This window comes from Amycolatopsis sp. NPDC051372 (assembly GCF_040682095.1).
Taxonomy (GTDB): domain Bacteria; phylum Actinomycetota; class Actinomycetes; order Mycobacteriales; family Pseudonocardiaceae; genus Amycolatopsis.
In genome coordinates this window covers 1-111,519 of record NZ_JBFBAF010000010.1, presented here as the reverse complement: position 1 = coordinate 111,519, position 111,519 = coordinate 1, and the positions used below count along the sequence as shown (strand labels likewise).

Sequence of the window (111,519 nt, the reverse complement as noted above, 5' to 3'; positions counted from 1 at the left end):
ATATTGCCGGTGCAGAACTGCGCGATACGACCACCGCCGCCCTGCGTGGTGTTGCCCGGGTCGTAGTACTCGGCGTGGATATCTCCGTTGGCGGTGTTCCACCACATCCGAACGATCCCCGGTGCCGCTCGACGCCTTGGCATCCCAGCGAAAGACGCGCGGTCGGCGTTCACATCGCTTGCCGGAAACAGCTTCGGTGGAACACCAGCGGTGCGGCGTCCCCGGCGTGAGCCGCCGCAGCAGGACGAGGGTGTGGTCGCCGGCCTCGAGCGCGCGTTCGATGGTGGTGTCGAACCAGGCGACGCCGTCGTCGATGGTGAGGGCGCCGTGGGCGGTGGTGGTGAGGGGCGGCCCGTGAAGCGGCTGCCGGCGGGGCCGGCGAGCTGGCGCGCGACGGTGCCGTGGTGGCCGGCGAGGACGGTGACGCCCAGGTGGGGCGCGCGCCGCAGGGCGGGCCACGTCGAGACGCGGTGGCGACCGAGAAGGAGACCAGCGGAGGCTCGAGCGAGACCGAGGTGAAGGAGCTCGCCGCGAGTCCCACCGGGCGGCCGCCGACCGACGCGGCGATCGCCACCACGCCGGTCGGGAAGGCGCCGAACGCGGCGCGCAGCAGGGCGGGGTCGAGCGCGGGCTCACCAGGCACTGGACTCGACCGAGATCACGGGCACCAGTTCGTTGCCGAGGGTTTCGAGGAAGCTCACGACTTCGGCGGCCACGGAGCGGTGCTGCCGGTCGTTGAGCACGTCGTGGTGGGCGCCGCGGACGACGGACAGGCGGGCGCGCGGTGCGGATTTCACCGTGCGGGCCAGGGTTTCGCGGTCGGCGAGCGGGTCTTCGTCGCCGATGAGCACGAGTTGGGGCAGCGGAGGGGCCGACCGGTAGGCGGCGCGCAGCAGCGCTTCGGGCACGGGGGTGGCCAAGGCGCCGCGCTCGTCGATCGACTGGGCCGAGAGCACCCCGCGGTGGGCCGGGCAGCTCATGCGGACGTCGAGCTCGTCGTCCCAGCCACCGGTCACCCCCGCCGGGCCGGGCAGGCCGGCGAGGACGAGCGCATCGGGCCACCACGGTTCCGTGCCGGCGCCCGATCCGGCCAGCGCCGCCAGGGCCACGGCGCCGGAGTCCGCGCCGGCCAGCACCAGCGGGCGGTCGGCGAGGTCGGCCGTCGCCGCGGTGAGTTGGTCGGCGAAGCGGGCCAGGTTCAGGTCCGCAGCGTCGACGACCCGGACGCGGTAGGCGTCGGCGGCCAGCCGGGGACGAGCCCGTGGAACGGCCCATCGAGACCGGGCCGGGTGACTACGTCTTCGTGCCGCCGTTTGTGCCGCATCGGGAGGAGAACCCGGATCCCGAGAACGAAGCCGTCGTGGTGATCGCCCGGACAATCCAGGAGGCGATCGTCGTGAACCTGGATGAGCTCGACTGGTCACAGGTCCGCGTCGGAGAACCACACTGACCGCGTGAACGCCCCGGTGCCCGCCACTGTGTTGAGCGCGAGCGAGATCGCGGCGCCCAGTCGCTCGTTCTCGGCTCGTGCGTAGAGATACTCGGCGGTGCTGACCCGGAAGTCGCCGTGGCGGGTCGTCACCGGAAGCTTCGGCCAGGGCGGCCGACCACCTGCGGACGGTTGAGGGCGATCTTTGCGACGGCGATCCCGACCACCACGAAGATCCCGGCGAAGGCCGTGAACAACACTTGCCGCGGCAGGTGCGGCGCTCCGGACGTGAACGAATCGACGAGGCCGACCACGGAGGCGACCACCGCGAGGCCGCACCAGAGCGCGATCACCCGCACGGCCGGGCTCCACGGTCGGTGGCTTTGTCATTCATGAGCGGACTCTCCGTCAGGCGTGGGGTTCCATCGCCGCGTCGGCGTCGCGATCATTCCTGACGCCGTCGGGCAACGAGGCTCACGCCATGAAACCATCCACAAGGACCGGCAGCCGCCGATCCTCATCAGGAAAACGCAAAATCACCGCGCGAGGAGCCTGCCTCGGACCCCGGCGGCGGCCGCGATCCGAACCGCTCGGTCAAGCTTCCGCTCACCGCCGAGCCATGCCAGGCCGGTTTGACCAGCGCGGTTTCCGGGCATTGTCCTGGCACGATCGACCAAGGAGGCTCGATGGCCGGGAACACCCACTGGCACGTCATCCCGCGCACCGCCGCGCTCTGCTGGCTCACCATGGTCGCCGGGGTTTTGCTGCTCGGCTCCAGCATCCTCACGCTCGCCACGGACGACACGCGGGTCCCCGTGCTGGAGATCATCGTGTCGGTCGCGGGGGCGGCGCTGATCGTCTTCGCGGTGGCAGGCCTGGTGAAGCCGCAGCTCAGGCGCCGCTGACGGCGCCGACAACGGCCGATGTCGCGGGGCCCGGCGGGCCAGAGCCGGGTGACCCGGATATCGCACAGCACCAACGGGAACACCGTCGGTACGCCGAGGGCGCAGCACCTCGCGCCTGACCGACCCGAATCGGTTCGGTCTGGTTGCTCAGCTCCAACGTAAGATTGCAGAAGAGACAACCCGGGACCGTGCCGCAGCTGCGCGGGCCGGCCCACTGCTGTTCGACGACGGCGAGCGCGAGGGCCTCTTTGAATTCGAAGAAGTAGTAGAAGCTGCCTTTCACCACACCCGCGTCCTTGCACACGTCGGCAACGCTTCCGCGGGCGACGAATTCGCCGTCGGAGTATGCGCCTAGTTGGTGAGTGGTTTTAGCTCCTGGCAATGACGCCGCCGTCGGAGTATTCCTGAAGGTGGACAACCGGTCTGCTACTTGAGCGAATCTGCCGAGGTCAAGATGGACTACCAAGCGGTCATCACCCGAGTTCTCGACGCCTGGAAGGACGGCGTCGACTCGCACCGGCCCGGCCGGGTCGCGGCCTGCTTCACCGAAGACGCCCTGTTCCAGGGTGCGCACCCCGGCTATTCCCTCGGCCGGAAAGGTGTCGAGGAGTACTACGCGGAACAGCCCGTCGGATTGACGGTTCGTTACGAGATCAGGGAAATCCGGCCCCTCGTCCAGGACGTGCTTTCCGCCTATGTCGATCCGGTGTTCACCCGCCCGGACGGCACCGAGCTTCGATTTCACTTGACCGTGATTCTGCTCCAGCAGGCCGAAAACGACTGGTTGATCAGCCACTACCACGTGTCCGGGCTCTGTGGAATGACCGTCGCGACTTCCGTCTGACATCCAGCGACCCCGACGTCGAAAGACACCGGGGCCGCTGTGGTTTCTCGAAAATACGTCCGGTTCCGATGCATCGGATCAGTCCCTTGTGGATTTCCGTCCGAGGTGGACGGCGCTGCCCCGGGGCCGCGGACGGTGGGTGTCCGCGGACGCGGTGGCGGGGTCGGTCAGTGGCCGGCGCTCTGGCCGCCGTTGACGTTGAGGATCTCGCCGGTGACGAACGCGGCGTTTTCCAGGTACAGCACGCCTTCGACGATGTCGCCGACTTCGCCCATGCGGCCCAGCGGGTGCAGGCCGGCACGCTCGGCGTAGGTCTCGGGCGGGTTCAGCGCGGTCTTGTGAAATCCCGGGGCGACCGCGTTGACGCGGATCCCGCGCCCGGCGTACTCCACCGCCAGGGACTTCGTCGCCGCCTGCAGGCCGCCCTTGGTCAGCATCGACACCGGCGCCGGCACCACCGACACCGGGTGGTCCACGAAACTGGTCGTGATCTGCACGATGTGCCCGCTACCCTGCTCGAGCATGTGCGGCAGCACCTTGCTGGTGATATTGAACCAGCCGGCCAGGTTCACCGACACCAGCCACTGGAAATCCGAGGCGGTGAACTCGGTGAACGGCTTCGCCGCGAACACACCCGCGTTGTTGATCAGGGTGTCGATCCGCCCGAACCGCTCCATCGCCGCGGCCACCACCCGGTCCGACGTCTCAGGGTCGGTGATGTCACCCGCCACCGACACCACGCCGGCGTCACCGGACTCCTCGACCGAGCGCGCCGTGGCGACCACCGCGTAACCCAGCTTGCGGTACCCCGCCACGATCCCCGCGCCGAACCCCTGCGACGCGCCGGTGACCACGGCCACCTTCTGCGCGCTGATGCTGCTCATCATTTCCGTCCTCAGTTAGTAGACCGGTTGTCTACAACCAGGACTACGCCGCCCTCGCAGGCGCTGCCAGAAGATAAAACCACCCACCACCAAGGCGGAAACTCTTACCGCAGAAGGAGCGCAGCAGCCGGCCGGCGACCCGGATCCAGTCCGGGTGGCCGGCCCGTGTCGACGCCTCGTCAGCCCTGACTGGCCGCCGCCGTCACCTGCTCGGCGCTTTCGCCGTCGACCGTCTCCTTCGTGACCTTCGCGGCGTGCAGCAGGGCCTTGTCGACCTCGATGACCCAGCGCTCCTCGAAGAGCGCGACGATGCCCGAGCTGTCCGGTGGCAGCGTGTCCTCCACCTCGGCCTTGATCGCCTTCTTCTCCGAGTGCGACAGCAGCCCGCCGACGCCACCGCCGAGCCCGGCGCCGACCAGTGCGCCGGCGAGCAGGGTTGGCGGGAAGATCAGGCCGACGACCGCGCCGCCGACGGCGCCCCACGTGGCGCCCTTGCGGGTGGTGTGGAAGTCGTCGTCGACGTGGATCTTGCCGTCGGCGCGACGGCTGACGAGGATCAAGCCCTTGACCTTGATCACGTCCTCGTGGGCCAGCTGCTTGAGCGCGGCCCAGTCTCCACTGGCCGCGTCGGGGTCCGAGTAGGCGGCGATGTACAGGTCGACGGGCGCGTCCTTGTTCGAGGCCATGACCGGTCTCCTCCCGAGCGTCTCGGGCGCGAGCATGCCGTCACCCGGCGGCCCGGCACCTCACCCGCGCCGGGTGGTGTCACGAGGGCGCCGGCGAAACCGGTTTCGCCTCCCGTTCTTCGGCGGCGTAGGCCTCGGCTTCGGCGTTCGCGTTGTAGTCGGCGGTCTCGCGTTGCAGCCGCCGGCGCACCGCGGGCTGCTGCGCCAGCGCGATCGCGAAGACGGTCAGCAGCACCCACATCGCGACGCAGCTCAGCACGATCGCGATCGCCGGCAGCAGGACCGCGCCCAGCCGCTCCGTCAGCGCCCGCGCGGCGAGCACGCGCCAGACCAGCATGAAGTTGACGAGGTACCCGACCACGGACGCCACGCCGAGCGCGATCAGGAACTGCTTGAGCGTGCCCGTTTTGCGCCGTTTCAACAGGGGTTCGTCGCGGTTCGGCAGGGCGATCGAAAGTACGTTGCCCACGCCGAGCCACAGCAGGATGAAACACACCACCAGCGTGCACGCGCGCGCGAACGCCCCGAACTCCCCGGCGCGCCAGGCCAGCAGGGCGCTGAGTGCGAAGCCGATCGGCGCGACGATGCACGCCAGGGCCAGGTTCTTGATCACCAGCACGTGCCACAGGCGCGCCCCGGTGTCCAGCGCCGCCCGCACGCGCATGGCGTCGAAACTCATCGCGTTGACGCAGACGGCGCCGCCCATCACATATGAGATCGTCCACAACCCCAGGTACGGCAGCCATTTCTGGTCCTCGTCCCACCGGAACAGCCGCAGGTACCCCAGGTACAGCAGGCCCAGGCCGAACGCGACCCCCAGCGCCTTGACGGATTTGCGCGGCTTGCGCGTGAGCACGTACCTGATCTCTCCGGCGAGCCCGTGCGCGAGCGCCGGACCGTGGCGGCTCACGGCGTTGGTGCCGTGCAGCGGCACGTGCCCGTCGACGGTCACCGCGCCCGGCTCGTCCTCCCCCGCCCTGATGCGCGCCAGCCGCGCCTCCAGCACGGCCCGCGCCGCGTCGGTCAACGCCATCCGCGCGATCGCGACCGCGGCCACCCCGTCGCGCTCCGCCTGCGCCGCGTCCTCGTGTGTCACGGTCTGGTGCGCCACGCCCTCCGCGGGGTCTTCGGGCGGCTCGGCGTCGACGTGGTTCTGCCGCAGCCGCGCCCATTCCGGCGACAGCCGCGCGGGATCGACGTCGCGGCGCATCTCCCGCCGCTGCTCGGCCGAGGCCGCGTGCGCCTTGCCGATCATGCGGCGCACGTCGTCCTCGTCTTTCCACTTCGCGGCCATCGCGTTCTTCTCGGCCGCCGCCGCGCGCTGGACCAGCTCCACGAGATCGTCGACCGCTGCCATACCCCAATCGTAGGAGCGGCGAACAGCGCAGTACAGAGACGCTTTTCCAGCCTTACACTGGACCGATCGCGGAGTGGGACGATGAGCGCACAGGAACAGCAGGCACTGGATTCCCTCTACGAGATCGACAATGTCCTCACGATCGACATCGTGATGCCCCAAGCCGAGTGGGACGCCGTGCGCACCGAAGAGCCGGCGGGCGGGCGCTGCAACTTCGACTGGACCGGCGGCAGCCGCTTCACCTGGCGAAAGGCCACCTCGGTCGAACTATCCGGCACGAAGTTCCCTGCCCGGACGTCATTCCCCGACGTCGGTGTCAAGAAGAAGTCGTTCTGCGGTTCGTTCAGCAACGACAAACCGTGCCTGCACATCGACTTCGGGAAGTTCCGCGACGCCAACAAGCCCTTGATCACGACCTCATCGGGTCCAGGTACCTGACACTCAACAACTCCGTGCAGGATTCCGCTTTCGTGCGGCAGCCGCTCGACTACAAGCTGTTCGAGCTCGCCGGGCTGCCGCATTCCCGCTGCAATTTCGCACGCGTCCGCGTGAACGGCACCCTCGTCGGCCAGGGCACCGGCGCCCTCGGCCCCGGCGTCTTCGTGAACGCAGAACCGATCATGCCCCGCTATATCGAGCGTAATTTCGGGAACATGAAAGGGAATCTCTACGAGCTGGAACACAAGGACGACTTCACCGACGCGCGGTTCGACTTCATCGGCGTGGAGGACCTTTCGGAGTTCGACACCAAAGCCGACCTGCGCCTGGCCATCGACCACCTCGCCGCCCACGGGCTGAGCGGGCCGCCGAGGTGCTCGACCTCGACCAGTTCGTCAAGCTCTACGCGATGGAGTTCTTCCTCAAGCACTGGGACGGCTACACGGGCAACACGAACAACACCTACGCCTACAACGACGTCGAGGCCGTCGCCTCACCTGGTCTGGGCAACGTGAAGTTCAAGCTCATCCCGTGGGGCGTCGACCAGACCTTCCAGCCCACACGGCACTTCACGGTCCGCACCAGCGGACTGCTGGCCAAGCTCGTCCACAACGACGCCGGCCGCCGCGAACAGTTGATGGACCAGATCCGCACCTACCGCGACACGGCCTTCGGCCGCAAAACCCAGCAGGAAGTGCTGACCCCGCTCCTCGACCGCATGGGCGCCGTCCTGACGAGCCTGGGCGTGCCCGACATGCCGGCCCAGCTCATCACCGTCCGCAAGCAACTGCGCCTCGCCACCTCCGCCGCCTACCTCTGCGCGGGCCTGCCCGGCCCCGACGGCGCCTACGTCCGCGAAGACACGACCAACGAGTGCCTCCACGCGAGCACCGAACCCATCCCCGCCGCGCCCGGCGCGCCCCCGAACTTCGAGGTCATCCACCGCCCCCGCCCGGCCAACGTCGAAGACGCCGACCTGTGGTCCTTCGGCCCCCTCGGCGCCGGCACCTCGCCGGCCGCCAAAGCCACCGGCCGCCCCCTCCACGCGAGCGCCATGACCACACCCCTGGGCCACCAGCTGCTCTACACGTGCGCCGCCGACAACTCCGACCACGCCGACGAGTTCACCCTCACCCCGATCGACCCGGTCGCCAACCCGACCAGCTTCAGCGGCTTCTTCACCCTCACCAGCGTCCGCACCGGCCAGGGTGTGACCTTCGGCGCCGATCCGACGCCGAGCGGGAGTCAGAGGGTGTTTCAGGATCCGGCGCCGTCGAGGCTGTACTTCACCTGAGCGGGACTTCACGACTGACCAGGCTTCAGACATTTGGTGCGCGCGCGGTTCATCACCCGCCGACGGCATCGACACCGGCGTGCTGTTCTGCATCCCGACGGGACGGGTCTCCTCGACGTCGAGATGGCTTCCGGCCAGTGCCGTCCAGAATGGACCACCGTCGGACGCCGGGCCGGAGATCATCGCGGACGCCGCCGACTACGTCGACACCCGCGCGGTGTTCCGCCAGTTCTGCTGCCCGTCGTGCTGGACGGCCCTGTACTCGGGCGCGTTCCGGCGGACAACCCGCACACGCCGACGGCACTCGGCCCCTCGGCCTGGGCTTCTTGCTTGCCCGCCGGACTCGAACCAGGTGCCCTCCTGGTGTTCATGCCGGGTTCACGACCACGGCCGGACGAGGTCACCACCGGCCGCGAGAGTGGGCGGGCTTCGTTCCGGTAAGAAAGGACCCGCCCATGAGACTGCGCAGATCGTTGGTGGCGCTGACGCTGACCGCCGCTGCCACGACGGTGCTGCCGACGTCGGCGTTCGCGGACACAGCCCTCGACGTGACCGGCAGCGAACAGCTCGCTCCCGGCGTTCGCCTCGAGACCTTCACGACCGCTTCGGCGAGTGCCGCGACCATCCAGGGTGAGCTGCTGACCGTCGACCTGCGCAACCCGCACGTCTCCGTGGACCTGCTGCACCCGCAGTCGGTGGCGCAGGCCGCGACGGTGTCGCAGATGGCGAACGCGCAGGCAGCGGTGGCCGGCGTCAACGGCGACTTCTTCAACAACACCGAGGCCCAGCACCCCGGCGTCGCCTTCACCGACTCCTCCGACGGCCCCGAGATCGCCGATCGGCGCGTCCTCAAGGCCGCCGTCCCCAACGGGCAGCGGTTCGGGCCCGGGATGCCGCCCGGAGTCACGACCGAAGCCGTGCTCGGCGTCGGCGTCGACCAGGTGGCCCGGCTGGGCACGGCGCACCTGGAGGGCAGCGTCCGCATCAAGGCGGCCACCTACTCGCTCGGCGGGCTGAACCAGTACGCGATCCCCGTCGGCAGCATCGGCGCCTACACCAGCGCGTGGGGCGCGACCTCCCGCGCCCGCTCGGTCTGTGGCACCGACACCAACCGTGGCGCCGCGTGCAGCACGGACACCACCGAGGTGACACTCGATCACGACCGGGTCGTCTCGGTCGGCGACACCGCCGGCGCCGGCGCCATCGCGCGGGACGAGACCGTGCTGGTCGGTCGCGAAGCCGGCGCGGACGCGCTGCGGACGCTCAAGGTCGGCCAGCACGTCACCGTGCACTACGCCCTGTCGACCGGGCGCGGCATCCCGTTCCGCTTCGCGATCGGCGGGTTCCCGATCCTGCGCGACGGCACCGTGGTCCCCGGCCAGGACGCCAAGACCGCCGCGGTCCGCACCGGCGCCGGCTTCAGCGCCGACGGCCACACGCTGTTCCTCCTCGCGGTGCAGGCGAAACCCGGCACCAGCGGCGGCATGACCACACCCGAGGTCGCCCAGCTCCTGCAGCAAACCGGCGCCGCCAACGCCGTGAACCTCGACGGCGGCGGCTCGACCTCACTCGTGGCCCGCGACCCCGGCGCTCACACCGTCACGGTCCGCAACCACCCGACCGACGCCGCGGGCGAGCGCTCGGTCGCCAACGGGATCGGGGTCTTCGTCCGCTGAGACCCTCAGGGCGTGGTCTGTCCCGTCCTTGCCTCGTCGCCGTGGAAGCCGGCCTCCGCTTTCCACGGCGGCGAGCAGCCCAGGTTTCGTCGACCTGCGAGGATTCTCGAGCTGCGCACGTCACGCGAGGCGAGGAGATTGTGACGACGGACACGGTTGTCGATGTCGGAACCGCGGCACCGGCTCCGTCCCAGGGACACGAGCGGCCACGAAGGCCGCGCGACACGGGAGGCAACCATGACGATCCGCCGATTCGACCACACCGGCTTCGTGGTCGAGGACCTCGCGTCCGCGGTCGCGTTCTTCGTCGAACTGGGGATGGAGCTGGAGGGTGAGACCAAGGTCGAGGGCGAATGGGTGAACCAGCTCGTCGGCCTGGACGACGTCCGGGCGGACCTCGCCTTCCTGCGGACCCCGGACGGCCACGGCCGGATCGAGCTGTCGACGTTCCGCTCGCCGGTGTCCACCGCGACCGCGCCGAGCGCACCGGTGAACGTCCCGGGCATCCCTCGCCTCACCTTCGTCATCGACTCCGTCGACGACACCCTCGACCGCCTGCGCGCCCACGGCGCCGAGCTCGTGGGCCAGGTCGCGCGGTACGAGGACTACTGCCGGTACTGCTACGTCCGCGGTCCCGCCGGCGTGATCATCGGGCTGGTCGAGGAGCTCGGCTGACGATTCCGCGAGCGGAAGCCGGTGTTGCCGCTGAAGCTGCCCGGGGCGTTGCCGGATACGTCGCACAGCCCGAAACCATGGGGAGCGAACGCATCCTCTCCCTCGCGCGGCTCAGTGCGCCCCGAGCAGCGCCGCGATCCTCGGCGCCACAGCGGTCTTGAACCGCACCTCGACGTGACCAGTGCGATCAGCGTGAAAGGTGGCCGGTTCGTACCCCAGCACCAGCCGCCGTTCCTCCGCCCGGACCGTGACGCCGAAGGGCCGGCCCTCGCGCAGCGGCAACCCATCCGCCGAGGCCATGAACGAGGTCCCCAAGGTCGTGTTCTCCCGCACCCTCGAGACCGCCGACGACTGGCCCGAGACCCGCATCGCCGGCGGTGACACGGCGGAAGAGATCGCCAAGCTCAAGGCCGAGCCCGGAAAAGACCTCGTCGCCGCCGGAGGCACCGAGTTCCTGCACTCGCTGATCAAGCTCGGTGTGGTCGACGAATACCGCCTGTGGGTGCTCCCCGCCGTCACGGGCAAGGGCGAGGCGCTGTTCCCGGAATTGGACGAGGCCGTGAAACTGCGCCTGGTGAAAAGCACGGCGTTCCCGTCCGGGGTCCTCGAACTGTGTTACGCGCCGGCCGACAAGTAAGGCGGGTCTCGGCGACCCTAGACTTCTTTGCCCTTTTCCCGCGAAGCCTGCACACGCGCGATCCGCTGGGAAGTCCGGCGGAGGTGCTTGGCCATGATCTCGCGCGCCTTCTCCGCGTCCCGCGCGGCTATCGCCTCCACGAACTCGCGATGCTCGCTGGTGCCCCGGTGGCCCATCAGCGGCGCGGCCACCTGGGCCTCGCGCAGGGACATCAGCAGCGGACCGTGGAACGAGTGCACCAGCATCTCGATGGCGGCGTTGTGGGTGCACTGCGCCACGCGGACGTGAAACGCGGCCGACATCTCCATGCTGTACTCGCCGCGTTTCAGAGCGGCTTGGTGCTCGCGGGTCAACTCGCGCAGTTCGTCGACGTCCTTTTCGGTCGCCCGCTCGATCACCGCCTCGATGATGCCGAGCTCCACCACCTGCCGGGCCTCGATGACCTCCGGCGCTGTCATCGGCGAGAGGTTCACGAGGTCGGCGAGGTTCGCACTGAGCTTCGTCGACGAGGGCGTGGTGACGAACGCGCCGCCGCGCGCACCGACCCGGATCGCGACCAGGCCGGCGGCTTCCAGTACGCGTAGCGCCTCGCGGACGGTGACCCGGCTGACGCCCATCTGCTCGCACAGGGCGCGCTCGCTCGGCAGGCGATCGCCAGGACGCAGTTTGTCGGCGCGGATGAGCGAGCGGATCTGCTCGACGATGACTTCCGACATCCGGCTCGACGACACGACGTCGAACAGTCCGCTGTCCGCCCGCGGAGCCGCCGCGGATCCACCCCGCCCTGCTGGTTCCATGCGCCGATCCTCTCACAGGAACACCGAAACCCCCGCTGTCGCGGCACCCGCCCGAGGGTTGACCCGCCGCCGGAGGGCGCCTTATGGTCATATCGTCGTTCGGACTAACCAATAGACCAGACCTTCGGAACAAACAGGAGGCGCCGTGAGGGAGTCCGTCGCACTTGCCTGCCGGGTGCTCGCCGCGACCGGCCTCGTCGAGCACGTGCTCGGCCACATCAGCGTCCGCACGTCGCCGGACGAATTGCTGGTGCGCTGCCGTGGCCCGGAGGAAGCCGGCCTCCGCTACACGACAGCGGAGGACATCCGGCCGGTGCCGCTGCACGGCACGCCCGAGACCGGCGACTGGAGCGTGCCCAACGAACTGCCGATCCACACCGAGGTGCTGCGACGCCACCCCGAGGCGACAGCCGTGGTCCACGCGCACCCGCCCGCCGTGGTCACGATGTCCCTGGCCGGCTTGCCGTGGCTGCCGCTGTTCGGCGCCTACGACATCCCGGCCGCGCGGCTCGCCGCCGACGGCATCCCCGTGTGGCCGCGCTCGGTGCTGGTGAACGACCACGACCTCGCCGGGCAGATGGCCGACGCGCTCGGCGACCGGCCGGTCCTGGTCCTCAGTGGACACGGGCTGGTCAGCGTCGCCGGCGGCGACCCCGAGACGGCCGTGGCCCAGGCGGTGTTGCAGGCCATGGCCGTCGACTCGCTCGCGCGCCGGACCCTCGCCGTCGCCCACGCCGGGGGGAAGCCGGTGGCCATCCCCGACGAGGACCTCGCGCTGCTGCCCGAACTGGGCGGGGCGTTCAACGTCACGACCCTGTGGCGGCACGTGGTGCGGCGCACCGAAAACCCCTGAAGTCCCCCGCGAGTACGACAAGGAGAGCAGCAGTGCGTGACGAGTACCTGAAAGGTGTCCTGGCCAGCGAGAAGAAGAACCTCGATTCCTCGGAGATCGCGGCCCGCGACGAGTTCAACCGGCAACACCCTCCGAACAAGGGCTTGGTCGTGGAAGACGACCTGCGGAAGATGGAGCTGCCGGCCCGGCCGTGGCGCAACAACCGAGGCCACTACTTCGACCTCGCCGACTACGAGGTGCTGAGCGCGCACATCTCGGAACTCAAGCCGGGCAACAACTCCGTGCGCCACCGCCACACGACCGAGGCCTACCTCTACGTGGTCAAGGGACACGGTTTCTCGCTCGTCAACTACGACGACGAGCCGATCGAGGTCGTCGAATGGCAGGAGGGCACGCTGTTCGCGCCGCCGCGGTGGGCGTGGCACCAGCACTTCAACCTCGACGGCAACGACACCGCCCGCTACCTCGCGATCCAGGACACGGGACTGCTGCGGACCATGCGCCTGCACAACATCGAGCGCCACGGCGTGCAGCTCTCCCCCGAGGAGGGCAAGCAGCTCCTCGACGCGGCCGTCGAGGCCGGCACCACGCACGGCGCCCGCAAATAGCCCGCCTCTCGGCCGTGCTCCCGCACTCCAGGCGGGAGCACGGCCGAGTCACGAACCCATCCGACCTGTGAGGAGTGCCCGTGCCCGAAGGAACACCCGTGTCCGAATGGCTCGACCCGACCGTCGCGACGTCGTGGCTGGAACAGGACAGCCTCGTCGGATTCCTCGTGCTGCCCCGGCGAATCGCCGCCACGCTGGTGGCGGGCGACCGGCCGCGGACGAAACTGGTGGCCGACATCGGCAGCGGCCCCGGTGACTTCCTGGAGGTCCTGCTCGATCTGTTCCCCAGCGCCCACGGCATCTGGACCGACGTCTCCACGGTGATGGAAGACGCCGCCCGCGCGCGGCTCGCCCGCTTCGCCGACCGCGTTTACTACCAGCTCACCGACATGACGGACCTCGCGCAGCTGCCCGGTGACCTCGACGTGGTGATGACCTCGCGGGCCAGCCACCACCTCAACCCGGCGCAGCTGGCGCGGTTCTACACCGAGGTGGCCGAGCACCTGGCGCCCGGCGGCTGGCTGCTGAACCTCGACCACATCGGGCCCGGGCCGGTGTGGGACGCGCGGCTGCGCGCGGCCCGCAAGCAGCTCATCCCGCCTTCCGACAAGGCCGGTGCCCACAAGCACAACGACGCCCTGCCGTCGGTGAACGACCACCTCGAAGGGCTCGCGAAGGCCGGATTCACCGACGTCGAAATGCCCTGGCGCGGCCTCTACACCTGCCTGCTGGCGGCTCGTCGTGACGGTTGACGGATCCCACCGGCTCGCCCGCCTCCGCGTCGCGCTCAGCGGCCGCGAGTGGGCGTCGCTGGGCGGCATGGCCACGGTTGTCCTGCTGCTGAACCTCGTCGGCTGGGGAGTGCTCGGCCTCGTGGTGGCCCCGGAGCACCACGCGCTGGCCGGCGGTGGGTTCTTCGGAGTCGGGCTCGGCGTCACGGCGTTCACGCTGGGGCTGCGCCACGCGTTCGACGCCGACCACATCGCGGCCATCGACAACACCACTCGCAAGCTGATGGCCGAGGGGGGCCGGCCGCTGTCGGTCGGGTTCTGGTTCTCACTCGGTCACTCGACCGTCGTGTTCGGACTGTGCCTGCTGCTCTCGATCGGTGTGCGCGCGCTCGCCGGATCGGTCACGGACGACTCGTCGGCGCTGCACCGGGTGACCGGCCTGATCGGCACGTCGGTGTCGGGGGTGTTCCTCTACATCATCGGGATCGTCAACCTGGTGGTGCTGTTCGGCATCCTGCGCGTGTTCCGCGAGATGCGCCACGGCCGGTTCAGCGAAGCCGAGCTCGAGGAGCACCTCGCGCGGCGCGGCGTGCTGAACCGGCTGCTGTCCGGCCTGACGAAGGCGGTCCGCAAGCCCTGGCACATCTATCCGGTGGGTGTCCTCTTCGGACTCGGGTTCGACACCGCCACCGAAGTGGGCCTGCTCGTGCTGGCGGCCGGCGCGGCCACTTTCGCCCTGCCCTGGTACGCGATCCTCGTGCTGCCGGTGCTGTTCGCGGCGGGGATGACGCTGTTCGACACCGCCGACGGCTGCTTCATGAACTTCGCCTACGGGTGGGCGTTCGCGAAGCCGGTGCGCAAGGTCTTCTACAACCTCACCGTGACCGCGCTCTCGGTGGCCGTCGCGCTCGTCATCGGGACGATCGAGCTGCTGTCGATCCTCGCCGACCGGCTCGGGATCGTCTCGGGCCCGCTGGCCGCGATCGCCGACCTCGACCTGAACAACGTCGGCTTCGCGATCGCCGGATTGTTCGTCGCGACCTGGCTCGTCGCCGTGATCGTCTGGCGGGTCGGCCGGATCGAGGAGAAGTGGTCGGCCCACCTCTCCGTCGACCCCGACCGTTAGGTGTGCCGATCGTTACCAATCCGACCACAGTCACGGCCGAATGGCCTTCGTAGCAACGGTTACGTGCCGCGCGGGGGGTCCGCCTACTTTTGGCCGGATTAGTAAGAGGCCGGCCCTTCGAACAGCTCCGCCACGCCCGCGACGGTGATGCCCTCCATCACCTCGCGGGCGGTGTGCGCCACCGGCAGGTCCTGTCCCACTCCGTCGGCCATGCGGAACGCGTTCGCCAGATCCTTGCGGTACCAGGTGAAACGCATCAGTTCGAGTTGCGCGAGCGTGGCGCTCGCGGCCACTCCGTCGAGCAGCGCCCGGCGCAGCTTCGCCGGCTCGACCCCCAGGCTGCGACCGAGCCGCATCGCCTCGACGATCGCCGTGATCTGACCCCAGTGGCACAGGTTGTTCACCGTCTTGCCGACCTGGCCGGAGCCGAGCGGACCGAGGTGGTGCACCGCTTTCGTCCACGGCGCGAGTGCCGGGCGCACCCGGTCCAGCACGGATTCTTCCCCGCCGACCAGCAGGACGATCTCGCCGTTCTCCGCTCCGCGGACGCCACCGGTGAGGGCCGCGTCCAGGACGGCCACTCCGGCACCTCCGGCCTCGGCCTCGACTCGGCGGGAGGTCTCGGGCGTCACCGAACTGCAGATCAGCAACGCGGAGCCGCGCTTCGCGGTGGCCAGCACGGCCGCCGACACCTCGAGCACGTCCTCATCGGACGGCACGATCACGAGCACCACGTCGCACCCGCCGAGCTCCGCCGCGGACCCGGCAGCCCGCGCACCCCCTTCGACGTGTTCGTCCACTGTGGAGCGATTCCGATCGAACACCACTGTGTCCAGGCCGGCGCGGACAAGGTGCCGGGCGATCGGCCCGCCCATCGCCCCCAGCCCTGCCACCCCGACACCGGCGATTCCGTGGTTCGGCATCAGCACGTTCCTCTCCTTCGGCAAACGGTCGAACGAAAAGGGCCTGCCTCGCGGCGAACCACGAGACAGGCCCCTCCGGCGGACGATCAGACGGTCGCGGCGGCTTCGGCCAGCTCGCCGGCGGCGTACTCCGGAGCGTTTTCGAAGTAGTGCACCTTGTCGTAGCCGAGGTGCTTGAACATGCGGTTCTGCGCGGACAGCAACCGCAGCGGAGTGCCGTCGGCGGCGTAATGCACCGCGATTGTGTTCTGCGGAACGTAGAGCGTGTCGCCCTTCGTGATCTCGTGCCGGGTCGGCGTCTTCGCGACTCGCGCGTAGTACTTCTCCGCGATCTCCTCCTGGACTTCCCAGTGCAGCGAATAGCCGGAGCCGTCGAGCACGTAGAGGACCTCGTCGGCCATCTTCCAGTGCTTGCCCGAGCGGCTGCCGGCCGGGATGTCGAGCTCGAAGACGTCGACGGAGAACTGGCGCAGGTCCGTCCGCTCGGGACTGTTGAGCACGCGGACGCGGCCCATCGGGGTCGTTTCCCAGACCGTGTCCTCTTGCCGCACCACCTTCTTGCGCTCCAGCACGCCGTCGGTCCAGATCCTCGACCAGTCCTCGCGCTCACCGAACTCGTCCGGCCGCTCGATCGGGCCGCCGCGGCCCTGCTGCAGCAGGCCCAGGAACATCCACGTGCACTTGGCTTTCATGACCAGCGCGACGGCTTTTTCGTCGTAGGGGTTGTAGTGCCGGTGCACCGAGTCGGTGTGCACGAAGACCAGTTCCCCGGCCTTCCAGTCGTAACGCTGGTCGTCGTGGATCTCGTAGCCGGCGCCTTCGAGGATGTAGAAGGACGCCTCGTTCTGGTGTCCGTGTCCCCGGTTGGAGCTGTGCGGCGGCAGTTCGACGAAATGCACCTGCAACGTCTGGGTCAGGAAGTCCTCGTCCCCCGGCCCGATCCGCCACCACGTGCGGGACTTCTCCGAGTCGCCGGAGTGGCCGACCTTCGCGTCGTCGACCACCACCGAGTCGTCGCGGACCCGTTCGGCGGCCAGCTGGGCCTGACGGAACTGACCGAGCCCGTAGGTCTCAGAAGTCAAGCCACGTACGAACACGCGTCCCTTCTTGCCCATGCGTTCCTCGCTTTCCCGCGCCTTGGCGCTTTTCGACGGAGGCAGAACATGTTCCTCCCGGACGTCCCGCCCGGGTACGCTCCGAAGTATAGGCCTAACTGTCCTACCAATCCAGAGCCCGAGCTTCCGGGAGGCTTCCTTGAGCGACGTCCGCCTCAGCATCGCGACCACCGACTACGACCACTTCCGGGATTTCCGCACCGGCGCCGTGCGCGCCCAGGGCATCGACCACACCTGGTCGATGCTGAGTCACCACGAGATCTTCGCGCGGTTCACCGCGAACCGTGAGTGGGACGTGGCCGAGTTGTCCTTCGCCAAGTTCAGCACGCAGATCACCCGCGACGAGCCGGACATCGTGGGACTTCCGGTCGTCTGCTCGCGCCTGTTCCGGTTCGGCTCGTTCTACGTCAACCGCAACAGCGGCATCCGCTCCGTGGAAGACCTGCGCGGCAAGAAGGTCGGCTCGCCCGAGTGGGCCCACTCCGCGGCGGTGTACATGCGCGGCTGGCTGCACAACGACATGGGCGTCAAACTCGACGAGATCGAGTGGTACCAGGCCGGCGCGAACGCCCCGGGCCGCGTCGAGAAGGTGGAGCTGACCCTGCCGCCCGGCGTGCGGCTCACCCGCGTTTCCGACCGGTCGCTGTCCGACCTGCTCGCCGCGGGCGACATCGACTGCGCGATCATCGCCCGGCCGCCGACGTGCTTCCTCGAAGGACACCCCGACGTCGTGCGCCTGTTCCCGGACTACCGCGAACGGGAACAGGACTACTACCGCGACACCGGCATCTGGCCGATCATGCACCTGATCGCGATGCGCCGGCAGATCCTCGACGAGCACCCCTGGGTGGCGCGCAACCTCTACAACGCCTTCCTGGAGTCGAAACAGCGCAGCGTCGAACGGCTTCTCGACCCCGCCGTGTCGCGCTACCCGCTCCCCTGGCTCGCCACCTACGGCCGCGAAATGCGCGAACTCTTCGCCGGCGACCCATTCCCCTTCGGCATCGAACCCAATCGCGCGACCTGGGAACAACTGCTTACCTATGCAGCCCAGCAGGGAATAGCGCACCGGCTCGCCACGGCCGACGAGATCTTCCCGGCCGGGATCATGACCGAGGTGGTGGTGTGAACCCGGTGCGGTAATCCGCCATTCGGCCCTACGGTTTCCGCCGGGCTTTGGCAGAATGGCTGCCACTTCGCCGCAGGGACGCGCCCGCCCGCACTCATCGCGCACGGGCCGTCCCGCGCTGCGCTCACTGTCCGGAGTGGATCCGTGGGCCGAGGATTTCGATCGGGAGCAGCATCGGCGTCAACGGTTGACAAATGGTCATACCATAGGTCCATACTGCTCGAACCGAACGGCCCGTGGCCTCAGGCACCGGACCCTCGGCACCCGAAGCTCTGCGACAGTTCCGCACTCACATCGTGGTGAGCCCGCCTTGTTCCCGGCGGCGGTCCGCTCACCGAAGGGAACCGCAATGCACAAGAGGCGAAGCACCCGACGGACCGTCTCGGCCGTCCTCGCCGGCGGCCTGGCGTTGACGATGGCCGCCGCGTGCGGCTCCGGCGCGGCCAGCTCTACCGACGCGGCCCAGACGACGGCCGACCAGCGCAACCCCCAGCAGCTCGCCGAGGTGGCGGCGAGGGAAGGCCAGGTGGTCTGGTACACCACGTTCGCCGACGCCGACGTCGCGCCGATCATCGCGTCGTTCAACAAGGTCTACCCGAAGATCAAGGTCAACGCGCTGCGGCTGAGCGCCGACAAGATCCCGCCCCGCGTGATCACCGAGCAGCGCGGCGGCAAGTACAACGCCGACGTGGTCTCCGGTGACTCACCGCAGATCGCCCAGCTCCTTCAGGCGGGCGCGCTGCAGCCCTACAAACCGGTCGACGCCGCGCCGCTGCCCGCCGGGCTCAGCCTGCCCGACGGCTACCAGGGTGTCGTGTACGCCGTCACCACCGTGCTCTCCTGGAACCCCCAGGTGCTCAGTCAGAAAGGCCTCACCGCACCGAAATCCTGGGAGGACCTCACGAAGCCCCAGTGGCGCGGCCAGTTCTCGATCGACCCCGGCGCGGTCAACTGGTACGACAGCCTGATCACGGCGATGGGCCACGACAAGGCACTGGCGTTGCTGAAGGGGCTCGGCGACAACGCGCCGGTGTTCGTCGAGAGCCACACCCAGTCGCTGACCAACGTGCAAGCCGGCGAGCCGCTCGCCGCCGCGACCGCGTACGGCTACAAAGCCTCCAGCCTCAAGAAGAAGACGCCGAACACCCTGGACTTCGTCAACGGCACACCACTGCCCGCGTCGCTGAACCTCATCGACGTCGTGAAGAACTCGCCGCACCCCAACGCCGCCCGCCTCTTCGACGACTGGATGGTCTCCAAGGCCGGGCAGCAGGAGATCGTCGACGTCACCAACCACACGTCGGTCCGCCCGGACGTCACCAACGACGCGAAGGTGTGGGACGAGACGAAGTGGCCGGCCGCGTGGGGGCACCCGAACCTCTCGCAGGCGGACTACAACAACGAGCTCGCGGAGATGAAGTCGGCACTGAAAGCGCCGTGACCCCTGACGGCCGTGGCGGACCCCGCCGGCGAAAGGACCCACGATGACCCTGCTGGACACCCGACCCGGCGACCCGGCACCCACCGAGACCGGCCGGGCCGCGAAGACCTCGCGCCACCGGTCCTGGCGATCCCTGCTGCAGCCGCGCTACCTCACGCTCGCCATCGCGGCGATCGCGGTGGCCTACCTCGCACTGGTGCCGGTCGGCACGATGATCTACGCCAGCCTGCAGACGTCGTTCCTCGGCACCGGCGTTTCGACATGGACACTGCACAACTACGCCACGACCTTCGCGTCCGACGGGTTCGGCACCCTGGTGCTCAACTCGTTCCTCTACGCCGGGCTCACCGCGATCGTCTGCACGGTGATCGGGTTCGGGCTCGCGTGGCTGGTCAGCCGGACCAACACCCCGTGCAAGACGTTCGCGCAGCTGGCGGCGCTCGTGCCGCTGATCGTGCCGGGGATCCTCAACACGGTGGCGTGGGCGCTGCTGCTCTCCCCCGAACGCGGGCCGCTCAACGGTGTCCTGCGGTCGGTGGGGCTCCCGGCGTTCAACATCTACTCGATCGCCGGCATGGTGTTCGTGCAGTCCATCCACGTCGCGCCGGTCGCGTTCCTCATGGGCACGGCGGCGTTCAGCTCGATGGACTCGTCGCTGGAGGAGGCCTCGCTCGCGTCGGGTGCCTCCCCCGTGCGCACCTTCCGCGTGATCACGCTGCGGATGGCCCGGCCGGCGATTCTCTCGGCCGCGCTGCTGATGTTCATCCAGACCATCTCGACGTTCGAGGTGCCGCAGCTGATCGGCGTGCCGGGCCACACGTACGTGTTCGTCAGCCGGATCTACAGCGCACTGCAGGCGTTCCCGGCCGACTACGGCACGGTCGGGGTGATCGGGGTGTTCGTGCTGGTGATCGCGTCGATCGGGCTGATTCTGTCGCAACGGCTGAGCCGGCGCTCGGCGACGCAGACGATCACCGGCAAAGGGTTCCGCTCGACGGTGCAGGACCTGGGCCGGTGGCGGTGGGCGGGACTGGCCGTGTTCATCCTGTTCTTCCTCATCGCGGTCGTGCTGCCGCTGGCGATGCTGATCTGGTCGTCGCTGCTGCCCGGCTACGAACCGCCTTCGCTGAAAGCGCTGGGAGACCTGGGGTTCGGCAACTACGCCCAGATCTTCCGGCAGCCGGCCTTGATCGAGTCGGTGCGCAACAGCGTCGTCACGGCGGTGAGCTCGGCGGTGATCGTCACCGCGCTGAGCGCCGTGGTCGCCTACCTCACGGTGAAGACGAAGGTGTTCGGCCGCGGGCTGCTCGACGGGCTCGCGACGGTGCCGATCGCCGTGCCCAGCATCGTGATGGGCGTCGGCATCCTCTACTGGTACCTCGCCGCGCCGCTGCCCGTGCACCTCTACGGCACGCTGACCATCCTGGTCGTCGCCTTCGTGACGATCAGCCTGCCGTACGCGATGCGCTACCTCGTGCCCGGCATGTCGCAGATCAAGGACGAGCTCGAAGAGGCGGCGACCGCCAGCGGGGCTTCCTGGGCCCAGACTTTCCGGCGGGTGTTCATCCCGCTTCTCATGCCCTCACTGCTGGCCGCGTTCCTGTACACGATGATCGTCGCGTTCCGCGAGATCTCCGCGGCGATCTTCCTGTACTCCTCCGGGTCGGAGGTCGTGTCCGTGAGCATCTACGACCTCTATTCCAACGGCTCGTACCCGGTGGTCGCCGCGCTCGGCGTGGTGATGGTGCTGTTCCTGACGATCCTCGTCGCCGGTGTCCGCCTGCTCGGGCGCCGCTTCGGGATCCAGGGCGCGAATCAGAGCTGAGCACACCCGACAACAACCCCCGCGGGAGAGTGGGATCCGAAGATGATCAGGCTGACCGGACTGACGAAACGATTCCCGGGCCGGACCGTGGCCGCCAACGCGGTCGACGGGATCGACCTGGAGATCGCCGAGGGCAAGCTGGTGACCCTGCTGGGTCCCAGCGGCTGCGGGAAAACCACCACGCTGCGGCTCATCGCCGGGCTGGAACGCGCCGACGCCGGCTCGATCGAGCTCGACGGCAAGGTCGTTTCCGACCCGCGCAACGGGGTGTTCGCCGGCGCGCACCGCCGGCCGATCGGGATCGTGTTCCAGTCGTACGCGATCTGGCCGCACATGTCGGTCGTGCAGAACGTGATGTTCCCCTTGCGGGTCAACAAACCCCGGGTCCGCGCCGCCGCGGCGCGCAAGAAGGCGCTCGACGCGCTCGACCTCGTGGGCCTGGCCGACTTCGCCGAACGCCCGGCCCCGGCGTTGTCCGGTGGCCAGCAGCAGCGGGTCGCGCTGGCCCGCGCCCTGGTGCGCGAGCCGAAGGTGCTGCTGCTCGACGAGCCACTGAGCAACCTCGACGCCGGGCTGCGGGACCGGATGCGCGACGAGATCCGCGCCGTGCAGCAGCGGCTCGGCATCACCACGGTGTTCGTCACCCACGACCAGGACGAGGCCCTCGCCGTCTCCGACGACGTGGTCGTGATGAACAGCGGCTCCATCGTCGAACGCGGCCGGCCGCAGGAGATCTACGCCCGGCCGCAACAGGAGTTCACCGCGCGCTTCCTCGGGGTCTCCAACACGCTCACCGGCGTGGTCACCGAGGTGCTGGAGACCGGCGTGTGCGTGCAGGTCGGACCCGGCCGGCTGGTCTGCGGCGCCAACTCTGAGCTGAGCGCGGGCGACACCGTCAGCGTGTTCATGCGCCCCGAGAGCTTCGGATTCTCCCGCAAGCAGCACGACGCCGAAGCCTGGAAGGGCACCGTGGAGTTCAGCATCTACCACGGCGACTGCTGGGACTACTACGTCCGGCTCGGCGACGACGTGCTGAAGGTCCGCGTCTACAAGGAGAAGGTCGGCCTCGCCCACGGCGACCCGATTTTCCTGCAGCCCGAGCCCGAGGACGCGATCGTCCTGCCCGCGCACTGACCCGAGAGGAGCACGGTCGCCGATGACCGCCCCGTACCCCTTGTCCGCACAGGCTCCCGGTGTGCCCGCGCCACTGCCCGGGTTCGACTACCCGGCGCCGCGGTTCCCGGACTACCTCCTGCAGGAGCGCACCGACGACCTCGAGGAGCTGATGCCGCTCGCGCGGGCGCACGTGCGGCGCCGCTACGGCCGGTCCGCGCTCGGCGACGTCCGGCCCGGCGACGAGCTGCTGATCGTCACGTTCCCCCACCAGCACGAGCTCGTGTTCAAGGCCATCCGCCAGGCACTGCTGGAGATCGGCGTCGCGAAGGTCGACCGGATCGACGTCACCGACCTCGGCATGGAGGTGAAGTCCTACAGCGCGGCCGAGGGGTGGCGGGAGATCACCGACCGGTTGCCGCCGATGATCGAGGAGGGCATCGAGTTCAACGTGGCCGCGGCGGCGCTGAAGCGCTACCTCGACGACCGCCCCGGTTACACCGGTGTCTACGCGGGTGAAGCCGGTCGCTCGCACTGGAAACGCGCCGCCGGCAAGCGGATCCGGAACAACTGGGTGTATTCGACCTACGAGGACTTCATCTCCCGCGCCAACGGGATCCCGGACGAGATCTGGCGGACCGTGGACCTCATGGTGGTCGACGCGTTCCGCGACGCCGCCGAGGTCCGCATCACGAGTCCCGAAGGGACGGACCTCGGCTGGCAGGTGACCCCGCAGCAGGCGGAGCTGTGGCCCAAGGGCGCCTACATCTCGGGGCACATCCTCGGCTCGACGATCCAGGGCATCCGGTTCGGCCACCCGGCGGAGACCTTCCTGCGCGAAGCGAAGACGTTGATGCCCACGCTCAACGGCGTGGTCGGCGGGACGAGCAACCACACCGGATACTTCCCGCACGCGTCGGTGACCATCGAGTCGGGGATGATCACCAAGATCGAGGGCGGCGGCCGCTACGGCGAGCTGTGGCGCGAGGTCGTGGAACGCTACCGGGACACGCACTACCCCGGCTTCCCCTATCCGGGGTGGGCGTACTTCAACGACGCGTCGATCGGCACCAACCCGAAGAGCTACCGCCAGATCGAAACCCTGTGGAACTACAACGACTCCTGGACGAACCTGCCCGAGCGCGCGCAGGCCGGCGTGATCCACTTCGGCTTCGGTGCCGAGCACTGGGACCAGACCTTCCTCTCCTACGCCAAGGAGAACAAGTTGCCGACGATGCACTTCCCCCACGTGCACAACCTGTTCGCCACCTACGAGATCCGGCGGCGCAGCACCGGCGAGTGGGTCAAGCTGATCGACAAGGGCCGCATCACCGCACTCGACTCCGAGCGCGTGGTGCGCCTCGCCAGCAGCCTCGGCGGCACGCACCACCTGGAGTACGACTGGATTCCCGCGGTGCCGGGCATCAACTACCCCGGGGACTACCACCGGGACTACGCGCCCGACCCGGTCTCGTGGATCCGCCGCGAGCAGAACGGGGAGTTCGCCCGGTGACCGCGCCGTTCTATCTGCCCGCAGGCGACGAGGTCGACCTCTTCCGCGCGGCCTACGACCAGCGCATCCCGGTGCTGCTCAAGGGACCCACCGGGTGCGGCAAGACCCGGTTCGTCGAATACATGGCGTGGGAGATCGCGAAACAACGCACCGGGGCGCCGCCGGACGAGCCGCTGGTGACCATCACCTGTCACGACGACCTCACCGCGGCCGACCTCGTCGGCCGGTACCTGCTCTCGGCCGAGGGCACGACGTGGCTCGACGGGCCGTTGACGCGGGCCGCGCGCACGGGTGCGATCTGCTACCTCGACGAGGTGGTCGAAGCCCGCAAGGACACGACCGTGGTGCTGCACTCGCTGACCGACCACCGGCGGATGCTGCCGCTCGAACGGCTCGGCACCACCGTGGCGGCGCACCCGGACTTCCTGCTCGTGGTGTCGTACAACCCGGGCTACCAGGTCACGAGCAAGGATCTCAAGCCGAGCACCCGGCAGCGGTTCCTCGCCATCGAGTTCGGCTACCCGGACGCCGATCTGGAGGCCGAGATCATCACGCACGAAGCGGGCGTGCCCGCGGACGTGGCCGAGGCACTGGCCGCGCTCGGCGCCCGGATCCGCAACCTCGACGCCGCCGATCTCGTCGACGGCCCGAGCACCCGGCTGCTCGTCCACGCCGGCGCGCTCATCGGTCGCGGGGTCGCACCGCGGCGCGCGTGCGATCTCGCGCTGGTACTGGCCACCAGCGACGACCGGGACGTGCAGGACGCCGTCCGGCAGGTGACGCACGCCGTGTTCGCGGCATGACGGCGCTCGCGCCGCTGACCGGCTCGCTCTCGCTGTACTACCGGGCGTTGTGCGGGCGCGGGTGCGAACTGGTGCCCTACGACGACGATGCTGAACTTCGCCAACGGCCCGACACCGCGACGACCGTGCGGCTCCCGTCGCACGTGCACTCGGGACCGTCGTGGTACCAGGTGGCGCTGACGCATCGGGCGCTGCACCACGAACTCGGCACTTTCGAGCTCGATCTCGACCGGCCGGAGCCGTTCTTCCGGCGGCTGCGCCCGGCCGGCCTGAGCGGCGGGCTCGACCGCTTCGCCGGCCTGTTCGGCCGCACGGCGCTCGCGGTCGAGGTGTTCACCGCGCTCGAAGACCTGCGCGTGGACACCGCGGCCCTGCGCCTGTTCCCCGGCCTGGCACCGGCTTACGAGCGGGTGCGCCACGACGAGCTGGCGGCGAGGCCGGACCTCGCCGAGCTGCCGTCCCGCTCCGCCGCGGCCGAGGCGCTCGTCCGGCTGAGTCTCGGCGCCACCTCGATCCGGCTGCCGCCGGCACTGCATCCGGCAGTCACCCGGATCGCCGCCGTGGCGAAGGTACTGACCGACTGGGAGTCCACTGTGGAATCGACGGCCGAGGCGGCGATCCGGTGCTACGGCGTGCTGGTGCGGCTGCCCAACCTCGTGCCGGCGGCGGATCCGGACGAAGAGGTCGCGTTCACCGAATCCGATGTGGACGACGGGTTCACGCTGCCGGGCCAGGAGTTCCGGCTCGAAGGTGACGAGGTGTTCGACGTCCGGTTCGCGCCCGTGCGCTACCGCGACGTGCCCGGTCCCCGGTATCTCGGTTTGTCGGCTTCCGGCATGCCGCTCACCGAGGCGATCCTGCGGACGACCGGCGAGGAAGGCCAGGCGGCCGACGAGTTCACCGAACGCTCGCTGGCGGCCGAGAGCGGACAGGTCGACGTCACGGCGGTCCAGCGCCCGCCGGAGCCGCTGCCGCACGACCACGGCCCCGACCTGAACGACCACCACCACGGGGAAACCGGGCCCGTCCACGCGAGCGGACGGCACGAGTTCGCCTATCCGGAGTGGGACCACCACGCCGGCCGGTACCTGGCCGACTGGTGCCTGGTCCGCGAGAAGCGGCCCCGTTCGGGGCGCGGCGGCCGCGCGCACCGCGACGCGCTCAAGCGCAACCGCGCGCTGCTGCCCGCGCTGACCGCGCAGCTGGAACGCATGGCTCCGCTCGGGCGCCGCCGGCGCACGCGGCTGCGCCACGGCGACGACCTCGACCTCGACGCCTGCGTCGAAGCCATGGCCGACTTGCGGACCGGACGGACGCCGGGCGAGGCCGTGCACAGCGCGCTCGAACCGGTGGCCCGCGAGGTGGCCGTCGCGTTCGCACTGGACCTGAGCTCGTCGACGGCCGAACGCCTGCCCGAGCGCGACGACGGGATCCGCCGGATCCTCGACCTGGAGCGGGAATCGGTCGCGTTGCTCCTCGAAGCGGTGGAGCGGGTGGGCGACAGCTACGGCATCTACGGCTTCTCCGGCACCGGTCGCGAGGACGTCGTGGTTTCGGTCGTGAAGTCCCTCGACGAGCGGCGCACGCCGGCGACCCTGCGGCGGCTCGACGGGCTCGTGCCGCAGCACACCACCCGGATGGGCCCGGCCATCCGCCACCTGACCCGCCGGCTCGCCACGCACGGCGCGCCGGCGAAACTGCTCGTGCTGGTTTCCGACGGTCGCCCGTTCGACCTCGACTACGGGCAGCGGTACGGCGAGGACGCCGTGCTGGACTACGCGCTCGCCGACACCACGCGCGCGCTCGCCGAAGCCCGCCTCGCCGGTGTCCGCCCGTACCTCATCACCGTCGACCCGGCCGGCGGCGACTACCTGCGGACGATGTGCGACCCCGACGAGTACCACGTGATCGCCGATCCGCGTGACCTGCCGATGGCCCTCGCCCGGCTGTACGTCACCGCCCGGCGTGCGTAGGCCGCGACGTAGAGCCGCGAGTCAGTGCGGCCGGGAGAGGTCGCCGGGCCGGAAACCTTCCAGCGTCGAGCTGACGAGCCCGTCGAACTGGTCCTTGTACTCACGCGGGTAGACCCAGCGCAACGCGGCCATCGAGGCGGATCCTGTAAACCCGCGTTCGTAGAAGATCTTGCCGTCGCCCTGGTAGCCGGAAACCGAGTACCGATCGCCCTCGACCTTCTGGTAGGTCACTCGTCCGCCGCCCGCTTCTGCCGCGGCGACCGCGCCGGCCAGCGCCTGGGCCGCGGACTGGTTCGAGTTGGCGCCCCACACCGCCAGCGTCGCGTCGACATCGGAGCTGGTGAACGTCATCCCGTCTCCGTTCGGCGGGGCGTACGGGGTCGCGAGGTAGCTCTCGGAGATCAGCGCGGTGAAACCGAACCGGGGGTTCGTGTATGTGGGCCCCTCCGAGGACTGACCAAGAGAGGGCGTCGTCGGCGGCGGGGAGAGCGAGGTCGAAGGCGGCGGCGAAGCGGGAGGCGACGAGGCGGGCGCCGTTTTGCCGAGCATCGTCAGGAACTTCGGCAGCAGCAGGTCGCCGATCCCGTGGTAGGGCAGGGTCACGGTCTCTTTCCCGGACGCCGTGTCGCAGCCGAGGTCGTACCACTGGATCTCGAACTCGGCCCCGGTCGCGGTGAACCCGATGGCCGCGCCCGGCACATGGTCGGCGCCCGAGCCGCGGTCGGCCGCGTCGATGGTGACCTTCTCTCCGTCACCGTCGATCGTGGGCACCCGGCAGAACCCGTTTTTCGTGACCGGCTCGAGCCGCTGGGTCAGCGTCCGCATCCCGGTCGCGGTCAGTACCTCGGGCCGGAACATGTCCTTCGGACCGAGCACCTGTCCCGTGCCGAGGTCGACGTTCACCGTCTCGGGGAACCGCCAGGTCGTGTGCGACAGCACGTCCGAATCCAGATCGTGGTCGTACCGCACGGAAAGCAGGCTCGGCGTCCGCAGCAGGATGCGTGCCGTCGTGTGCGCCGCGGCCGTGTCCCCTCGCTCCTGGAACATCTCGCGATTGCCGGCCACCCCGTCGCGGATGGCCTTCAGCCGCTTGTCGACCGGTGCCCGCAGCGCGTCGTTGATCCGTTGCCGGACCGCGGGATCCGGACCGCCGGACACCTGCGGAAACTGGAGGTCGTACGTGACCGGCAGGGCCTGGTCCCGCCCCGATGTGGTCTGCAGGCTGACGGTGAGCGCCGCCGCTTGCGGGGGCGGATCGTCGTGGTTGCCGAAAATCGCCACTCCCCCGGCGACCAGCGCGCCGACGAGGAGCACCGCGGCGGCGATCTTGCCGGCGATCACCGCGGTCGCGCCCACCCCGGTCCCCGTGGCCGGAACCCCGCCCCCGACCCCACCCCCGACCCCGGCCGCCACGGCACCGGCGCCGACCGGTGCGGCGGCCGTGCCGGCGGTGGCCAGCAACGCCAAGGGCGTCAACGCCGTCAACGCGGCGGCCGACGCGGCCAGGCGCTTCCAGCCGCGTTTCTCCCAGTTCTTCCCGTAGGCCTTGCGGGCGACGGTTTCCAGCTCCGCCACGAAAGCATCAGCCCGGGCCGGTCGCCACGCCGGATCCTTCGCCATCCCTCGCGCGATCAAGGGGCGCAACGCCTCGGGCACCGCCTCCACGGGCACCGGCGCCGCTTGGTGCAGCGAGCGCAGCCCTTGGGTCGTGTCCGCCCGGAACGGCACCTGTCCGGTGACGCACTGGTAGAACACGCAGGTTGCCGCGTACACGTCGGTGGCGGGCACCCCGGGCTGCCCGGACCACTGCTCCGGCGCCATGTACGACGGTGAACCGGCCGTCAGCCCATTGTGGCCGTCCAATGTGGCGAGCCCGAAGTCGACCAGCTTCGACACGCCTTCGCGGGACACCAGCACGTTTCCCGGTTTGTAGTCCCGGTGGACCACCCCGGCCGCGTGGGCGTCGGCGAGGCCGAGCAGCGAGCCCTTCAGAATGGCCAGCGCCGATTCGGGGGCGAGCACGTTCTCCGTCGCCAGCAGCGCGCGCAGCGACACACCGGGCACGGCCTCCATGACCAGTGCGGCGCCGTCCGGCGTCTCCACGAAGTCGAAGAGCCGCACCACGTGCGGGCTCCGCACGCCCGACAGCAGCCACGCCTCGCGCCGGAACCCGTCCGCGATCCTCGCGTCGGCGAGGTACTCCGCGCGCAGGTACTTGATCGCCGCCATCCGCCCCGAGGCCTCGTGCTTGGCCAGCACGACCCGCCCGAAGCCGCCGATGCCGAGCACGTCGACCTCGGTGAACCCGGGCACGCGCCAGGTGTCGCCCATTCCCCGCCCCCTCCGCGAATCGCGGAGGACATCAGACCACGACCGGAGGTTCGGCACTACCGGAATGTGGCATTCAGTGCGAAACCGTCACACTCGTGGGTCACGCCGGCTCGGATTCCTCCGCCCGTGCCGCGGCGTAGTTGCGCACCGGGTTGGCCCGGCCGAAGTGACCGACCGCGAAGGCGGCGGTCGCGAGCCCGCCGATCATGAGCGCGAGCACCGGACCGATCGCCGCCGCGACGCCACCGATCACGGTGTCGCCCAGGGCGGGCCCGCCGCGTGAGGCCATCTGGTAGATCGCGGAAACCCGCCCGCGCAACGCATCCGGCGTCTCGAGCTGCACCGCCGCCTGCCGGATCGTGGTGGCCATCGCGTCGAACGCACCGAGCAACAGGCAGGCGACCAGCGCGACGAGGAGCCCCGCGGCCCACGCGAGCAGAACGGCGCTCAGGCCGTACGCGATCGTCGAACCGAGGAGGACCTTGCCGAGCCGCTTGCTGCGGTCGACCACCCGGAAGACCGTGTACGTCGCGATGAGCGCTCCTGCTGACGGGGCCGCCGAGAGCAGCCCGTACGCCGTGGCGCCCAGGTGGAACCGGTCGATCGCCAGGGACGGCAGGAGGACCCGGTACCCCGCGAAGACGGTCGCCACCAGGTCGAGCAGCACCATCTGCCACACGATCCGTCTCCTGACGACGAACCGGACCCCCTCCACCAACTGCTCCCGCAGCGTGATGTGCTCGCCCGACCCCGGCAGGTGCGGGATCCGCAGCAGCGCCAGGGTGACCATCAGCAGGAGGTAGGTCACCGCGTCGACGGCGTACATCAGACCCGGCCCGCTGACGGCGATGAGCACACCGGAGAGCGCGGGGCCGAGGAGCACGGCGAGCTCCCGGGAAGGGTTGAGCAGCGCGAAGGCCTGCGGCAGCTGCGCCCGCGGGACCAGCGCCGGGATCAGGGCTTGGCGGGCGGGCTGGTCGAAACTGGCCGCCGCGGTGGTGAGCACGACCGAGCCGACCACCTGCACGACGTCGACGTGGCCGGCGAAGCTCGTCGCCGCGAGCGCGAGCGCCACGACCATGGCCACGGCCTGCGACCACTGCAGGAGCTTGCGCCGATCCACCCGGTCCGCGTAGACGCCGGCCAAGGGACTGAGCACCACCAGCGCCACGACCTGCGCGGCTCCTACCAGCCCGGTTTGCGCCACCGAACCGGAGAGCTCGTAGACCTGGTAGAGGTTGGCGGCGATCGTTCCCCGGCTGCCGATCTGCGAGAGAACGACGCCGCCCCAGTAGAAATCGAAGTCGCGGTTGCGCAGGACCTCGGCGACCTTCATGTCCGCCATAATGCCTGATGGTATGACCAAAAGTCCACGCTTGCCGCAGGGCGCCCGGCGGACCACAATGCGAAAGGTAAAATGGTCCGGCCAATTGGAGGCTCGGTGTCGACGAAGACCACCACGAAGACCACCCACTACCACCAGCAGAAAGCCCGGCGGGCGAAGTTCCTCGAGGACTGGCGCGACAACCACCGCACGGTCATCCGCGGCGAGGACGTCAAACTCGAGCAGACCGCGCGGGGGATGCGCACCGGCGTCTACATGGGTGAGGACGGCGACAACCCGACCCGCTCCATCGACGCCCTCGTGCACGAGGTCGACCACGGCGTCGTCACCACGATCCACCGGCACTCCTGGGACGCCATGGTGCTCGGCGTCGGCGGCCGGGGCTGGATCGAGGTCGACGGCGAGCGGGTGACCGTCGCCCCCGGCGACTCGGCCCACATCCCGGCGTGGGCGTGGCACCGCTCGGGCAACGACGGCGACGAGACGTTCCGCTACCTCACGTTCTCCAGCGAGCCGCTGCTCGCCACGATGGGCATGTCGATCCTCGACGACCGCGGTCACGAGCCGGTCGAGAACCTCCCGGGCCGGCCCGAGTTCAGCGCTCCCGACGCGCAGGGAGACGACGCGTACGCCCGTCGTCTGCGCCGTCTCGGCAAAGAGCAGCAGAAGCGCCGCAGCGGTCGGCTCCACACCGACTGGGACGAGCTCGAGATGCTCAACACCCCGCGCGGCACCCGCACGACCTTCCTCCTCGACCGCGCCATCGGGTACCAGGCTTCCGGCATCACGATGGCGATGTTCGAGATCGCCCAGGGCCGCCGGCAGTCGATGCACCGGCACGCCGGCGAGGCCTGGCTGTACGTACTCGAAGGCGAGGGCCACTCCTACCTCGGCACCGAGCCCGAGGGCGGGGAGAACCACCCGTGGAAGAAGGGCGACCTGATCGTGGTCGACCACTTCCTGTGGCACCAGCACTTCAACGACTCCGCGGAGAACACCGCGCGAGTCGTGCGCATCCACATGTTCGACAGCCTGCTCGAGACGATGCGGGCGCTGATGGATCCCGCGGTGCTCTTCGAAGAGCCGCCGGACCACATCCGCGACGCCCAGGCCGGCGACGTCAACACGGTCGTGTGGCCCGCCCTCGACCGGCCGTCCTGGCCGTGAGCGAGCGGACGCTCCCGCCCGGAGTCGTCGGACTGCACGCGCTCCCCTCGGACCACCACGACGGGCCGTGGGACTCGATGATCGTGCCGGCGGGCACCAAGGAGAGGCTGCTCGGCACCGCGCTGCTCGTCCTGCGGCAGGGCCGGTTGCTGAGCGGGCTCTCCGGCGCGCCGCACGGCCTGATCGTGCTGGCCGGCCCGCCGGGTACGGGAAAAACGACTCTCGCGCAGGGGCTCGCACAGGCCGCCGCACGGAAAATGGCCCCGCGCGGCGCCACGACGCTGGTCGAGGTCGACCCGCACGCCTTCCCGAGCGACATGCTCGGCGAAAGCCAGCGGGCCGTCTCGCGGCTGTTCCTCGACACCCTGCCCGAGATCGCCGCGCGGCGACCGCACACCGTGGTGCTGATCGACGAGGTCGAAGCTCTCGCCGTACGCCGGAGTTCGGCGTCGTTCGAAACCAACCCGGTCGACGTGCACCGCGCGACGGACGCCGTGCTGTCCGGTCTCGACCAGCTTCGCGCGCAGTGCCCGCATCTGGTTGTCGTGGCCACGACCAACTTCGTCGACGCGGTCGACGAGGCGGTGCTTTCGCGGGCCGATCTGGTCATGAGCACCACGCTGCCCGATGACGAGGTCATCGAGCAGATCGTGGCGTCGTCGCTGGCCGAACTGGCCGAGCAGTGGACCGCGCTGACGCCGCTCGCCCGGGACGCAGATCTCCGCGCGGAGCTGGCCAAGGGCCTGCGGGGGCTCGACGGCCGGCGGGTCCGCAAGTCGATCCTCGCGGCGCTCACGGTGCGCACCGAGGTCGCTCTGGACCCGAACCTGCTCACCGCCGACGACCTGCGCCACGCGATGCAGCTCGACGGCTGAGGCCCTGCGACGGACGAACGCGCGGTGCCGGCCGACGATCGACCCGGCACCGCGCGTTTCCCGTGCGCTGCCTATTTGCTCCCGAACGCCTTGTCCACAAAGGACGAGTCGATCAGCGACGCGAGGTCGACCTTGTCGACCCCGTTCACCGAGCCCTCCAGCGACTGCTGCGACGACTTGAGCTGGTCCACCGTTGCCACCGGGGGGTCGGTGAGGACCTCACCTGCGTAGTACTTCCAGGTGGCGTCGAGCGCGCGCTGGTCGGTGACCCCGAGGTGGGCGCCCAGGATCTTGGTCGAATACGCCTCGTCGGAGCGCTCGCGGTCGAACCCCTTCTTGAGGCCGGCCATGAACTTCCCGACGACGTCCGGGTGGTCCTTCAGGTACTCGGACGTGCTGGAGATGCCCACGTTGATGTTGGGGATCTTCTCCTTGGCCATGTCGATCACCATGTGCAGCCCGGCGTCCTCGAACTTGAGGCTCGCCGGCGGGTGCGTGGCGGAGGCGTCGATGGTCTTGGCCAGCAGCGCGTTGTTGACGTTCGTCACCGAGCCCAGCGGCACCAGGTTCACGTCGGTCGGGTTGATGCCCAGCTTCTTCAGTGCCTGCAGAGTGCCGATGTACTGCGAGCCGCTCTTCGTGGTGTAGCCGATCTTCTTGCCTTTCAGCTGCGCGGCGGTCGGCACGTTCGCGTAGATCTGGTACGGGAGCACCGGGGTGAGCGCGGCCAGCACCTTCACGTCACCGCCCGCCGCGGTGCCGGCCACGATCTGGGAACCCCCCATCGAGGCGAGCTGCGTCTGGCCGGAGATGAGCGCCGGGTAACCCTGGTTGCTGTCGAGCTTGATGAGCTTGACGTCGAGCCCTTGCTCCTTGAAGTAGCCGGCTTCCGAAGCGATCCACAGGGGCAGCTCGTCAGCGACCTCTTCGCTGTAGCTGACCGTGATGACACCACCGGCTCCGGCGTCCGACGAACCACCGCAGGCCGTGAGAGACGACGTCGCGAGCGCCACGGAAAAGGCGACGCCGAAGGCGCCAGACTTGAACTTCATTGTTCTGTCCTTCTGGGAATGGGCGGGGACGGGAAACGTCAGTCGTTGCTCAGGCGCCAGGCCGCGTAGTGGTTCTCCACCCGGCGCAACAGCGCCGTGAGAATCACCCCGGCCGCGGCGAAGATGAACAGGCCGGCGAAGACCGTGGCGGTCTGGAACTGCTGGCCGGCGGTGTTCATCGTCATGCCGACACCGTGCTGCGCGCCGCTGAGCTCGGCCACGAAGACACCGATCAGTGCCTGGCCCACCGCGAGCCGCATGCCGCTGGCGATGAAGGGGACGGTGCCGGGCAGGGCCACGGTGCGGAACAGCTGGAGATCGCTCGCCCCGAAACACCGCGCCACGCGGACGGTTCCTTGTTCGAGCGACTGGACGCCCTGCGCGGTGTTGATGAGCACCGGGAACAGCGCCATCAGGAAGACGATCGCGATCTTCGAGGAACTGCCGATGCCCAGCCAGATGATCAGCAGGGGCGTCAGCGCGATGCGCGGCGTGGCGTAGAGGAAGTTGACGAAGGGGTTGAGCGCCCAGGCGATGCGCTTGTACCAGCCGATCAGCAGCCCCACCGGCAGGCCGATCACCACCGCGAGCGCGAGGCCGGCGAGCAGTTCCTGGGCACTCGTCCACAGGTCGATCCAGATCTGCCCGCCTTGGATCATCGCCCCGAAGGCGTTGATGACGTCGACCGGCCCGGGCAGGATCAGCTGCGGCTGGATCCGCAGCAGCGCGATGACCTCCCACGCGAGAAGCACGATGACGACGGCGCCGATGCCGAACAGGCGTTGCTCGCTGAGCCACGACGGCAGCCGGCGGCGGCGGGCCGCCTGGCCCGCGCGAGGGCTCCGGCGCGCCGGCCGGGACTCGATTCGCGAGGCCGGCCTTGGCGAAGAGGTGACGCTCATCGGGCTCCCTCCCCGGCGCCGGCTTTGGCGCCGTAAAGCACATCGGCGATCTCGTCCCGCAGCTGCGCGAACTCCCGCGTCCGCCGGATCTCGTGCGACCGCGGGCGAGCCCACGGCACCGTGATCTCCTTGACGATGCGACCGGGCCGCGGGCTGAACACGCACACCCGGTCCGCGAGGAACGCGGCCTCGGTGATGTCGTGGGTGACGAACAGCGCCGTCACGTCGCGTGCGGCGCACACCCTGAGCAGTTCGACCTGGAGCACCTCACGAGTCTGGGCGTCGATCGCGGCGAACGGCTCGTCGAGCAAGAGGATCTCCGGCTCGACCGCGAGCGCGCGGGCGAGGTTGACCCTGGCCTGCATGCCTCCGGAGAGCTGTGCCGGGTACTGCTGCCCCACGCCGGCGAGTCCGACCAGCTCCAGCAGCTCGTCGGCGCGTTGCTTGGCCGCCGGCTTCTTGACCTTTTTCGTGAGCTCGAGGCCGTAGCTGACGTTCGCCTGAACGGTCCGCCACGGCAGCAGGTTGGCGTGCTGGAACACCATCGCCCGGTCGGGTCCCGGACCGGGGATCGGCCGTCCGTCGAGCTCCAGATCGCCCTCGGCGAGCTGGACGAACCCGGCGACCGCGTTGAGCAACGTGGTCTTGCCGCAGCCGGAAGGCCCGACGAGGCAGACGAAATCGCCCCGCGCCAAGGTCAGGTCGCACTGCTCGACGGCCGTCGTCACCTCTTTCGACCCAGGCTTGGCGTAGTCGATGGCGACACCTCGGGCCTCGAGGTGTGCGATCCCGCCCGTGGCCCCCACATCGATGTGCGCAGCATCACGGCCTGCCGTTCTGGACAGTGCCGGCTTGTCTCGGCTCAGCATGGAGGGGAGCGTAGGACTAATTGTCAGTCCAAAGCAATGGTCCAACTGAGTTTTCTGACCAGGTCGTGACCAGCCGGAGCAGCGCCGCCGCCCCTGACCAGGGCTAGTGCCGTAAGGTCAGACCATTGACTGTTAAACTACGGTGCATTTCCGGCATCGACCATGACGAGGTGGAGACATGGCTGCAACAGGGCGCGGCGCGAAGGACGACCTCTTCAGCCGCGTGAGCACCTCGCGGGTGTCCCAGGTCATCGTGGACCAGATCAAGGTCCTCATACGCGACGGTTCCCTCACCCCCGGCGACCGGCTGCCGAGCGAGCGCGATCTGTGCCAGCGCTTCGGCGTGAGCCGGGTGACCGTGCGTGAGGCACTTCGGGTGCTGGAAGCCACCGGGCTCGTCACCATCCGGGTCGGCGCCCACGGCGGCGCCTTCCTGACCGCGCCGAGCACGGACCGCGTCGGCGAGGGCCTGGCCGATCTCCTTTCGATGTCCGTGCTCACCGCCGGCGAGGTGACCGAGGCGCGCAAGATCGTCGAGATCGGCGCCCTCCCCCTCATCGTCGAGCGGGCGACCGACGAGGACATCGACGCGCTGTTCAAGCTCGTCGACGAGGGCCAGACCGCCGTCGACGAGGGCGTGCACGCGGTGGACATCTCGGCGCGGTTCCACATCCGGCTCGCCGGATGCGCCCACAACACCGCGCTGACGATGCTGATCCAGAGCTTCCACGGCCCGCTCCTGATGTCCCTGCGGGAGGCCCGGGAGCAGGCCCCGATCATGGGCGCGCGCGGGACCGGCGAACACCGGGAGCTCGCCGAGGCCATCCGCGACCGCGACCTCGCGGCCGCACAGCGGGTCATGAGCGAACACATCGCCCGGACCGCGCAACGCGTGTCGCACGAGGTCGAGTAGCACCGGAAAAACGCCGCACCACCCTCGGGAACTCCTCTCGCACTGGACGCCACCTTCCGCTAAGGTCTAATGGACTAGCCAACGGAGGAGTCAGGGTGGTGAAGGCATGGCGGTGAAGGGAAGCGGCACCCTGGTGGTGGGCGCGAGCCAGGCGGGCGTGGAGCTGGCCGCCTCGCTGCGCAAGCTGGGTGCTTCGGGACCGATTACCTTGCTCGGCGGGGAAAACCGGCTGCCCTACCAGCGGCCCCCGCTCTCCAAGGCGTTCCTCAAGGGGGACCTGCCCGAGGAACGGCTGGCACTGCGTGGCCCGGACTTCTACGCGGCTCAGCGGATCGAGCTCGTCCGAGGTGAATGGATCGACGAGATCACGCTCACCGACCCCGAGCTCGGTGACGGCTTCGCAGTCACGCGGTCCGGTCGGACGGTGGAGTTCGATCGGCTCGCCCTGGCCACCGGAGGCACGCCACGCCGCCTCCGGATCCCCGGGAGTGAGCTCGCCGGCGTCCACTACCTGCGCGATGTCGACGACGCGATGGCGCTCCGGCACGACCTGGCCCAAGCCCGCGAGGTCGTGGTCGTCGGCGGGGGGTTCGTGGGGCTCGAGGCCGCCGCGGCCGCCACCGCCGCCGGCCGGGACGTCACCGTGGTCGAAGCGGCCGACCGGTTGCTCGCCCGCGCCGTCGCGCCGCAGATGTCGGGCTTCTACCTCGCCGCGCACCGTCGGCGCGGCACCGAAGTCGTGCTGTCGACCGGGGTGACCGAACTCCTCGGCCGCGACCGGGTGACGGGGGTCGGGCTCTCCGACGGCCGCACCATCCCCGCCGACGTCGTGGTCGTCGGGATCGGCCTGGTCCCCCACACCGAGCTCGCGGAGCAGCTCGGGCTCGCCTGCGCCGGCGGGATCCTGGTCGACGAGTCCGCCCGGACCAGCACACCCAGCGTGGTCGCCGCGGGCGACTGCACGACCGTCGCGCACCCCGACCACGGCGCCCTCCGCCTCGAGTCCGTACCCAACGCCATCGCGCAGGCGAAGATGGCGGCCGCGAGCCTGCTCGGCCTCGCCGCTCCCGTCGCCGGGATCCCGTGGTTCTGGTCCGACCAGGCCGATCTGAAACTCCAGATCGCCGGGATCAGCAGCGGCTACGACGAGACCGTGCTGCGAGGCGACCCCGGCAGTGAACGGTTCTCGCTCTTCTACTACCGCGGCGGACGCCTCATCGCGATCGACGCCGTCAACGCGCCACGTGACTACATGGCGGTGCGCAAGCTGCTCGAGGCCGGCCGCACCGTCCCGCCGCACGTCGCGGCCGACACCGAGGTGGCGCTGAAGGAATTCCTGCGCGCGGCTTGACGAGTCAGATGACGAAGGACTCCGTCGACTCGGGCGCGAACAGTTCTTCCGCGGTGCGCAGGCCGGACGAGAGCCCCTGCTGGTGGTGGTAGCGGAGGAACACGTCGAGCACGTGCCGGTTGGCGTCCAGCCCGTAGGACCAGTAGTCGGGGCCGAGCAGGCTCCGCGCGTCCTCCAGATGCTGGTTGAGCCACGGCTCCATGAACCGCAGCGCCGAGGCGTCGTAGATCCGCGCGTACGCCTCGTTCTTTGCCGCTGTGAACGCTTTCATCAGGGACTGCGCAACCCACGGGTGCCGCTCGTAGACCTCGCGGCGCAGGGCGACCACGTGCATGATCGGGAAAATCCCTGTCTCCGCGTAGTACTCCTTCTCCGCCGCGACGGTGTCGGGGAAGAGCCGGGCGACGCGACCGTCGCCGGCGACGTACGAGCTCGGGATCCGCGGGCTCTGCAGCGCGTCGATCTCGCCGGTGGCCAGCATGTCCGAAAGGGTCCGGCCGGCCGGGATCGACTGGACGTCGAAGCTGGTCGAGACGGCACCCTTTTCGATCCGCCCCGGCGTTTCCTGGCCACCGGTGAGGTAGGTGACCGAGTCGAGTGGCACGTCGTACGCGTCGGCGAGGATGCCGCGGATCCAGACGCCCGCGGTGAGCTGGAACTCGGGCGTGCCGATGCGTTTGCCGACGAGGTCGGCCGGTTTCTCGATGCCCGCCGCGGTGTTGATAAAGACGCCGCCGTGGCGGAACATCCTCGACGTGAACACCGGCAGCGCGACGAACGGCGCCGGGTCGCGGTCGAGCGAGGCGACGTAGGTCGACAGCGACATCTCCGAAGCGTCGAACTCGCCGTGGCGCAGCATGCGGAAGAACGTCTCCTCGACCGGGAGCCGCAGGTACGTCAGGTCGATGCCGTCGGGCCGGATCGACCCGTCTTCGAGGGCGCGCGTGCGGTCGTAGTCGCCGCATGCGAACGTGAGGGAAAGTCGGCTCATCGGGTCACCTTCCTGCGGCGGCGAGCCGCCGGTCGAGCCGGGGGTAGACCCGGCGAGCGTTGTCCTCGTACACCGCCGCCAGGTCCTCGCCGGCGAGACCGGCGCGGTCGACGTACTGCAACGTGTCGTCCCAGGCGATGCCGGTTTCCGGGTCCGCCCCGCGCACCGCGCCGAGCATCTCGGACGCGAAGAGCACGTTCTTCGCGGGCAGGACATCGAGCAGCAGGTCGATGCCGGGCTGGTGGTAGACGCACGTGTCGAAGAAGACGTTCGGCAGGAGCTCGGCCGGGTCGCGCCAGCCGTTGCGCATCGCCAGGCCCCGGTAGCGTCCCCAGTGGTAGGGCACCGCTCCCCCGCCGTGCGGGATCACCAGTCGCAGACCGGGAAACCGGTCGAAGAGCTTCGACTCGAGCAGCTGGGTGAACACGCTGGTGTCGGCGTTGAGGTAGTGCGCGCCGAGCGTGTGGTGGTTCGGGTTGCACGCCGTCGAGACGTGCACCATGGCGGGCACGTCCAGCTCGGTCAGGACCTCGTAGACACCGAACCACGACTCGTCGGTGATCGGCTTGCCCGCCCAGGTGCCGGACGGGTCCGGGTTCAGGTTGACGCCCACGAAACCGAGTTCGCCGACGGTCCGGCGGATCTCGGCCGTGACTCCGCCGAGATTGCCTTCCGGCGTCTGCGGAAGCTGCGCGACCGCGGCGAAGTGCTCGGGGTAGAGCTCGGCGACACGGTGGACGAGGTCGTTGGACGCGCGCGCCCAGGCGTTCGCCACGCCGGCGTCCGCGACGTGGTGTTCCATGCCGGATGCCTTGGGAGAGAACAACATCAGGTCGCCGCCACGCTCCCGCAGCACACGCAGCTGGTTACCCTCGACGCTCTCGCGCAGCTCGTCGTCGGTCACCGGCGCCAGTGCTGCCCGCTCACCGTCGAGCTGGGCGTCGCGGAACTGTTTCAACGCCGGCGGGGCTGTCGTGTAGTGACCGTGGATGTCGATGATCACCGGTCGCGCACCTCCTTGAGGTACTCGTCGTGCTCCACGTACCGCAGGCCCTTGCGGGCGAGGCGCTCACGCATCGAGTTGACGTCGAGGCCCAGCTCGCCCGCGGCGTAGCGGGCCCGCAGGCGCGCTTCCTTGTCCTCTCGCGCAACCGACGCCGCGAGGATCTCGTCCGCGTCGGCGCGGCGCACGACCACCACACCGTCGTCGTCGGCGACGATCACGTCACCCGGCTCGACGAGCCGGCCACCGCAGACGACCGGGGTGTTCACCGAGCCGAGGGTTTCCTTGACCGTGCCCTCGGCGGACACGGCCCGGGACCACACGGGGAACGGCAGCGCACGCAGCTCGGCGATGTCGCGGCAGCCGGCGTCGATGACCAGGCCCCGCACCCCGCGGGCCTTGAGCGAGGTCGCCAGCAGCTCGCCGAAGTAGCCCGCGTCCGACGGCGACGTCGGCGCGACCACCAGCACGTCACCGGGCTGACACTGTTCCACGGCCACGTGGATCATCCAGTTGTCGCACGGCGCCACGCTCACCGTCACGGCCGTGCCCGACACGTGCGCACCGGGATAGATCGGGTTCAGCGTGGACGCCATCAGCCCGGTGCGGCCCTGGGCTTCGTGAAGGGTGGCGACCCCGAACCGGCCCAGGCCGTCGCGTGTCTCCGAGCCGGTCCGGGGCGGGTTCGTGACGACGATCCCGCTCATCGGACGACCGCCCCACCGGCCTGGCCGACCAGCGAGGGCATCAGGGAGATGTGGATCGCGTCCTCGTCGGTCTCGCCGGCGAGCACGCGGATCGCGTGGTCGACCTGGTCGATGCCGTAGCGGTGGGTCGCCAGCTTCTCCAGCGGGAAGCGGCGCGAGGCGAGCTGGTCCACGGCGAGCTCGCAGGCGCGGAACGAGTGCCCGCGCGCGGACTTGATCGTGATCGCCTTCTCGGTCACCTTCTTGACCGGGAAGTCCGGGAACGCGGCCAGCTCACCCTGGATGAGGAGCGTGCCTTCGCGGCGCTTGAGGACATCGACGCCGAGCAGCACCGGCGCGGTGCCGGCGCGCGAAGTGCAGTCGAGCACGATGTCGACACCGCGGCCGCCGGTGAGGTCCAGGACCTTCTCGCGGGGGTCCTCGGTGAGCACGTCGATGACCTCGTCGGCGCCGAGTTCCTTCGCGAGGTCGAAGCGGTGCTTGTCGCGTGTGGTGCCCGATACCAGGATCTGGGCGGCACCGGCAGTCTTGGCCGCGACCAGCTGCGCGAGGCCCTGCTGGCCCGGGCCCTGGATCAGCACGGTGTCGGCGTACCCGACGCCGGCGGTGAGCAGCGCCCACTCGATGCCGTTGGACAGCGGCATGACCATGCCGGCGAGCTCGGGCGTGACCGTGTCGGGAACCTTGTGCAGCACGGAGTTCCAGGGCAGGTACATGTACTCGCTGAATCCGCCCCACAGCGTGCCGGGGTTTTCCGCGGAGGTGTAGCCGAACCGCCGGCCGTCGGGGTTGGTACGCCAGTCCGTCGCCTCGCAGTGCCGGTACTCGCCGAGCCGGCACCACTCGCAGTTGAAGCAGCCGACGTAGTGCTCGACGAACACCCGATCGCCTTCGGAAAGCCCGTGGCGTCGCTTGAACCGCGCCCCGGCCTGCGCGATGACGCCGACGTTCTCGTGCCCCATGATCACCCGGCCCTGGATCACCGCGGGCGGGTTGGCGTACATCTTCACGTCCGTCCCGCAGATCCCCGCGACCTCCACCTGCAGCAGGGCGGAGTCCTCGTCGATCGACGGGAGCCCGAATTCCTGCATCTCCGTCGTGCTCGGCGCGACGCGGACGGCCGCCTGCACAGTCTGGACCATCGAATCTCCCTCGTTGGCAGAATGGACAGCCCAATATACCATCAGCGGGGTAGTCCACCAGACGAAGCGAGGAGCCGCATGGCCGAGCACCTGCTGACCGTGACGCGTACCCAGGGCAACAACCGCGCGCTGACCGACGGCGAGGTCGTCCCTGCCGGGTTTCCCTTGGCGTTCAAGGAAGAACCGGTACTCGTCAACGGGTTCCGGCGGATGGTCCGCGACCTCGCCTACGACGTCTGCGAGATGGCGCTGACGACCTACCTCACCGCGCGCGAGCACGGCGTGCGCTTCACCGCGCTCCCCGTCTTCCTGGTCCGGGGGTTCCACCACGGCGCGATCCTCGTACGCAAGGACTCTGGCATCACCGAGCCTGGGCAGCTGGCCGGGAAACGCGTGGGCGTCGGCCGCGGCTACACGGTGACCACTGGTGTCTGGGCGCGCGCGATCATGGCGCTCGAACACGGCCTCGACCTCGACTCGGTCACCTGGGTCCTCAGCGGTGACGAGCACGTGGTGTCCTACCGTCCGCCCGCGAACGTCGAGCCGGCCGGGCCCGGGAAGAAGCTCGGGGACATGTTGCTGGCCGGCGAACTGGACGCCGTCGTCAACACCGGAGTGGACTCGCCCGAGGTCGTGCCCCTGATCACCGAGCCGGTCGAGGCCGGGTTCGCCGCGCTGCGCGAACGCGGCTTCTACCCGATCAACCACCTCGTCGTCGTCAAGGACGAGGTCCTCGACGCGCACCCCGGCGTCGCGAAGGCCGTGTTCGACGCGTTCGCCGAGTCCAAGCGCCGCTACGTCGAGCAGCTGCGGGCCGGGGTCGTCGAAACTGCCGCCGACCGGATGTACGCCCGGGTGATGGTCGAGACCGGCACCACCGACCCCCTCCCCTACGGCATCGAACCCAACCGGGCGATCCTCGACCTCCTCGCCGAACAGGCCGCGGCGCAACACATCCTGACGAAACCGGTGGACGTCGACTCGATGTTCGCGCCCGCGACCCGCGAACTGGCGGGCTGAGCCATGCGGATCGCGATCGCCGCCGATCACCACGGCGTGAACCTCAAGCAGCGCCTCACCACCTGGCTCACCGACCACGGTCACGAGGTGGACGACCGCGGCTCGCACAGCGCGACGGACACCGTCGACTACCCGCCGCTGTGCGCCGACGTGAGCCGGCGGGTCGCGGACGGCCGCGCCGACGCCGGCCTCGTGCTCGGCGGCAGCGGGCAGGGCGAAGTCATCGCCTGCAACAAAATCCGCGGCGTGCGCGCGGGTCTCGGGCACACCACGTTCATGGTGGAGATCTCGCGCGGCAACAACAACGCCAACGTGCTCGTGATCGGCACGAAGGTCATCTCGGACGACGAAGCGGAACGACTGCTCGCGCTGTGGCTGGCGACTCCGTTCAAGGGCGGCCGGCACCAGGACCGGATCGACCAGATCACCGCGCTGGAAGCCTGATTTCCGGCCGGAGCGGGACAGCGGTCGGCACCTCGGCGCCGATCGCGTCGGCCACGTCCAGCCCGCTCACGTGGGCGAGCAGCATGCGCAGCGAGTTGCCGTGCGCGACCACGAGCACCGAGCGGCCCGTTTCCAGCAGCGGCAGCAACTCGTCGAGCCAATACGGCCGCAATCGGTCGTGCAGCATCTCCAAGCTCTCGCCGCCGGGCGGCACGCCGGCCGGCGACCGCCGCCAGCAGGCGACCGCTTCGGCGCCGAACCGCGCTCGCGCGTCGGCCCGCAGAAGTCCTTGCAGCGCACCGTAATGCCGCTCGACGAGGGCCGGGTGGTACTCGGCCACGGCGGTCGGCGCGAGCCGGCTCCTGACGATCGCGGCGGTGTCGGCGGCGCGGGCCAGCGGCGAGCAGTGCACGATGTCCGGGACCCAGCCGGCCAGTCCTTCCGCGGCGGCTCGCGCTTCGAGGACGCCGGCCGGCGTCAGCGGCACGTTGAGGTGCCCGGCGAACAGGTCCCCGGCGTTGGCGGTGCTCTCGCCGTGGCGCAGCAGGACGAGCGGAGTCACCGGTCGTGTCCGCGGAGGAACTCCAGGACGCGCGCCGGCGCGGTCTCGGCCGTCTGCTCGGAAACCGGAACGTCCCAGTATTCGTGCACCGGCAGGCACTCCTGGAGGTAGCGCGCGGCCGAAGGGGCGTGCGAGCTGTCCTGCCCCGGCACGATCAACGCGGGCACGTCACAGATCATCAGGTCTTCGGGCTCCACGCCCGGAACGGTGTCGCGGTCGAACAGGCCCCGCATGGAGCCGGTCACGAGCAGGTCGTAGCGAGCCGGGTCGAAGGCCGCGTACTCCTTTGCGAAGGTCTCGTCGCTGCGCAGCGGCGCGGCCCACGGACCCACCCGCGGGTCGGTGCTGAAGCCGGCGGTCGTCGACCGGGCCAGGTCGACGACCGCCGGCAGCCCGTGTTCGGCGACGTAGGCGAGGTGCCGCACGAACCGGCGGTGTTGCGCCATCCGGTAGCGGGGCCCGCCGGCCGGCGAGAACATCACCATGCTGCGCACGCGTTCCGGTGCCGCGACGGCCAGTGCCGCGGCGGTCGAGCAGCCGACGCAGCCGCCCATGGTGTGCGCCGCGTCGATGCCGAGGTGGTCGAGCAGCCCGAGCGCCTGCCGGACGTAGACCGGCCAGTCCAGCCGCTCGACGCGACCACCCGACTGGCCCGATTCACGTCGGTCGAAGACGACGCAGGTGTATTCGGGGGCGAAGCAGTCGAGGAAGCCGAGTTCGCGGTAGCGCCCGAAGCTGGTCCAATTGTCCAAACTGGAATCAAAGCCGCCCGGACTGAACATCAGCAGCGGTGGCCCGTCCCCGATGATCTGGTACCGCGTGGCGATCCCGTCCAGCACGACCACCGGCATGCGAACTTCTCCTCAGCTCTGTGGCACCTTGATGCCACCGCGAATCTGCCTGCCACCGCGGATGTCCGCGGCGCAATCGGTCAGGGCCTCGAACGCGATGCGCGCGACGTTGGCGTAGGTGTCGATCTCTTTGTCGACGTTGGCGGCGTTGTAGCCGATGGCCGCGGTGGCCATGCGGATGCGCCCGTCGAGCCACGGCCCGCCCCCGAACCCGCCGAGCACGGGGATCGACACCGCGTCCACCACCGCCGGCCCCACCACCGGGCCGGAGTTGGTGAAGTTGAGCGCGACGGCTCCCGCCGACTCGAGCCGCTTGGCCTCCGCGACCAGCTCGTCGAGCATCCCGTCGGGCACCTGAGCGACGCTGGCCGCGGAGTACTCGATGCCGTACTTCAGGGCCGTCTGCGGCGTGATCCCGAACTGCGCGAAGACCGGAATGCCCGCCCTGGTCACGGCCTCGACCGCGTCCGGGAAGTCGGCGGCCCCGTCGAGCTTCACCAGGTCGACGCCCGCCTCCTTGACCAGCCTGATCGCCGCGTCGACCGCACTGGCCGCGCCCTGCTGCAGCGGGCCGAACGGGAAGTCGCAGCTGAGCAGCGCTCGCCGGACTCCCCGCCGAGCCGCCTTCGCGACGACGAGCACCTCGTCGAAGGTGATCTCGAGCGGATGCGGCTGCCCCCAGAGGTTGACCCCGACGGTGTCGCCGACCGAGACGATGTCCACGCCGACCCGGTCGGCGATGCGCGCCATCTGGTAGTCCCAGGCGACGATGCAGACGCTCTTCTCGCCGCGCGTCTTCATCGCCTGCAGAGCCGGGATGGTGACCTTGCCGGCCGGATCGCTCTGGGGGCTCATGCGCGCGTCGCTTTCAGCAGTTCCAGCAGATCGTCCTCTTCGGCGGGCACCAAGAGGATCCGGGCGTGCGGACGCAGCGAGAACAATGCCTCGTTCGAGACCCCGTCCGAGGTCACGACCAGGCCCGCCGTCATGATCCCGCGCACCGTGCAGGCCGCGCCGATGGTGGCCGCCGCCTCGGCGTTCTCGCCGGTGGTCGAAACCAGCACGACGGTGTTGCTGTCCCGCAGCTCATCGGTGAGGGCCACCCGGTCGCCGGTCATGGTGACCAGCTCGTCACCGGCGCCGAAAACCGAGTAGAAGCGCGCCTGCGCCCACTCCTCGGCGGCCGCCCGCCCGACGATGCCCTTCGCCGCTTCGTCCAGCGCCACCACCCGCGTGTTGCGGGCGGCGGACAACGGGTAGTCGATCCGGAAAGCCGCTTCCTCGGCGGTCGCCGCGCGGGCACAACTGCTGACCAAGCCACGTTGCAACACGGTGTTCCTCGCCGTCTCAGACCGTGGTCTGCCGCACGCCCGGCTTGGCGACCATCGCCTCGCCGATTCCGTCCACAAAGGACTGGTCGGCGGGCAGCACGACCGCGACCGAGCGCACCTTCTGGTCCTGGGCCCGGTTGCCTGCCGGCTCGACCCCGTCCTCGGCCAGCGCGAGCGCGGCCTTGCGCAGCTTCTGGCGCGCCTTGATGATGCCCGCGTCGGTGGCGACGAGCCGCTCCTTGGTCCGGTCGACGATCGGCCCCATCGACTCCTGCAACGACGAGTCCTGGAGCGCGATGCCCTTGATGCCGGAGTAGGTCTCGCCGCGCCGCTGCGCGTCGCGGTCCATGAGGTAGTCGTTGTCCTTGTTCGCGAGCGGCCGGTAGTTCTCGTCGTTCGCGCTGTGCACGCCCAAACCGGCCCGCATGGCCGCCACCTCTTCGCTGTCGAGCTGGCGGGTCGGGTGGTAGTCGAAGCTCCAGGCCCAGCAGTTCTCGTCGTCGATCGGCACCCAGAAGTGGCCGTGCATCGGGTGGTCGGCGCGCGGCGGGACCATGGTGAAGTTCGGCAGCACCCACGGCGTCACCCGCCAGTAGTAGTGCCCCTCCTCCGCGCTACGGCGAGCGGCGATGAGCAGGCCGCCCTCGTAGTCGACGACCTCGAAGAACGGCTTGAGGTCCGCGCGGTTGTAGGCGTTGCCCTTCGACCCCTTGAACAGCGGGTCGCTGTCGAGGCTGCCCGAGTGCAGGAAGGTGACGTGGCTGGAGTCGATGCCGCCTTCGAGCGCCTGCAGCCAGTTGCACTCCTGAAAGCGCTTCGACGTGAACGCCTGCCCCTCCGGAACGGTCACGAACTCCCACTCCGGCAGCGGCGGCTGCGTCTCCGGGTCACCGAAGTAGGCCCACAGCACGTCGCCGCGCTTGACCATCGGGTAGGACTTGAGCTTGACGTTGGCACAGAAGTTGCTGGTCTCGGGCTCGCTCGGGACCTCGATCGCCTGACCGGTGTAGTCGTACTTCCAGCCGTGGTACGGGCAGCGCAGGCCGCCGGCCTCGTTGCGACCGAACCAGAGCGAGACGCCGCGGTGCGCGCAGAACTCGTCCATCAGGCCGTACCGGCCCTCCGAGTCGCGGAAGGCGATCAGCCGCTCCGACAGGATCTTGACCCGCACCGGCGGGCAGTCGTCGGCGGGCAGCTCCTCGGCCAGCAGAACGGGCTGCCAGAAGCGCCGGAACAGGGCGCCCATCTTGGTGCCCGGCCCGGTCTGCGTCAGCAGTTCGTTGATCTCTGTTCGGAGCACGCTGAAGTCCTTTCGCACCGGCGATCACGAAGCCGTTATAGGATTGAATATCAGACCATTGAACCACTGGCAATGGCGAGTTCCCCGCGCCGAGGTCAGACGACCTGCTCTCCGGGCACGTCGACGGTGAGCCCGTCGAGCTGCGGCGTCATCTCGATCTGGCACGAGAGGCGGCTCCCGGCCCGCCGGTCGCCGACCGCGAGGTCGAGGAGGTCGTCCTCCATGTCACCGACTTCGCCGACGTGATCCAGATACTCCTCGCGCACCCACACGTGGCAGGTGCCGCACGAAAGGCAGCCCCCGCACTCGCCGATGATCCCCGGCACCCCCGCGCGCACGGCCGCGCTCATGACGCTCTCCCCCACGGAGGCGTCGACCGCCCGCTCCTCGCCGGCGTCGTCGACGTACACGACCTTCGGCATGTCCACTCCTAGCCGCTGACTAATGGACTTACCAATATACCGGTTGATCTCGGTGGCGCAAGACGCCAAGAGCCTGCATCGTGGCACTCGGCGACGGCTGGATCACCGCGCCGCAACTGGCCCCGGGACAGCTCGCACACATCCATACGGCCGCGCCGACGCACCTGACGGTCGACTGCCGCGGCGCCGGCCGCTCGGCGGCCGAACACGTCGAGATCAGCGCCACCGCGGCGGCGCTGATCTCGGACGAACTGTGAACCGCTGGCTTGCCGAAGCCGCCAAAGGGGCTAGAAACCGGTTTTAGGTCCCCACGGGAGACCGGTCCAGTACTGCAGCGAAGGGTAGCGGCGGCCAGGTCCCCACGGACTTCCGGAGGCAGGTCGAGCGCGCCGAAGATCGGCCAGATCGTGTCCATGGCGCTGGAATCACCGCGGGCGAAGATCTGCTTGCTCGTCCACCGGTGGTGAATGCCGTCCTCGTCCTCGGTGAACACGTGCAGAAGCGGGATCTGCACGCCGTCCGGGGTTCCGCGTGGTGGTCGCGGTTGAAGGTGGTGCTCTTCGACGGCACCGCGCGAATGGCGCACCAGTGACGTTCCCGGGCGTAAGCGCCGAGCCGATCGGCGCCGGCCCGTCCACTCCGGACTCGAAGACGAGACCTGCTCGGTCAGCAGCAGCCGATCCCAAGTACTGCGCGGGTCAGCAGTGCTCCTGGCGCGCTGCCTCGAGATCGTCGGCGAACGCTGGACGCCGCTGATCGTGCGCGACGCCTTTTCGGGACGGCGCGCCCGCTCCGGTGATTTCCCAGCCCACCTGGGCATGTCTCGTGCCCTGCTGACCGAGCACCTCGAAGGCCTGCTCGAGACCGGCGTGCTGGCGGAGACGCCCGGCAGCCACGGCTACCGAGAGTGTGCGTGCACGCAAATGGCGGCGCGTACGCCCACCGCGTCCGCGATGGGCGTACGCGGTGACCATGGATCACCTGTCCGACGGCCGGTTCGTCCTCGGGCTCGGGTCAAGTGGGCCGCAGGTGGTCGAGGGCTGGTACGGGCAGCGGTACCGCCGGCCGTTGCAGATGACGAGAGAGTACGTCGAGATCGTGCGGAAGGTGATTGCGCGGGAAGGCCCGGTCGAGTTCCACGGCGAGCACTTCACGATTCCCGCGCCCGGCGGCACCGGTTTCGGGAAGCCGCTGCGGGCCAACATCCGGCCGCGGCGGCCCGAGATCCCGATCTTCCTCGGTGCCCAGGGCCCGAAGAACGTCGCCCTCGCCGCCGAGATCGCGGACGGCTGGCTCTCGATGTTCTTGGGCCCCAAGCTCGACGCGTACTACCGCGCGGCACTCGGCGAGGGCTTCAGCCGCCCGGGCGCGCGACACACCGCCGAATCGTTCACCGTCGTCGCCAACGTCAACGTACGCGTCGACGACGATGTGGAGCGCGCGGCGGACAGCCTGCGCCCGCTGCTGGCGCTCTACATCGGCGGCATGGGCGCGGCCGAGGTGAACTTCCACCGCAACATGTTCACGCGGCTGGGCTACGAGGCCGAGTGCGAGAAGATCACCCAGCTGTATCTGGACGGCCACCGGGCCGAGGCGATCGCCGCGGTCAGCACCCGGATGGTGGAGGAAGTCGCCTTGATCGGCCCCCCGCACAAGATCCGCCACGATCTCCAGGCCTGGGAGACGACCGTCGTCGACGTCATCAGCGCAAACATGGCGGACCCGGCGACCCTGCGGACCCTCGCCGAACTGATGGCCTGATCCTGGAGCCGGGCAACCGTCGCGTTAGGACGGTTCAGTTCGCCGCGAGCATGACGGCGAATTCCGGCGGTGTCCGCAGCGACTGGAACACGACACAGTAGCGTTCGGTCAGCTTCTTCAGCGTCGCGAGCTGGCCGGGGTCGGCGTCGGTGTCGAGGTCGAACGACAGCCGGATCGCGCGGAAGCCGACCGGGGCGTCCTTCGCGACGGCCAGCGTGCCGCGGAAGTCGAGGTCGCCCTCGGCCCGGACGCGGCCGCCGCGCACTTCGAGGCCCAGCGACGTCGCCACTGCCCGCAACGTCACCCCGGCGCACGCGACGAGCGCTTCGAGCAGCATGTCCCCGGAGCAGGCGAGGGTGCCATCGCCGCCGGTCGCCGGGTGCAGCCCGGCCTCGACGATCGCGCGGCCGGTCTCGACCTTGCAGGAGATGCCGAGGCCGTCCAGCTCGGCGTCGGCGTGCAGCGTGACGAGCGCGCTCTCCGGTTCGTCGCGGTACTTGTCCTTCAACGGGGCCTGGGTCGCGCGCAGCGCTTCGGAGTCCATGCGCTCGATTGTGCCTGCGTTTGCCGGAAAGCGAAAAGGCGGGGAGCCGGGCTTCCGGTCTCCCCGCCTTCTCAGTGCGGATTCAGGCGCGTCAGCTCAGTGTCACCGCGGCGTCGTCGATCACGAACGACGTCTGCAGCGAGCTGTCCTCGGTGCCGGTGAACTTCAGCGCCAGGGTGCCACCGGCGGCCGACGAGACGTCGATCGTCCGGAGGGTGTACCCCGTGCCCTTGTTCAGGTTGGAGTAGTTGCCCAGCGTCGCGCTGCCGTTGGTGACGGTCAGCTTGTCGTAGGCGGTCGTCGTGGTCGTCTCCGCGGAGTCGATGTGCAGGTAGAACGTGAGGGTGGCGTGGCAGCCGGCCGGGACGCTCACCGACTGCGCGACGGACTCGGTGTGCGTCGAGCCGTAGCCGTCGAGGTAGGCGCTGTAGGTGCCGCCGTGCGCCGGCTCACCCGAGGACGCCCACTGGCCGATGGTGCCGGTGGTGCCGGTCCAGTTCGCGCTGCCCGACTCGAAGCCGCCGTTGAGGAGCTTCTGGCCGGAGCAGCCGCCGGTGGCCCCGACGGTCCAGGTGAACGACGCCGTGCCGGTCCTCCCGGCCGAGTCCCTCGCGGTCACCGTGGCGTTCGAGGAGCCCGCGGTGGTCGCGGTGCCCGAGATCGTACCGGTGGAGGCGTTGATCGACAGGCCGGCCGGCAGTCCGGTGGCCGACCAGGTGTACGGCGCGGTGCCGCCCGAGGCCGACAGCGGCAGATTCACCGCGGAGCCCGTCGTGGTCGACTGGTTGCCCGGGTTGGACACGGTGACGGTGCCGGTCGCCGAACACGTCGGCTCACCCGATTGCGCCGGGACGGAGATCGCGTTCCACGCCGCCTTGACGGTGTTGAATTCGGCGCAGCTGCCCGGGAACAGGTTCTTCGCCGCGGTCAGGGTCCAGGTGCGGTACTTCAGGTAGGAGCTGCCGGAAGTCTTGAGCAGCATCGCGTTGTAGAAGATCTTCACCGCGGTCTGGACACCGAGCCCGGTGACCGTGGAGTTGTTGCACGTCGTGCTGGTCGGCTGTCCGTTGGTGGGGTTGGTGCCTTCGGCCAGCAGGTAGAACCAGTGGTTGCCGGGGCCGGCGGCCGCGTGCACCTCGCCGCCCGGAACCGAGCTGTCGTAACAGTTCTTGTCGCCCAGCGCCAACGGGTTGTACATGTTGCGGATCGGGCCGGAGCCGACCAGGTTGACCTGCTCGCCGACGAGGAAGTCGGGCTTGTCGTAGGGCGCCGGCTCGTTCGCGAACCACTCGGTCGAAGCACCGAAGACGTCCGCGACGAACTCCTGGGTACCCGCGCCCGAGATGCCGCCCGGCGTGTGGTCGTCGATGCCGTGTCCGTGCTCGTGCGCGACGACGTCGATCGAGCCGATCCACTGGTTCTGCGTGTTGTGGCCGACCTGGACCTGGGTGCCGTCGTAGTAGGCTTGCTCGTCGTTCAGGCCGACGCGGATCGGCCAGCCGCCGCCGTTGCCGTCGAAGCCGTCGCGGCCCAGCCACTGCGAGAGCATCTTGTTCTCGGTCTGGGCGGCGAACAGCGCGTCGACGCAGCCGGTCTCGCGGCTGCTGGCGGTGCCGTTGCCCCAGCTGTCGTCCGGACCGCTGAAGGTGGTGTTGGAGGCCGCGTCCTGGCAGGACGTGTTGGTGATGGCCGGGTCCTTCATCGTGTAGGTGCTGCCCGAGTGCGTGGTGTCGAGGTGCACCGGGTTCGGGCCGTTCCACGCGCTGGTGCCGTCACCGTTCATCACGTGCTCCTGCGTGTGGAGCACCTTCCCGGTCGCCGCGTCGACGATGACGTCGAGCCGGCTCGGGCCCTCGGCGTCGCGTCCGACGGCCGTGCTCTTCCACGCCAGCTTCGGCGAGCCGAGCGCGTAAACGACTTGCTGGGCCGGGCTCACACTGTCCACGGAGGACAGCTGCTGCCGGGCAGTCGCCTCGGCCGCCGTCTTGGTGACGGCCGGAACGGACGTCGCGACGTTGATGGTCTGGTCCTGTGCGACGGAGGTGGCCAGCACCTGGCCCGTCGAATCGGTCGCGACGACGAAGTCACCGCCCACCACGGGCAGGCCCTTGTAAGTGCGCTCGTAAGGGATGTACTGGAGCCCGTTGGTCGAGGAGATTGCCTTCTGCTGCACGAAACCGTCGTCCGCGCTGGCGTGCAGCGCGGCCGGACGGCTCGCGACGAGACCGGCGGCGGCGTTCACCGCCATCGCCTGGGCGTTCAGTACGGCGTTGGGTACGGCGTTCGGGGTGGTTTGCGCCTGTGCGGTGCCGGTGACGCAGAGGGCGCCGACGAGTACGCCGGTCACGGCCAAGACGGCAGAACGTCTCAGTTCCATATCTCCTCCGGGCAGGGTGAACCGGGCCCGGGTTCGAGGCCGGGCCCTGGTCAGGGGAATGGGAAGTGGCGCTGCGCAACGGAAAACAGAATCCGGCGCCTCAGCCTCGCGAACAAGCTACTAACGTACGGTCTTACCGATACTTCACCCTGTTGCCCATAGCGGACAAAGGTCATCACGATCAGTTTTCGGCCCTGTCAGTCCACTGAGGACGCATGAGCCAAGTGGCCACCCGTTCGCCGGTTGACCCCAGCTCCGGCGCGGTCCGGAAGCCGGCAGTCAGCTCGTCGGCCCCGGCGTCCCGGCAACCGTCGAGCCGCTCACGGAGCGTGTGCCACCGCTCCGTGAAACCCGCGCGTAGATCGGGATCGCGATGCCGACGGCGAGGGAGATGGCGGCGCAGATGGCGACCGGGGTCGCCCATGAGTGCAGAAGTGCTTGCGGTGACGACGGGTCGATTGTCGAGGTCACGACCGCGACGCCGAGGCCGGAGCCGAGGTAGCGGGCGGTGTTGTTGACGCCGCTGCCCATGCTCGCGTGGTGAGCGGGGACGGTGGCGACCGCTTGGGCGCCGAGCGAGGCGTTGAGCAGGCCGGTTCCGATGCCGGCGATCGCGAAGCCGGGAGCCAGGCGCAGCAGCGTGGCGTTGTCGTGCAGGGGTGCGAGGGTCGCCAGGCCGGCGCCGATGATGATCAGCCCCGCGGCGAGTTGGGTTTCCGGCGTGACGCGCCCGCGAAGGTGCCGCGCGACCAGCGAGACGAGCACGCTCAGACCGGACCAGATCACCAACGGGACGTAGCCGGCGAGCGAGGAGCCGTGCAGTCCTTGCTCGACCAGGGTCGGGGTGTAGGAGGTCAGTGAGATCACGCCGAACCCCGCGGTGAACGCGGCGACGGTGACCGTGACGAACTGCCAGTTGGTGAACAGGCGGATGTCCACCAAGGGAAATTCCGTGCGGCGTTCGTGGAAGACGAAGGCGGCCACGATGACCACTCCCGCGGCCAGGAACGCGAGGACCGCCGGTTGCAGCCAGCCGGTTCGGCCGAGGACCAGCCCGGCCAGCAATGCGCTCGGGCCGGCGATCAGGGCGGCCGCACCGACATAGTCGATTCGCCCGCCGGCCGCGGCGGGACTGGCGGGGTTGGCCGGCAGCGCCCGGAAGAAGACGATCAAGCCGGCGGAGCAGGCCGACGAGGAGGTAGGGGCTGCGCCAGCCGGCCGCCGGTTCCAGGAGGGCCGCGAGCAGGGGCCCGATGAGGATGCCGACTCCGAGGCTTGCTCCCCAGAGGCCGGTGGCTCGCGTGCGCCGGTGTCCGGGGGAAGTGACTTGGGCGATCAGCCCCAGGCTCGTCGCCACCAGGGCCGCGGCGCCGAGTCCCTGGCCGATGCGAGCGATGGTGAACAGGGTCGGGCTGGGCACACCGGCCCCGGCGAACAGGAAGAGTGCTTGGACCGCGGCACCGAAGACGAAGACGGTCCGGCGTCCCAGCCGATCGGCCAGCGCACCGCCGACGAGTAGGCCCGCGCCGAGTCCGATGCTGGCGGCACTGAGCATCCACGTGCGCCCCATCACGCTCGCGCCCATGGTGTTCGCCAGCGTCACCAACGTGCTCATGGGCAACGTGAACATGACCATCGCCAACACCGTGGCAACGCAGGCCAACGCGACCGTCGGCCCCTCCGCCCGAGGCCGTTCCCGGGGCGCCGCGACCGCCGCCGGCGGCGCTGCGTGCTTCTCTGCGTCCACCGTTCTCTCGCCCTCCGCCCGAAATATGTCGCTCGTCAGATTTTCTCCGCGCCCGTGCTGCGCTCCCCGAGAACGCCGGCCGTCGCGACGGCCGCGAACGCTAGGGCGCGCCCGCGGCGAGGGCCCGTTCGACGAGCACACCCCGGACGGCGTCGAACGGCTCCGGGGTACGCAACGCCCGCGAGGTGATCTGCGCACCCTGGACCGCCGCGATCACGGCATGGGCGAGCCCCACCGCAGCCGTGTCACTCAGGCCGAACACCACGAACTGGAACGCGATCGCCTCCACGATCTCGGTGAACCGGAGACGGCACGCCTCACCGAGCTCCTCGGAAGCCCCGCCGGCCTCGATCACCAGCGGCGCGATGGCGCAACCACGCCCGTACCCGCTGGCGATCATGCCGTCGCGCGCCCGGTCCACGTACCCGCCGACCAGATCCGCGGCCGAGGTCGCGGCACCGGCCAGCCGACGGATCTCCGCAAGCTGCTCGCCCGCGTGCACCCCGGCCGTCTCGGCAGCGATCTGCTGCTTGCCCTGGGGAAAGTGGTAATACAGCGAACCCCGCGGCGCGGCACTGCGCTGCACCACCTCGGCGAGCGACATGGCGCGGTAACCCCGCTCCCGGATGATCTCCCGAGCGGCGCCGATCATCCGCTGCCTGGTACCGGACCCCTGCCGCACGACGCCATTCCCCTCACCCAGTCATGTATGATGACCGACATAATCCTCTCCGCAGAGTGCCCGTCGGCAACCACGGTGTCAAGGCGGGCCCCTCCCTCGTGCGAGCCGAGACCGCGAGCTGATCGATGCTCGACTGAGGAATTTGCGCAATTGTGCCACCACCTCTTCGGGCTGTTCCTCTGGCAGGAAAAGGCCGCAGTTCTCGAGCCGGTGCCGGTGACCTTGTCCGGAAGGAGGCGCGGTAGTCGTCAAAACCGGCGCGCGGGGCGGAGAACGCGCGGACGTACTCGTCGACGTCTCCTGCGGCAAGACCCCGGCGCTGGAACGTCCAGCGTTCGTAGAAGTAGCCAAGGTGCGCGGCGATGTTGCCGGGGTTTGTCGGCGCGCCCGTATCCGCGCAGGTCGGGCGCGATCGCTGTGTGGGTTTCGGTGAGCGGCCACCACGCGGTGCCAGCAATGAGACATCTGTGGCCAGCCGACAAGGGCGGGAATTGCCAGCGTGGAACAGGTTTTCGAGAGCAGGCGCAGAATCCGCCAGGGCGTGTCCGAAAGAGGGCCTTGATGGTTTCAGCATGGCTCCTAGTGGTGTCGTGAACCCGTGGCGATGACAGTGTCCACTGTGGTCGGCAACCCCACAGTGAGCACCGCGGTCACCGTTGCGGCCGCGCGACGCCGGCCCGGGCGGCGGCCCGAGCCCGGGAGGCGCGCAGGTTGATGGCGTTGCCGCAGGCGCGCACGTCGTGCCAGACCGCGCTGTTGTTGCGCGACCGGTCGTAGAACACGGCCCGGCAGATCGGGCTGCGACAGGTCTTCACTCGCCGCCACTCGTCCAGCAGCTGCGCCCGGTGGATCTCGAGCAGCACCGCGCCCGCGACGGCCTGCCACCCGGAGCCGGCAGGCTCGAGCACCAGCCGGCCGCCGGAATCCCACCCGGCGACGACGCGCAGCTCGGCCGGCAACGGTTCGCCCTCGGTCCCGGCCACTGCCCCGAGCTGGTCGCGAAGCGCTCGGAGCTCCTCGCCGTCGGCGGCCCTGAGCCGAACGCCACGGCTACGGCCACCGCTGGCGACCGCCCACTCCGCGATCGCCGCATTCGCCCACTCCTGAGCCGAGCGGACCGACGACAACAGGTCGCCCAGGGTCCCCTGCGGGCTGCGGCGGGTGTTGAGCAAATCCTGGACGAGGGCGAGCCCGCCCGGCGCCGGCGCAAGACCGTAGCGCTCGTTGCCGTGCCACGTCATGGCAGCCGCGCAGAAGCCGGCGGCGCCACGGCCAACACTCGCCGCAGCGCGTCGACCAGATCGGCCGCTATTCGGCGGGACACCGCGGCGCCGGCGACGAACGTCGACCCGTGGAACGTGCCCGGGTACAAGTGCAGTTCCACCGGCACGTTCGCCTGCGCGAGACGGCGCGCATACTCCAGCGCCTCGTCCCGAAACGGGTCGAACTGGCTCGCCGTGACGTACGCCGGCGGCAGCCGGGTCAGGTCGGTAGCACGCGCGGGTGCGGCGTACGACGACACGCGCGGACCGCCGGCCTCGTCGCCCAGGTAGGCGGCCCAACTCTGCTTCGCGTTGCCGCGGTGCCAGACCGGAGTGTCCACACAGGTCCACATCGACTCGGTGGCGAGCCGATCGTCGAGCGCCGGGGTGCCGAGCGCCTGGAACGTCAGCGCCGGGCCGCCGCAGTCGCGGGCCAGCAGCGCCACGGCTGCCGCGAGCCCGCCGCCGGCGTTCTGCCCGGACACGGCGATGCACGCCGGGTCCACCCCGAGGTCTTCGGCCGTTTCCGCCAGCCACAACAGCGCCGCGTAACAGTCGACGACCGCGGCGGGATGCGGGTGCTCGGGCGCGAGCCGATAGTCGACGGAGACGACCACCGCGCCCACCGACTCGGCGATCGCCGCCGCACCGGCGTGTTCGGTGTGCAGGCCACCGCTGACGAAGCCACCGGAGTGCATGTGCAGAACCGCCGGCAGGCGCCCGCTCCCCTGTCGTGGCCGGTACACGCGGACCGGCACCGGCGGCGCACCGTGCCGGCCGGGCACTTCGCGATCTTCGACGGTCAGCCCGGCCAAATCCGGTTCCGGGCACCGCGCCGACAGCGAACGCTCGGTCTCACGAGCCTTCCGGGCATCGCCGACGTCGATCTCCGGGATCCCCGGCAGCCAGTGCGCCAGCTCCGGATCCACCGCGTAGGACAAGGAAACTCCTCGGTTGGGCCCGCGCCTCAGGCGACGGGGACGAAGCGCGGTCCGCTGGTCGCGAAGTCGGCGCGCTTCGCACGGACGAACTCTTCGACGGACAGCGCGGGTCGGCCGCCGATCTTCTCGATCACGTCGTTCGTGCCGGAGAACACGCCGTTGCGGTCACGACCACCTCGGCACCGGCCTCCGCCAGCGCACGAGAGCGGTCGTCCTCCCGGTGCACCATCGCGCGGGCGCGATGGCCGCGCTCGAGGAGCAGCTTGACCGCCCCTCCCCCCGTCCTGCCGGTCGCCCCGGTCACCAGGAACAGCCTGTCGTCGGACATGTGAACACCTTTAGTAGAGCCGAAAATCGTGATCTGGGGCGGGAAGTACTCACGCGGTGTGCGCTCGCCGGCCGGGGTATCGCCCTCTGGCCCATCGTCGGCTCCCCCATCGACTGGGGCGACGACTTTCCCGCCCTGCCCGCGCCGCTCAGCCGGACGGTCACCAGACGATCTCGCGCATCAGGAAGGGCTTGTCCCCCGGCCGACTTGCGCGCTTCAAGGACGTGCTTGGCCGGCAGGGACACCTTGGCCGGCTCACCGCCCGAGGAAACCGCGCCGGGCTGGACGAGGCTCACCTTGATACCGAAGTGGCCGGTCTCGATCGCGAGAATTTTGGCAAGCGCTTCCAGCGCCCATTTCGTCGCACCGTACGGACCGATCAACGGCAGCACCATGCGCCCCTGGATGCTCGCGACGAACACGAGCCGCCCCGCTCCCCGCGCTCGCATGGCCGGCAGAAGTCCCTGCGTCACGCGCAGCGACCCGAGGGTGTCGAGCCGGAAGAGCCGCTCCACCTCGTCGAGCGAGGCGCTCTCCAGCGGTACGCGCACGGTCTCGCCGGCATTGCTCACCAGGACGTCGACTTCACCGGCGTCGCGGATCGCCGCGTCGACGCTGTCCTGATCGGTGACGTCGAGGCGCAGCCGCTGGTCCACCGGCAGATCGGCGAGCGCCTCCGGCCGACGCGCGGTGGCGATCACGTGGTGGCCAGCGGCTCGATCGCGATGGCACGGCCGATGCCCCGGGACGCACCGGTTACAAGAACGGACGACATCGTGATTCTCCTTGTTCCTGAATGCTGTTCGCCGCGCGAGTGTGACCACAGTGGACGCGGAGGCGAGTCGGACGGAACGGCACGGGCCCTCAGACGGTCGTCCAGGAGTCGATCCGGAACCCACCGCCGGCGGCACTGATCCGCGCGCCCCGGCCGCCGTGGAAATGACCGCCGAAGACGGGTGCGGAGTGCTCCGCCGCCCAGCCGAGCATCCGGATCCGCGACCGCGCGGCAGCATCGGCGTCGAGCGCGTTGCGCTGCTTCGGGTCGAGGATCTGCATGGGATGGTGCACGAGATCACCCGCGAGCAGCGCGCGGTCGCCGCCCGAAGAGATCGTGACGGCGGCCGCCCCCGGCGAGTGTCCCGGAACGGCGACGAGCCGGACGGCGTCGTCGATCACGTGTTCGTCGCCGTCCCACAACTGCGTTTTGGCGTGCTCCACGACGGGCGCAACGCTGTCGAGGAACGTGGACACATACCCGAGCGGGTCCGGCGCGTCCCCGCTCTTCGCCATGCCCGACAACAGGTCGAAGTCGGCTTTCGGCAGCAGGTGCACTGCGTTGGGGAAGGTCGGGCGCCACTCGGCGCCCTCCAGCACGGTGTTCCACCCGATGCGGTCAGGGTGTAGGTGTGTGCACACCACCAAGTCTACGTCCTCCGGCCGCACGCCGAGCGCGGCGAGGTTGGTGAGGTAGCCGGTGTCGAGATGGTCGAACGGCGGTACGCCCGGGCGCGGCTTCCCGTTGCCGATCCCGGTGTCGACCAGACTGGTCCCGCCGCTGCGCACGAGGACGCTCTGCGAGCCCAGCCAGGCGTCCTCTGACTCTGCCGACCAGAAGACCGGCTCGAGCCAGCCCTTCTCCGCCTCCCACTCCTCGCGCCCGGAATCCGGCAGGAGCTCCGGCCGGGAGAACAAGTGATCGCTCCACTCGTGGACCCGGGTGACTTCGACCTCGCCGAAGGCCGAGGTGGTCTTGTCGGTCATGGGATTTCTTTCCCGCTGCGGTTTGGCGTTGCCCGCCCTCAGGGATGCCGGGGCCGGCCGAGCCGACGGTTTCACCAGTTGATGTCGTAAGGGAAAAAGACCTCGTCCTCAGGCGCCGTTTTGCGGGCAGCCAGGACCTTGGTCGCGGTCGCACCGGCCGGCACGCGCAGCGGCGGGTTCTCCTGCTCGATCGTGTCGGCCACGACCGTGGCTACTTCCTCCGGCGTCACAACGTCACCGCGGGTCTTGACCAGCTCGTCGAACAGCGGGCCGTACGGGTCGTCGCCGGCCCGGTAGACCTTGGCCTTCGCGCCGCCGTTGGTCGCCACCACACCTGGCTGGACCAAGCTGACCTTCACCCCGAAATGGCCGGCTTCGATGGCCAGCACCTCGGCCATGGCCTCCACCGCCCACTTGCTCATCCCGTACGGGCCGATGATCGGCAGCACCATCCGGCCCTGGATGCTGGACAGGAACACCAGGTGGCCGGACCCGCGTTCGCGCATGCCGGGCAGCGCGGCCTGGACAACGCGCAGCGCTCCCAGCGTGTTCAGGTCGAACAGCCGGGCGACCTCGGACACCGGGACGCTCTCCAGCGGCGCCCGCATGGTCTCGCCGGCGTTGTTGATCACGACGTCGATCTCGCCCGCAGCGGCGATCGCAGCGTCCACACTGGACTGATCGGTCACGTCCAGCCGGAGGCGCCGGGCGGTCGGCAGGTCGGCCAGGCTGTCCGGATTGCGGGCCGTGCCGATGACACGGTGACCACGCTTTGCGAGCTCCAGCGTCATGGCGCGGCCGATTCCCTGCGAGGCGCCGGTGATGAGGATTGAAGACATGTCTGGAATCTCCAGTTCACTGATGGGCTGGTGAGGTTTGCGGTGGTGGACGACACGGCACAGCGAGTTCGCCGTTCGGCCAGGACCCATCCACGTCAGGCAGCCATCCATGTCTCGCCGGTCCGACGTGGACCAGGTCGGGCAGGTGGCAGACCCACCCCTCCGATGGCGGCGTTGCACCATCACCCAGCCAGGCTAGCACGTATATATACCGACCGACATAATTAAGGTGCCTCGTCAGGGTGATTCACCTAACCCGCGATGTCAGTCGCGGACCGCGGTGAGAGCGCGGGCTCGGGCGACCACGGTGTCGCGGATCGCGTTGAACGGCTCGGGGCTGCGCAGTGCGCGCGAGGTCACCATTGCTCCTTCGACACCCGCCACGGTCGCGTGCGACAGCTCCCGGGCGTCGGCAGCCTCGGCGCCGAGCACCACGAGTTGAAGCGCGAGGGTCTCGGTCATGAGGACGAAGGCCCGCCGGCTGGCAGCGCCGAGTTCCTCTGAAGTCTCCCCGACCTCGAGCACCAGTGGCGCGATGGTGCAACCGCGCCCGTAACCGCTGGTCAGCATACCTTCACGAGCCAGCTCGACGTAGGCCCGAACCAGGTCCTCGGCCGACGTGGCCTCGCCGGCGAGCTGGTTGATCAGGTCGACCTGCTCGCGGGTGTGCGCCTCGGCCGCTTCGGCGGCCATCTGAACCTTGCCCTGGGGAAAGTGGTAGTAGACCGATCCGCGGGGGGACGCGCTGCGCTCGACCACGTCGGACAGGGCCATGGAGTGGTAGCCGTGTTCGCGGATGAGCTGGCGGGCGGCCCCGATCATGCGCCGCTTGGTGTCTGACCGTCTGACCATGCGGCGAGTGTACCGCGATTGCCTGTATGACGCCCGACATATATAGTCGCTCTCAGCGCTATGCCGGTCGACATAACACGGCCGCCTGCAGGCGATCCCGTCCGGAGCCGCTGCTCGCCATCCCGGACCGCACTCGCGTCGGCCAGTCAGATCCGGATCAGCCCAGTTTCACGAGGAGCCACGCCATGAGCCGTGCCGTCCGCTTCCACCAGATCGGCGGTCCTGAAGTACTGCAGCTCGACGACGTGCCCGAGCCGAAGCCGGGTGCCGGCGAAGTCCTGATCCACGCCCGCGCATGGGGGCTCAACCGAGCGGATTCGCTGTTCCGCCAAGGAATGTACAGTGTCGCCCCGGTCGTCCCGGGCGGCATGGGTTTCGAGGTCGCAGGGCTGATCGCGGCCATCGGCGACGGAGTCGGCGAGTTTCACGTCGGCCAAGCCGTCAGCGTGTTGTCCGGCTTCAACCTGCTCGACTACCCGATGCACGGTGAAGCGGTTCTCGCACCCGTCCACGCCGTCGTGGCCCACCCCGAAGAGCTCTCCTTCGAGCAGGCGGCCTCGACGTGGATGCAGTACATCACCGCCTACGGCGGTCTGGTGGAGATCGCGAACACGCGACCCGGGGACACCGTGCTGATCTCGGCCGCGTCCAGCAGCGTCGGTCTCGCGGCCATTCAGATCGCCCGGCGGGCGGGCGCGAAAGCCGTCACGCTGACCCGTACCGGCGCAAAGCGGCGACAACTGCTGGACGCCGGAGCCGACGTGGTGATCGCGACCGCCGAGGAGGACGTCGTCGCGCGGATTCGAGAGCTGACCGAAGAGCGGGGCGCGAGGGTCATCTTCGACGCGGTCGGCGGCGCCGCCCTCGCGACCTTGATCGAGGCCGCCGCCCAGGACGCGGTCCTCGTCATCTACGGCGTGCTCGATTTCACCCCGGCGACCGTGAACGTGATGGACGTGCTGCTCAAGCGGCTCACCATTCGTGGTTTCGGGGTCGCGGAGCTCGCGTCGGACAGCCTGCGTCTGGCCCCCGCGGTGGACTACGTCCGGAACGGCATCGTCGACGGCGACCTCGTCCCCGTCATCGACAAGGTGTTCCCGCTGGAGGACTACGCCGACGCGCACCGTTACCTGGAGCGCAATGGCCAGGTCGGCAAGATCGTTGTCGCCGTCGACGGCCGCACGGACGGCTGATGAGACACTCCCCCGTGGCGTCGGCGTGGTTTTGTCCGAAGTGGACCAGGCGGACCGCCAGGTCCACGTCGGCACCGTGCACAAACGAAAGGGTCTTCCTCGAATGATTGAAAGTCGACGACCGGGTTCTTCTCCGAGGAGAGCATTGGTTCTGGGTGGCGGCGGACCCGTTGGCGCATCGTGGGAGGCAGCTCTGCTTCTCGCACTCGGCGCGGCAGGATTCTCGGCCGCCGATGCCGATGTCGTCCTGGGAACGTCGGCCGGCTCGATCGTCGGCGCTTGGCTGACGATGCGCCCGGAAGGCCTCGCCGGGCTGCCCGACCGGATGCGCGCACGAGCGGCCTGGCACGCCGACCGCGCGGCGAACGGTCGCAGCGACCGCGAGAAGCTGACGCGCCTCATGACCAAGAGGTCCGATGCGGGCGCACCTTCGATGGTGGCCATGGCCCAGGCCGCGGTCGAAGCGGAGCCGCCTCTCTCGGCCGGCGAGGCCGAAGAACTGTGGAAACCGGGATCACCCGAAGGCTCGTGGCCGCGAAACCTGGCGATGGCGACGGTGAACGTCAGCACCGGCGAGGCACACGCGTGGTCGACCGACGATCACCTCCCGGTAGCAGTCGGCATCGCGTGCTCCACCGCGGCTCCGGGCGTCGCACCGGCCGTCGACGTGGCCGGTGCCGTCTGGGTCGACGGCGGAGTGCGCTCCGCCACCAACGCCGACCTGATCGTCGATGTGGGCGACCCGCTCCGCGGCGGGGCAAGGTGCTGATCGTGGCGTGCAGGCCGGCGGACGACATCGCGCGCGAGCAGGCCATTCTCACCGAGCGCGGCTACGACGTGCGAGTTCTCGTCTCCGATCCCTACTACCGGAAGCCCACTGATCTGCTCGACTCACGCTTCGTCGACGCGGCCACGCAGGCCGGCACACAGCAGGGACGCGAGGTCGCCGAAGATCTCGGGAAATGGTGGAACGCAGACTAGTTTTTCGCTCCACTTCGGACACTCACTGCACACGGCGAAATTCGCAAACGCCGCACCGATCACGGCGTCCGCGAATGCCGGGCGAGCGCCCCGGCCCAAGGTGTCCGAAGTGGACTACGAGGCCGGTTCAGCGGGCGGGAGTCACGCCTGGGGCCGCAGCAGGGGACGCAGGTCGTCCAGACGGTCGAACAGGTGCCAGACGTAGGAAGACGAACCGCTCTCCCGGTGCGGGTGCAGATCGGCGAGCACCGGGTCGGCGCGGTAACTTTCGAACGCCGCGCGCGACTCTCACTCCACGACGATCATGACCTTGCGCGGCTCGATGTCCCCGGTGACTGATCCCCGGAACTGTCCCAATGCGACAACGCGGCCGCCGTGCGCGGCGACCTCCTTCGGCGATCGCCGAGAGTAGGCCAGGTACTCCTCGCGATCGGCGATGTCGAACAGGTTGAGCGCGTAGACCGGTCCCCCGTCGTGCGGCTGCGCCATGTGTGCTCCTCGGGTCGAGTCGATGGTGTCCGGGCTGGGAAGCCGGCGGCTGTCGTGGTGTCGTTTCCACCCGGCCGGGCTTTCGCCGCCACCGTAAGCCTGTGCGCGCTCGGGTTCACGGGCGCTTGTGCGCCGGATCACGGTGCGAGCCGTCCTCCCCGAGTGACGACCCGGCTCTCGGCGACGTCGGTCTCCCCGCTCTGACCAGGGCAGACGCCGAGTTGACTTGCTCAGAAAAAGTCAGCACTCTACGGTTCCCCCATGTCGGAGACTCGATTGAACGCGGCCCCCGTGTCCGCCGGGCACAGGGCGTTCGCGGCCGGGGCGGCGACGCTCGCCGCGTTGTACGTCGGGAACAACTTGCCGAGTGCGTTGTATGCGTTGCTGCGGACGACGTTCGGCTTCTCGCCGTTGGTGCAGACGTTGCTGTACGCCGTGGCCGTGGCGGTGATCGTGCCGGGTTTGCTGGTGGCGGGGCCGCTCTCGGACGCGGTGGGGCGGCGGCCCTTGATGCTGGTGGCGCTGACGGCGTTCTTCGCGGGCGACGTGGCGTTCACCTTCGCGACCGGGACGGGCTGGCTGTTCGTCGCGCGCATCCTGCAGGGGCTCGGCATGGGCGCGGGCGCCGCGGCCGCCCAGGCGATGCTGAGTGACAGCGCGGGGCAGGATGCCGGCGGCCAGCGGCGCGCGGCGATGACCGCCACGGCGTGCGTCACGTTCGGGCTGGCGCTCGGGCCGGTGGTCGGTGGCCTGCTCGCGCAGTACGGCCCGCTGCCGCGGCACCTGTCGTTCGTGGTTCACGCGGTGGCCGTGGCGGCCGTGGCGCTGCTGGTGCTGCGGACGCCCCACCCGGTCCGCGCCGAGGGCGTGCGCTGGCGCCGGCCGCGGCTCGGGGTGCCGGCGGAGATCCGGCGGACGTTCGTGGTGGCGGGGGCGTCGTCGTTCCTGGCGTGGGCGGTGCTGGGCGTGTTCTCCGCGGTGGTGCCCTCGCTCGTGCAGAGCATGCTGGGCTCGACGAACCTCGCGATCGCCGCGGCAGCACTCGCGCTGATGATCGCCACGTCGGGGTTCGTCCAGTTCGGCGCCCGCAACGTGCCGCCGATCGCGGCGCAGGCGAGCGGGCTCGTGGTGCTCGCCGCCGGCCTGGCGTTGCTGGTGCTCGCGAACGGGAGCGGCGCCACGTGGCTGGTGGTGCCGGCGATGCTCGGCACGGGAACCGGGCACGGGCTCGTGTTCACGGGCGCGCTGGCGGAGCTCACCGTCGTCACGCCGCCGACCGAGCGCGGCGCGGTGATCGGGACGTACTACGTGGTCAGCTACGTCGGCCTCGGCGGACCGGTGGTCGTGGTCGGGCTGCTGTCGCTCGCGCGGGGGCTGCCCGCCGCGACCGTGCTCGTGGCCGCGGTCATCGGCGTGTTGTGCCTGGTGCTGGCACCGCTGGTGTTCCTGGAAATCCGCCGCCGGGCGGGTATCCGGTGACCCGTCCGGCGAGGATCGTCGTGGCCGGCCAGCCGTGCCCGATCGGCCGCGCGGCCGACGTACTCGGTGACCGGTGGACCCTCCTGATCCTGCGCTCCATCACCGCCGGCGCCACACGGTTCGACGAGCTCCACAACGATCTGGGCGCCTCGACCAACGTGCTCTCGAGCCGGCTGGCGGGTCTCGTCGGCGCGGGGGTGCTGACCAAGGTGCCCTACCGCGACGACCACCGCACCCGCCACGAGTACCGCCTCACCGAAGCGGGCGCCGACCTGCTGCCGGTGCTGCACGCGCTCGCCCGGTGGGGCGAGGACCACACCCGCTCCGACCGGCGCACCCGGCCGATGAAGGCCGTCCACGCCGTCTGCGGCACGGAAATGCCGTTCGGCGACCACTGCCCGCACTGCGACCGGACGGTGGCGCGAACCGAGCTCACCTGGCTGCGGCCCTGGCGCTCGGCCGTCCCGGTGCCGCTTGCCGAACCCGTTCACGACTGAGGAGAGCACACCGATGGCCACTGGACTTCCGGTCACCACGACCACCCACGACGTGCGCCGGCTCGCCGTGCCGCTCGGGCGGCCCTACGCCGAAGCGATCCGCCTGTTCGAGGAAACCGTGCCGGTGCTGGACCGCACCCGGTTCGAGGGCTTGCCGGATTGGGCCGCGGTCGTCGCCAAGGCCGACGAGGTCGCGCCACTCGGCTTCCTGCGGTTCGCGAGCATCGAGGTGCCGCCGTTCATGGCCGGTTCCGGATTTTCCTGGGACTGCACGGAATACCTGATGGGCAACCACGTGATCGCCGAGCGGATGTACCGCCACAACCCGACAGTGATGCTGCACGCGCCCCTGCGGCTGTTGATCCAGGCCGACGAGCAGGGCGACGGTGTGTTCGTGACCGACCAGCCCGGCACGCTGTTCGCGAGCTTCGAAGATCCGCGGGTGACCGCGGTCGGCCACCTGCTCGACACGAAGCTGGCCGGGCTGTTCGCCGCGCTCGGGGTCGAACCGCCTGCGGAGCTGACGCACTGAGGCTGATCTTCGAAGGAAACTCGCACGCCAGAGGCTCTAGACGACTGGTCTAATCGGCTGCTACCGTGATGACATGCCGGCCAAGGTGGACACACGCAAAACCCTTCTGGACACCGCTCGGCGGATCGTCCTGGCCAAGGGTTACGCCGCGGTCGGCATCAACGAGGTGCTCGCCGACGCCGGCGTTCCGAAGGGGTCGTTCTACCACTGGTTCGATTCCAAGGACGCCTTCGGCGAAGCGATGATGAAGAGCTACTTCGACGATTACTTCGCCACCATGGACCGCATCGTCGCCGACAAGGCGAAGAGCTCGGGCGAGCACCTCATGCAGTACTGGCAGTACTTCCACGACACGCAAGCCGCGGACGACTGCCAGGGCGGCTGCCTGGTCGTCAAGCTGGGCGCGGAAATCGCCGACCTGTCGGAAGCCATGCGCGTCACGACGAAGGCCGGGACCGCGTTGATCGTCGACCGGATCGAGCAGATGATCACCGACGGCGTCGCGGACGGGTCGGTGTCCATTCAGGACACCCCGCGCTCGACGGCCGAGACCCTGTACGACCTGTGGCTCGGGGCGAGCATGATCGCGAAGATCCACGGCAACCCCGGCCAGCTCGACCGCGCCATGGCGGTCACGCGCCAGGTCCTTCACGTCTGACGAACCACCACTGACCGCGGGTGTACCGGGCCCGGGTCAGCGCTGACCACTGCTAGTAGACCGGTCTAAGAGAGGATTTCCGATGTCCACCGAGCTCACCCGGTCCGACGCGACCGAACTCGCGGAGCTGATCCGCACCAAGAAGGTGTCCTCGGTCGAGGTGGTGCGGGCGCACCTCGACCGCATCGAAGCCACCAACCCGAAGGTCAACGCCATCGTCACGGTCGCCGAAGGTGCGCTGGAAGCCGCGAAAGCAGCGGACGAGGAGCTCGCCTCGGGTGTCGAGGTGGGACCGCTGCACGGCGTGCCCTTCACCGTCAAGGACTCGTTCGACACGGCCGGGGTGCTGACCCAGCGCGGTTCGCCGATCTTCGCGGGCCGCGTCCCGGACGCGGACGCCACCGCGGTCGCGCGGTTGAAGAACGCCGGCGGGATCCTCCTGGCGAAGACCAACCTTCCAGAGTTCTCCTACGCCGTCGATTCCGACAACCTGCTGACGGGCGACACGAACAACCCCTGGGACCTCGGCCGTACCGCCGGCGGTTCGAGCGGCGGCGAGTCCGGGGCGATCGCCGCCGGCATGTCGCCGCTCGGTCTCGGCAGCGACCTGGCCATCTCGGTGCGCGGGCCGGCCGCCCTCACCGGCATCGCGGCTCTCAAGCCGACGCACGGGCGCATTCCGATGACGGGGGCCTGGCCGCGCGAGCCGCGCCGCGACTGGCACGCCGGCCCCATGGCCCGCACCGTCCGCGACCTCGCGCTGGCGTACTCGTTCCTGGCCGGCCCCGACGGCGCCGACGGCTTCTCCTCCACCGTCCCCGCAGGGCTCGACGCCAGCCTGGGTTCCTCGCCGCAGCGGACCGTCCGCGTCGGCTGGCTCGTCGACTCCGGACTCGGCCCCGTCCACCCCGAGGTCGCGGCGACCGTGGAGGCGGCCGCGGAAGCCTTGCGGGGCGCGGGAGTTCACGTCGACGCCGTGAGCATCCCCGCTCTCGAGCGCGACACCCCGCTCGAACTGTTCAACCTGCAGCACGTGATGGAGGTGAAGCCCGCCTACGCCGAGGCCGCCGCGGGCCACGCGGACCAGATGTACACGGCCACCAAGTTCATGCGCGACGCCCCCGAAACGTCCATTCAGGACTACCTGCACGCCGAACAGGGCGTCGAGCGGCTCCGCGACGGTTTCGCGGCGTACTTCCAGCAGTACGACGCGCTGCTGCTCCCGGTGACCACCGTTCCCGCGCACAAGCACGGGACCACGGAACTCACGCTGGACGGGAAGACGCTCAGCATCTTCCACGTGATGTCCACGACCGCCCCGTTCAACCTGACCGGGCTCCCGGCCCTGTCCATGCGCTTCGGGACGACCACCGAGGGCCTGCCGATCGGCGTGCAGCTGGCGGCTTCCTGGCACGCGGAGTCGACGATCCTGCACATCGCCTCGTTGCTGGAGACGCTGAGCCCCGGTCCGGGGACTGCACCCCGTCCTCTGACGCCCCACACCACGCCGGGCGCCTCGAGGGAGCGGACTACCGACCCTCGAGGCGCCCGGCCACGTTCGGCTCCAGTCTCCGATGTGGTTCAGTTCGATGGGCGTGATCAGGCGGCCGAGACGCGATTCTGGTGCACCCGCAGGTTGATGGTCGCGAGCTTCAGCAACGGGGTGTCAACACCAAGCTTCTCGCCGCGCAGCACGACGTCGGCGAAAACGTGTTCAACCTCGGTGGGCAGCCCGCGGGAGAGGTCCCGGTAGAAGGAGGGCGCGAAAGCCGAGTCATGCGCCGTGAGCAGCTCCCTGGTGGTTCCGAACTCCCGGCCGGTCATCGGATGGCCGGCCGCGGCGGACACGGCCGCCGCTTCGGACAGGACCGCCGTCGCGAAGTCCGCACCACCGGGAACGGCGGCGATTTCGCCGATGTTGCCGTGCATCAGAGTGGTCACCGCACCGGCCGAGGCGATGAACACCCATTTGTGCCACATCTCCGTGACGATCCGGCCGGATGTCGCGAAAGGGAAAGCGGCGGAGCCGAAGCCGTCCGCGAGCGCGGCCAGCCGGGGCGTCTGCTCGCCGGTTTGCTCACCGATGACCATGTCCGCGAGCGGTGCCAGCTGGCGGATGTCGCCGTTCTCGTCGACGAACGTGACGACCTTGACCACCCCGCCCAGCACCGAACCGGTTCCGAACCGGTCGTTGAGGACATCGAGGTGGGCCATGCCGTTCAGGAAGGGGATGATCCCCACTCCCGGTCCCACCGCCGGGGCGAAATCCTCGATCGCGGCCGGTAGCGCGTCGGCTTTGACCGACAGCAAGATCGCGTCGTACGCATCGGAGAGCTCCCCCGCGACGAGCAGCTCGGGGTGCAGCACCTCCGTGTGCTCCGCGCTCACGATGCGCAGGCCGCGCTCACGCAGCACCTCACGACGTCGGGGCCGAACCAGGAAAGCCACCTCGTTGCCCGCCTGCAAGAGCCGCGCACCAAAGAAAGCGCCCGTCGCTCCTGCGCCGACAACCAATACTCGAACCATGCCGAAACCTCCGAGAATTCAACGCGCGGCATCACAGCGCAGCACCTCGGCAGCGTAACACTGCTGGCTTTTAATAAACAAGCCAGAGATCGCGATCGCTGGTCAGAGGTTCGCTTCGCGAGCCCAGACGTCCAGTGCACGCGCGTCTCCCCGCACATCCAGACCCGTGGCATCGCGCCGCTTCCAGAGCAGCAGGAGCAGTTCGCCCGGCCAGGCGGTCACTTCTGCGTCCACTGTGGCCGGCCCGCGGCCGAACTCCGGTGCGCCCGGCCCGATCCGCACCCACCACCGCGATCCGGTGCCGGAGCAGGTCAGGCCGAGTGAAGTGGGCACTGTGGAGCGCAGGCTCGTCGGCGGCCCACATCGTCCAGCAGTCCAGACCGGCCGGCGCGGTCCCGAGGGCCCCGAGCACGTCGTGGTGAGCGTGACGAGGTCGTCGCGTGTCCAATCAGGACAGAACGGAATACGGTCGCCGGCACCGGCCCGGTGGGCCGCAGCCGATCAAGCTGGGCCCTGTTCTGCCAGCACGTCGAGGTAGTACCCGACGTTCGACTGCGATGCGCACACGTACTCGCCTGGCCCGGATCGCCGCCGCCACGACCGCGCTGGCCGCGGCCGCCGTATTCGTGGCGGTGCCGTCGTCGGCGGCGCCGCAGCAGGCCGACCACCATGCGCCGGCGAACCCGAAGCCGACAATCATGTTCCATGACGTCACCGACCACCCGTTCGGCGGCACACCGATCGCCCGGGTCGTCTCCGAGACCGACGAGCGCGGCAACGCACTCCCCGGCGCGGCAACCTTGATCACCGACGGCCACGACGGCGCCCTCACCGCGACACCTGGCTACGACGACGTCACCGGATTGGGCTCGCCCGCGCTCGGCTATCTCGCCACCTTCTCGAAGTAGCTTCCCCCACCCGTCCTGGTGGCTCAAGATCAACGACGTGGACTACTCACACGTCCTTCGAGCTGACTCAATTCCTCGCCGATGAGTTCACGAGCACGCTGAAACGCGTACCAGATGCACTCTTCACGATAGCCGATACCCATCGCATGTGCCCCGGTGAATCCCTGCAAGAAGACGAAGTATTCCAGCGGGCCGCCTTGCTTGGTGCGCATCAAGTTGATGAGAACCGGATGCTGGTAGACTTGGGATCCTGCTCGATCTCGCGCTTGATCCATTCGGCGACCATTCGCACGCCGGCTTCATCGAACGTCACGTCGATGCCGTTGTAGTTGAGCAACCGTGTGAGCTCTCCGAGCCTGTCCTCCTTCATCAGCATGAAATCGTCATACGCCGCACGAGCGCGAGATTGCTCCATCGTCCGCAAAGGACCCGGCTGTGTCGGAATATAGGGAAACCAGCAACCGAGTTCCATCATGAGGTGCCGACCCTTTCAATCCTCGCAAATCGGGCGATCCGCTGACAAGCTGTCCACGCTGGACTGCGGTGCCTCGAGCAACGCCTTGTCTCGACTGACTTCCGCCGACTTGTCGATACGGTGCGACCACCGCTCCCTCGATCACGGGCAAGTCGCCGACCTTACCCGGCCACGAAGGTGATTCGTATCCGCGTGAGCCGGCCGCGAACCGGTAGTTCGCCGCGGGAAGCCGTTCGGATGTAGCGCCGGCAACACCTGGCCAGAGCCGTGCCGGCCAAGGTGGCGCGAGGTTGGGCCAGAACGCCGGACGGGCCCGTTCGGTTGCCTTCGCCGGCAGTGTTTTCGATCGCAGAGAATTCCCTGGTGGAGCTGTATTTCTCGGTCGTATCCTCTGCTGATGGATCTGGGGATGACCGGCGCGGGTGAGCCCCCGCGCCAAGAAGACGACGAACCTCTCTTAGCCCGCACCGGGCGGCTGCCGAAGCCGGACCCGGTGACCTTGGACCGAGCCGTCCGGGTGCGCATTCGCCAAGCCGCCGGGGCCGTGGCGCTGTGGGTGCCCGCGCGAGTGGTCGCGGTGGCGAACGACGCGCGAGGTGGGCCCTACATCGTCGTGGACTACTCGGCGCCGGGCCTCGAAGGCGGGATCAGGCGCGACTCCCAGATCCGGTACTACGTCGGCGAAATCTTGACGGCGTACTACGACCCAGCCGATCCGTCGCACGTGCGCACCGCGGACGAGCCCAACGGCGACGACTCCTGGGGCTCGATCGTCGTGGTCGTCCTCGAGTTGGGCGCGTTCTCCTGGGCCCTCACGTACACGGTGGTCATGGTCCGGCGCCGGCGGATCGCGCGCCGCTCCGGATGGCAACCGGTCAAGGTCGCGGCGCTCGGCCACGGGTCGTTCTTCCTGAACCGCGCCGGCCGGGACCGGAAGTCGGTCCGCATCGTTGCGGCAGTCGGCAGCCACTATTCGTTCCTCACGGCGGCGCCCACCCGCGCGTGGCTCTCCGGCGAGGTTGAGCGTCTGGGTGCCGGTGGTGCCGCACGACCCTTGGAGCAAGGGCCCGTACGCCATCCCGCTCAGCCGCTTTCACGGCAACAACCCGCCGCCACGGGGACGCCGCCGATGACCACGCACGAGGACTGCCGCCGCGGGCGAATCCGGCGCCGGGGTGGTGTGGTTCTGCCCTGGTGGCCGGTATGCCGCCGTGGGACACTTGACGTTGATCGTTCCATGGTGCCGCACCGGTGCCGCCGGCTCTGGACTTCGGCAAGTGGGACACCACGCCCGAATTGTCCGGAGGTGTCGGGTAATGTACGCCGATCGATCGCCGGAAGGGCAAACCGGCGTGCTGCTCATCGGCACCCGCGGGCCGGCGGGACCGGGTGAGGTCCTGCTCCGGATCCGCGGAGGCACCGAGACCTACCGGGCCTATTCCGAGGTACCGCTCGCGAAGGGCACGACCGTCCTCGTCGTCGAGTCCCTCCCCCATCGTGCCGTCGAGGTCATCGCCTGGACGGATCCCTTCACCAGCAATTAGGAGAACGACGATGTTCGGTTATCGCGTGCCCGCGCCCGACGAGGCGATGCTCATTTCCGGCGGGAAGAGCAATGGCACAGGGGGAGCGCCGTTCCGGGTGGTCACCGGGCACGGCGCGTTCGTAATGCCGTTCTTCCGGAAAGTGCGGTTCCTGACGCTGAGCATGTCCGAAGCCGAGGTATCGGAAACCTGTGTGACGAAGCAGGCCATCGCGCTCAACGTCCGTGCGGTCATCGCGTTCAAGGTGGGCAATGACACCGAGAGCATCGTGAACGCCGGTCAGCGATTCCTGTCCGACCAGGAGCAGATGTCGATCCTGACCGGCCGGATCTTCGCCGGCCACCTGCGTTCGATCGTCGGCTCGATGACCGTCGAGGAAATCGTGACCGAGCGGCAGAAGCTCGCGACCGAAGTCCTCGACGGGTCGGCCGCGGAAATGGCGAAGATCGGCTTGACGATCGACTCCTTGCAGATCCAGTCGATCGACGACATGAAACTCGGCTACATCGCCGCGATGGCCGCACCGCACAACGCCGCCATCCAGCGCGAGGCCCAGATCGCGCAAGCTCGCGCCGACCAGGCCGCGGCCGAGGCGGCACAAGAATCGCAGCGGCGGCAGGCGGAGTACGCGCGGCAGACCTCGGTCGTGCAGGCGCAGTACAAGGCCGAAATCGACCGGGCCCAAGCCGAGGCAGCGCAGGCCGGGCCACTGGCGCAGGCCACGGCCCAGCAAGAGGTGATCGACGCCAGGACCGTACTGGCGCAACGGGAAGCTTTGTTGCGCCAGCAACAGCTGGTGGCAGAGGTCGTCAAGCCCGCCGAGGCGCAGGCCGAGCAGGTGCGGATCATGGCGCGGGCGGACGCCGAGGCGACGGAGGTCACGGCCGCGGCCGCCGCGTCCCACAACCGGGTCGCGCTCGACCGATTGCTCATCGAGCAGCTGCCGCAGATCGTGAAGGAAGCAGCCGCGGGCCTCAGCGGCGCGAACGTCACCGTCCTCAATGGAGCCGACGGACTCGGTCAGGTCGCCGCCGGGCTCGTCGGTCAGGGGCTGGCGATCCTCGAATCCGTGAAGAAGAGTGTCACCGACTCCGGCACGCAGCGGCCGGCGGTGGCGGAGAACGCACCTGCCGAGCGGGAGAACAACCACACTTTGACGAGCTGACGACACCAGCACCGGTGACCCGGCGGCGGCCTGGCCGGATCATGATTCCGGCCAGGCCGTTCGGGAGGCCGACGACCCGGCCACGGGGGCCGATGTCGAACACGCGGATCACGTCGACACCTCGGCTGGGCGGCCCGCTTCACGTCAGCTTCGAGAGGTCTTTGACAGCAGCCACCGTCAGCACTCGCACGAGGCGAGGCGCGGCGCGGCGCGGCCAACGCAGCGCGATCATGCGCACGGCCAGCCCCCACAATCGGTCTGAACGGCGGATTTCTCTGTCATGGGCCGCGGAATTCCCTCTCCGATGCGGATGTCCCAGCCGAATCCGAACAGGGCACCGTTGTTCGGATTGCTGATCCGGACGGCGACGCCGTGGGCCGCGGCATGGGCGTGGAGAGCATCGAGCAGGATGCGACGCGAGTTCACGCCAACCCACGCAGTCGCCGCGGAGGTCGGGGAGAGCGTTCCGTCGGCAAGCTCGAACGCGATGCCGTGTTTGCGCCCATACGTTCCCAGCCCGATCAGAAGCGTTGCGGCGACCTCGTCCGCGGCGGTGATGCGGGCACCCCAGCGTTTGATCGTCACGGCGCTGAGGTCGTTCGCGGCCCGCCACCACCGCTGCCTCCGCTGAACCCCCAGAAGGTGCCCGAGATGCCCGAGGTGACGGAGTTAAAGTTGTCGCGCACCGCCGTCGGCAGCCTGCGGCGTCCGTGATGCGCTGCATTGGCGGACACCACCCTGTATCGCATCGCGACACCTCTGACCCACTACGCCCTTTGCCGGCGCACCCCAGTCGGTTTGCCCGAGCTCCCTGCCGAGCATCGGCGAGAACGGCGCCTGACGCGTTAGGTGCCGTTCTCCGCAGTGCGATCAACGGGTCGGCTGGGTCACCGGCTGTGCCGTGCCGCTCCCCTCCGCGCCGTCGATGAGCTGAAAGCACGGGGGCCCTGGCCGGCGCACGATGCGTCCGTGACCGTGCGCCGGCCAGGTTTCCACCACAGCGAGCCCGAGCCCTCGACATCTCGGCCTCGCTCCCAGTAACCGGGACCATCGGACCCGGCGGCGGCCCGTGTTGCGCGACAGCTGACGGTCTGGCACCGGCCGGTGTTCGTCTGGGCGAAACAAGATAGCTCTGCGGCGGGACCGGCGTCGTGGGCCGGCCGACATTCCTGCAGGGCGGCCGCGGGGTCGGTAAACCCTCGGGAGCGCTCAGGTACGCTGAACTCCATCAGACGCCTCAAAGATGAACGCGAGATGAACGAATGGGCCATCGACGTGCCCGACCGGACAAGGGGTCCGCGTTACCGACGTTTGACGGAAGTTCGAGCTGTCAAACTGCCGACCGCGAACTGAAAGCTGCCCGACCTGAGGAAATTCGATGAGCGGCCGCACCATCTCCCCGCCACACGCGAGCAAATGATTCACAGATCGACGTCGCAGTACGTCTCCCAGCTGGCGAGCGAACCGGGATGGGACATCGACCGCAGTATCACCACCGGCGACTGGTCGACCGCAGAGTGGCGCGATGGCCTCGCAAAAAAACGAGAGTCCGTGCTCGCGGTATGCCCGAATCTTCGACGGCGTTGGATTCGTGAGTTTTTTGCCAAGTGGCACGCAGAACTTCGTGCGAAGGAGGCGTCAGAACCCGCAGGTTCCTTCTTCATGAGATCCAGTTGCGTCGGGAGCCAGAGATAGCAGTCAGGATCCGGCGCGCGATCCCGAAAATCAGCAGGACAGCCCGGAACCTGCGCAGCAGCCTCACGCGGGCCAGATTCCCGAACTGCCCCGCCGGTGCGAGCCGAACAGATGGGTGTCGACGATGCCGATCGCCTCCATGAGCGCGTACATGGTGGTCGGTCCGACGAACGCGAACCCGCGCCGGCGCAGCTCGTTCGACAAGGCGACCGATTCGGCGGACTTCGTGGGGATCTCCTCGAACCATGCGGGGCGAGGAGTGTCCGCCGGCCGGAACGACCACACCAGGTCGGCGAGGCCCGTTTCCTCGCGCAGAGCGATCGTGGCGCGGGCGTTGGCGATGGTCGCCTCGATCTTCCGCCGGTTGCGCACGATCCCGGCGTCGGCCATCAGCCGTTCGACGTCGGTCTCGGTGTAACCGACGACCGTGTCCGGGACGAAGCCGTCGAACGCCGCGCGGAAGGCGGGGCGTTTGCGGAGGATCGTCGCCCACGACAGGCCCGCCTGGAAGCCTTCGAGACTGATGCGCTCGTAGACGCCGTGCTCGTCGGTGACGGGCATGCCCCACTCGGTGTCGTAGTAGTCGCGAAGTAGCGGGTCCGCGGCCGCCCACGCGGGCCGGGCGAGCCCGTCGTCCCCGACGACGACGCCGCGGTCCGCTTCGGCGGGGTTCGTCGCCTGCGTCATGCGTTCACCTGTCGAAACCGGTCGTGCACCACGCGCCACAAAGCGCCGTCCGCGGTGGTCCCGGCCAGGCCGTCCAGATGGGCGAGGCCGACGAGCGCGAGGGTGCGCGGATCGCCGATTCCGGCAGTCGCCAGCGTGCGGTCCGGGCTCCAGCGGGTCGACCACAAGAGGCGCCGGGTCATCTGTGCCCAGCCGGTCACCGGTCCGGTCATGATCCACAGATCAGGGTCCGCGGCCGCGAATCGTGAGGCAGGGCGCAGCCAGGACGCCGCGGTCTCGGGCCAGGTGACCGTGCCGAGGGTCCGGCCGCCGGCGCGGTCCCACGCGGATTCGACCAAGCGTGCGGTCGCGAGCGCGCGGGCAGTGCGGCCGGAGCCGACCGCGATGTCGCGGGCGCCGCGGCCGCGGGCGAGCCGGACGATGGTCTCAACTTCGGCGTCGGTGGCGATCAGGTCCGTGTCGTGAGTCGCGGGCCTCGTCAGCAAGGGGCTGGTCAGAGCTTCCATGTTTCGCCGTTCTCCCGGGCGGTCTTCCGTTTCCGGTGGCGGTCCTCGCAGCACGTCCCGCGGGGGCGGAACCTGCCGCGGCCGCCTCGTCGACGAAGAAGACACGATCCGTGACGTAGCCGCCGCCGGCGATCGCGCGCAGCGCGCACGGGCAGTCGAGCCGCCCGTAGATCTTCGCTTTGCGGTGGCCGCCCCACGCTCCCTTGACCGACGGCCGGTACGGAGGGCCGTCCGGTCCGAGCAGGGTGCAGGTCTTCGCCTCGTCGATCATGCTGCGTCGTGGAAGACGAGCGCGAGGGTGTGCCGTTCGCCCGATCTGATGGCGGACACTCCGTGCCGGACCGGTGCGGCCGACCAGCCGCGGGCGGATTCGACCGGCCGGTCACGAGTGGTGAACAGATAGCCGTGACCGTGCGGCAGCAGGGTGGCCGTACCCCGGGACTGGGCGCGAGGACGCTGTTCCAGCAGCAGGAATTCCCCACCGGTGTGGTCCACGCCCGGCTCGTTGAGGTTGATCACGACCTGCAGCGGGAACACCAGGTCGCCGTACAGGTCACGGTGGAGGGCGTTCCAGTCCTTCTCGGCGTAGCGGAGCAGGATCGCCGTGGACTTCGCCTGGCCTGCGTCGTGGCACATCCGGAGCCACTCGTCGAGCGTGTCCGGCCAGGGCGCGGGCCGGCCCAGCTTCGTCCACCAGTCGCGGGCGATGGGCAGAAGGCGCGGGTACAACGCCTGCTTGAGCCGCTCGACCGGCTCCGGGTACGGCGCGTGGAAGTACCGGTACTCGCCCCGGCCGAAGCGATGCCGGCCCATGTCGACGGTGCTGCGGAACAGGTCGTCCCGCTCGTAGAGCCCTCTGATCTCCTCGGTCTCCTCCGGGGCCAGCAGCCGGGGCAGCAGCGCCCCGCCGTACTCGTTGACCTCGGCGGTGATCGCCGTCCAGTCTCCCGACTCGACCCGGTCACGCCAGCGGTCGCCGGTCTTACGCCGTGCAGTGCTCATGCCGCCTCCAGCTTCAACAGTGCCGTCTTGGCTTCGAGCCCGCCGATGTACCCACCGAGCGTGCCGTCGGAACGCAGCACGCGGTGGCAAGGGACGACGATCGGCAACGGATTGGTCGCGCAGGCGGTGCCGACCGCGCGGACGGCCTTCGGGTTGCCGACGAGCTCGGCCATGTCCCGGTAGCTGCGGGTCTGGCCATAGCCGATCTCGGGCAGATGCGTCTGCACGAGCCGCCGGAATCCGCGCGACAGGGACAGGTCCAGCGGCACGTCGAAGGCCTGGCGGACTTTGGCGAAATACTCGTCGATCTCGCGTGCGACCGCGTCCAGCCGTTTCGGCGCGCGCAGGATGCGCGAGCTCAGCTTCTGGCCGAGGACTTCCAGCACCCGGTCGTGGTCCTCGCTGGCGAAGGCCACGCGGACCACACCCGCCGGCGTCGCGGCGAGCAGCAGCTTGCCCACCGGCGAGTCGACGGTGGAGTACGCGACATCGAGCAGGCCGGCCAGCTCGGCCTCCTTCGCCAACCGACGGTGCAGCCGATCGAGAAGATCGGCGTCCACGGACGTCGACAGCAGCGCGACCGTGTCGTCATCGTTGCGAATGTCGTTCATGAGGATGCTCCTCTCGTGATCACGCCCGGACGTTTCTTTCTGAGGTTCTTGAGCCCGTCGGCAGCGGCTCTGCGCGCCGCGTCGACGGAACCGCCGAGAATCTCCGCGATCTCGGCGTACGCCAAACCGCCGACGTAGCGATACGCCACGGCCTGACGCTGTTTCGCCGGCAGACCACTCACCGCGGCCCAGAGGTCGTGATCCTCCAGATCGGGAACGCCCAGCGTCGTCGGCTCCTCCGGAACCTCCTCGACCGGCAGCGGATTCCGCTTCGCCGCACGCAGCAGATCGATGGCCTTGCGGTGCGCGATCGTCACGAGCCACGCCTCGACGTTCGCCGTCTCCGGCAGGTCCGGATAGGCGCGCATGGCGGAAAGGAAGGTCTCCGACCACGCGTCGTCCGCATCGTGCGGCCCGAGGACGACCCGGCAGACCCGCACCACGGTTGCGCCGTGCCGCGCGACTATTTGCTCGAAAGGCAGCTGCATGTCCATCCCACCGAAGACGATTTCGAGGTAGCCGCTGTGAGATCGCCGGTCACGACGAGCGTCCCACACGGACCCACACACAACGGGTTCGCGCCGGCAGCCTCCCCAGCCTCTCGCGCGAGGCCGCGGCCGCCCCGCAGCGGATCCGCCGAAGCACCCGCCTCCGGGCCGAACGTCTCCGGCGAAGGCCGGCTGACCTGACGGCTGAAAAACAGGCCGGTGACAGCCCCACCCCGGGCTACCAGCGTGACCGGTCCGCGCCCCGCCTCGACGACGTGTCGCATGCTCATTTGTGCCCTCCTCTCCTCCGCCCCGTAGACGACCGCCGCGCACAAAACGTGAGATGGCCTCTTTCAGTGATCGACGCCGAAACTCGCTCGCGTTCGTCCCTGGTGAGCACGACGACGCTGGACCTGCAGCCGGTCCAGCGCGGCCGCGCTGGACCGGCTGCCCCGCCAGCGGGCGGCCGGTGTGCTCGCTGCGCGGCGGCCAGGATTTTGGCGAGGAAGACTCGACGGGCGTCGGCGGTCCCCTATGGACCTGCGTTGATCACGAGATTCGGTGTGGTGATCGTGCAACGGTCCGCCTGCGCGGTCTCGTATGTAGGGGGAGGAAGGGGTGATCGTGGCGGATCGGTGGGAGTTGAGCCAGGTTGTGCGGGAGCGCGCCGGGGTGTGGCGCCGGGAGGCGTTCCTGATGTGCGGAGACTGGGCGCTGGCCGAGGACCTGGTGCAGACGGCGTTGCTGCGCCTGCACACACGCTGGCAGCGCATCGACCCCAGTGGTGTCGATGCCTACGCGCGCCGCGTGATCTCGCGGCTGGCGATCGACGAGTCCCGGCGCCCGTACCGGCGCGCGGAGCTGCGGGCCGACCTGCCGGACGCCCCCGTCACCGGCGCTGATCAGGCAGGAATTCTCGACGTCCGCGCCGCGCTGGCCAAGGTGCCGGCGCGGCAGCGAGCGGTCCTGGTGCTGCGCTACTTCAGCGACTTGACCAGCACCGACGTTGCGAAGGTACTGCGCATTTCCGAAGGCACCGTGCGATCTCAGGCCGCGCGAGGCCTGACCACACTCCGGCAGTTGCTGTGTGAGGCCGCCACCGCGGCCGAAACACCAGAGGGGAGCACACGATGACCACCGGCGACAGGGAACTGCTGATTCGCGCGCTCGGCACCGACGAACCGCCGATGAGACTCGATCTGGACGCACTGGAAGCGCGCGGGCACGCCCGCCGGCGTACGCGCGCCCTGACCGCCGTCACCGCGGCCGTGGCCGGCGTGGCCGCGGTCTCCGGTGGAGTAACCGTGCTGGGCGGGCACAGCGCTGTGGATGCTGCAGCACCGGGCAGCCTCCTGGCTCCGACCAATCGGGAGATCGGCTACTGCTACCGCAGCGCCGACATCACCAGCAGCGCCCCGAACCAGCACGTGGGGATCGGCATCGGCGGCCGGAACGGACCCGTCGACGTCACCGGCGACATCATGCAGATCTGCAGCGACAACTGGAAGTCGAACAGGCTTGACTACCAGCCCCGCCAACCGGGTGTCACCGACTACCCGGTTCCCCCGCTCGTCGCTTGCGTGCTCAACGCGCACGCCGTGACCGCGGCAGAAGGCGCGGTCGGCGTCTTCCCCGGGGACGCAAGCACCTGCGCCGAACTGGGCCTGCCGGTCGCGCAGCTGTGAATCGGTTCGCAGCTGCGCGACCGATGGTGCGGATGTTTGCGCAGTTGGCATCGACATCACCCTGCCGTGGCCGGTCCACGAGTCCGCAGCTCGTCCTGATCAGCCAGGTCGAGTCCCATGATCGCTCCGACGCTCAACGGACACGGCACTCGTCGAGCGCCAGAGGGAAACTCATCCTTGATCCCGCCGTCGCAGTAGTGCAGGTCGGTGTGGCACCCCCACACACCTGCACCTGCACCTGCACCACGACTATCGTCTCGACCGATACCGGTTCGCCCTCCTTCACCGCCCGGAACCGTTAGAGGGCACCTTGAACCGGAGTAGATGGTCCATCCGCGGCTGGAGCTGACAGCCCACGCCGCTGCTCCCTGCCCAGCCTGCCGATCGCCAGCACGCACAGTCCGCCGACGACAAGCGGACCCGCGAACACCACCATCAACGTCTGCGGTGACCAGCCCTCGTCGAGGAGCGATCCGGCGAACAGCGGAGCGACGATGGCACCCAGCCGGCCCATCGTGGCGGCCCAGCCGACCGCCGTGGTGCGGACGGAGGGTGCGTAGAGCTCCGGTGCGATCGTGTATAGGCCCGCCACGGCAGCGTTGATGGTCACGCCCACCGCCGCTGCGGCGACGAAGGCGCCGCCCGCGCTGCCCAGAGACAAGCCCATGACGACGAAGGACGCTGCGGCCGCGACAAAGGACAGCACGGTGAGCGGCCTCGGTCCCACACGTAACGCGAGCACGCTGAACAGCAGCGTGGCGGCGATTCCGCCGACGTTCAGCAGCATGCCCCCACTGATGCCTTGCTGCGCGGAGAAACCGCTGCGCTGCAGCAAGGTGGGCGTCCAGCTGCTCGCGAAGTAGAAGCACGCCACGCTGATGAAGAACGCCACCCACAGCAGAAGCGAGCGCGCGCCTGCCCGGCCACGGAGGACCCCGCCGGCTACGCCCGCCGACCCATCGCCGCGTTGGGCGAGATGGGTAACGGGGTCCCGCCCCATCCGGGCAAGGGTCCGGTTGATGCGCTGAAGCGCACCACGCGGGCGGCGAATCTCCAGGTGTTCCAACGACTCCGGCAACAGCGCAAAACTCACCGCCTGCAGCGCCACGGTGAGGAGCGCACCCGCGACGAAGATGCCCCGCCAGCCGTAGTGGCTGCCGATCAACGTCGCCACGAAACCGCCGACCACGCCGCCCAGCGGCAACCCGGCCGTGTACAGCGCGACCGCACTACCCCGGCGACGAGCCGGGACGAATTCGGAGACGAGCACAGGAAGACTCGCGACCAGCCCGCCGATCGCCAACCCGGCCAAACCCCTGCAGAAGGCCAACTCACCGGCGTTGCGGGTTGCGGCGCTCAGCGCCATCGCCACCGTCGTCGCGGCAAGGCACGCAAGGATCAGCGGCCGGCGGCCGATGCGGTCGGCCAACGGCGCGATCACCGCGGACCCCGCTGCCATACCGAACGGGCAGGCGCTCAGCAGCATTCCAACCGAGGCATTGTTCAGCCCCCAGTCCCTGGCCACTCCAGGAGCGGCGAAGGACATCATAAGGATGTCGAATCCCTCGACCACGCACAGGGCGGTGCACAGCAGCACGACCGCAACCTGGAACCGGCTCATCGGCGATCTGTCGATCAACTCACGGACAACCACAGCGATCACACCTTCGGGATCAATGGTTCGGACGAATGCCATGTACGGGAAATCCACGGCGCGTTGAGGCAGCCCTCCGCGGAATCTCCGAGGTCGGACAGCGCTTTGCTATACAGAGAGTGGCGGCCCGGTTCCGCCGGACCCTACGCACGCTGGTCACGCGCGGAGGCCAGAGCCGTATGATTTCACACAAACAGTAAGATACGGAAAGTACACTTATATATTGATTTCATCTGCGAATAGTGAGTTCGGGCCGACCGAAAGGGCGCCAGTCACCGACGGCGCAGGGTGTCCGACGGACACTCCCCATGGGCGCGGTGGTACTGCGCGGCAAACCGCCCGAGGTTGAGGAACCCCCACCGGTGAGCGATGTCGGCCACGGTGGCGCCGTCACCCGGCTGCGCGGCGACCAACTCCTCGCGGACCCGTCGAAGCCGCACACTGAGAATGAATGCGCCAGGAGTGGTGCCGATTTCCTCGCGAAAACCCATTTGCAAAGTACGCACGCTGACGCCGACGGACGCCGCCAGGCTCGCGGGTGTGAAACAACTCTCCGGCCGCGACTCGACCAGCTCGACAGCCTCCCGCACCGCAGTTCGAGCGACGGGCTGGCGGACACCCCCGGTCAGTTGAACACGAAAGTCCGGCTGATTCATCAGCAGAGTGAGCATCGCCTGCTCTCGCACTCGCGTCCTGATCGCCCCCGGCCATACGCTCGCACCGGCGAGCTGGGCCGTCGTCGACCGGATCAGGTGGGCGACTCCGTGCAGCCCCGCCACGCCGTTCGAGTCCGCCACCATCGGGTCAAGGCGGAATTCCAAGTCGTCGTGGCCGGTGAGCATCCGGGCGAAGGAACTGAGTGCCTCGGCCTCGATGCGCATCATCGCCAACCGCAGGCCGGGACTCCATTGCAGCACCATGGGGGCATGAGGGCTGATCACCGCCGCCGTCCGGCCGGCCACGGCGTCGAACCGGTCGCCGGCATGGTCGACGCGCACCGCCCCCCGCACGGGCATCAACGTGTCGATGTAGCCTTGCATGGGCGGCGCGGTGACAGTGACACCTGCCGCGTAGCTCAGGTGGTAAAGAGCGACCGGGCCGAGGGAGACGCCACGGATCCGCGCGTGAAGCCCGCCCCTCCCCACCCTCAGGCGATGCGGCGAGAGCAGTCGGGTACCACGGATCTCGGCCTCTTCGGCCGAACGCGTCTGCACGAGAACCCTGCCGATGCCCGCGTCCTCGACATCGGCCATCGGGATGACCGGTCCGGACATCGCGATCACCTCCTCCGCACCACGCCCCCTCAACACTGCGCCACCAACATCGAAAAGTCCGATGATTTTCAATATTAGCTCGCCCTGGTGCGCACGACAACTTCAGCTCAGCCACGATCACCTCCGTCCGGCCGCACAGCCCTGCTCCGGCACTCAAGCAGTCGTCGCTGCTGCCCGACGAGTGAGCGCGTCCCAGAAATCACTGTGGTGCCGTTGACCGAATGAGTTCACCATCCCCGATTCCGGAGTTGTCAAAATCATCGCGTTGTCGGCTCCGTGCTCGTACGGGGCCCAGATCGGCCCGCCTGCGATTCCGGCATCCGGCTCGCCACATCGCGCGAACCCTGTCCAGAACGCGACCATGTGCCGCGCCAGTCGTTGCTGCGGCTTCGTCAGCTCCCGAGGCGTCCCTCCCCCACCGTGAAAGCCGCGAAACAGGTACTGGAGCTCTTGAGTGTGACCAGAGCCGTAGGGGAACGACACCTCAGGCCACGAGACAGGCGAGTCCGGAACGTCCCACTCGTAGAAGTAGACCTCAGGGACGAACTCCGCGATGACACGCGTGGTACGCCGACCGCCGGCGCTGATCAACCCGCAGTCCCCGACGATCGCGGCGACGGCGCTTGCCGGGCTGGGATATGCCGCACAGGGATAGCGGTCGAGGATCTCCGGCAGTGCGTCGTCCGGAACCGTCGTGCCCAGCACGGGGACCTGCGCGAGGGCCGCCAGCGCAGCCGCCACGGCATGCGGGTATTCGTCAGCCGAAATCACGTGCCCGGTGTGCAATTCCATCATCGCCTGGAACCAGGTGAACTCGTTCCGGTTGACGCCGTTGATCACCGGTACCCGGTTGAATCGACCGGTGCTGAACAGCTCCGACATCCGCTCCGGAATGACAGAGCCGTCCGCGACCAGTCCGATGTGATATTTCCCCACTCCGAGGATCTGTTCCGCCATCGCGTCGGCATCGAGCAGCTCTCGCGTGGTGAGGGCACGAAGCCCGTCCGGGGTCTGTGCGGCGCACCCGGCCGCCGCGGCCAAGCCCTCACCGACGTGCGCCAGGGACTCGATGCTCGGCGTTGCCATCAGGGCTGTCGGCCCACAGCTCTGCAGGATGGCGCGGTGGAAGAGCTCTGCCGATCCCGGCGAGGCAATGTGCGCGAGAACGCTGATCGCGCCGGCGGACTCGCCGAAAATCGTCACGTTTCCAGGGTCGCCACCGAATTGTGCGATGTTGCGCCGGACCCAGCGCAGCGCCAGCTGCTGGTCCATGATTCCGTAATTCCCGGCGGGGTGCCCTTCCGAGTTGATCGCCGGGTGGGAAAAGAAGCCGAAGACATTCAACCGGTAGTTGACCGAAACGACCACAACACTTCCGTCGACAACCAGCGAATGCGGCTCGTAACCGGTGCTTCCTCCGCAGTAAAGACCGCCGCCCGGAAACCACACCATGACCGGCAGCACCTGCTCCCGATCTTGGCGGTCCGGCGTGAAAACGTTGAGGTAGAGACAGTCTTCCGTCTCGCTGAAGTGCCCGAATCCCGGCAGGCCGGTGCTGTCCTGGGCGCAGACGGCACCGAAACTCGTCGCGTCGCGCACTTCGGTCCACGGCACGGGGGCGACGGGTGGGCGCCATCGCCGATCGCCGGTCGGTGGCATTGCGTACGGGACCCCCAGGAACCGGCGAACCCCATCGGCGCATGTTCCGCGAACCGGTCCGTCAGTCGTGGAGACAACTGCTGTCGTCCCGCTGTCCTCAACCATCTCGGGTTCTCCCGTTCTCCGACGTTTCTGTTGCCGCGTCAGGCGCGGATCGGGTGGGTGATGCGTCGCCCCGTTCAGAGATCGAGTACCAGGCGGCATGACCGAGCTCGGGACACGCACACGATGATGCGGTCGTTCGCAGCTCGCTCCTCAGGCGACAGCACCGAGTCACGGTGATCCGGCTCCCCGGCGAGCACTGCCGTCTCGCAGGTTCCGCACGTGCCCTCCTCGCAGGAGGTCATGACGTTGACGCCGGAATCCCACAAGACGTCAAGGAGCCGGCGATCGGCCGGGACTTCCACTTCGCCGCCGGTGACAGCGAGTTCCACCGTGAAATCGTGATCCTCTGAAGCCTGCTCGCCAGGAACCGGAACCGGGGTGAATCGTTCGACGCGCAGTGCGCGGCCTGACTGCGCGGAGCAGCTTTGCGCGAACGCGGCCAGGAGCGTCTCGGGGCCGCAGCAGTACACCGGCCAGGCGCTGGGGGTGTCCTCGAGGATCTCGTCAATCCGCAGCGGCCCCTCCTCGTCCTTCGGAAGGATCGTGACCCGTTCGTCGCGAGCGAGCTCGCCACAGTAAGCCATGCTCGCGCGGCGGCGGCCGCAGTAGTAGAGCCGAAAATCTGTGTTCGCGTCACGAGCTGCCTCGATCATCGGCAGCAGCGGGGTGATCCCGATCCCACCGGCGACGAACACATAGCCAGGCGCGTCCTCGAGGACGAAGTGATTGCGCGGCCCACGAAGCACCACGACGTCGCCGACGCCGACCGTGTCGTGGACCTGCCGCGACCCGCCCCTCCCGTCGTCGTCCCGCCGGACGGCGATCCGATACTGACTGGCGTCGGCGAGCGGCCCGCACAGGGAGTACTGCCGGACGAGCCCGTCGCCGAGCACAAGGTCGATGTGCGCTCCAGGCGCCCAGGCCGGGAGAGCGGCGCCGTCGCGACGCCGCAAGCTCAGCTCGACCACACCCTCGGCAACGCTTCGCCGACCGGCGACCACCGCTTCGAATTCGATTTGTTTGCTTCCGTCGACCATGCCACCTTGTCGTGTCGTGCTTGCCATCAGCGTCCTTTCCCCGGTGTGTCCACACACACGGCTGGAGCGTCCATCGCCATCACCGGGCCGGCGATGCGGCCGAATCGACCCATGCGGACAGGGAGTGGTAGAACTCTGCGACGGGCTCCGGCCGGTCGACGCCGTACAGGTCGCCCCAGATCGTGTAGCCGTGGTCGGCGAGGTGGTAACCGAGGAACCGGCAGGGAGCACGGAACGTCGAGAGCAGGGCCCGGTCGAGATCGGGGACCTCGCCGGGCATCACCGGGGTCAGGGTGTCGCGCTCGTAGATCACGTCCAGCGCCACTATCCGCCAGGTGTCCGAGGTTTTCTCGAGGCGGTACACGAGACGGGTGAAGGACGCCAGATCCGCCTCCACGCCGCCGATGACGTCACGGAACTCGATGCTCGCAGGCACTTCGGCGACCGCCCGGGTACCGGAGAGCGAGGTCACCGGCGGGGCGAGCCGGTGGGTGGCCTGCTGGCCCCGCGCAGCCATCTCCTCCGATTGCTTCACGAAATCCGCACCGGTGCCCTGGAACCAGCTCAGTCGGATGGACGCCTCGGGGTGGATGCAATCGCGCATCCGGCCCCACTGGCCGCGATCGCGTGCCCGCCGTTCAAGCAGCACTCTCCGGGCCACAGCGCTGAGCCCGTGATCGGCCTCGGTCATCGTCATACCTCGTTTCGTACGTCGGTCAGGCGGTTCGGCTCGTGCTCGTCGGCGCGCGGCCGGTGCTCCGGTGCGCCCGGAGTGGGAGGCTGCCGAGCGCGCGGAGCGCGTTGTTGAGGCTCGGAGCCGGTGTGCCGGCCAGGTCCCAGCGCTGTACCCGTCGGGCGAGGGCCTGCAGCAAGGCTTCCGCCTCCAGCCGGGCGACCATCTGGCCCGCGCAGTTGTGGATCCCGGCGCCGAACCCCGCGTGCCCGGCCGCGTTGCGGGTGATGTCGAAATCGTCGGGGTCCGTCCAGCGCGACGGGTCGCGGTTCGCACCGGCGAAGAAGACCATCACCTTTCGCTCGCCCGGGATGGTCGTCCCGGCCAGCTCGGTGTCCGCGGTTGTCGTCCGGAAGAACGCGATCACCGGGGAGTCGACCCGCACGACCTCGTCGAAAGCCGCACGGGCCAGCGAGGGTTGTGCGCGCAACCGGTCCCACTGATCGGGGTGTTGAGCGAAGCGCAGCAAGGCGAACCCGAGTGCGCTGACCGTGGTGTCGACCCCGGCCGTGAGGAACGACCGGACCAGCAGCCCCGCATCGGCCTCGGTGATCGTGCCCTCGTCCGCCGCCCGGAAGATGTCGGGGCCGAACCCGCTCGCCCCGAGACCGCGCCGCGAGCAGGCGCGCTCGACCCAGCCGGCGAGCCTCTCGGCGTCGCGCATAGCAGCGGTGAAGCGAGCGTTGCGGGGTCCGAGCGCGTTGAAGGAGACCCCGCCGTACGGAAGCAGGTTCTCACGGCCGTCGGCGGGGAGCCCGAGGGAGTCCGGGAACACCTTGAGAACGAACGGCCGCACCAGGTCCTGGACCGCGTCCACCTCGGCGACGTCACCGGTGAGGACGCGGTCCACCAGCAACTCGGCTTCCCGGGCGAAGCGCTCGGTGAGGTCGCGCAGCGCGCGCGGCGAGAGGATCCGCGCCAAGACTCGCCGGTTCGTCGTGTGAATCGGCGGATCGACCTCGAGGATCAGGCTCGGTGAGCGCCAGGGGTCTTCCCGGAGCAGATCCGAGTAGCCGACGCCCGCGGCGTTGGAGAAGTCCGTGGGCTGCCGCAGGACTGACGTGACCTGTTCGTGGCGGGCAACGCCCCAGACACCGTAGCGCCGCAGATAAAAGACCTCACCAAGATCGCGCAGCTCGGCCAGCGCCGGGAACGGGTCGGTGAGGAACTCATCGGAGAACGGATCGATGTCCGTGACGGCGCAGTCCGCCGGGTCGCCGTCGTGCATGGCTGAACCTCCTTGTCCGGTGTTGCAGGTGTTCGTGTCCAGCCGGCGCATCCGCCGGATCCCTCCGGCTCAGACGTCGGTGGAGGCCAGGACGAATGCGGCACGGCGGACGGCGCGTGAGTACCGCCCCGCGCCGATGACCGTGCAGGCGAACGGCGACGGCGGGCCGATGATCAGAAGCACTCCGGTGGTTGGCGCGCATCCCGAGGTGAGGATCACCGAGTCTCGCAGGACGCAGGCTCCACCTGTCGAACAGGACACCGACCCCGGCTACAGCAGGCCGGCCGAGCCTGCCGAACGCCTTCGGCACCGCGTGGCCGACGAAAAGCATTCCGAGCGCGACACACAGATGACCGTGACCGCCTCAGACGAGTGGGCTGACGCCGCTGGTGAAGCCGAGCAGCGCGCGCCCGTACACTTCCGCGCTGATTTCGGGGTTGGCCACCGCGTGCCGGCTCGCGACCTCGCTGTCGCGCCAGATGCGCTGCATCGGGCTCACGTCCGCGAAACTGGAAGCCCCGTGGGCCGAGACCAGTTCCCGGATCGCCTCGCGCGCGAAAATGATCGCGCGGCCGGTGTCCATGCGGACCCGCGCTCGTGCGGCGTAGTCCGGGAACACGCCGCGGTGTGCGGCTTCGTCGATATCCGCGGCCGCGCGGTAGGCGTGCAGGTGCGCGGAGTCCACAAGAGACGCAGCCTTGGCGACGGCCAGCTGGAAACCAGGGGCGTCGGTCTGCCTGTCGTAATACGTGTACGCGATGCCGCGCTGCGGCGCCTTCCCGAGCACGACGTCCAGTGCGGCCTGGGCGAGTCCGAGCTGCGGCCCGGCCAGGATGATCGCGGCCCCCGGCACGAAGGCGGCTCTGTAGAGCTCCTCGTCGCGGTAGGGGTTGGCCACTTCGCCGTTGATCAGCTTCAGCACGGAGACGTAGCGGTGAGCGGGTACGAAGACGTCGTCCGCAACCAGGGTGTTGCTTCCCGTGCCCTTCATGCCGGCCACGAACCAAGTGTCCTCGATGGACAGTTCGGACATCGGGATGAGAACCATCCCCTGGTCGGCCGGCTGTCCGCTCTCGTCGGCGAGCGGGACCCCGACGAGCGCCCACTGGGAGTGCAGGCACCCGCTGGCCCAGCCCCACCGACCGCTCACCCGGTAGCCACCCGGCACGACCTCGGCCGTGCCGGTCGGGGCGAATACACCGGCGACGCGGTTGGCCGGCCGCTCGGCCCACACGTCCTTCTGAGCCTCTTCGCCCCACAGCCCCGTGAACCACGCACACACGTTCATCAGGCTGGTGGCCCAGGCCGTGGAGCCGCAGCCTCGCGCCAGCTCGCGGGTCACCTCGAGCTTCGTGCGGAAGTCCACCTGCAGGCCGCCGAACCGCTTCGGCCGCATGATCGAGAACAGCTGCGCTTCCTCGATCGCGGAGAGGTTCTCCTCCGGAATCCGGCGCGACTGCTCGGTACGGGCCGCGTTGGCTGTGAGCACCGGGACGAGTTTTGCTGCCCGCTCGACGAGGTCAGCGCGCAGGTCGCGCTCGGCTGCGGTCACGGACGGTCGATCCAGAACGTAGTCCATCACGTCTCCTTGCCTGTGTGCTCATTCGCGACGCTAGCCGCGGCCGGCCCCCGACGGGAGGCCGCTGCGCGAGTCGGACATCATCCGTTCGCGATACGGCCATCCGACCTCCCGGCCCGCGTATGCGCGGGTCAACGCCGCCGATGACGACAGTCGCCGCCCGGTCGCCGCGGCGCCGGGGCACGTCAGCCGGGCGAATGTGCTCCGGTCATGAGCGCCGCCAGGTCGTCCGGGTGCAGGAAGGACGGGGGTGGCGGCGGACCCCAGTTGAACAGGCCGGCCGCGCCCTCGAACGCCTCGGGCTTCCACAGCTGATCTTCGAGGATGCAGTCGAGATCGCTGTAGTACTCCGAGAAGTTGCCCGCCGGATCCTTGAGGTACCAGAAGAAGTTGGACCCCGCGTGGTGGCGACCGAGCCCCCATACGTGCCGTTCCGGATGGTCCTCCAGCATGCGGGTGGCGCCGCGGCCGACCTCGTCGATGTCGTCGACCTGCCACGAGGTGTGGTGCAGAAAGCTCACGGGTGCCTTGAGCAGCAACAGGTTGTGGTGGTCGGTCGAGCAGCGCAGGAACGCCCCGGTGTCCTTGATCAGGTCACTCACCTTGAACCCGATACCGTCGACGAAGAACCGCTGGGACGCAGCGAAGTCAGTGGTCCCGAGCACGACGTGGCCGAGCTTGCGGGGCTTGACCGCGTTCGTGCGCAGCACCCCGTCGGCCCGCGCGCCGGCCCGCTCGATCCGGCCCGGCGCGTTGTAAACGGGTGCCGGGGCCTCGGCCTGCCGCAGCCGCGGCATGACCTCGAGCGTGACCTCCACCCCGCCGACCGGGTCGATCGCCGTCAGTCGTCCCGGACCACGGCTGACGAGCGCCTCGACACCGCGCAGCCGGCTCTCCGCGCGGTCGAGGTCGTCGGGATTGTCGACGCCGACCGTGAACGCCACCAGCCTCCGCATCGCGGACTCGACCAGGCGCAGCTGGTTTCCTCCGTCCACAGTGGAAAACCAGCCGTCGCCGCGGGGAGTGAGCCCGAATTCGGTGTAGTAGGCCGTGGTCTCGGCGAGGTTCGGAACGCCGATGACGACCGCGGCCATCTTGTGCAAAGCCACGTTTCCTGCTCCCTTGCTGTCGTGCCTACGCCCGCCGAGCGGTCATCACGTGCCGCATCTCGCCGATTCCGCGCACGTAGCTGGTCAGCTCGTCGCCGGGCTTGAGGAACCACTTCGGGTTGCGGGCCATGCCCACGCCGGCCGGGGTCCCGGTGAAGATCACGTCGCCTGGGTAGAGCGTCACCACCTGCGACAGGCGGGCAACCAGCTCGGGGATCGAGAACACCATGTCCCGCGTCCGGCCCTTCTGTACCTCGTGGCCGTTGACCGAACACCCCAGCTCGAGGTCGTCGGCGTCGGCGAGCTCGTCCGGGGTGACCAGCCACGGGCCGATCGGCGAGAACCCGGGGAACGACTTCCCGAGCCCGAACTGCGGCACCGGCCCGCTCATCTGCACACTCCGGTCGGACAGGTCCTGGCCGACCGACAAACCGGCGACGTACGACCACGCGTCGGCCACCGGGATCCGGTGACCCTCCTTTCCCACCACCGCGACGAGTTCGACCTCCCAGTCCACTGTGTCACCGCTGAGCGCGACCTCACCGTGCGCGCCGGTGAAGCTGGACACGTACTTGGGGAACACCGTCGGCGAGTCCGGCACCGCGAACGCGGCTTCGGAAGCGTGGTCGGAGTAGTTGAGGCCGATCGCGAACACCTGCTGCGGACTCGGGCACGGCGGGCCCAGCCGGGCCTCGTCCACAGTGAACACGGCGTCGGCGGAATGGTGTTGTTCGAGCGCGCGCAGCTTGTCCCAAACGCCGAAGAGATCGTTGACGGCAGAGGGCAGTTCCCCGCCGCTCGCCCGGTTGACGTCGACCACGCCTCCGGGCACCGCCAGCACAGCACGGCCGTCGAGATTGCCGATTTTCATGGGAGTCCTCTCTTCAGAGCCGCGGGAACGTGTTCGTCGACCGCGGCCAGTTCGTATTCCACGACGTCCGTCAGCGAGAGGCGCGCCAGCCCGTGCACAGTCGCGAATTCAGTGGCTTCGAGGCCGTCGCACATCCGAGTCGGGTCCATCGTGCTGACCACGTCGGCCAGCACGGCCACCGGCGCGAGACCGGCGATCTCGGCCAGTCGGATCGCGGCCTCGGCCCGGGCCGGCCGCTCCAGCACGCGTCCGTCGGCCGCCCGGAGCGGGATCAGGTGCCCAGGACGCACCAGATCGTCCGGAGTGGTCGCACCCTCGGCGACCAGCTTCGCGCCACGAGCCCGGTCACGCGCCGAGATTCCCGTCGTCGTACCCTCCGCGGCGTCGAACGCCACGCAGTAGTCGGGCGTCGAGCTTCCGGTGCGCGCACACGTCGGCGGGAGCTTCAGCTGCGCGCACCGCGCTGCGGGAAGCGCGACGCACACGAACCCCGAGCTGTGCTCGATCAGGAACGCCATCGTCCGCGTTGACGCCTTTGCGGCGGCGAAGACCAGAATCCCGACCCCACCGGCGAGGTCATCCTCCAGGACGATCGCGCGTCCCCGCGCCAGCTCGGCGACGGCACCGCGCACCCGGTCTCGGATCGAGTCAGCCGCTCTGCGCTGCTCCACCACCGTCATGCGGTCACCTCCTTGTCGTCCGACGGCCTCGAGTTCGAGATCAGCCGATTTTCGGTTTGCCGCCCGAGTAGAACAGCTGGACCGAATACGTCCCCTCGTTCAGCAACCACAGGCGGACGCGGAAACTACGGGCACCCGCCTGGTGCATGGGATCGGCCTCGGCGAACTTCGTGGCCTGCTCGAGGGATTCCGCACGGTAGACGAACATCCCCTCGCCGTGCCACTCCTGCAGATCGTCACTGGCGAACGGGCCGGCGGCGAACATGACGCCTTCCCGTTCCATCTTCGTCTGGTACTCGACGTGCGGATCGAGGTTTTCCAAGACCGGGCCGAGCCCGTTCGTCGGGGTCGAAACCACGACGTACAGCTGCTTCGCGAGCAAGCCGTGCGTCTCCGAATACTCGACCAGGTCCTTCCACGGCATTCGTTGTTCTGCCACGGTTTTCACTCCTCTTCGGTTGTTCTTCGCGGCGCGCGGCCGGGGACCCGCTCTTCCACGGGTCAGACGAGCGGGGTGACGCCTTCGTGGATGCCCAGCAGCGCCCGGCCGTAGACCTCGGCGCTGATCTCGGGATTGCCGACGGCGTGGCGGCTGGCGACCTCGCTGTCGCGCCAGATGCGCTGCATCGGGCTTGATTCGGCAAAGCTCGAAGCGCCGTGCGCGGTCACCAGCTCCCGGATGGCCTCGCGCGCGGTGACGATGGCCTGGCCGATGTCCATCCGCGCTTTCGCCCGCGCGGTGTAGTCGGGGAATACGCCGTTGTGGGCGTTCTCGTCGATCTCCGCCGCGGCGCGGTAGGCCAGCAGGTGCGCGGTGTCGATGAGGTTCGCGGCCTTGGCCACGGCGAGCTGCACCACCGGTGCCTGGGTCTGGTTATCGTAGAAGGTGTAGGAGATTCCGCGCTTGGGGGCCTTTTCCAGCACGAGGTCGAGCGCCGCCTGGGCCAGGCCGAGCTGCGGCCCGGCGAGAATGATCGCGGCACCGGGCACGAACGCCGACCGGTAGAGCGCCTCGTCCGTGAACGGCGTGGCGACGTCACCGACCGTCATCTTGGGCACGGAGATGAACCGGTGCTCCGGGACGAAGACCTCGTCGGCGGCGAGGGTGTTGGAGCCCGTGCCGCGCATGCCGACGACGAACCAGGTGTCCTCGATCGTCAGGTCGGCCATGGGAATGAGGACCATGCCCTGGTCGTAGGACTTGCCCTCACCCTCCACCGGTGGCGTGCCGACCAGCGCCCACTGCGAGTGCAGGCATCCGCTGGCCCAGCCCCACTTGCCGCTCACGACCAGGCCGCCCTCGACCACCCGCGCAGTTCCACTCGCCGCGAACACACCGGCGACCCGGTTGTGCGGGTTCTCCCCCCACACGTCCTGCTGCGCCTGCGCGCTCCAGAGCCCGGTGAACCACGCGCAGACGTTCATCAGGCTGGTCGCCCACGCCGTCGAACCACATCCGCGCGCGAGCTCCCGCGTGACCTCGAGCTTCGTGCGGAAGTCGACCTCGAGACCACCGAAACGGCGCGGCTGCATGATCGAGAGCAGCCCAGCCTCCTCGATCGCCCGGATGTTCTCCTCGGGCACCCGCCGATCGTCCTCCGTCCGCTTCGCGTTCGCCGCCAGCAGCGGAACGAGCTTTCCTGCGCGTTCGACGAGGTCGGCTCGAAGCTGCCGATCCGCCAAGGTCGCGCTCGGCCGATCGAGAATGATGGACATCAAATGCTCCTTTGCTCGGTGGGTTGGAACCGTCGTGGTGATCACGCCGCCGGCGGGCTTACGACGACAGCTCGATCCGGCGCTCGAACCGGGAATGGGTGCCGAACGTCCGGCGTGCGTAGACGAGAGGCGCGGCTTCGGAGACTTCGGACGCGACGACCTGCACGAGCACCAGCACATGATCACCACCGGGGACGAGCCAGTTCACCGTCCCGACGAGCCACCCGCCCGCGCTGGCGAGCCGCGGTAGGCCGTCGTCCTCGTGCCAGGGCACTCCGGTGAACTTGCCCTCGCCCCGTCCCGCGAACGCCGCCGCGACGGCTTCCTGCCCGTGTGCCAGGACGTTGACCCCCACCCGCCGGGACTCGCGAACGTGCTGGAGTAACGCCGATCCGTTGTCGAGCGCGAAGCTCACCATCGGGGGCCGCAGGGAAAGCGAAGCGAAGGAACTCACGGTCGTGCCGTGCGGGCGTCCCTCGCCTGTGGTGGTGGTGACCACCGTGACAGGCGCGCAAACCGCACCCATCAGCTCGCGAAACGCTGCTTCGTCCACCATGTAGCGGCCTCCTCGCCGGTCGTCTCAGCAGCTCAGCGTGCTGTAACACCAGACTGGTTCAGGATTATCAATAAGTCAATACATTTTCGACATTGCCCGTAGACCTCGAACATGGTTGACTTGTGGGTATGGCCCCGACCAAGTCCTCGACCCGGGCCGAGCGCGTGTATCTGGCTTTGCGCAAGGACATCCTCGCCGGCCGCCGGACCCCGGGCAGCCGGCTGCCGTTCGCCGAGCTGTGCAGCACCTACGACGCCAGCATGGGCGTGGTCCGCGAGGCACTGTCACGGCTCACGGCCGAGGGCCTGGTCCAGGCCGAGCCACAGCTCGGATTCCGCACCACACCGGTCTCCATCAAGGACCTCGAGCATCTGACCGAGGCCCGGGTAGCCATCGAGTCGCTCGTCCTCCGCGAAGCGCTCGAACACGGTGGAGTGCAGTGGGAGTCCGACGTCCTCGCCGCGCACCACCGGCTCCAGCAGACCCCGCAGATGGACGCCGATGACCCGGAGCGACTCTCCGACGCTTGGGTCGAAGTGCACGCCGCCTACCACTTGGCGCTACTGTCCGGTTGCCCAAACCCTCGACTGCTGGCGATCGCCCGCTCCCTGCGCGACTCCGCCGAGCTCTACCGCCGCTGGTCCGTGCCGCTCGGCCACGAGCATCGCGACATCGTGGGCGAGCACAAGTCCATATTGGACGCGATCCTCGCCAAGGAGGCCGACGCGGCCGTGGCAATCCTCGTCGAGCACATCCGCCACACGACCCAAGTGCTGCTACGAACCGTCGACGCGCCTGCGACCGGCAGTTCCTCGACAGCCTAGCTCCGCTGGGCCGCTGAGCGTTAAGACTTCACTCTATTGAAGCGCACGATTTCACTGATAACGGCCTTGCCACGCCAAGGAACTCTCGGGCCGCCGCAAGGAAGAGGTCGTTCTCTTCGGCGGCGCCGACAGTAACACGAATCCCTTCGCCGACGAAGGGGCGAACAATGAGCTTGCGGTCGAGCATGTAATCGGTGAAAACCGTGGCGCGCTGAGCCAAGGGAAGCCATACAAAATTTGCCTGACTGGGTGGAACCTCGTAACCCATAGCGATCAGCGAGTCGCGGACACGGTCACGTTCGACAGTGATGCTGCGACAGCGCTCAAACATCTCGTCGCCGGCATCGAGTGACGCAATGGCGGCAACTTGCGCAATAGCGTTCACCGAAAATGTGATGCAGACTTGTCGAAGCGCCTCACATACGACCTCGCTAGCAATGGCGTACCCGATGCGCAAGCCGGCAAGGCCGTAAGCCTTCGAGAAAGTGCGAAGCACAGCGACGTTACTTCGCGCGCGAACGAATTGTACACCGTCCGGAACATTGGCGTCAGTGACGAACTCTTTGTAAGCTTCATCCAGAACGACCAGCACATTTTCCGGAACGGCGTCGATGAAGCGGGCGAGTTCGTCACGATATACAGCCGTACCGGTCGGATTATTCGGATTGCAAATGAAGATCATCTTCGTGCGCGGCGTGATGCCTGCGAGCATCGCATCCAGATCGAGGCCATGCCCTTCAGAGAGAGGAACCGTAACGCTGACGGCATGCGCCACTTGCGTCACAATCGGATACGACTCGAAGGAGCGCCAAGCGAACAGAACCTCGTCGCCCGGACTGCACAGTGCCTGGACTAGCTGCTGGAGCAGCGCTACCGATCCGCAGCCTATTGCAATCTGCGCGACGTCGACATCCAGGTCACGCACGAGCCGCTCCCGCAGAACCTGGGAATCGCCGTCCGGGTATCGGTTGACCGTCGGCGTCAATCGAGAAATCGTCTCTACGACACTGGGCAACGGCCCGTCGGAAATCTCGTTGCTCGCCAGCTTTATCGCGCCGCGAACCGTCCGTCCCGGAATGTACTTCGGCAGAGATTCAAGATCTCGACGAGGAACAACTGGCATCTTCGGCCGTCCTAAGCGATGTCTCGCAACCCGATTCGGGTCTGTTCGTGGTCAATTGTCGGTGATGGTGTGGCGCAGGCGGTCTCAACGTTGCGGCCGGAGTGGATTGCCTCGTTGACAGCGTTGGAACCGAGTCCGTCCGCGGAGAGCCCCCTTGCCTGAAGGCGCCGCGACGCGAACGTTGTCGCCATGCACGCCCGGGTTATCGAGTCTCGCTGAAACCAAACCCGACGCAGCGGGTCTGGCGCGACGATGAGGTCGTCGGTCGCCACGCGGTCGGCAACCCGGAGATCAGCGCCGAGGTATACGGACGCGTATTGCTCGGCTCCACCAGCCCGTGGACGCGAACACCTCTGCCATGCGGTTGACGGGGCGCTCGGCCCACACCTCCTTCTGTGCCTGCTCGCCCCACAGTCCGGTGAACCAGGCACAAACGTTCATCAAGCCGGTGGCGCAGGCGGTGGAACCGAACCCGCGCGCGCTCGCGTGCGACTTCGAGTTTGGTGCGGAAGTCCACCTGCAGCCCACCGAAGCGCTTCGGCTGCATAATCGAGAACAGCTCCGCGTGCTCGATCGCGGCGAGGTTCTCCTCGGAGATCCGGCGGGTTTCCTCGGTGCAGGCCGCGTTGGCGGCCAAGATCGGGACGAGTTTGTCTGCCCTCTCGACGAGATCGACACGCGCGTCGCGCTCCAGCGAAGTCACCGAGGTCCGATCGAGAACGTAGTCCATCACGCCTCCTTGCTAATGCTGCTCCACGACGGTATCCACGCCGGTCTCCGTTCAGGAGCGCGCTGCGCAATTCGGATGTCAACCATGCGCGAAGCGGACATCCGGGTGCCGCCGGACCGTCGCTTTCGGACCCCGGGCGTTCTCGAGGAAGGAGACGACGGCCGGGTTCGTCCAACCGATTCCCTCCTGTGCCGACCGGCGAACCCGCTGCCTCGAACTCGCCCGGGACGTGGCCGGCACCGAGGCCCAGTTCCAGACGGCCTCCGGTCAGCCGATGGACATCGGCGACGTCGCCGGCAAGGTAGGCGGGAGTGAGGCCGGCGGCGCGGCCTGCTCGACTGCCTCGACAATCCCTGCAGCCCGCTGGTCGTCGCCTCGGCGCCGGGATCGTCACCACTCGCGCACGCCGCTGCCGGGCCGAGTCGGGCCCGCGGAATCCAGGGGTGAGGAACCGGAGCAGGCAGCCGGCGAAGCCGACGATCCGGCTACACCAGGTGGCTCAGCACGTCGGCCTCAAGGAGAGGGACCGTACCAAGCGGCGTACGGTGGACGACAAGATTATTGCTCGATCAGGCAAAGGTATGGACCTGAATTCGGCAAAGTAATCCGTGACATCGACGATGGTGAACCCCGGCAGTCGGTATATTCGATCGATCAGCTTACCGCCGCCCGCGCCGACCGTGATCTGCTGGATTGGTTGCGTCAGCGTCTGCATGCGCGCCGTTGCAGAGCCTTCTCGAACGAGCTCCGATGGGTAGCGCCGTGGACGCAGCTCCTGCGGACATGATTGACCGACAATCACGCGTGGTGCGGGTTATGCGCGATTGTCGCCGGCAGATGTCACGAGCAGCACAACCGCAGAGGCTTAATTGGTACTGCAACGGCAGTGAGGTGAGTGGGTAGCCGGGTCGTTTGTAGTGGCTGAGGCGTGCTTGGTGTTGTCGTCGACGGCGGCAGCGTGACCACGACCAGACGCGGTCGACGACGTCGACGACACGCAGGACGCGTCGGCGAGCATCAACAGAGTGATGTGGGCGTACCGCGGCCGCCAGGACCGGACCTGAGAGTGATCCAGCCCGGTTTCGTTTTTGGCCTGCTGGAAACGGCTTGTCTCGACGTGACGCCGGAATCGGTCGGTCAGTCAGAAGCGGGAGTCAGTCGCCCGTGGCCGGACGTGCTGCTACGTCCCGCGGACCAGCTCGAGGCACTGACCGCCTTCTTCGCAACGGGCCGACCACGCCCCGCTCGATGTGTCGGGCTTCGCTGGTGGTGAGGCCGCGGTCCAGGTCGACTCCGCGGTCGAGGCGGATCGAGCAGTTGAGAGCTCCGTCTTCGTCTTCCCCGCCAATCGCCGAGCCTGCGTCACCCGGGCTCGATCGAAAGCGGTCGCCATTCAGAACCAGGACACAGGCTGTTCCATGACCTCCCCCCAGCGCCGCGGCAACGGCGAGGACGTGGTGATCACCACGTCCTCGCCGACAAGCCCACCGAGCTCGTACTGGACCTGACCGGGACGACATTCTTCTCCTCCGCCGCCCCGGTGCCTTGGCAGACGCCGACCTTCCGCCGGCGTTCGCGTGGCTTGTGCCCAACAGGGGTCATGGTGTGGCACGGCGTCACGCGATCCGGGCTCACATGTTCTTCGCACCCTCCACAATGGCCTCGCGGATGCGGGCATAAGTGCCGCAGCGGCAGATGTTGCGGATCTCGTCGAGGTCGTCGTCGGTGAGGTCGCGGCCGGCGGCGCGGGCCTGGCGGACCTTGGCCACCGCGGCCATGATCTGCCCGGGTTGACAGTAGCCGCACTGCGCGACGTCCTGCCGCAGCCACGCTTCCTGCATCGGGTGCAGGTCCTTGCCCACAGTGGCGGGCAGGCCTTCGATCGTCGTGACCTCGTCGGTGGGAGCGATTTTCGAAACAGGCACCGAGCAGGGGTTGAAGGCCTTGCCGTTGATGTGGCTCGTGCACGCCTTGCAGACGTCGAGCCCACAGCCGTACTTCGGGCCTGTCACGCCGAGGCGGTCGCGCAGCACCCACAGGAGCCGTTCGGTGTCTTCTGCTTCCACCGTGACCTGCTCACCGTTGAGCTTGAAGGTGTGTTGTGGCACGGAGAACTCCTAGTAGGCGTAGTCGAGACCATCGACGGGGGAAGGCGGGGTGGAGGGTTCCAAAGGCAGCGGCTCGAACGAGAGCGTGCCGTGGTTGATCGGGAACGAGGTCGGCATCTTCCCGGTGGCCCGCGCGTACGCGCAAGCGACGGCGGCGAACGACGGCGCGACCGCCAGCTCCCCGGCACCACTCGGGGTGTCCGAGGTGTTCGGCATGATCACGACCCGCGTCTCGACGGGGGTGTTCCACTCGCGCGTGTAGAAGTAGTTGTCCCAGCTGCCTTCGAGCGGGATGCCGTCCTTGATGTGGAGGCTGGAGGTCAGGCACATCGCGATGCCGTCGTTGAGGCCGCCGATCATCTGCGCTTCCAGGCCACGCGGGTTGATCGCGAACCCGGGATCGACCACGACGAGCGCCTTGGTCACGCGCGGCCCGGTCACCGCCTCGCGGACCTTCCGGTTCACCGTCTCCGGGCGGCAGTCGATCTCCACCAGCACCGCCACGGCGCCCTTGTACTCCGCGTGCAACGCGATGCCCTGGGCGGTGCCCGACGGCATCGACCGGCCCCACTCACCGACCTGGACGGCCTTGTCGAGCACCGCGCGCAACCGGGCGTCCTTGAGGAACTCGCGCCGGAACTGCACCGGGTCCTTGCCCATCTTCTTCGCCAGCTGGTCGACCACGAGCTCTTCGGCCGTCACCACGTTCGGCGAGTAGATGTTGCGCATGCTGCCGGTGTTGAACTTCAGCGGGATCTCGTTGAGCAGCTGCGTGGTCACGCCGAAGTTGTATGGCGAAGACTGCGTCAGCTCGAAGATCGACTCCGCGAAGCTCAGGTTGCCCGCGATGGGCAGCTTCGCCGTGGTGGAGGTGAGCATCTCGCCGAGGCCGTGGCTGAACTCCGTCTGAACGCTGGTGTGCCGCTGCTCGAAGCTCACCACGTTGCCGAGGGCGTAGGTGGCGCGCACCCGCGAAACGCACATCGGGTGCACTCGGCCCTGCCGGAAGTCGTCGGTGCGCGACCACATGAGCTTGACCGCTTTGCCCATCTTCTTCGACGCCTCGGCGGCTTCGAGCGCCGCGTCGTGGAACAGGTGCCGGCCGAACGAGCCGCCGCCCTGGGTCACGTGCACGGTGACGGCACTCTGTGGCAGACCCACCGCCTGCGCGATCTGCTGCTGCGCGACGATCGGCACCTTCAAGCACGACCAGATCTCGGCGCGGTCCGAACGGACGTCGGCAATCGCCGAGCCGGTCTCGAGCGGGCTGTTGCTGGCGAACGCGAAGGTGAACTCCGCGTCGAGCGACTGCGTCAGCACTCCCGGCACGACCAGCGGCAGCTGCGCGGCCTTGAGCTTCTTCAGCACGGTCGCGTCGGATTCACCGTCGACGGTGCCAGGACCCCAGTCCACCTTCAGCGCGCGGATGGCGTCGATGCACTGCCCGAACGTCTCGGCCCGCACGGCCACGCCGTGGGAGATCGCCGCGATGTCGGTGACGCCGGGCATTGCCTTGACGTCGGCCTCGTTCTGGATCGAGCGAACCGTGCCGTTGATCGTGGGCGGCCGGGCGACCATCGTCGGCAGAGCGCCGGGGACGTCGTGGTCGAGGGTGTACTTCTTGCGCCCGGTCACGGCCTCGTAGGCGTCGATGCGGTTCTGCGCGGTGCCGAGCACCTTGAAGTCCGCCCGCGACTTGAGCTCCGCCGTGGCGCTGGTGGTCTTCACGGCGGCGGCGGCCTTCGCGAGCGAGCCGTACGACGCCTGCTTGCCGCTGGTGTGGTGGACCATCCCGTCGGCGGTGCGCAGCTCCGACTCGGACACCCCCCACTGAGCGGCGGCCGCCGAGACCAGCCGAGCCCGGGCGATCGCCGAGACGGTGCGGACCGGGGTGAAAATGCTCCGCATCGAGTTGGAGCCGCCCGTGAGCTGGTTCATCAGCAGCTCCGGGCGGGCGTCGGCGAGCGTGACGTCGACCTTCGACAGCGGAATGTCGAGCTCTTCGGCCACCATCATCGCCACCGCGGTGGTCATGCCCTGGCCCACCTCGGTCCGCGGCACCGCGAACGACGCGCGTCCGTCCGTCCCGATCTGGACGCTGATCAGGCCGGACGTGGGTGCGGCGGCGAGGTTCTGCAGGTCACCGAGGTCGAAGAGGTCCTCGGGCTGCGGGAGGGACGGAAGCGCGGCGTCGGCCGCCTGCGGCGCCACACCGGCCTGGGTGATCTGCGCGGCGACGGCGAGCGTCGGTGCCGCCAGCACGAAGCCCAGGCGCCGGTCGATGTGCCGCGGCGCCTCCGGCGTGGGCCGGGCGTCGTGGTCCTGCTGTGCCATGGGCGGCGGGTTCCTCTCGAACGACGGTGTCAGAGAAGTGCTCGGAGAATGCGGGGAGTGTTCGGATCGGGCCGCAGTGTTACACAACATCCCTCGCCACGGCCATGCACCGCGTGCCTACGTTTGCCGCAATGTCGTTGGGCGCCGTGCACAACGCGAAGGGAGTCACGACCGCCGGCGGGGCGGCAGAAGCGGGAGGGCGCGCACGACGAGGGCCAGCTCGATCGGGATTTCACCACCCGGCAGGCAGCGCCCGGTCAGCGCTTCGATCCGGCGCAGGCGGTTGAGCACCGTGTTGCGGTGGCAGTGCAGATCTTGCGCCGCCCGGGTGGCAGATCCGCCGGTCTCGACCCAGGACGCGAGCGTCTGCAGGAGGATCCGCCGCTCCTCGTCGGGTAGGTCCAGCAGTCCGCGCAGCCACTGCTGCATCAGGGAGCCGGTGAGCTCCGGCGAACTGAGCAGCAGCGCTTCCGGCAGCCGTTCGGCGAGGCAGACGACTGCCGGCTCACCGTGCGGGACGGTCCGCAACGCGAGCACCGCTTGCCGGTACGCGGTGTGCACTTCGGCCAGTCCATCGACCACCAGCGAGACACCCACCGACCCGCGGACGGCGGGAAGAGCCTTCATCAGCTCCGCGGTGTCGCACCCCGGCAGAGACACCAAGCCCACGAGCGCGTCCGCGCGAACCTGCCAGGCCGAGTGGAGGCCCGATTCGTCGAGTTTGCGCCCGAGCGCCTCGGTGAGGTCGCTCGTGGCGAACCGGCCCTCGGCCGCGACGGCCGCGTACGGCCCCTCCACGGGCAGCCGGATGATCCGGCCCGCCTCATAAGCGAACGCCGCGTCGGAAGCCCGGCCTTGCAGCAGGCCCTCCCACAGAGCCGCGCGGCGTTGTTCGTCGGCGCGGACCAGCGCCCGCTCAGCTGCGTGATACGCAGCCGCGACCTGGGACGAGATCGCGTCCACCAGTTCCCAGACGCGGGTCGCGAGGTCGAGCAGATCGTCGGTGTCCGTTTCGTGCTCCGCGCGGGCCTGCGTGATCAGCGCCTGCCAGACCATCCGCCCGCCGATGCGGAACGACCGCAGCAAGTCGTCCAACGGCAGCCGCTGCTGCGCCCGCCGCTGCCCGGTCGCCCGTGCGGCGTCGTAGAACTGCGCGACGCGCTCCGCGTCGTCGCCTTCCTGGCCGACCATCTGCAGCACGCGCTCGAGGTTGTCGTGGCACGACTTCCACAGGTCGGCTTCGGGTACGACGTTGAGCTGCCGGTAGCCCGGGTTCTGCTCGTTGATGACGCGGACAAGCTCATCGGTCAGACCGTCGACCCTGCCCAGCACGCTGCTGGCCAGCATGTGCGCCGCCGCAGGCATGTCCGCCCCCCGAGATCCACCACTGCCACTGCTCGTGTCACCGCTCGACGGCCCGACCCGGGTACGCACCCACAATCCGGCGCCTGGGATGCGGAGTCCCCGTCGACTGATTCCCAGGGAGTATCGGTCAGCGGTTCCACAACCGCAGATCCGGTATGCCGTCAGGAGGCTCCTGCCGCGCCGGGGCAAGCAGGCACACCACGTCGATGAGGACGGTGGCGTCCGGGACGAAGCCGGTTTCCAGACCCCGACGATCACGAGCATCAGGCCGATAGCGGCATCCACGAACGCACGGAGGCCGCGGATGTAATGCGCCAGGACCGCGCCCCGAACGACGGGCCCGGCGAGGTCATGATGGAGTTCTTCGACGTCGGGCAGTCCGCTCCCATCCCTGGGAAACGGCGGCCCGAGGCAACGCGCTTGCCGGCGGCGATGCGCGACCCCGAGCGCGGGTTCGGCGCCGTCGTGATCGGTGAGTCCCAGCGCCCTTCGGAGGCCGAAGCCACATGGTCGAATTGGAAGACGGCTGCGCGCCGAGGTCGCCGGAATTGTCGGGGCCCGGAACTAGCATGGCGGCACATCCGAGGGAGGTGTGCGATGCGGGATGCGGTGCTCGAAGCGGCGCGGTTCCTCGCCGCCGAACGCATGCGGCAGCTCACGCTCGAGGACGTGGCCGACCACGTCCGGTACAGCCCGTTCCACCTGGCGCGCGCGTTCGAGCGGCAGGTCGGCCTGCCGCCGGGCAAGTTCCTCGCCGCGCAACGGTTCCAGCTCGCCAAGGAGCTGCTGCTGGACACCGGCGAAAAGGTCGTCGACATCTGCCACGAGGTCGGGTTCTCCGCGCCCGGCACCTTCACGACACGGTTCACCGCGGCGGTCGGGGTGAGCCCACACCGGTTCCGGCAGCTGCCCGACCTGCTCGCCGAACACCCGCCGGCTCCGGTCCGGGTGGCCGGCGCGGACTGCGCAGGCGGAGCGGTCACCGGCCGAGCGCTGCTGAGCCCGGCCGCGCTCGCCGCGCTGGACGGCGGCCCGGCGGTCTACGTCGGGCTGTTCGCCGCGCGGGCGGCGCGCGGCATCCCGGTCAGCGGCGCGCTGCTCGGGCCTGACCTGGAGTTCGTGCTCGCCGGCGTGCCGCCCGGCACCTACCGGTTGCTGGCCTGCGCCCTGCCTGCGGCCGCCGATCCGCGCGGACAGCTCGCGCCGAGGGTGCAGGCGGTCGGCTCGGCCCCGCGGCCGGTGCGGATCCGGCCTGGCCCGGTGCCGCTGAGCCAAGACGTCCAGCTGGACCTCGCGCCGTCGTGGTCGCCTCCGGTGCTGGTCGCGCTGCCCCCGCTGGCCTCGGCGGGAGCGCAAGAATGGAGAAGCGGCGGCCGTCTCGCGCGAATAGGTTGAGCTGGTCAGGGGACGGAGGCAGGGAGCGGGCATGCCTGGAGTTCGAGTACTGGTCGGCACGCGCAAGGGCGCATTCATCCTCACCGCGGACGAGGACCGCACGCACTGGGAGGTGGACGGACCGCACTTCGGCGGCTGGGAGGTCTACCACCTCGCGGGTTCGCCCGCGGACCCCGAGCGGCTGTACGCGTCGCAGTCCACGTCGTGGTTCGGGCAGCTGATCCAGCGCTCCGACGACGGCGGCAAGACGTGGCGCCAGGTCGACCACGACTTCACCTACGAGGGCGGCGCCGGCGAGCACCTCTGGTACGACGGCACGCCGAAGCCGTGGGAATTCACCCGGATCTGGCACCTGGAGCCGTCGCTCACCGACCCCGACACCGTGTACGCGGGAGCGCAGGACGCCGCGCTGTATCGCAGCACCGACGGCGGGCAGAGCTGGCGGGAACTCACCGGGCTGCGCAAGCACACGTCCGGACCGGGCTGGCAGCCGGGCGCAGGCGGATTGTGCCTGCACACCATCATCCTGGACCCGCGGAACTCGGAACGAATCTTCGCCGCGATCTCCGCGGCCGGCGCATTCCGCAGCGACGACAGCGGCGAGACCTGGCAGCCGATCAACCGTGGGCTGCACTCCGACGGCATCCCGGACCCGGACGCGGAGGTCGGGCACTGCGTACACCGGATCGCACTGCACCCCTCGCGGCCGGACGTGCTGTTCATGCAGAAACACTGGGACGTGATGCGCTCGGACGACGCCGGGGAGCACTGGCGGGAGATCAGCGGCAACCTGCCGAGCGACTTCGGCTTCCCGATCGCGGTGCACCCGCACGAACCGGAGACGGTTTACGTGGTCCCGATCCACAGCGACTCCGAGCACTATCCGCCGGAGGGCAAGCTGCGCGTGTACCGCAGCCGCACCGGCGGCGACGAATGGGAGCCGCTCACCAACGGCCTGCCACAGCAGGACTGCTACGTGAACATCCTGCGCGACGCGATGGCCGTCGACTCCCTCGACGAGGCAGGCATCTACTTCGGCACCACCGGCGGCCAGGTCTACGCGTCCCGCGACGCGGGCGAGAACTGGGCCCCCATTGTGCGGGACCTGCCCGCGGTGTGCTCGGTCGAGGTACAGACCCTGCGATGACGACCGTAGTCCGCGTCAAGCTACCCACGCACCTGCGCCACCTGGCCAAGGTCGACGGTGAAATCCAGCTGCCGGTCGACGACCCGCCGACGCGCGAGACCCTGCTGGACGCGCTGGAACGCACCTACCCGCAGTTGCGCGGCACCATTCGCGACACGACCACCGGCAAGCGCCGCGCGTTCGTCCGGTTCTTCGCCTGCGAGGAGGACCTGTCGAACACCGCCCCGGACGCCGAACTGCCCGCACTGGTGCGGTCGGGAGCCGAACCGTTCCTGATCATCGGCGCCATGGCAGGCGGCTGACCACGAACCACCAACTGGGGAGGCTTCCTGGCCTCGGTGCGGCCCGGGGGCGCACCGAGGCCAGGGCTCGTTCGGGCTCTCCCCCGCACCAATACCCATACCCGCTCCGGGCGTCACAGCGGCCGAAGTCCTCTCCGGACGCGGCCGTCCCGAACAGCACAGCGATCATCTGATCCTTCGTGTTGTTGAACTGGAACAGCGACCGCGAGACGTGGCGGCAATGCGGCGCATCTCGGAGGATTCGGCCGCACCCACAAGAGCCGAACGAGCCCGGACCTGCCCGTCAATTGCCGTGGAGCAGATCTGGAGCGTTACCGTGAATTCGACGACAGCCAACCGCATCGAATCTCACCCAACGCGCTGTTCGGAAGAACACCCACCGTCATTTCTTCACGTCGAGCTCTGCGGCTGCTCGGCTTCACGGACCTGACCATCGCCCTCGGCCGGAGTCCCTGAGGGGTCCGGCCGAGGGCGATGATCAGGAGCCGCAGTTGGTAGCGTCGCCTGCCGGGTGCCTGGTGGGCATCTGCAGCACGGTCCCGGGCCTGACCTGGCGCACGTCATCGCTGCCGCTGCCGACCCGGACCGGGAGTGGCGGGCCGGAGCGCAAGGTCAGTATCGTCGTTCGGTCGCCAACGGACAGGTCGAACGAGCGGCCGTGCCACTTGACCCCGGTGATGTCGACACCCGGCAGTTGCGGCGGCAGGAAGGGATCGACGGTGACGACGTCGGTTCCCCAGCGCAGCCCTGTGAACCCGTAGAGGAACTCCTGCAGGTAACCGCCCTGGCCCGTGGTGAAGTCGAACGCTCCGCCGGTGCGGGTCTCGTACCACTGGTTGAACGGCGCGGCCAGGTACGGGTCCGAGCTGTTGCGCAGGGAGGTGTAGACGTCGCAGCCGGGCGACCCGAGGGCGGCACCCGCGATGGTGGCGATCGCGTCTGTCATGGACGGGCCGTTGAGGTCGGTGCGCTGCTTGTAGTAGTCGAGGTCGTTTTGGGCGAGGCCGCGCGACATCGGCACCGCCAACGGGTACTGCAGCAGCGTGACGTCGGCCTGTTTGACGGTCTGCCCGGAGTACCCGTCGAACTCGGGATGGATGTTCGTCGTGGTGTCGACCGGGATCTTCAGACCGTCAGCGACCTTGCGCCAGGCCGGATCGGCGGTCCGGCCGAGGATGCCCGCGGCGCGGATCGCGATGCGCAACGAGGCTTGCGCCCCGGCGTTGGTGGTCACGCTGTTGTTGACGTTGTCGTGGTACTCGTCCGGACCTTTGACATCGTTGATGGCGTAACCGCCGGCCGGGTCGGGAACGGCACGCGTGGCCCAGTAATCGGCGATGCCCTGCAGCACGGGCCAGGCCTTGTCCCGCAGCCAGGTCTTGTCGCCGGACGCTTCGTAGTACTGCCACTGCGCGAGGGCGACGTCGGAGTTGATGTGGATTTCCTGCTTGCCGTCGGGGGACCAGTCCGGGGTTGTCTCCTTGCCGGTCAGCGCGCTCTGCCAGGGGAACTTCGCGCCCTCGATCGGATGGTCCGGAGTGGACAGTGCCGCAGCAGCGGCCCGGGCCGCAGGCAGGCGCTGCTGCCGGTAGGTGTTCGCGTCGGCGGCGATGTCGGGGTACTGGGCGAGCAGTGCCGGGTACATCCACGTCTCCGTGTCCCAGAACACGTGACCGCTGTAGCCGTCCGAGGACAAACCGCCCGGGCTGGCACTCCAGAGGACCCCCGCGCGCACACTCGCGAGCAGGTAGAACATCGACGCGTGGATCTGCGCGGTCATGGTGGGGTCACCGGGAATCGAGATGCTCGACTGCCACAGGCGTGACCAGGCGTCGCGGTTGCGTGCCAGCGCGCGCTGATAGCCGTCCGCGGCGGCGCGGGCCGCGGTCTTCGCGGCGGCCTGCTGCGGAGTCGCGGCCGCGAGCGGGCGGTCGGTGTCGACGCTGGAGGCGACGCCGACGTACTTGGTGATCTGCAACGGCTGTCCGGCGCGGACCGGGAAAGTCGCTCGCTGTCCGGCACCGCCGTCACCAGGGTCGGCGATCGCCTGGGTGGGAACCGTCTTCCCGTCGACGCGCAGCACTGAGTTCAGCCCGGCGGTGACGAGATTCCCGTTGCTCACGACGGTCTGCGACAGTGTCGCGGTCTTGCCGTCCACGCGCGGGCCCGTCGTCGACGCGTGGTCCAGTCCCCGGCCGTCGAACTCGTCGACAGCGGTGGCCGTTCCGCTCCAGTGCGGGACGGCCCGCACATTCACCGTGCCCAGATGACCCTCCGAGCGGTTGGCGTTGACCTCGTAGGCGAAGCTGGTCGTATCCCCCGCGGGCGAGGTCCAGTCGAACGACGTGGTCAGCACACCGGTGCGCAGGTCCAGCCACTGCCGGTAGTTCGCGGTGGTACCGATCGTGGCGGGAGCGATCTGCGTCGGCGGCTGCGCGCCGTCTGGATACAGCGCGAGGTAGTCGACGTTCACCCGCGCCGTGTCCCCCTCGGCGACGGTGACCTCGAGCGTGTTCGCGCCCGCGTTCAACGTGACCGGCACGGTCACCACCGCCCAGTCGTCCCAGCCGGCCAGGCTGGGTACGGACAGCTGCTGGAGCGTGCCGTTGACGCTGATGTGGATCGTCTGCGGGCTGCCGCTGCCGTTGCCGTACCGCACGGCCAGCGTCGCCGGGCCGGCCGGTGCGTTCCGGATCGGGATGACGTCGGTGCCGCCGACAGTCGGGGTGTTGTCGTTGTTCAGGCCGGCCAAGTAGCTCCCGACGATCGAGCCGGGATGGGAGGACTCGACGAACGCGCCCCCGGAAATCTTCCCGTACGCGGTCGGACACAACTCGCCGAACCCGCAAGACCAATCCCCGAGCCCGTAGACGTCGCCGTCGCGGCCGAACCCGAGCGTGGTCCAGGCCGGCAGGCCCGCTCGCTCCTCTTGCCCCGCGGCGGGGGCGCCGTAGAAGCCGGCGAGCTCGGACTGGGTGACGATGGGCTTGGTGCTGTACCCGTGGCCGGCCGCGGGTACCCGTGCGGCGAGGTAGCCGTTGCCGACGAACGTCGGAGAGTAGTTCTTCGATGTGTCGCTCGTGCTCAGCACCCAGCCGTCGCCACCGCCGGCCGGCCCCGGCACGGGAGCGGCCGAGGCCGGTACCGTCACCAAGCCCAGCAGCAGACCGCCGGCCGCCAGCAGGAAGCCCGCCCTGCTCCTGAGCACGCCCGAACGGGAACGGCCCCAGGCCGGCCCACGGCGCGAGGCGCGAGGCCCCGTTCTGCCGGCTCCTGTGTCCTTGCCGTGCATCTTCATCGAAACGGCACCTCCTGGCGACGGGACGCGCGGCGGCGAGACAAGCCGGCCACTCCCTGAGCGGCCTGGCCCGGTTCCGGTACCCACCACGGCACATATGTTGCGGGCAACAACATATAGGCGGGAGGAGGGCTGGTAAAGATACAGAACGGTGGCGACGGAGGTGTCCGGAGTCACCCGCTCGCGCGCAGACGCGTGCCAGATGTGGGCCGCGGCCTCGCGCTGTCAGTCGGCCAAGGTCCGGACCAGGTCGCCCGGTCGCAGGTCGAACCCGCCCATCGCCTCTCGCCGGAGTTCAGGTCCTGCCGGTCGAACCGCCGCTGCGGAAACTCGGCTTCTCGGTACGGGACGGCGTCGACCCCGCGACCGGACGGCCGTACACGATCGCGACGAACGAGCCGGGCACCGAGCGCGCGTGGGGGATGTACGTGATCGACCGCTCGGCGCCGCCGTCGCTGGTCGTCGAGGTGCCGCATCCGGGGTTCGACCTGCGGACGGAGCTGTTCGGGGTCGACCTGTTCCGGCAGGTGCCCGGCGCAGTGCTGCTGGTCGCGGGCGCGCACCGGAAGGCGACGACAGCCACGCCGACGTCGCACACGAAGAGGATTCGGTGTTCCACGTCGTCGCGGCCGCGCTGGCGGCCCGCGGGCTGCCTACAATCTGCCGTCGCTCATTCGATGTGACTTCACCGTCGGAACAACTCCCAGGTGCGTCATAAAAGACTTCGTCCCGACATTCAATATCGACAGCGTCGAGTTCCCGATCGCCGAAACGCGAGAAGGCGGAAGCATGAACGGACCCGACTGCGCTGAGGAACACGGACGTGGGCGTTGATCTCGGACAGTTGTGCAAGATCAGCAGGTCCAGGACGGCGAAGCGTCCCGGGTCACCACCCGATGAACCGCCGGGGCTGGGAGCCATTCGAACTCGGATGAGTTAGGGCAGCTCCCAACCCCCTCGAGCACGCCACATTCACGAAGATCGTCGACGCCGGCGAGCCACCAGGCCCGCCGAGAGTTCGGCCTCGAGCACCAGGTTTGTATCGGCAACCACCCCCGAAACCTCAGCAGCCAACCGGTACATCTCGTGCCCCCGCAACATCTCGGCGCGTGAGGGATCAATGCCCGACGCACGCATCTCTGTCGCCAGCACGTCCGGATTGCTGCCCGTGCGCGCCACGGGGCTGATCGGATCGAATTGGCACTGTAGCTCTCCGTCGCGCCAGTAAACAAAGCCTTCCAGCCCGGAACCCGTCCGAGAGACCTGGACGGCACGCCTTCCACTCGTGGACAAGCTACGGAGCAACTCTGGCTTCGTCGCAATAAGCGACTCCAACTCCACAACCACAGCCCAGCCGCCAGACTGAGCTATACGAATACCGCTTCGGTCACCACCAGCCAGCACACTCAGCGGCCCAGGCCTCATCGGCACATCAAGTTCCTCAGCAGAAAGGATTCCAAGGATCTCTCCCGGCATGAGCCCCTCGACGAACGTCAAGCAAACCATCACCACGGCCGGGTCATCGGCCCACCCGAACGGATCATTCCCCGCGTCCAGCATCCTCAGATCCTAACCAGCAACGGCGAAGCAAGATCGGACGTCTGCGTAGCGATCTCGAAGTACGCGGCGCAGGCCATGACGCGACCACTCAGGGAAACCAACAGCCCGTGCTGGCCGTCGGATCCAAGGGCGATGCGCCCACGTGACCGGAACTGACGACATACGCTGCAGCCGTGATCAACTGGCGCAACACCACCCACGACTGGGCCGGCACGGTGGACACTGCACACCTCGAGGCCATCCGCTCCGCGCCCCCGGAGTTCGCCAGGCGGTGTGCGGCATCTGGTGCTCGAGGTCTTGGCCTACGCGGCAGAGGAGGCCGAGGCGTGCGGCGGCGGTACCGTCGTGGTCACCGAGCACGCGGATGGTTCGATCTCTGTCGCCGACGATGGGCGCGGCACCGACACCCGCGTCGGCAATGCCGGGCGCACAGTCAAGAAGCCGGTCATGGCGACCAAGGACCTGCGCTTTTTCGACCACCCGGCGGCCGCCATGCTGCCTGACGGGCATCCGCGCCGGGGCATGTCGGTGGTGGCAGCGCTGAGCGAATGGCTCGAGCACGTCAACCGGCGCGCGAACGGATCGTGGCGGCAGCGCTACGAGCGCGGCATCCCCGTGACCGACCTGACCCCGATCTGCGATGACGGCGCCACAGGCACCACCGTCCACTTCCTTCCGACACTGCGCGGGCCGGTGGACTTCAGGGGGCTCGACTTCGGACCGCACTTCACGGTGGTCCTCCGCTGACGCGCCGAAACACACTTAGGTCGCGCGCAGCGCGCGCCGTCCTGGGTCTCTCCCACCAGCGTGCCCTCGATCAGCAGGTGCAGCCAGTCGGCCGCGCGCTCACGGTGGCGTGGTCCATCTCCTGCAAGTCCCACATCAGGCGCTCACGAAGCGACCGGCGGAAACGTCGGTCTCGACACAGACCGGATAGTCGAGAATCTCGAGGGCGACGTCACTGGCGAAGCTCAACGCCGACACCGGGCATGGCTTGTCGGTCGAGATCACCTTCGAGACGTTCGGCTCAGGGTCACGGATCGACTACCCGCGCGTCAGCCGATGCGACACCTGGGAAGACTGAGGCATGCCCGCGTGCCGTCACGAACGAACGGGGTTTATCGCCCTTAAATCGCCCCTACTCCGGGTAACAAAAAAGCCCAGGTCAGCGACCTAGGCTTGGATGCTCCCCCGCTTGGACTCGAACCAAGAACCCTCCGGGTAACAGGCGCACGTGCCGAGTTCGTCATCTCAGTGCACCTCGTGCCGTCTACGTGCGGCGTTGACCTGCACCGTCATGGTCGTATGTCATCTCAGTGCATCTCAGTGCATCTCATGTCGCGCCATTCTTGGACAGTTCCTGGACACCTGCCGATGCGGGCCCGCCCAACGAGGTTCGTTCATCTGTTCGATGCCCGAAACGACAGCCGTGACAGAGCTGGTGAAGTGCGTGCGGTGCCAGGTGCAATACGACCTCGGCGACCGCGCTGACACGGTGAAGCCCCGGTCACCGTTGTGGTGGCCTGGTCCACGGCGATGACCTCGTCGTTGGTGAGCAGCTTGG

Annotated in this window: 114 protein-coding genes and 7 pseudogenes; 48 read left to right on the top strand and 73 right to left on the bottom strand. The window is 68.9% G+C overall.

Features of this window, described 5'->3' with window-relative positions:
- Positions 1-169 precede the first annotated feature (169 nt).
- Both AB0M56_RS17370 and AB0M56_RS17365 read right to left on the bottom strand, forming a co-directional pair.
- Positions 170-541, bottom strand: coding sequence for a flavin reductase family protein (locus AB0M56_RS17370; protein ID WP_364177066.1), 372 nt, complete (start codon positions 539-541; stop codon positions 170-172).
- Positions 542-632: 91 nt separating this feature from the next.
- Positions 633-1,136 (bottom strand): hypothetical protein, encoded by a 504-nt coding sequence (locus AB0M56_RS17365; RefSeq protein ID WP_364176738.1) that lies wholly within the window; start codon positions 1,134-1,136, stop codon positions 633-635.
- A 137-nt stretch (positions 1,137-1,273) separates the two neighbouring features.
- Between AB0M56_RS17365 and AB0M56_RS17360 the strand changes: the two are divergent.
- Positions 1,274-1,450, top strand: a pseudogene (locus AB0M56_RS17360) (cupin); the annotation flags it as partial.
- Here AB0M56_RS17360 and AB0M56_RS17355 read toward each other — a convergent pair.
- On the bottom strand, positions 1,421-1,582 hold the full coding sequence (locus tag AB0M56_RS17355) for a hypothetical protein (RefSeq protein ID WP_364176735.1): 162 nt from the start codon (positions 1,580-1,582) through the stop codon (positions 1,421-1,423). The pseudogene AB0M56_RS17360 and the gene AB0M56_RS17355 overlap by 30 nt on opposite strands.
- Positions 1,579-1,788, bottom strand: a complete 210-nt coding sequence (locus tag AB0M56_RS17350) for a hypothetical protein (protein WP_364176733.1) — start codon at positions 1,786-1,788, stop codon at positions 1,579-1,581. The genes AB0M56_RS17355 and AB0M56_RS17350 overlap by 4 nt, the downstream gene beginning before the upstream one ends.
- A gap of 327 nt (positions 1,789-2,115) precedes the next feature.
- On the opposite strand from AB0M56_RS17350, the gene AB0M56_RS17345 reads away from it, so the two are divergent.
- Complete coding sequence (locus AB0M56_RS17345; protein ID WP_364176731.1) at positions 2,116-2,334, top strand: hypothetical protein; 219 nt, start codon at positions 2,116-2,118, stop codon at positions 2,332-2,334.
- A 430-nt stretch (positions 2,335-2,764) separates the two neighbouring features.
- On the top strand, positions 2,765-3,178 hold the full coding sequence (locus tag AB0M56_RS17340) for an SgcJ/EcaC family oxidoreductase (RefSeq protein ID WP_364176728.1): 414 nt from the start codon (positions 2,765-2,767) through the stop codon (positions 3,176-3,178).
- Between the two features lie 167 nt (positions 3,179-3,345).
- Here AB0M56_RS17340 and AB0M56_RS17335 read toward each other — a convergent pair whose 3' ends face one another.
- From AB0M56_RS17335 to AB0M56_RS17325, 3 genes are all read right to left on the bottom strand, one after another.
- The gene (locus tag AB0M56_RS17335; protein WP_364176725.1) at positions 3,346-4,062 is read right to left on the bottom strand and encodes an SDR family NAD(P)-dependent oxidoreductase; all 717 of its coding nucleotides are present in this window, start codon (positions 4,060-4,062) and stop codon (positions 3,346-3,348) included.
- Positions 4,063-4,241: 179 nt separating this feature from the next.
- Positions 4,242-4,748 (bottom strand): DUF1269 domain-containing protein, encoded by a 507-nt coding sequence (locus AB0M56_RS17330; protein WP_364176722.1) that lies wholly within the window; start codon positions 4,746-4,748, stop codon positions 4,242-4,244.
- A 79-nt stretch (positions 4,749-4,827) separates the two neighbouring features.
- On the bottom strand, positions 4,828-6,105 hold the full coding sequence (locus tag AB0M56_RS17325) for a hypothetical protein (protein ID WP_364176719.1): 1,278 nt from the start codon (positions 6,103-6,105) through the stop codon (positions 4,828-4,830).
- Positions 6,106-6,186: 81 nt separating this feature from the next.
- On the opposite strand from AB0M56_RS17325, the gene AB0M56_RS17320 reads away from it, so the two are divergent.
- The 5 genes and pseudogenes from AB0M56_RS17320 to AB0M56_RS17300 all read left to right on the top strand — a co-directional run bounded on the left by AB0M56_RS17320 (position 6,187) and on the right by AB0M56_RS17300 (position 10,188).
- Positions 6,187-6,543, top strand: a complete 357-nt coding sequence (locus AB0M56_RS17320; protein WP_364176717.1) for a hypothetical protein — start codon at positions 6,187-6,189, stop codon at positions 6,541-6,543.
- Positions 6,465-6,752: pseudogene (locus AB0M56_RS17315) on the top strand (CotH kinase family protein); the annotation flags it as partial. The gene AB0M56_RS17320 and the pseudogene AB0M56_RS17315, both read left to right, overlap by 79 nt.
- Positions 6,753-6,916: 164 nt before the next feature.
- A complete protein-coding gene (locus AB0M56_RS17310; RefSeq protein ID WP_364176714.1) occupies positions 6,917-7,837 on the top strand; it encodes a CotH kinase family protein in 921 nt (306 codons plus the stop codon).
- A 455-nt stretch (positions 7,838-8,292) separates the two neighbouring features.
- On the top strand, positions 8,293-9,513 hold the full coding sequence (locus tag AB0M56_RS17305) for a phosphodiester glycosidase family protein (RefSeq protein ID WP_364176711.1): 1,221 nt from the start codon (positions 8,293-8,295) through the stop codon (positions 9,511-9,513).
- 237 nt (positions 9,514-9,750) lie between these two features.
- Complete coding sequence (locus tag AB0M56_RS17300; RefSeq protein WP_364176708.1) at positions 9,751-10,188, top strand: VOC family protein; 438 nt, start codon at positions 9,751-9,753, stop codon at positions 10,186-10,188.
- Between the two features lie 111 nt (positions 10,189-10,299).
- Here the strand turns inward: AB0M56_RS17300 and AB0M56_RS17295 are convergent, their stop codons facing one another.
- Positions 10,300-10,488, bottom strand: a complete 189-nt coding sequence (locus AB0M56_RS17295) for a hypothetical protein (protein WP_364176705.1) — start codon at positions 10,486-10,488, stop codon at positions 10,300-10,302.
- Here AB0M56_RS17295 and AB0M56_RS17290 point away from each other — a divergent pair.
- Positions 10,487-10,825 carry a dihydrofolate reductase family protein gene (locus AB0M56_RS17290; RefSeq protein WP_364176703.1) on the top strand — a complete coding sequence of 113 codons (339 nt, stop codon included), beginning with the start codon at positions 10,487-10,489 and terminating at the stop codon, positions 10,823-10,825. The genes AB0M56_RS17295 and AB0M56_RS17290 overlap by 2 nt on opposite strands.
- A gap of 17 nt (positions 10,826-10,842) precedes the next feature.
- On the opposite strand, the gene AB0M56_RS17285 is transcribed toward AB0M56_RS17290, so the two are convergent.
- Positions 10,843-11,622, bottom strand: a complete 780-nt coding sequence (locus AB0M56_RS17285) for a FadR/GntR family transcriptional regulator (protein WP_364176701.1) — start codon at positions 11,620-11,622, stop codon at positions 10,843-10,845.
- A 145-nt stretch (positions 11,623-11,767) separates the two neighbouring features.
- Here AB0M56_RS17285 and AB0M56_RS17280 point away from each other — a divergent pair, with 145 nt between their 5' ends.
- The 4 genes from AB0M56_RS17280 to AB0M56_RS17265 all read left to right on the top strand — a co-directional run bounded on the left by AB0M56_RS17280 (position 11,768) and on the right by AB0M56_RS17265 (position 14,940).
- Positions 11,768-12,475: a class II aldolase/adducin family protein gene (locus tag AB0M56_RS17280; RefSeq protein WP_364176698.1), complete on the top strand. Its 708-nt coding sequence runs from the start codon at positions 11,768-11,770 to the stop codon at positions 12,473-12,475.
- Between the two features lie 32 nt (positions 12,476-12,507).
- Complete coding sequence (locus tag AB0M56_RS17275) at positions 12,508-13,083, top strand: cupin domain-containing protein (RefSeq protein ID WP_364176694.1); 576 nt, start codon at positions 12,508-12,510, stop codon at positions 13,081-13,083.
- 80 nt (positions 13,084-13,163) lie between these two features.
- Positions 13,164-13,835: a class I SAM-dependent methyltransferase gene (locus AB0M56_RS17270; protein ID WP_364176692.1), complete on the top strand. Its 672-nt coding sequence runs from the start codon at positions 13,164-13,166 to the stop codon at positions 13,833-13,835.
- Between the two features lie 67 nt (positions 13,836-13,902).
- Positions 13,903-14,940, top strand: a complete 1,038-nt coding sequence (locus tag AB0M56_RS17265; RefSeq protein WP_364177063.1) for a HoxN/HupN/NixA family nickel/cobalt transporter — start codon at positions 13,903-13,905, stop codon at positions 14,938-14,940.
- Between the two features lie 98 nt (positions 14,941-15,038).
- Here AB0M56_RS17265 and AB0M56_RS17260 read toward each other — a convergent pair whose 3' ends face one another.
- Both AB0M56_RS17260 and AB0M56_RS17255 read right to left on the bottom strand, forming a co-directional pair.
- A complete protein-coding gene (locus tag AB0M56_RS17260; protein ID WP_364177060.1) occupies positions 15,039-15,863 on the bottom strand; it encodes an NAD(P)-dependent oxidoreductase in 825 nt (274 codons plus the stop codon).
- A gap of 86 nt (positions 15,864-15,949) precedes the next feature.
- A complete protein-coding gene (locus tag AB0M56_RS17255) occupies positions 15,950-16,978 on the bottom strand; it encodes a cupin domain-containing protein (RefSeq protein ID WP_364176690.1) in 1,029 nt (342 codons plus the stop codon).
- A gap of 139 nt (positions 16,979-17,117) precedes the next feature.
- Here AB0M56_RS17255 and AB0M56_RS17250 point away from each other — a divergent pair, with 139 nt between their 5' ends.
- From AB0M56_RS17250 to AB0M56_RS17220, 7 genes are all read left to right on the top strand, one after another.
- Entirely contained in the window at positions 17,118-18,107 is a 990-nt protein-coding gene (locus AB0M56_RS17250; protein WP_364176687.1) for a hypothetical protein, read from the top strand.
- 349 nt (positions 18,108-18,456) lie between these two features.
- A complete protein-coding gene (locus tag AB0M56_RS17245; protein ID WP_364176684.1) occupies positions 18,457-19,548 on the top strand; it encodes an extracellular solute-binding protein in 1,092 nt (363 codons plus the stop codon).
- A gap of 43 nt (positions 19,549-19,591) precedes the next feature.
- Positions 19,592-21,373, top strand: coding sequence for an iron ABC transporter permease (locus AB0M56_RS17240; RefSeq protein ID WP_364176681.1), 1,782 nt, complete (start codon positions 19,592-19,594; stop codon positions 21,371-21,373).
- A 42-nt stretch (positions 21,374-21,415) separates the two neighbouring features.
- Complete coding sequence (locus AB0M56_RS17235; RefSeq protein WP_364176678.1) at positions 21,416-22,507, top strand: ABC transporter ATP-binding protein; 1,092 nt, start codon at positions 21,416-21,418, stop codon at positions 22,505-22,507.
- Positions 22,508-22,529: 22 nt separating this feature from the next.
- Positions 22,530-23,999: a hypothetical protein gene (locus AB0M56_RS17230; protein ID WP_364176675.1), complete on the top strand. Its 1,470-nt coding sequence runs from the start codon at positions 22,530-22,532 to the stop codon at positions 23,997-23,999.
- Positions 23,996-24,802 (top strand): CbbQ/NirQ/NorQ/GpvN family protein, encoded by an 807-nt coding sequence (locus AB0M56_RS17225; protein WP_364176672.1) that lies wholly within the window; start codon positions 23,996-23,998, stop codon positions 24,800-24,802. The genes AB0M56_RS17230 and AB0M56_RS17225 overlap by 4 nt, the downstream gene beginning before the upstream one ends.
- Positions 24,799-26,775 (top strand): VWA domain-containing protein, encoded by a 1,977-nt coding sequence (locus tag AB0M56_RS17220; RefSeq protein WP_364176670.1) that lies wholly within the window; start codon positions 24,799-24,801, stop codon positions 26,773-26,775. Before AB0M56_RS17225 ends, AB0M56_RS17220 begins: the two co-directional genes overlap by 4 nt.
- A 21-nt stretch (positions 26,776-26,796) precedes the next feature.
- Here AB0M56_RS17220 and AB0M56_RS17215 read toward each other — a convergent pair whose 3' ends face one another.
- Positions 26,797-29,106, bottom strand: coding sequence for a protein kinase (locus AB0M56_RS17215; RefSeq protein WP_364176667.1), 2,310 nt, complete (start codon positions 29,104-29,106; stop codon positions 26,797-26,799).
- A 100-nt stretch (positions 29,107-29,206) separates the two neighbouring features.
- Positions 29,207-30,451 carry an MFS transporter gene (locus AB0M56_RS17210; protein ID WP_364176665.1) on the bottom strand — a complete coding sequence of 415 codons (1,245 nt, stop codon included), beginning with the start codon at positions 30,449-30,451 and terminating at the stop codon, positions 29,207-29,209.
- Between the two features lie 96 nt (positions 30,452-30,547).
- Between AB0M56_RS17210 and AB0M56_RS17205 the strand changes: the two genes are divergently transcribed.
- Both AB0M56_RS17205 and AB0M56_RS17200 read left to right on the top strand, forming a co-directional pair.
- Positions 30,548-31,618, top strand: a complete 1,071-nt coding sequence (locus AB0M56_RS17205) for a cupin domain-containing protein (protein WP_364176662.1) — start codon at positions 30,548-30,550, stop codon at positions 31,616-31,618.
- Entirely contained in the window at positions 31,615-32,493 is an 879-nt protein-coding gene (locus AB0M56_RS17200; protein ID WP_364176659.1) for an AAA family ATPase, read from the top strand. Before AB0M56_RS17205 ends, AB0M56_RS17200 begins: the two co-directional genes overlap by 4 nt.
- 71 nt (positions 32,494-32,564) lie before the next feature.
- On the opposite strand, the gene AB0M56_RS17195 is transcribed toward AB0M56_RS17200, so the two are convergent.
- The 3 genes from AB0M56_RS17195 to AB0M56_RS17185 are packed head-to-tail and all read right to left on the bottom strand — an operon-like array spanning position 32,565 to position 35,316.
- Positions 32,565-33,545 (bottom strand): ABC transporter substrate-binding protein, encoded by a 981-nt coding sequence (locus AB0M56_RS17195; protein WP_364176656.1) that lies wholly within the window; start codon positions 33,543-33,545, stop codon positions 32,565-32,567.
- Between the two features lie 38 nt (positions 33,546-33,583).
- The gene (locus AB0M56_RS17190) at positions 33,584-34,447 is read right to left on the bottom strand and encodes an ABC transporter permease (protein WP_364176653.1); all 864 of its coding nucleotides are present in this window, start codon (positions 34,445-34,447) and stop codon (positions 33,584-33,586) included.
- The gene (locus AB0M56_RS17185; RefSeq protein WP_360584847.1) at positions 34,444-35,316 is read right to left on the bottom strand and encodes an ABC transporter ATP-binding protein; all 873 of its coding nucleotides are present in this window, start codon (positions 35,314-35,316) and stop codon (positions 34,444-34,446) included. The genes AB0M56_RS17190 and AB0M56_RS17185 overlap by 4 nt, the downstream gene beginning before the upstream one ends.
- A 178-nt stretch (positions 35,317-35,494) precedes the next feature.
- Here AB0M56_RS17185 and AB0M56_RS17180 point away from each other — a divergent pair, with 178 nt between their 5' ends.
- On the top strand, positions 35,495-36,229 hold the full coding sequence (locus AB0M56_RS17180) for a FadR/GntR family transcriptional regulator (protein WP_364176650.1): 735 nt from the start codon (positions 35,495-35,497) through the stop codon (positions 36,227-36,229).
- Between the two features lie 106 nt (positions 36,230-36,335).
- On the top strand, positions 36,336-37,580 hold the full coding sequence (locus AB0M56_RS17175; protein WP_364176648.1) for an FAD-dependent oxidoreductase: 1,245 nt from the start codon (positions 36,336-36,338) through the stop codon (positions 37,578-37,580).
- A 4-nt stretch (positions 37,581-37,584) separates the two neighbouring features.
- Here the strand turns inward: AB0M56_RS17175 and AB0M56_RS17170 are convergent, their stop codons facing one another.
- Genes AB0M56_RS17170 through AB0M56_RS17155 form a run of 4 tightly spaced genes read right to left on the bottom strand, consistent with a single transcriptional unit; the run spans position 37,585 to position 41,423 of the window.
- Positions 37,585-38,571 carry an ABC transporter substrate-binding protein gene (locus AB0M56_RS17170; RefSeq protein ID WP_364176645.1) on the bottom strand — a complete coding sequence of 329 codons (987 nt, stop codon included), beginning with the start codon at positions 38,569-38,571 and terminating at the stop codon, positions 37,585-37,587.
- A gap of 4 nt (positions 38,572-38,575) precedes the next feature.
- The gene (locus AB0M56_RS17165) at positions 38,576-39,574 is read right to left on the bottom strand and encodes an amidohydrolase family protein (protein ID WP_364176642.1); all 999 of its coding nucleotides are present in this window, start codon (positions 39,572-39,574) and stop codon (positions 38,576-38,578) included.
- Positions 39,571-40,281 (bottom strand): 4-carboxy-4-hydroxy-2-oxoadipate aldolase/oxaloacetate decarboxylase, encoded by a 711-nt coding sequence (locus AB0M56_RS17160; protein ID WP_364176640.1) that lies wholly within the window; start codon positions 40,279-40,281, stop codon positions 39,571-39,573. Before AB0M56_RS17160 ends, AB0M56_RS17165 begins: the two co-directional genes overlap by 4 nt.
- A complete protein-coding gene (locus AB0M56_RS17155; RefSeq protein ID WP_364176637.1) occupies positions 40,278-41,423 on the bottom strand; it encodes an alcohol dehydrogenase catalytic domain-containing protein in 1,146 nt (381 codons plus the stop codon). Before AB0M56_RS17155 ends, AB0M56_RS17160 begins: the two co-directional genes overlap by 4 nt.
- A gap of 78 nt (positions 41,424-41,501) precedes the next feature.
- On the opposite strand from AB0M56_RS17155, the gene AB0M56_RS17150 reads away from it, so the two are divergent.
- Both AB0M56_RS17150 and AB0M56_RS17145 read left to right on the top strand, forming a co-directional pair.
- Complete coding sequence (locus AB0M56_RS17150) at positions 41,502-42,443, top strand: hypothetical protein (RefSeq protein WP_364176635.1); 942 nt, start codon at positions 41,502-41,504, stop codon at positions 42,441-42,443.
- A 3-nt stretch (positions 42,444-42,446) separates the two neighbouring features.
- On the top strand, positions 42,447-42,887 hold the full coding sequence (locus AB0M56_RS17145) for an RpiB/LacA/LacB family sugar-phosphate isomerase (protein WP_364176632.1): 441 nt from the start codon (positions 42,447-42,449) through the stop codon (positions 42,885-42,887).
- Here the strand turns inward: AB0M56_RS17145 and AB0M56_RS17140 are convergent.
- The 6 genes from AB0M56_RS17140 to AB0M56_RS17115 form a co-directional block, all read right to left on the bottom strand.
- Positions 42,868-43,449, bottom strand: coding sequence for a 2,3-bisphosphoglycerate-dependent phosphoglycerate mutase (locus tag AB0M56_RS17140; protein ID WP_364176629.1), 582 nt, complete (start codon positions 43,447-43,449; stop codon positions 42,868-42,870). The genes AB0M56_RS17145 and AB0M56_RS17140 overlap by 20 nt on opposite strands.
- Entirely contained in the window at positions 43,446-44,300 is an 855-nt protein-coding gene (locus AB0M56_RS17135; protein WP_364176626.1) for an alpha/beta hydrolase, read from the bottom strand. The genes AB0M56_RS17140 and AB0M56_RS17135 overlap by 4 nt, the downstream gene beginning before the upstream one ends.
- Before the next feature lie 12 nt (positions 44,301-44,312).
- A complete protein-coding gene (locus tag AB0M56_RS17130; RefSeq protein WP_364176623.1) occupies positions 44,313-45,155 on the bottom strand; it encodes a 3-methyl-2-oxobutanoate hydroxymethyltransferase in 843 nt (280 codons plus the stop codon).
- The gene (locus tag AB0M56_RS17125) at positions 45,152-45,631 is read right to left on the bottom strand and encodes a hypothetical protein (protein WP_364176620.1); all 480 of its coding nucleotides are present in this window, start codon (positions 45,629-45,631) and stop codon (positions 45,152-45,154) included. Before AB0M56_RS17125 ends, AB0M56_RS17130 begins: the two co-directional genes overlap by 4 nt.
- A 16-nt stretch (positions 45,632-45,647) precedes the next feature.
- Positions 45,648-46,931 carry a Rieske 2Fe-2S domain-containing protein gene (locus tag AB0M56_RS17120; protein WP_364176617.1) on the bottom strand — a complete coding sequence of 428 codons (1,284 nt, stop codon included), beginning with the start codon at positions 46,929-46,931 and terminating at the stop codon, positions 45,648-45,650.
- A 95-nt stretch (positions 46,932-47,026) separates the two neighbouring features.
- Positions 47,027-47,353, bottom strand: a complete 327-nt coding sequence (locus AB0M56_RS17115; RefSeq protein ID WP_364176614.1) for a 2Fe-2S iron-sulfur cluster-binding protein — start codon at positions 47,351-47,353, stop codon at positions 47,027-47,029.
- A gap of 80 nt (positions 47,354-47,433) precedes the next feature.
- On the opposite strand from AB0M56_RS17115, the gene AB0M56_RS17110 reads away from it, so the two are divergent.
- The 3 genes and pseudogenes from AB0M56_RS17110 to AB0M56_RS17100 form a co-directional block, all read left to right on the top strand.
- Positions 47,434-47,610 carry a hypothetical protein gene (locus AB0M56_RS17110; RefSeq protein ID WP_364176611.1) on the top strand — a complete coding sequence of 59 codons (177 nt, stop codon included), beginning with the start codon at positions 47,434-47,436 and terminating at the stop codon, positions 47,608-47,610.
- A gap of 203 nt (positions 47,611-47,813) precedes the next feature.
- On the top strand, positions 47,814-47,945 hold the full coding sequence (locus tag AB0M56_RS17105; protein ID WP_364176608.1) for a hypothetical protein: 132 nt from the start codon (positions 47,814-47,816) through the stop codon (positions 47,943-47,945).
- Between the two features lie 328 nt (positions 47,946-48,273).
- Positions 48,274-49,114 (top strand): annotated as a pseudogene (locus AB0M56_RS17100) (LLM class F420-dependent oxidoreductase); the annotation flags it as partial.
- Between the two features lie 34 nt (positions 49,115-49,148).
- Here the strand turns inward: AB0M56_RS17100 and AB0M56_RS17095 are convergent.
- From AB0M56_RS17095 to AB0M56_RS17030, 14 genes and pseudogenes are all read right to left on the bottom strand, one after another.
- On the bottom strand, positions 49,149-49,658 hold the full coding sequence (locus AB0M56_RS17095; RefSeq protein ID WP_364176606.1) for an OsmC family protein: 510 nt from the start codon (positions 49,656-49,658) through the stop codon (positions 49,149-49,151).
- Between the two features lie 91 nt (positions 49,659-49,749).
- Positions 49,750-52,011: a M4 family metallopeptidase gene (locus AB0M56_RS17090; protein ID WP_364177057.1), complete on the bottom strand. Its 2,262-nt coding sequence runs from the start codon at positions 52,009-52,011 to the stop codon at positions 49,750-49,752.
- A gap of 303 nt (positions 52,012-52,314) precedes the next feature.
- Positions 52,315-53,208: an MFS transporter gene (locus AB0M56_RS17085; protein ID WP_364176603.1), complete on the bottom strand. Its 894-nt coding sequence runs from the start codon at positions 53,206-53,208 to the stop codon at positions 52,315-52,317.
- A 28-nt stretch (positions 53,209-53,236) separates the two neighbouring features.
- Positions 53,237-53,782: pseudogene (locus AB0M56_RS17080) on the bottom strand (MFS transporter); the annotation flags it as partial.
- 100 nt (positions 53,783-53,882) lie between these two features.
- Entirely contained in the window at positions 53,883-54,434 is a 552-nt protein-coding gene (locus tag AB0M56_RS17075; RefSeq protein ID WP_364176600.1) for a helix-turn-helix domain-containing protein, read from the bottom strand.
- A gap of 108 nt (positions 54,435-54,542) precedes the next feature.
- A pseudogene (locus tag AB0M56_RS17070) lies at positions 54,543-54,929 on the bottom strand (hypothetical protein).
- Positions 54,930-55,114: 185 nt separating this feature from the next.
- Positions 55,115-55,705 (bottom strand): CGNR zinc finger domain-containing protein, encoded by a 591-nt coding sequence (locus AB0M56_RS17065; protein ID WP_364176597.1) that lies wholly within the window; start codon positions 55,703-55,705, stop codon positions 55,115-55,117.
- Complete coding sequence (locus AB0M56_RS17060; RefSeq protein WP_364176595.1) at positions 55,702-56,667, bottom strand: alpha/beta hydrolase; 966 nt, start codon at positions 56,665-56,667, stop codon at positions 55,702-55,704. The genes AB0M56_RS17065 and AB0M56_RS17060 overlap by 4 nt, the downstream gene beginning before the upstream one ends.
- A gap of 26 nt (positions 56,668-56,693) precedes the next feature.
- On the bottom strand, positions 56,694-56,822 hold the full coding sequence (locus tag AB0M56_RS17055) for a hypothetical protein (RefSeq protein WP_364176592.1): 129 nt from the start codon (positions 56,820-56,822) through the stop codon (positions 56,694-56,696).
- Positions 56,798-56,995 (bottom strand): NmrA family NAD(P)-binding protein, encoded by a 198-nt coding sequence (locus tag AB0M56_RS17050; RefSeq protein WP_364176590.1) that lies wholly within the window; start codon positions 56,993-56,995, stop codon positions 56,798-56,800. Before AB0M56_RS17050 ends, AB0M56_RS17055 begins: the two co-directional genes overlap by 25 nt.
- On the bottom strand, positions 56,968-57,819 hold the full coding sequence (locus AB0M56_RS17045) for an SDR family NAD(P)-dependent oxidoreductase (RefSeq protein ID WP_364176587.1): 852 nt from the start codon (positions 57,817-57,819) through the stop codon (positions 56,968-56,970). The genes AB0M56_RS17050 and AB0M56_RS17045 overlap by 28 nt, the downstream gene beginning before the upstream one ends.
- A gap of 40 nt (positions 57,820-57,859) precedes the next feature.
- Entirely contained in the window at positions 57,860-58,756 is an 897-nt protein-coding gene (locus AB0M56_RS17040) for an MBL fold metallo-hydrolase (RefSeq protein WP_364176584.1), read from the bottom strand.
- Between the two features lie 71 nt (positions 58,757-58,827).
- Complete coding sequence (locus tag AB0M56_RS17035; protein ID WP_364176581.1) at positions 58,828-59,595, bottom strand: SDR family oxidoreductase; 768 nt, start codon at positions 59,593-59,595, stop codon at positions 58,828-58,830.
- Positions 59,596-59,859: 264 nt separating this feature from the next.
- Positions 59,860-60,447, bottom strand: a complete 588-nt coding sequence (locus tag AB0M56_RS17030) for a TetR family transcriptional regulator (protein ID WP_364176578.1) — start codon at positions 60,445-60,447, stop codon at positions 59,860-59,862.
- 26 nt (positions 60,448-60,473) lie between these two features.
- Here AB0M56_RS17030 and AB0M56_RS17025 point away from each other — a divergent pair, with 26 nt between their 5' ends.
- The 3 genes from AB0M56_RS17025 to AB0M56_RS17015 are packed head-to-tail and all read left to right on the top strand — an operon-like array spanning position 60,474 to position 62,621.
- Complete coding sequence (locus AB0M56_RS17025; RefSeq protein ID WP_364176575.1) at positions 60,474-61,640, top strand: zinc-dependent alcohol dehydrogenase family protein; 1,167 nt, start codon at positions 60,474-60,476, stop codon at positions 61,638-61,640.
- 40 nt (positions 61,641-61,680) lie between these two features.
- Positions 61,681-62,409: a patatin-like phospholipase family protein gene (locus AB0M56_RS17020; RefSeq protein WP_364176572.1), complete on the top strand. Its 729-nt coding sequence runs from the start codon at positions 61,681-61,683 to the stop codon at positions 62,407-62,409.
- A 2-nt stretch (positions 62,410-62,411) separates the two neighbouring features.
- Positions 62,412-62,621: a hypothetical protein gene (locus AB0M56_RS17015; protein ID WP_364176569.1), complete on the top strand. Its 210-nt coding sequence runs from the start codon at positions 62,412-62,414 to the stop codon at positions 62,619-62,621.
- Positions 62,622-62,909: 288 nt separating this feature from the next.
- On the opposite strand, the gene AB0M56_RS17010 is transcribed toward AB0M56_RS17015, so the two are convergent.
- Positions 62,910-63,110, bottom strand: a complete 201-nt coding sequence (locus tag AB0M56_RS17010; protein WP_364176567.1) for a DUF1330 domain-containing protein — start codon at positions 63,108-63,110, stop codon at positions 62,910-62,912.
- 261 nt (positions 63,111-63,371) lie between these two features.
- On the opposite strand from AB0M56_RS17010, the gene AB0M56_RS17005 reads away from it, so the two are divergent.
- The 5 genes and pseudogenes from AB0M56_RS17005 to AB0M56_RS16985 form a co-directional block, all read left to right on the top strand.
- Positions 63,372-64,589, top strand: a complete 1,218-nt coding sequence (locus AB0M56_RS17005) for an MFS transporter (RefSeq protein WP_364176564.1) — start codon at positions 63,372-63,374, stop codon at positions 64,587-64,589.
- Positions 64,590-64,609: 20 nt separating this feature from the next.
- Entirely contained in the window at positions 64,610-65,086 is a 477-nt protein-coding gene (locus tag AB0M56_RS17000) for a helix-turn-helix domain-containing protein (RefSeq protein ID WP_364176561.1), read from the top strand.
- Between the two features lie 13 nt (positions 65,087-65,099).
- Entirely contained in the window at positions 65,100-65,618 is a 519-nt protein-coding gene (locus tag AB0M56_RS16995; protein WP_364176558.1) for a hypothetical protein, read from the top strand.
- A 73-nt stretch (positions 65,619-65,691) separates the two neighbouring features.
- The gene (locus AB0M56_RS16990) at positions 65,692-66,276 is read left to right on the top strand and encodes a TetR/AcrR family transcriptional regulator (RefSeq protein ID WP_364176555.1); all 585 of its coding nucleotides are present in this window, start codon (positions 65,692-65,694) and stop codon (positions 66,274-66,276) included.
- 82 nt (positions 66,277-66,358) lie between these two features.
- Positions 66,359-67,696: pseudogene (locus AB0M56_RS16985) on the top strand (amidase); the annotation flags it as partial.
- Between the two features lie 179 nt (positions 67,697-67,875).
- On the opposite strand, the gene AB0M56_RS16980 reads toward AB0M56_RS16985, so the two are convergent.
- Both AB0M56_RS16980 and AB0M56_RS16975 read right to left on the bottom strand, forming a co-directional pair.
- On the bottom strand, positions 67,876-68,802 hold the full coding sequence (locus tag AB0M56_RS16980; RefSeq protein ID WP_364176552.1) for a 2-dehydropantoate 2-reductase: 927 nt from the start codon (positions 68,800-68,802) through the stop codon (positions 67,876-67,878).
- 102 nt (positions 68,803-68,904) lie between these two features.
- Positions 68,905-69,135 (bottom strand): hypothetical protein, encoded by a 231-nt coding sequence (locus AB0M56_RS16975; RefSeq protein ID WP_364176549.1) that lies wholly within the window; start codon positions 69,133-69,135, stop codon positions 68,905-68,907.
- 107 nt (positions 69,136-69,242) lie between these two features.
- Here AB0M56_RS16975 and AB0M56_RS16970 point away from each other — a divergent pair, with 107 nt between their 5' ends.
- Positions 69,243-69,710, top strand: a complete 468-nt coding sequence (locus AB0M56_RS16970) for a hypothetical protein (protein ID WP_364176546.1) — start codon at positions 69,243-69,245, stop codon at positions 69,708-69,710.
- A 29-nt stretch (positions 69,711-69,739) separates the two neighbouring features.
- On the opposite strand, the gene AB0M56_RS16965 is transcribed toward AB0M56_RS16970, so the two are convergent.
- The gene (locus AB0M56_RS16965; RefSeq protein WP_364176543.1) at positions 69,740-69,922 is read right to left on the bottom strand and encodes a hypothetical protein; all 183 of its coding nucleotides are present in this window, start codon (positions 69,920-69,922) and stop codon (positions 69,740-69,742) included.
- Complete coding sequence (locus AB0M56_RS16960; RefSeq protein WP_364176541.1) at positions 69,922-70,185, bottom strand: hypothetical protein; 264 nt, start codon at positions 70,183-70,185, stop codon at positions 69,922-69,924. Before AB0M56_RS16960 ends, AB0M56_RS16965 begins: the two co-directional genes overlap by 1 nt.
- 409 nt (positions 70,186-70,594) lie before the next feature.
- Between AB0M56_RS16960 and AB0M56_RS16955 the strand changes: the two genes are divergently transcribed.
- On the top strand, positions 70,595-71,578 hold the full coding sequence (locus AB0M56_RS16955; protein WP_364176540.1) for a DUF3592 domain-containing protein: 984 nt from the start codon (positions 70,595-70,597) through the stop codon (positions 71,576-71,578).
- 104 nt (positions 71,579-71,682) lie between these two features.
- The gene (locus AB0M56_RS16950; RefSeq protein WP_364176537.1) at positions 71,683-72,894 is read left to right on the top strand and encodes an SPFH domain-containing protein; all 1,212 of its coding nucleotides are present in this window, start codon (positions 71,683-71,685) and stop codon (positions 72,892-72,894) included.
- Positions 72,895-73,122: 228 nt separating this feature from the next.
- Here the strand turns inward: AB0M56_RS16950 and AB0M56_RS16945 are convergent, their stop codons facing one another.
- The 6 genes from AB0M56_RS16945 to AB0M56_RS16920 all read right to left on the bottom strand — a co-directional run bounded on the left by AB0M56_RS16945 (position 73,123) and on the right by AB0M56_RS16920 (position 77,889).
- Positions 73,123-73,479, bottom strand: a complete 357-nt coding sequence (locus tag AB0M56_RS16945) for a hypothetical protein (protein WP_364176534.1) — start codon at positions 73,477-73,479, stop codon at positions 73,123-73,125.
- Positions 73,480-74,652: 1,173 nt separating this feature from the next.
- Positions 74,653-75,276: a DNA-3-methyladenine glycosylase I gene (locus tag AB0M56_RS16940; protein WP_364176531.1), complete on the bottom strand. Its 624-nt coding sequence runs from the start codon at positions 75,274-75,276 to the stop codon at positions 74,653-74,655.
- A complete protein-coding gene (locus AB0M56_RS16935; RefSeq protein WP_364176528.1) occupies positions 75,273-75,782 on the bottom strand; it encodes a hypothetical protein in 510 nt (169 codons plus the stop codon). The genes AB0M56_RS16940 and AB0M56_RS16935 overlap by 4 nt, the downstream gene beginning before the upstream one ends.
- 267 nt (positions 75,783-76,049) lie before the next feature.
- Entirely contained in the window at positions 76,050-76,784 is a 735-nt protein-coding gene (locus tag AB0M56_RS16930) for a 2OG-Fe(II) oxygenase (protein ID WP_364176524.1), read from the bottom strand.
- The gene (locus tag AB0M56_RS16925) at positions 76,781-77,395 is read right to left on the bottom strand and encodes a methylated-DNA--[protein]-cysteine S-methyltransferase (RefSeq protein WP_364176522.1); all 615 of its coding nucleotides are present in this window, start codon (positions 77,393-77,395) and stop codon (positions 76,781-76,783) included. Before AB0M56_RS16925 ends, AB0M56_RS16930 begins: the two co-directional genes overlap by 4 nt.
- Positions 77,392-77,889: an RNA polymerase sigma factor gene (locus AB0M56_RS16920; protein ID WP_364176520.1), complete on the bottom strand. Its 498-nt coding sequence runs from the start codon at positions 77,887-77,889 to the stop codon at positions 77,392-77,394. Before AB0M56_RS16920 ends, AB0M56_RS16925 begins: the two co-directional genes overlap by 4 nt.
- Positions 77,890-78,504: 615 nt before the next feature.
- Here AB0M56_RS16920 and AB0M56_RS16915 point away from each other — a divergent pair.
- Together AB0M56_RS16915 and AB0M56_RS16910 are read left to right on the top strand one after the other, a co-directional pair.
- The gene (locus AB0M56_RS16915; RefSeq protein WP_364177054.1) at positions 78,505-79,017 is read left to right on the top strand and encodes a SigE family RNA polymerase sigma factor; all 513 of its coding nucleotides are present in this window, start codon (positions 78,505-78,507) and stop codon (positions 79,015-79,017) included.
- Positions 79,014-79,568, top strand: a complete 555-nt coding sequence (locus tag AB0M56_RS16910) for a hypothetical protein (RefSeq protein WP_364176517.1) — start codon at positions 79,014-79,016, stop codon at positions 79,566-79,568. The genes AB0M56_RS16915 and AB0M56_RS16910 overlap by 4 nt, the downstream gene beginning before the upstream one ends.
- Before the next feature lie 298 nt (positions 79,569-79,866).
- Here AB0M56_RS16910 and AB0M56_RS16905 read toward each other — a convergent pair whose 3' ends face one another.
- From AB0M56_RS16905 to AB0M56_RS16845, 13 genes are all read right to left on the bottom strand, one after another.
- Positions 79,867-81,279 (bottom strand): MFS transporter, encoded by a 1,413-nt coding sequence (locus AB0M56_RS16905; RefSeq protein WP_364176514.1) that lies wholly within the window; start codon positions 81,277-81,279, stop codon positions 79,867-79,869.
- A 215-nt stretch (positions 81,280-81,494) separates the two neighbouring features.
- Positions 81,495-82,496: an AraC family transcriptional regulator gene (locus tag AB0M56_RS16900; protein WP_364176511.1), complete on the bottom strand. Its 1,002-nt coding sequence runs from the start codon at positions 82,494-82,496 to the stop codon at positions 81,495-81,497.
- Positions 82,497-82,649: 153 nt separating this feature from the next.
- Entirely contained in the window at positions 82,650-84,260 is a 1,611-nt protein-coding gene (locus AB0M56_RS16895; RefSeq protein WP_364176508.1) for a carboxylesterase family protein, read from the bottom strand.
- A gap of 74 nt (positions 84,261-84,334) precedes the next feature.
- The gene (locus AB0M56_RS16890) at positions 84,335-85,297 is read right to left on the bottom strand and encodes a PDR/VanB family oxidoreductase (RefSeq protein WP_364176505.1); all 963 of its coding nucleotides are present in this window, start codon (positions 85,295-85,297) and stop codon (positions 84,335-84,337) included.
- A 79-nt stretch (positions 85,298-85,376) separates the two neighbouring features.
- Positions 85,377-85,988 carry a nuclear transport factor 2 family protein gene (locus AB0M56_RS16885; RefSeq protein WP_364176502.1) on the bottom strand — a complete coding sequence of 204 codons (612 nt, stop codon included), beginning with the start codon at positions 85,986-85,988 and terminating at the stop codon, positions 85,377-85,379.
- 25 nt (positions 85,989-86,013) lie between these two features.
- Positions 86,014-87,258 (bottom strand): cytochrome P450, encoded by a 1,245-nt coding sequence (locus AB0M56_RS16880; protein WP_364176499.1) that lies wholly within the window; start codon positions 87,256-87,258, stop codon positions 86,014-86,016.
- A gap of 364 nt (positions 87,259-87,622) precedes the next feature.
- Entirely contained in the window at positions 87,623-88,837 is a 1,215-nt protein-coding gene (locus tag AB0M56_RS16875; protein ID WP_364176496.1) for an acyl-CoA dehydrogenase family protein, read from the bottom strand.
- A 185-nt stretch (positions 88,838-89,022) separates the two neighbouring features.
- A complete protein-coding gene (locus AB0M56_RS16870; protein WP_364176493.1) occupies positions 89,023-89,946 on the bottom strand; it encodes a VOC family protein in 924 nt (307 codons plus the stop codon).
- 25 nt (positions 89,947-89,971) lie between these two features.
- On the bottom strand, positions 89,972-90,817 hold the full coding sequence (locus tag AB0M56_RS16865; protein WP_364176490.1) for a fumarylacetoacetate hydrolase family protein: 846 nt from the start codon (positions 90,815-90,817) through the stop codon (positions 89,972-89,974).
- Positions 90,814-91,497 (bottom strand): 3,4-dihydroxy-2-butanone-4-phosphate synthase, encoded by a 684-nt coding sequence (locus AB0M56_RS16860; protein WP_364176487.1) that lies wholly within the window; start codon positions 91,495-91,497, stop codon positions 90,814-90,816. Before AB0M56_RS16860 ends, AB0M56_RS16865 begins: the two co-directional genes overlap by 4 nt.
- Before the next feature lie 40 nt (positions 91,498-91,537).
- A complete protein-coding gene (locus tag AB0M56_RS16855; RefSeq protein WP_364176484.1) occupies positions 91,538-91,936 on the bottom strand; it encodes a YciI family protein in 399 nt (132 codons plus the stop codon).
- 62 nt (positions 91,937-91,998) lie between these two features.
- The gene (locus AB0M56_RS16850; RefSeq protein ID WP_364176483.1) at positions 91,999-93,213 is read right to left on the bottom strand and encodes an acyl-CoA dehydrogenase family protein; all 1,215 of its coding nucleotides are present in this window, start codon (positions 93,211-93,213) and stop codon (positions 91,999-92,001) included.
- Between the two features lie 58 nt (positions 93,214-93,271).
- Entirely contained in the window at positions 93,272-93,769 is a 498-nt protein-coding gene (locus AB0M56_RS16845; RefSeq protein WP_364176481.1) for a flavin reductase family protein, read from the bottom strand.
- A gap of 128 nt (positions 93,770-93,897) precedes the next feature.
- Here AB0M56_RS16845 and AB0M56_RS16840 point away from each other — a divergent pair, with 128 nt between their 5' ends.
- Entirely contained in the window at positions 93,898-94,593 is a 696-nt protein-coding gene (locus AB0M56_RS16840) for a GntR family transcriptional regulator (RefSeq protein ID WP_364176479.1), read from the top strand.
- A gap of 28 nt (positions 94,594-94,621) precedes the next feature.
- Here the strand turns inward: AB0M56_RS16840 and hisC are convergent, their stop codons facing one another.
- From hisC to AB0M56_RS16810, 6 genes and pseudogenes are all read right to left on the bottom strand, one after another.
- Complete coding sequence (gene hisC, locus AB0M56_RS16835; protein WP_364176477.1) at positions 94,622-95,716, bottom strand: histidinol-phosphate transaminase; 1,095 nt, start codon at positions 95,714-95,716, stop codon at positions 94,622-94,624.
- A 202-nt stretch (positions 95,717-95,918) separates the two neighbouring features.
- Positions 95,919-96,446, bottom strand: coding sequence for a hypothetical protein (locus AB0M56_RS16830; protein ID WP_364176474.1), 528 nt, complete (start codon positions 96,444-96,446; stop codon positions 95,919-95,921).
- An 865-nt stretch (positions 96,447-97,311) separates the two neighbouring features.
- Positions 97,312-97,548: pseudogene (locus AB0M56_RS16825) on the bottom strand (hypothetical protein); the annotation flags it as partial.
- A gap of 529 nt (positions 97,549-98,077) precedes the next feature.
- Positions 98,078-98,554: a (2Fe-2S)-binding protein gene (locus AB0M56_RS16820; RefSeq protein WP_364176471.1), complete on the bottom strand. Its 477-nt coding sequence runs from the start codon at positions 98,552-98,554 to the stop codon at positions 98,078-98,080.
- A 9-nt stretch (positions 98,555-98,563) separates the two neighbouring features.
- Positions 98,564-100,888, bottom strand: coding sequence for a molybdopterin cofactor-binding domain-containing protein (locus AB0M56_RS16815; protein ID WP_364176468.1), 2,325 nt, complete (start codon positions 100,886-100,888; stop codon positions 98,564-98,566).
- Between the two features lie 165 nt (positions 100,889-101,053).
- Positions 101,054-102,253, bottom strand: a complete 1,200-nt coding sequence (locus AB0M56_RS16810; protein WP_364176465.1) for a helix-turn-helix domain-containing protein — start codon at positions 102,251-102,253, stop codon at positions 101,054-101,056.
- 597 nt (positions 102,254-102,850) lie between these two features.
- Here AB0M56_RS16810 and AB0M56_RS16805 point away from each other — a divergent pair.
- The 3 genes from AB0M56_RS16805 to AB0M56_RS16795 are packed head-to-tail and all read left to right on the top strand — an operon-like array spanning position 102,851 to position 105,097.
- The gene (locus tag AB0M56_RS16805) at positions 102,851-103,648 is read left to right on the top strand and encodes a helix-turn-helix transcriptional regulator (protein WP_364176463.1); all 798 of its coding nucleotides are present in this window, start codon (positions 102,851-102,853) and stop codon (positions 103,646-103,648) included.
- A gap of 31 nt (positions 103,649-103,679) precedes the next feature.
- Entirely contained in the window at positions 103,680-104,795 is a 1,116-nt protein-coding gene (locus AB0M56_RS16800; RefSeq protein WP_364176460.1) for an exo-alpha-sialidase, read from the top strand.
- The gene (locus AB0M56_RS16795; RefSeq protein WP_364176457.1) at positions 104,792-105,097 is read left to right on the top strand and encodes a MoaD/ThiS family protein; all 306 of its coding nucleotides are present in this window, start codon (positions 104,792-104,794) and stop codon (positions 105,095-105,097) included. The genes AB0M56_RS16800 and AB0M56_RS16795 overlap by 4 nt, the downstream gene beginning before the upstream one ends.
- A gap of 478 nt (positions 105,098-105,575) precedes the next feature.
- Here the strand turns inward: AB0M56_RS16795 and AB0M56_RS16790 are convergent, their stop codons facing one another.
- Entirely contained in the window at positions 105,576-108,305 is a 2,730-nt protein-coding gene (locus AB0M56_RS16790) for a glycosyl hydrolase family 65 protein (RefSeq protein WP_364176454.1), read from the bottom strand.
- 512 nt (positions 108,306-108,817) lie between these two features.
- Here AB0M56_RS16790 and AB0M56_RS16785 point away from each other — a divergent pair.
- Entirely contained in the window at positions 108,818-109,078 is a 261-nt protein-coding gene (locus tag AB0M56_RS16785; RefSeq protein ID WP_364176451.1) for a hypothetical protein, read from the top strand.
- Positions 109,079-109,367: 289 nt separating this feature from the next.
- Here AB0M56_RS16785 and AB0M56_RS16780 read toward each other — a convergent pair whose 3' ends face one another.
- On the bottom strand, positions 109,368-109,955 hold the full coding sequence (locus AB0M56_RS16780; protein ID WP_364176449.1) for a DUF6461 domain-containing protein: 588 nt from the start codon (positions 109,953-109,955) through the stop codon (positions 109,368-109,370).
- Positions 109,956-110,228: 273 nt separating this feature from the next.
- Between AB0M56_RS16780 and AB0M56_RS16775 the strand changes: the two genes are divergently transcribed.
- Positions 110,229-110,702 (top strand): ATP-binding protein, encoded by a 474-nt coding sequence (locus AB0M56_RS16775; RefSeq protein WP_364176447.1) that lies wholly within the window; start codon positions 110,229-110,231, stop codon positions 110,700-110,702.
- Between the two features lie 135 nt (positions 110,703-110,837).
- Here the strand turns inward: AB0M56_RS16775 and AB0M56_RS16770 are convergent, their stop codons facing one another.
- Positions 110,838-110,966 (bottom strand): hypothetical protein, encoded by a 129-nt coding sequence (locus tag AB0M56_RS16770; RefSeq protein ID WP_364176444.1) that lies wholly within the window; start codon positions 110,964-110,966, stop codon positions 110,838-110,840.
- Positions 110,967-111,519 lie beyond the last annotated feature (553 nt).

Bases quoted from the DNA above. Each gene is read 5' to 3' on its own strand.
- AB0M56_RS17345 (WP_364176731.1), top strand. From the start codon at position 2,116: ATGGCCGGGAACACCCACTGGCACGTCATCCCGCGCACCGCCGCGCTC.
- AB0M56_RS17335 (WP_364176725.1), bottom strand. From the start codon at position 4,062: ATGAGCAGCATCAGCGCGCAGAAGGTGGCCGTGGTCACCGGCGCGTCG.
- AB0M56_RS17330 (WP_364176722.1), bottom strand. From the start codon at position 4,748: ATGGCCTCGAACAAGGACGCGCCCGTCGACCTGTACATCGCCGCCTAC.
- AB0M56_RS17325 (WP_364176719.1), bottom strand. From the start codon at position 6,105: ATGGCAGCGGTCGACGATCTCGTGGAGCTGGTCCAGCGCGCGGCGGCG.
- AB0M56_RS17320 (WP_364176717.1), top strand. From the start codon at position 6,187: ATGAGCGCACAGGAACAGCAGGCACTGGATTCCCTCTACGAGATCGAC.
- AB0M56_RS17305 (WP_364176711.1), top strand. From the start codon at position 8,293: ATGAGACTGCGCAGATCGTTGGTGGCGCTGACGCTGACCGCCGCTGCC.
- AB0M56_RS17300 (WP_364176708.1), top strand. From the start codon at position 9,751: ATGACGATCCGCCGATTCGACCACACCGGCTTCGTGGTCGAGGACCTC.
- AB0M56_RS17290 (WP_364176703.1), top strand. From the start codon at position 10,487: ATGAACGAGGTCCCCAAGGTCGTGTTCTCCCGCACCCTCGAGACCGCC.
- AB0M56_RS17295 (WP_364176705.1), bottom strand. From the start codon at position 10,488: ATGGCCTCGGCGGATGGGTTGCCGCTGCGCGAGGGCCGGCCCTTCGGC.
- AB0M56_RS17285 (WP_364176701.1), bottom strand. From the start codon at position 11,622: ATGGAACCAGCAGGGCGGGGTGGATCCGCGGCGGCTCCGCGGGCGGAC.
- AB0M56_RS17265 (WP_364177063.1), top strand. From the start codon at position 13,903: ATGGCCACGGTTGTCCTGCTGCTGAACCTCGTCGGCTGGGGAGTGCTC.
- AB0M56_RS17260 (WP_364177060.1), bottom strand. From the start codon at position 15,863: ATGCCGAACCACGGAATCGCCGGTGTCGGGGTGGCAGGGCTGGGGGCG.
- AB0M56_RS17255 (WP_364176690.1), bottom strand. From the start codon at position 16,978: ATGGGCAAGAAGGGACGCGTGTTCGTACGTGGCTTGACTTCTGAGACC.
- AB0M56_RS17245 (WP_364176684.1), top strand. From the start codon at position 18,457: ATGCACAAGAGGCGAAGCACCCGACGGACCGTCTCGGCCGTCCTCGCC.
- AB0M56_RS17240 (WP_364176681.1), top strand. From the start codon at position 19,592: ATGACCCTGCTGGACACCCGACCCGGCGACCCGGCACCCACCGAGACC.
- AB0M56_RS17235 (WP_364176678.1), top strand. From the start codon at position 21,416: ATGATCAGGCTGACCGGACTGACGAAACGATTCCCGGGCCGGACCGTG.
- AB0M56_RS17230 (WP_364176675.1), top strand. From the start codon at position 22,530: ATGACCGCCCCGTACCCCTTGTCCGCACAGGCTCCCGGTGTGCCCGCG.
- AB0M56_RS17220 (WP_364176670.1), top strand. From the start codon at position 24,799: ATGACGGCGCTCGCGCCGCTGACCGGCTCGCTCTCGCTGTACTACCGG.
- AB0M56_RS17215 (WP_364176667.1), bottom strand. From the start codon at position 29,106: ATGGGCGACACCTGGCGCGTGCCCGGGTTCACCGAGGTCGACGTGCTC.
- AB0M56_RS17210 (WP_364176665.1), bottom strand. From the start codon at position 30,451: ATGGCGGACATGAAGGTCGCCGAGGTCCTGCGCAACCGCGACTTCGAT.
- AB0M56_RS17195 (WP_364176656.1), bottom strand. From the start codon at position 33,545: ATGAAGTTCAAGTCTGGCGCCTTCGGCGTCGCCTTTTCCGTGGCGCTC.
- AB0M56_RS17190 (WP_364176653.1), bottom strand. From the start codon at position 34,447: ATGAGCGTCACCTCTTCGCCAAGGCCGGCCTCGCGAATCGAGTCCCGG.
- AB0M56_RS17185 (WP_360584847.1), bottom strand. From the start codon at position 35,316: ATGCTGAGCCGAGACAAGCCGGCACTGTCCAGAACGGCAGGCCGTGAT.
- AB0M56_RS17180 (WP_364176650.1), top strand. From the start codon at position 35,495: ATGGCTGCAACAGGGCGCGGCGCGAAGGACGACCTCTTCAGCCGCGTG.
- AB0M56_RS17175 (WP_364176648.1), top strand. From the start codon at position 36,336: ATGGCGGTGAAGGGAAGCGGCACCCTGGTGGTGGGCGCGAGCCAGGCG.
- AB0M56_RS17170 (WP_364176645.1), bottom strand. From the start codon at position 38,571: ATGAGCCGACTTTCCCTCACGTTCGCATGCGGCGACTACGACCGCACG.
- AB0M56_RS17160 (WP_364176640.1), bottom strand. From the start codon at position 40,281: ATGAGCGGGATCGTCGTCACGAACCCGCCCCGGACCGGCTCGGAGACA.
- AB0M56_RS17155 (WP_364176637.1), bottom strand. From the start codon at position 41,423: ATGGTCCAGACTGTGCAGGCGGCCGTCCGCGTCGCGCCGAGCACGACG.
- AB0M56_RS17150 (WP_364176635.1), top strand. From the start codon at position 41,502: ATGGCCGAGCACCTGCTGACCGTGACGCGTACCCAGGGCAACAACCGC.
- AB0M56_RS17145 (WP_364176632.1), top strand. From the start codon at position 42,447: ATGCGGATCGCGATCGCCGCCGATCACCACGGCGTGAACCTCAAGCAG.
- AB0M56_RS17135 (WP_364176626.1), bottom strand. From the start codon at position 44,300: ATGCCGGTGGTCGTGCTGGACGGGATCGCCACGCGGTACCAGATCATC.
- AB0M56_RS17130 (WP_364176623.1), bottom strand. From the start codon at position 45,155: ATGAGCCCCCAGAGCGATCCGGCCGGCAAGGTCACCATCCCGGCTCTG.
- AB0M56_RS17115 (WP_364176614.1), bottom strand. From the start codon at position 47,353: ATGCCGAAGGTCGTGTACGTCGACGACGCCGGCGAGGAGCGGGCGGTC.
- AB0M56_RS17095 (WP_364176606.1), bottom strand. From the start codon at position 49,658: ATGGACTCCGAAGCGCTGCGCGCGACCCAGGCCCCGTTGAAGGACAAG.
- AB0M56_RS17075 (WP_364176600.1), bottom strand. From the start codon at position 54,434: ATGATCGGCGCCGCTCGGGAGATCATCCGGGAGCGGGGTTACCGCGCC.
- AB0M56_RS17065 (WP_364176597.1), bottom strand. From the start codon at position 55,705: ATGACGTGGCACGGCAACGAGCGCTACGGTCTTGCGCCGGCGCCGGGC.
- AB0M56_RS17050 (WP_364176590.1), bottom strand. From the start codon at position 56,995: ATGTCCGACGACAGGCTGTTCCTGGTGACCGGGGCGACCGGCAGGACG.
- AB0M56_RS17040 (WP_364176584.1), bottom strand. From the start codon at position 58,756: ATGACCGACAAGACCACCTCGGCCTTCGGCGAGGTCGAAGTCACCCGG.
- AB0M56_RS17035 (WP_364176581.1), bottom strand. From the start codon at position 59,595: ATGTCTTCAATCCTCATCACCGGCGCCTCGCAGGGAATCGGCCGCGCC.
- AB0M56_RS17030 (WP_364176578.1), bottom strand. From the start codon at position 60,447: ATGGTCAGACGGTCAGACACCAAGCGGCGCATGATCGGGGCCGCCCGC.
- AB0M56_RS17025 (WP_364176575.1), top strand. From the start codon at position 60,474: ATGACGCCCGACATATATAGTCGCTCTCAGCGCTATGCCGGTCGACAT.
- AB0M56_RS17010 (WP_364176567.1), bottom strand. From the start codon at position 63,110: ATGGCGCAGCCGCACGACGGGGGACCGGTCTACGCGCTCAACCTGTTC.
- AB0M56_RS17005 (WP_364176564.1), top strand. From the start codon at position 63,372: ATGTCGGAGACTCGATTGAACGCGGCCCCCGTGTCCGCCGGGCACAGG.
- AB0M56_RS16995 (WP_364176558.1), top strand. From the start codon at position 65,100: ATGGCCACTGGACTTCCGGTCACCACGACCACCCACGACGTGCGCCGG.
- AB0M56_RS16990 (WP_364176555.1), top strand. From the start codon at position 65,692: ATGCCGGCCAAGGTGGACACACGCAAAACCCTTCTGGACACCGCTCGG.
- AB0M56_RS16980 (WP_364176552.1), bottom strand. From the start codon at position 68,802: ATGGTTCGAGTATTGGTTGTCGGCGCAGGAGCGACGGGCGCTTTCTTT.
- AB0M56_RS16965 (WP_364176543.1), bottom strand. From the start codon at position 69,922: ATGCGCACCAAGCAAGGCGGCCCGCTGGAATACTTCGTCTTCTTGCAG.
- AB0M56_RS16960 (WP_364176541.1), bottom strand. From the start codon at position 70,185: ATGATGGAACTCGGTTGCTGGTTTCCCTATATTCCGACACAGCCGGGT.
- AB0M56_RS16955 (WP_364176540.1), top strand. From the start codon at position 70,595: ATGACCGGCGCGGGTGAGCCCCCGCGCCAAGAAGACGACGAACCTCTC.
- AB0M56_RS16940 (WP_364176531.1), bottom strand. From the start codon at position 75,276: ATGACGCAGGCGACGAACCCCGCCGAAGCGGACCGCGGCGTCGTCGTC.
- AB0M56_RS16935 (WP_364176528.1), bottom strand. From the start codon at position 75,782: ATGGAAGCTCTGACCAGCCCCTTGCTGACGAGGCCCGCGACTCACGAC.
- AB0M56_RS16930 (WP_364176524.1), bottom strand. From the start codon at position 76,784: ATGAGCACTGCACGGCGTAAGACCGGCGACCGCTGGCGTGACCGGGTC.
- AB0M56_RS16925 (WP_364176522.1), bottom strand. From the start codon at position 77,395: ATGAACGACATTCGCAACGATGACGACACGGTCGCGCTGCTGTCGACG.
- AB0M56_RS16920 (WP_364176520.1), bottom strand. From the start codon at position 77,889: ATGGACATGCAGCTGCCTTTCGAGCAAATAGTCGCGCGGCACGGCGCA.
- AB0M56_RS16910 (WP_364176517.1), top strand. From the start codon at position 79,014: ATGACCACCGGCGACAGGGAACTGCTGATTCGCGCGCTCGGCACCGAC.
- AB0M56_RS16900 (WP_364176511.1), bottom strand. From the start codon at position 82,496: ATGTCCGGACCGGTCATCCCGATGGCCGATGTCGAGGACGCGGGCATC.
- AB0M56_RS16895 (WP_364176508.1), bottom strand. From the start codon at position 84,260: ATGGTTGAGGACAGCGGGACGACAGCAGTTGTCTCCACGACTGACGGA.
- AB0M56_RS16890 (WP_364176505.1), bottom strand. From the start codon at position 85,297: ATGGTCGACGGAAGCAAACAAATCGAATTCGAAGCGGTGGTCGCCGGT.
- AB0M56_RS16885 (WP_364176502.1), bottom strand. From the start codon at position 85,988: ATGACCGAGGCCGATCACGGGCTCAGCGCTGTGGCCCGGAGAGTGCTG.
- AB0M56_RS16880 (WP_364176499.1), bottom strand. From the start codon at position 87,258: ATGCACGACGGCGACCCGGCGGACTGCGCCGTCACGGACATCGATCCG.
- AB0M56_RS16875 (WP_364176496.1), bottom strand. From the start codon at position 88,837: ATGGACTACGTTCTGGATCGACCGTCCGTGACCGCAGCCGAGCGCGAC.
- AB0M56_RS16865 (WP_364176490.1), bottom strand. From the start codon at position 90,817: ATGAAAATCGGCAATCTCGACGGCCGTGCTGTGCTGGCGGTGCCCGGA.
- AB0M56_RS16860 (WP_364176487.1), bottom strand. From the start codon at position 91,497: ATGACGGTGGTGGAGCAGCGCAGAGCGGCTGACTCGATCCGAGACCGG.
- AB0M56_RS16850 (WP_364176483.1), bottom strand. From the start codon at position 93,213: ATGTCCATCATTCTCGATCGGCCGAGCGCGACCTTGGCGGATCGGCAG.
- AB0M56_RS16845 (WP_364176481.1), bottom strand. From the start codon at position 93,769: ATGGTGGACGAAGCAGCGTTTCGCGAGCTGATGGGTGCGGTTTGCGCG.
- AB0M56_RS16840 (WP_364176479.1), top strand. From the start codon at position 93,898: ATGGCCCCGACCAAGTCCTCGACCCGGGCCGAGCGCGTGTATCTGGCT.
- hisC (WP_364176477.1), bottom strand. From the start codon at position 95,716: ATGCCAGTTGTTCCTCGTCGAGATCTTGAATCTCTGCCGAAGTACATT.
- AB0M56_RS16830 (WP_364176474.1), bottom strand. From the start codon at position 96,446: ATGGACTACGTTCTCGATCGGACCTCGGTGACTTCGCTGGAGCGCGAC.
- AB0M56_RS16815 (WP_364176468.1), bottom strand. From the start codon at position 100,888: ATGGCACAGCAGGACCACGACGCCCGGCCCACGCCGGAGGCGCCGCGG.
- AB0M56_RS16810 (WP_364176465.1), bottom strand. From the start codon at position 102,253: ATGCCTGCGGCGGCGCACATGCTGGCCAGCAGCGTGCTGGGCAGGGTC.
- AB0M56_RS16805 (WP_364176463.1), top strand. From the start codon at position 102,851: ATGCGGGATGCGGTGCTCGAAGCGGCGCGGTTCCTCGCCGCCGAACGC.
- AB0M56_RS16800 (WP_364176460.1), top strand. From the start codon at position 103,680: ATGCCTGGAGTTCGAGTACTGGTCGGCACGCGCAAGGGCGCATTCATC.
- AB0M56_RS16795 (WP_364176457.1), top strand. From the start codon at position 104,792: ATGACGACCGTAGTCCGCGTCAAGCTACCCACGCACCTGCGCCACCTG.
- AB0M56_RS16785 (WP_364176451.1), top strand. From the start codon at position 108,818: ATGTACGTGATCGACCGCTCGGCGCCGCCGTCGCTGGTCGTCGAGGTG.
- AB0M56_RS16780 (WP_364176449.1), bottom strand. From the start codon at position 109,955: ATGCTGGACGCGGGGAATGATCCGTTCGGGTGGGCCGATGACCCGGCC.